The organism is Streptomyces longhuiensis, from assembly GCF_020616555.1.
GTDB classification, from domain to species: Bacteria; Actinomycetota; Actinomycetes; order Streptomycetales; family Streptomycetaceae; genus Streptomyces; species Streptomyces longhuiensis.
The window spans coordinates 2,500,501-2,615,206 of sequence record NZ_CP085173.1 but is presented as its reverse complement, the minus strand read 5'-3'; the positions used below and the strand labels follow the sequence as shown (position 1 = coordinate 2,615,206).

The following is a 114,706-nucleotide window of genomic DNA, read 5'->3' as shown; positions in this document are numbered from 1 at the left end:
GTTCGGGCCGATCACCGTCGCCATCATCGGCCTCACCCTGCACGAGGCCGCGTACGCCGCCGAGGTGGTGCGCGGCGGCATCCTCTCCGTGGACCGCGGGCAGATCGAGGCCGCGCAGGCGCTCGGGCTGAGCCGGCTGCGGCGCTGGCGGCGGATCATCCTGCCGCAGGCCATGCGCTCCATCGTGCCGCCCGCCGGGAACATGCTGATCGGCACCCTAAAGGGCACCTCCATAGTCAGCGTCATCGCCGTCCAGGACCTGCTCTACTCGGTGCAGCTCGTCTACCACCGCACCTACCAGGTCATCCCGATGCTCCTGGTCGCCACCATCTGGTACGTCGTGGTCACCTCGCTCCTGAGCGCCGGTCAGTTCTACGTCGAGCGGCACTACGCGCGCGGTTCGGAGCGCACCCGATGAGGCCCTCGCTGGTGATCGTGGGAGCCGGTCCGCGGGGGACCGGCGTCCTGGAGCGGATCGCCGCCAACGCGGCCGAGTACGCCGGGCTCGAACTCGACATCCATCTCGTCGACCCCTTCCCGCCGGGCGGCGGACGGGTCTGGCGGCAGGAGCAGTCCCCGCTGCTCTGGATGAACTCGCAGTCCCAGGACGTCACGATGTTCACCGACGACACGGTCGAACTCGACGGTCCGGTACTCCCCGGACCCGCCCTGCACGAGTGGGCGGACCTCGACGGCCGCGCCTTCGCCGACCGGCAGCTCCAGGGTGCCTATCTGCGCTGGGTGTACGAGCAGTCCGTGGCCGCGCTCCCGCCGGGCGTCACCGTCCAGCATCATGCGCGCCGCGCCCTGCGCGTCAGCGGCCCCCGCGAGGGCCGCCAGCAGGTGTGGCTCGACGGGTGGGCCCGCCCTCTCCTCGCCGACACCGTCATCCTCGCCCAGGGGCACCTGGACGCCGAACTCGACGATGAGCAGCGGGAGTTGAGTGCGTACGCGCGCGAGCACGGACTCGTCCACCTGCCGCCCGACTTCACCGCGGACAGCGACCTGTCCGCGCTCGCGCCCGGTGAGGACGTCCTCGTCCGCGGCTTCGGCCTGGCGTTCGTCGACCTGATGGTGCTCCTGACGGAGGGCCGCGGCGGACGGTACGAGGGCGACACGTACATCCCCTCGGGGCGCGAGCCGGTCCTGCACGTCGGTTCGCGGCGCGGCATCCCCTACCACTCCAAGATCGGGTACGACTGGACCGGCTGGCGCCCGCCGCTGCCCCGCTTCCTCGGCCCCGCCGAGATCGACGACCTCCTCGCCCGCCCCGACGGCTACGACTTCCGTCGCGACGTGTGGCCCCTCATCGACAAGGAACTCGGCTTCGCCCACTACCACCGTCTGTTCACCGCCCACCCCGAGCGCACCGCAGTCGCCTGGGCCGACTTCGAGGAGAAGTACGCCGCCGCCGAACCGCTGAGCGCCGAACTCCAGGCCCTCGTGGCCTCCGCCGTGCCCGACCCGGCGGACCGCCTCGACCTCACGGCCCTCGACCACCCGCTGGACGGCGTACGCCACACCTCGTCCGAGGAACTCCAGGACGGGCTGCGCGGCTACATCACCGCCGACCTCGAACGCCGCCACGACCCCGCGCACAGCCCCGACCTCGCCGTGTTCCTCGGTCTGCTCTCCGTGTACGGACAGGTCGTGCGGCTCGGCGACATCGGGTCCTGGTGGCACGGCTTCTTCAGCTACCTCGCCTCCGGGCCGCCCGGACCGCGGCTGCGGCAACTGCTCGCGCTCTCCCGGGCCGGCGTCGTGAGGTTCGCCGGCGCGGACATGCGGGTCGCCGCCGAGGACGGCGTCTTCCGCGCCACGAGCGCCACCGTGCCCGGCTCCGTCATCGAGGCCCGCGCCCTCGTCGAGGCCCGCCTGCCGCACCCCACGCTCGCCCGCACCCGAGACCAGCTCCTGCGCGAGCTGTACGAGGACGGGGCACGGGCGACCCCGGCCGGACTCCTCGCGGTCGACCCCGAGGACGGGCGCGTCCTGCACCGCGACGGCACGGCACACCCACGCCGCTTCGCGCTCGGCCCGCACACGAACGCGCGCGGCGCCGGGGCGTTCACGCGACCGCGCACGAACAGCCCCTCGTTCCGGCAGAACGACGCCACCGCCCGCGCGGTCCTGGCGTTCCTGCGCGACCTCGCCTGTCGCGCCGCAGCCTGAGCCCTGCTCGCCTCGCCCCCCTTCTCTCCCCTGTTCCAGAGGAACCGCCATGTCCCTGACCAGTGATCCACCCGTCGACAGAACGTCATCAGCCAAGACCGCCGGCGGCGCCGAGGACTACGCCGCGCTGAAAGTGGTGCCCGTCCGCCACCCCTGGCGCTGGGCCGCCATCGTCGCGACCGCCGTGCTGCTCGCCCAGTTCGCGCACGGATTCATCACCAACACCGGCTGGGAATGGGGGGTGTTCGCCGACTACTTCACCGCCGACGTGATCCTCAAGGCGGTGTGGGTCACCCTTCAGCTGACCTTCTACGGAACGGCGCTCGGGTTCGCGCTCGGCATCGTCCTGGCCTTCATGCGCCTGTCCGCCAGCCGGTTCCTCCAGGTCGTCGCCTTCGGCTACATCTGGGCGTTCCGCTCGATCCCGCTGATCGTCCAGCTGCTCTTCTGGTTCAACCTGGCGTATCTGTACAAGGAGTTGCAGTTCGGCATCCCCTTCGGGCCCGGCTTCTTCTCCTTCGACACGATGGGCCTGGTCGGCGCGATGAGCGCGGCCGTCCTCGGGCTCGCGCTCCACCAGGCCGCGTACGCCGCCGAGATCGTGCGCGGCGGCGTACTGGCCGTCGACAGCGGCCAGTTGGAGGCCGCGGCCGCGCTCGGCATCCCCCGGCTGCGGCAGATCCGCCGCATCGTCCTGCCGCAGGCCATGCGCTCGATCCTGCCCAACGCGGCCAACGAGGTGATCTCGCTCTTCAAGGGCACCTCGATCGTCTCCGTCATGGCGATCGGCGAACTCTTCTACCAGGTCCAGGTCATCTACGGACGCAACGGGCGCGTGGTCCCGCTCCTGATGGTCGCCACCGTCTGGTACGTGCTCCTGACCAGCGCGCTCTCCGTCCTCCAGCACTACGTAGAACGACACTTCTCGAAGGGAACCACCCGATGAGCGACGCGGGCGCCGGCCGGACCATGGTCGACATCAAGGCCGTCCACAAGAGCTTTGGCACGCTGGAGGTGCTGCGCGGCATCGACCTGGAGGTGCGCACCGGCGAGGTCACCGTCGTCCTGGGCCCGTCGGGCTCCGGCAAGTCCACGCTGCTGCGCACCATCAACCATCTGGAGAAGGTCGACAGCGGCTGGATCAGCGTCGACGGCTCCCTCGTCGGCTACCGGCGCTCCGGCGACAAGCTGTACGAGCTGCGCGAGCGCGAGGTGCTCAAGCAGCGCACCCAGATCGGCTTCGTCTTCCAGAACTTCAACCTGTTCCCGCACCTCACCGTCCTGGAGAACATCGCCGAGGCCCCGGTCTCCGCCCTCAAGCGCCCCCGCAAGGACGCGCTCGACAGCGCGCGCAGACTGCTCGACCGCGTCGGGCTCGCCGACAAGGCCGACGCCTACCCGAAGCAGCTCTCCGGCGGACAGCAGCAGCGTGTCGCCATCGCCCGCGCGCTGGCCCTCGAACCGAAGCTGCTGCTCTTCGACGAGCCGACGTCGGCGCTCGACCCCGAGCTCGTCGGCGAAGTCCTCGACGTCATCAAGGACCTGGCGCTCCAGGGCACCACGATGATCGTCGTCACCCACGAGATCGGCTTCGCCCGCGAGGTCGCCGACACCGTCGTCTTCATGGACGAGGGCCGCATCGTCGAACAGGGCGCCCCCGGCGACGTACTGGACGCACCGCGCCACGACCGCACGAAGGCCTTCCTCTCCAAGGTCCTCTGACCCCCGCGCCCCTTTCCTCTCTCGCTTTCAACTCACCTTTTCCATTCACCTTTCTCACCCAGGAGTTCGCACATGCTGTCCCGCCGCACCCTCGCCCTGTCCGTCGCCGCGCTCGTGGCCGCACCCCTGCTCACCGCCTGCGGAGGTGACAGCGATGCCGCGACCGGCACCGGCAAGGGTGGTGGTTCCGAGAAGGTGGGCGGCATCAACATCGGGCCCGACCAGCACCGCATCCGCGCCAAGAAGGTCGACGCGATCGCGGCCGAGCTGCCGGCCGCGGTGCGCGAGCGCGGCACGCTCAGGCTCGGCGGCAGCGCCGACGCCTCGCCGCCACTCGGCTTCTACGCCACCGACGACAAGACGCGCATCGGCTCCGAGATCGACATCGCGACCCTCGTCGCCGACACACTCGGCCTGAAGATCGAGTTCTCCCCGGTGTCCTGGGAGAACCTCTTCGTCGGCCTCGACAGCGGCAAGTTCGACGCCGTCTTCTCGAACGTCACCGTCACGGAGGAGCGCAAGGAGAAGTACGACTTCGCGACCTACCGGCTCGACAACATCGCGTTCGAGGCCAAGAAGGGCACGAACTGGCGGGTCGAGGAGCCCAAGGACGTGGCCGGGAAGACCATCGCCGTCTCCTCCGGGACCAACCAGGAGAAGATCCTCGTCGACTGGAGCAAGCAGGACGAGAAGGCGGGCCTGAAGCCGGTCACCATCAAGTACTTCCAGAAGGACACCGACTACTACCTGGCTCTCCAGTCGGGCCGCATCGACGCCTACCTCGGCCCGAGCCCCAGCGCCGCCTATCACGTGGAGTCCGCGGGCCAGTCGCAGATCATCGGCACGCTCTCCGGCGCCGGGGACAAGATCCAGGGCAAGATCGCCGCGACGACGAAGAAGGACAGCGGACTCGTCGACGCGTACGCCGCCGCCCTCGACCACGTGATCAAGGACGGGTCGTACGGGCGCGTCCTGAAGCGCTGGGGCCTGTCGACCGAGGCGGTCGAGAAGTCGGAGATCAACCCGCCCGGCCTGCCCAAGCCGTAGCCCGCCCGCCGCCCCCGTTCTTCCGTTCCTCGTCCAAGGACCTGCTCATGACTACGTCAACCGGGCGCGGCCTGCTGCATCTCGCGGCGGCCGTCGACCAGCCCGACACCTACGACGCCGATCCGTACCTCACGCTCACGCGCCTCGCGGAACGCGGCGCCCTCGACTTCGTCACCCTCGGGGACTCCTTCGGCCGGCCCGGGCCCGACGCGCTCGCCGTGCTGTCCCGGGTCGCCCCGGCGACCGCCCGCATCGGCCTCGTCCCCACCGTCACCACCACGCACACGGAGCCCTTCCATGTGCAGGCCGCCGTCGCCACCCTCGACTGGGTGAGCCGGGGCCGCGCCGGCTGGCGGCCCGAGGTGTCCGCCACCGAGGAGGAGGCCCGCCTCTTCGGCCGCAGGGCCGCCGCGCCCGCCGCGGAACTGTGGGGCGAGGCCGGTGAAGTCGCCGACGTGGCAACCCGGTTGTGGGACAGCTGGGAGGACGACGCGGAGATCCGCGACGTGGCGACCGGACGTTTCGTCGACCGGGAGAAGCTGCACCACGTCGACTTCCAGGGCGCCACGTTCTCCGTACGCGGCCCCTCCATCGTGCCGCGCCCGCCGCAGGGCCACCCCGTCACGGTCGTCGACGCCACGCAGCAGCACGCGTACGACGTCGCCGCCCGCCACGCCGACGTCGCCCTGGTGAACGCGGCGGGCCCGGCGCAGGCCGCCGCCGTCCGCGCCGGACTGCGCCGCCGCGCCGCCGAGCACGGCCGCGATCCCGACGCCCTGCGCGTCCTGGCCGCGCTGCGCATCGACCTCGGCGGCGGGGAGCACGCGGCCGTGCCCGGTCACGGTGGGGGAGGACCGCTGCCGAGCGACCTCGGCCCGCTCTACCGGGGCGGCCCGGTCGACCTCGCCGACCTCGTCGCCGCCTGGCACCGCGCCGGCGCCGTGGACGGCTTCCACTTCACGCCGGTCGAGCCGCGCCGTGACCTGGAGCGGCTCGTCAACGGCACGGTGCCGCTGCTCCAGCACCGCGGCCTGTTCCGCACGTTCTATCCGGGCAGCACCTTCAGGGAGCACCTGGGGCTCGCCCGGCCCGTCAACCAGTACGCCGCGCTCGCGGGGGACCCGTCATGACCTCGACCGACGAACAGCGCAAGCCCCGCGGCCGGAGGCCGCTCGACAAACACATCCACCTGGCCGCCCACTTCCCGGGGGTCAACAACACCACGGTCTGGACCGATCCGCGCTCCCGCTCCCAGATCGACTTCGCGTCGTTCGAGCACCTCGCCCGCACCGCCGAGCGCGGCCTGTTCGACTTCTTCTTCCTCGCGGAGGGGCTGCGGCTGCGCGAGCACAAGGGGCGCGTCCACGACCTCGACGTCGTCGGGCGGCCGGAGTCCCTCACCGTCCTGAACGCCCTCGCGGCCGTCACCGAGCGTCTCGGCCTCGCCGCGACGGTCAACGCGACGTTCAACGAGCCCTACGAGACCGCCCGCAGGTTCGCCACGCTGGACCACCTCAGCGGGGGCCGCGCCGCCTGGAACGTCGTCACCTCGTCCGACGCCTTCACCGGCGAGAACTTCCGCCGCGGCGGCTACCTCGACCGGGCGGACCGGTACACGCGCGCCGCCGAGTTCGTCGCCACGGCCCGTGAACTGTGGGACTCCTGGACGCCCGAGGGGCAGCCGCACCCCTTCGCGCACACCGGCCGACACTTCGACATCGAGGGCGAGTTCACCCTGCCGCGCTCCCCGCAGGGGCACCCGGTCGTCATCCAGGCCGGGGACTCTCCCGAGGGGCGCGAGTTCGCGGCGTCGGCGGCCGACGTGATCTTCACGCGGCACGGCACCCTGGAGGCGGGCCGCGCGTTCTACGCCGATGTGAAGGGCCGGCTCGCGAAGTACGGGCGCACCGCCGAGGACCTGAAGATCATGCCGGGTGTCACCGTCGTCCTCGGCGACACCGCCGCCGAGGCCCAGGAGCGGGCCGCCGGGATCCGGCGCCAACAGGTGTCCCCGCAGAACGCGCTCCTCACCCTGGAGCAGGTCTGGGGCGTCGACCTCTCCTCGTACGACCCCGACGGGCCGCTGCCGGACATCGACCCGGTCGTCGGCTCCGGGCTCTCGCAGGGCCGCACCCAGCGCGGCGACCCCTTGGTCGTCGCCGAGCAGTGGCGCGCCCTCTCCCGTGCCAAGGGCCTGTCCATCCGGCAGACCGTCATCGAGACCACCACACGACAGTCGTTCATCGGCACCCCGCAGGCCGTCGCCGCCGAGCTCGACGAGTTCGTGCAGAGCGACGCGGCCGACGGCTTCATCCTCGTACCGCACCTGACCCCGGGCGGCCTGGACGAGTTCGTCGACCAGGTGGTGCCCCTGCTCCAGGAACGCGGGGTGTACCGCACGGAATACACCGGTACGACGCTGCGCTCCCATCTGGGGCTGAAAGAACCCGTACGCCCCGCACGCGAGGAAGGCCTGACCGCATGACCGACGACGCGACCGGCGCAGCCGGCGCCTGGCAGCAGTGGCACGAACAGCGGACCGCATCCGTCTCCGAGCCCTACGGACCGCTCGCCCTCACCGGCACTTTCTGGCTCGACGACTATCCGGAGGGCAAACTTCCGGCCATTCCCGGGCAGTGGCGGGCCGACGGCGACGGGGTCGTCCTGACCGCCGCGCCCGAGGACGGACTCACCCGCGACGGACGGCCGCTCACCGGTGAGGTGCGGCTCACGGCCGACGCGCAGGTCGGCCTCGGAGAGCGCCGCCTCGTCGCGATCGTGCGCGAAGGCCTGTGGGCCGTACGCGACTTCGACCCGCAGTCGGGGCCGCGGCGCGCCTTCCGCGGTATCGAGGCCACCGCCCACGACCCCCGCTGGACGGTCGAGGGCCGCTTCACGCCGTACGGGACCGGCCGCACGGTCCGCGTCGAGAACGCCGACGGCAAGGTGCGCGGCCTCGGCCTCGGCGGTGAACTGGCCTTCACTCTCGAAGGACAGGACCTCACCCTCCAGGTCGCCGTGCAGGCGGACGGCTCGCTGTGGGCCGTGTTCGCCGACGCCACCAGCGACGACGGGACCTTCCGGTTCCGCTTCCTGCGGCCCGCCGCGCCCGACGCCGAAGGCCGTACGGGCGTGGACTTCAACCGCGCGGTGCTGCCGCCCTGCGCCTTCGCGGACCACTTCATCTGCCCCTTCCCGCCCCCCGGCAACACCCTGCCGGTCAAGATCGAGGCCGGCGAACGGAACCTCGTCGCGCGTACCTCCGTCTGACAGGGGAGCCGAGCCCCGGCGGCCTGCGAACCACCGCAGCAGCCGTCGGGGCATGTGGACGTGTACCGGACGGACGGCCGAAAGGCGCCCTTGTGCCGGTCAGTTGAAACACCGAATACTCCCGACCAGCGCTTGTCAGGGGCACCGCATCTTCGGAACATTCCGGAATCCGGAATCCGAACGGCGGGCCGCTGGCTGCGCCTCACGGGCCCCGACCCCACGCGGGCCCCCGACTTCCCTCGGGAGGAACGACCAGTGAGGATCAAGCGCACCACCCCCCGCAGTGGCATAACGAGACGCGCCCGGATGATCTCCGTGGCCTCCGGACTCGTCGCCATCGGCGCACTCGCCGTCCCCACGGCCAGCGCGTCGGACGCGCCCGTCGCGCACACCTTCAGCGCGACCCAGCTCACCCAGGCCGGCACGTCCGTCCTGAAATCCGATGTACCCGGCACCGCCTGGGCGGTCGACCAGAAGACCAAGCAGGTCGTCGTCACCGCCGACAGCACGGTCTCGCAGGCCGAGATCGCCAGGATCCAGAAGGCGGCCGGCAGCAACGCGGGCGCCCTGAAGATCGAGCGCACCCCCGGCACGTTCAAGAAGCTGGTCTCCGGCGGCGACGCCATCTATGCGAGTAGCTGGCGCTGCTCGCTCGGCTTCAACGTCCGCTCGGGCAGCACCTACTACTTCCTGACCGCGGGCCACTGCACCGACGGCGCCGGCACCTGGTGGTCGAACTCGTCCCACTCGACGGCGATCGGGTCGACCGCGGGATCCAGCTTCCCGGGCAACGACTACGGCATCGTCAAGTACAGCACCACGGGTACCCCGCCCGGAACGGTCGGCAGCCAGGACATCACCGGTGCGGCCACGCCGTCCGTGGGGACCACGGTCACCCGGCGCGGCTCGACCACCGGTATCCACAGCGGCCGCGTCACCGCGCTCAACGCCACCGTGAACTACGGCGGCGGCGACATCGTCTCCGGCCTCATCCAGACCACGGTCTGCGCCGAGCCCGGCGACTCCGGAGGCCCGCTCTACGGCGGCTCCACCGCGTACGGTCTGACCTCCGGCGGCAGCGGCAACTGCACCTCCGGCGGTACGACCTTCTTCCAGCCGGTCACCGAGGCGCTGAGTGCGTACGGAGTGAGCGTCTACTGATCCGTATCCGTCGGCTGACGGATACAGCCTGACCTGCGGCCAGCAGCAGAGAGCCCCCGCACGGCAACTGCCGTGCGGGGGCTCGCTCTTGTGCGCGGTCCGGGGTTACCTTCGAAGGGGAAACCGTTGAAAGCGTCACCTTCTGAGGCATCAACTTCCAAGGCGTCATTTCTAAGGCGTCACCTTCGGAAAAGCCTGTCCGAGTGCCTGGGTCCGAACCCTGGAGGACTCCGTGGTCGAGGAACTGCTGGCGGCGGGAGCCGCTGCCGCGTCCGCTCTGGTGATCTACACGACGGCGGCGGCGCGCGTCGTCAAACAGTACGAGCGGGGAGTGGTCTTCCGGCTGGGGAGGCTGCGACCGGATGTGCGCGGTCCGGGGTTCACGATGATCGTGCCGTTCGTGGACCGGCTCCGTAAGGTCAACATGCAGATCGTCACGATGCCGGTGCCCGCGCAGGACGGCATCACCCGCGACAACGTCACGGTGCGGGTCGACGCCGTCATCTACTTCAAGGTGATCGACGCGTCCGAGGCCGTCGTACAGGTGGAGGACTACCGGTTCGCCGTCTCCCAGATGGCTCAGACGTCACTGCGGTCCATCATCGGCAAGAGCGACCTCGACGACCTCCTCTCGAACCGCGAACAGCTCAACCAGGGCCTCGAGCTGATGATCGACAGCCCGGCCGTCGGCTGGGGCGTGCAGATCGACCGCGTCGAGATCAAGGACGTGTCGCTGCCCGAGACCATGAAGCGCTCGATGTCGCGGCAGGCCGAGGCGGAGCGCGAGCGGCGCGCCCGGATCATCAACGCCGACGCCGAACTCCAGGCCTCCAGGAAGCTCGCCGAGGCCGCCGCAGAGATGTCCGAACAGCCCGCGGCACTCCAACTCCGGCTCCTGCAGACCGTGGTGGCCGTCGCCGCCGAGAAGAACTCGACCCTCGTACTGCCCTTCCCGGTGGAGCTCCTGCGCTTCCTCGAACGGGCGACCCCGGGGGACGCGGTGCGGCAGCCGGGCGCAGAACAACCGCCGATTCCCGGCCCGGTGGCATCGGAATCAGGACAGGACTAGACCTCACCCGTTGCGGACCACCCCTCTGCGCGGAGTGTTTGCAGTGGAAACCGACGTGGTGCGACAGGCGTGTGACGGGGGTGCACGCGGCCGGGGGAGCGCATAGCGTCAGTCGCACGCGCGTCCTGAAGTCGACCTTGTGTGTCCCCTGTGGCCGTCGGGATAGTGGGCGCGTCAACCTACGGGACCGGCTCACCCCACAGCGGTCGGTTCCGACCCCCCACAGGAGGACGAGAGTTGAAGCACCGACGCATACCCAAGCGGCGTGCCGCCGCGGTAGGAGCGGGCATCGCCGCCCTGGTCGCCGCGGGAGTCACCTTCCAGACTGCGAACGCGAGCACGGACACCCCTGAGGTGGCCCCGCAGACCCTGTCGATCGCGAAGGCCGGAAATCTCGCCTCGTCCCTGACCAAGGACCTCGGCGCGGACTCGGCGGGCACGTACTACGACGCGAAGGCCAAGCACCTCGTCGTGAACGTCCTGAACAAGGACGCGGCGGACATCGCGCGGGCGGCCGGAGCCAAGGCCAGAGTCGTCGAGAACTCCCTGGCCGAACTCAAGAGCGCCCGCGCCACCCTGAAGCAGGACGCGACGATCCCCGGCACCTCGTGGGCGGTCGACCCGGCCACCAACAAGGTCGTCGTCACCGCCGACCGCACGATCGACACCGCCGCGTGGAGCAAGCTCAGCAAGGTCGTCGACGGCCTCGGCTCCAAGGCGAAACTCCAGCGCACCAAGGGGGAGTTCAAGCCCCTCATCGCGGGCGGTGACGCCATCACCGGCAGCGGCGGCCGGTGCTCCCTCGGCTTCAACGTGGTCAAGGGCGGCCAGCCGTACTTCATCACGGCCGGCCACTGCACCGAGGCGATCTCGACCTGGTCGGACTCCGACGGCAAGGAGATCGGCACGAACGAGCAGTCCAGCTTCCCGGACAACGACTTCGGCCTGGTCAAGTACGCCGCCGACGTCGCGCACCCGAGCGAGGTCGACCTCTACAACGGCTCCACGCAGCCGATCACCAAGGCGGCCGACGCCACCGTCGGCATGAAGGTGACCCGCAGCGGCTCCACGACCCAGGTCCACGACGGCACCGTCACCGGCCTGGACGCCACCGTGAACTACGGCAACGGCGACGTCGTCAACGGACTCATCCAGACCGACGTCTGCGCCGAGCCCGGCGACAGCGGCGGCTCGCTCTTCTCGGGCGACGCGGCGATCGGCCTCACCTCGGGCGGCAGCGGCGACTGCACCTCCGGCGGGGAGACCTTCTTCCAGCCGGTGACGGAGGCGCTGTCCACGTTCGGCGCCGAGATCGGCTGACGTAACGACAGCGGGACAGCGCGACACAAGGGGCCGGCCCGTCATCGACGGGCCGGCCCTCACGTTCTGAGTGTCCGGGGCGGCGCCCCGGGGCCCGGCTTCCGCCTGCCGCGGAACACGGAGGCGGCCATCGTGATCACGATGCCGGCGACCGCCCACGCGGACAGCACCAGGAGCGGCCCGGTGACCGCGTTGCCCTTGAAGTAGGCGATGGAGCGGGCCACCCAGGTGCCCGCGCCCGGCGGCAGGGCCGGGCCGATCGCCTTCCAGAAGGGCGGCAGCATCGGCAGTGGGAAGGCGCCGCCCGCGCTCGGGTTGCCCGCGACCACCACGAGCAGGATCGCCAGGCCGATGCCCACGATGCCGAAGAGTCCCTGAAGGGCGAGCGTCGCGGCACCGACCGCGAAGATGATCAGTGCGCCCAGCCCCCACAGCGCCATGACGCTGCCGGGCAGCGCGCCGAGGATCGGTCCGACGATGACGGCGCCGCCGAGCCCGCCGACGATCGACACGAGCGCCATGGTGACCAGCCGGATGATCGCGCGCCGCGGGTCGGCGGGCCTGGCGCCCGTGCTGATCGCCAGGACCGAGGCGCACAGATAGCCGCCGACGCACCAGCCGACGACCAGATAGAAGGACGACAGGCCGTCGAAGTCCTGAGGTGAGGCCGGGGCCACGTCGACGGTCCGCACCGTGCGGTGCTGGGCCGCCTCCAGTGTGGTGATGAGCCCGTCGAGGGCGGAGGAGAGGACGGTGCCTCCACCGGAGGCGACCAGGAGGGTGTCGGTGGTGCCCCGGGGGGCGATGATCAGGGCCCCGTAGATGTCCCTGTTCACGACCTTGTCACGGGCCGCGGCCGCGCCGGTGACCGTCCGCGGGTCGAGCGGACTGCCGGGGAGCCGGTCCAGCCGGTCCACGGCCTGCCGCGCGACGGCCGGGACCGGTGCGGCGACACCGAACGCCACGTCCTTCGGCTTCGGGTTGTGCAGGGCCCCTACATAGGAAGTGATGAAGAGCAGCTGGAGGGCGATCACGCCGATGACGAGCAGCGCGGCCCGCGGTGTGACGGCGCTCTTCACCTCGTCGAGGAAGGACCCGCGCGGGGGCCCGGGCGGGGTGTCGGCTGTCTGGGTCATGCCCTCACGGTCCGGGGAGCCCGGTCCGTACGCAGGCGGGGTGGGGCTGAACGGGTGCCCGGGGCAGCGACCTCGCACGGATGTCGTACACACGTTCGATACTTGGTCTATGGTGGTGGTGGGGAGGCGAGAGCAGGTCGGTTCGAGGTGTGCAGGAGGTGCGCGTGCCAGGGTTCACGCATTTGCACACCGTCTCCGGGTTCTCCCTCAGATACGGGGCCTCGCACCCGGAGCGGCTGGCCGGACGTGCCTCCGAGCGGGGCATGGACGCGCTCGCCCTCACCGACCGGGACACCCTCGCGGGTTCGGTCAGGTTCGCCAAGGCCTGCGTCAAGGCAGGGGTGCGGCCGGTGTTCGGGACGGACCTCGCGGTGAGCGGGCCCCCGCCGGCCGGATCCGCCGCGCCGGGTGACGCCCCGGCCGAGCGGCGCAGGCAGCCCGTGCGCGGCGGTGCCTTCATCGACGAGTCGACCCCGCGCGTGACCTTCCTCGCCCGCGACGGAGCGAGGGGCTGGGCCTCCCTGTGCCGTCTGGTCACCGCCGCCCACGCCACCGGCGAGACCCGGCTGACCTGGGAGGACAACCACGGCGACGGCCTGACCGTGCTGCTCGGACCCGCGTCCGACGTCGGCCGCGCGCTCGCCGCGGGCCGCCCCGACCGGGCCGCGCGCCTCCTCGCTCCCTGGCGCGAGATCTACGGCGACGCCCTGCGCCTCGAAGCCGTCCACCACGGCCGCGAGGGCACGGGCCCCGGATCCCTGCGCCTGGCCGCCCGCACCGTCGGCTTCGCCGCCGAACAGGGCATCCGCCCCGTCCTCACCAACGACGTCCGGTACGCCGACCCGGGCCTCGGTCCGGTCGCCGACGTCCTCGACGCCGCGCGCCGCCTCGTCCCGGTCGACGCCCGCAAGGAACTCGACAGCGGAGAGCGCTGGCTGAAGGACGCCGACGCCATGTTGATGACGGCCGAACGGGTGGTGGAGGCGGCGGGCTTCCGCCGCGACGCCGCGTACCGGCTGCTCGAACAGACCAACGCCACGGCGGCGGAATGCCGCGTCGATCCCGAGGACGACCTCGGCATCGGCTCCGTGCACTTCCCCGAACCGCGGCTCGTCGGCGCCGGCCGCCGCACCGCGCAGCGGGTCCTCGCGTCGCGGGCGGCGGCGGGGATGCTGCGCCTCGGGTACGACCGGAAGCGGGAGTACTGGGAGCGGATGCACCGCGAGTTGGACATCATCGCCCACCACGACTTCGCCACGTACTTCCTGACGGTGTCCCAAGTCGTCGACGACGTAAGGGACATGGGGATCCGGGTCGCGGCGCGCGGCTCCGGCGCCGGGTCCCTGGTCAACCATCTGCTCGGCATCGCGCACGCGGACCCGGTCGAACACGGCCTCCTCATGGAGCGGTTCCTGTCCAAGCGCCGCTCCGTCCTGCCCGACATCGACATCGACGTGGAGTCGGCCCGGCGCCTGGAGGTCTACCGGGCGATCATCGGCCGGTTCGGCGCCGAGCGCGTCGCGACCGTCTCGATGCCGGAGACGTACCGCGTCCGCCATGCCGTACGCGATGTGGGCGCCGCCCTGTCCATGGACCCGGCCGACATCGACCGGATCGCCAAGTCCTTCCCGCACATCAGGGCCCGCGACGCGCGGGCCGCGCTGGAGGAACTGCCCGAACTGCGGGAACTGGCAGGGGAGTCCAGACAGGGCGGGGACAGGTACGGACGCATGTGGGAGCTGGTCGAGGCGCTCGACGCGCTGCCGCGCGGTATCGCCATGCACCCGTGCGGGGTGCTGCTCTCGGACGCCTCGCTGCTCGCCCGTACGCCCGTCGTGCCGACCAGCGGCGAGGGCTTCCCCATGTCGCAGTTCGACAAGGAGGACGTCGAGGACCTCGGCCTGCTCAAGCTCGACGTCCTCGGGGTGCGGATGCAGTCGGCGATGGCGCACGCGGTCGCGGAGACCGAGCGGGCGACCGGCTCCACGGTGGACCTGGACGCGGTGGAGCCCGGTGACCCGGAGACGTACCGGCTCATCAAGTCCACCGAGACGCTGGGCTGTTTCCAGATCGAGTCGCCGGGCCAGCGGGACCTGGTGGGACGGCTCCAGCCGGCCACCTTCCACGACCTCGTGGTGGACATCTCGCTGTTCCGCCCGGGTCCCGTCGCCGCCGACATGGTGCGGCCGTTCATCGAGGCGCGGCACGGGCGCGCGCCGGTCCGCTATCCGCACCGCGACCTGGAGGGGCCCCTGAAGGAGACGTACGGGGTCGTCGTCTTCCACGAGCAGATCATCGAGATCGTGAACATCATGACGGGATGCGGCCGCGACGAGGCGGACCGGGTCAGGCGAGGGCTGTCCGACCCCGATGCGCAGGGGCGCATCCGGTTCTGGTTCGCACAGCAGGCGGCGGCGCACGGATACGACGCCGAGACCATCACCCGCACCTGGGAGATCGTCGAGGCCTTCGGGTCGTACGGGTTCTGCAAGGCGCACGCCGTCGCCTTCGCGGTGCCGACCTATCAGTCGGCGTGGCTGAAGGCCCATCACCCGGCCGCGTTCTACGCGGGGTTGCTCACGCACGACCCCGGGATGTATCCGAAGCGACTGATCCTCGCGGACGCGCGGCGGCGCGGGGTGCCGGTCCTTCCGCTGGACGTGAACAAGTCCGCGGTCGCTCACCGTATCGAACTGGTGTCTGATAAAGGGGGTGGTGACCACACGAGCGGCGGTCACAAGGACGGCGGTCGCAAGGACGGCGGTCACGAGGAGGAGAAGTGGGGCGTGCGGCTCGCGCTCTCCGACGTGCATGGCATCAGCGAGGCCGAGGCGGCCCGCATCGAGGAGGGGCAGCCGTACTCCTCGCTGCTCGACTTCTGGGAGCGGGCGAGGCCGAGCAAGCCGCTCGCGCAGCGCCTCGCCCAGGTCGGCGGGCTCGACGCGTTCGGCGCCAACCGGCGTGACCTGCAACTGCACCTGACGGAACTGCACCGGGGAACGCGTGGGTCCCGGGGTGCCCGCGGCGCCCAACTGCCCCTGTCCGGCGGCCACGGGACCGCGCCGGCCGGCCTGCCCGACCTCGGCGACGCCGAGCGGCTCAGCGCCGAACTCGGGGTACTCGGGATGGACGCCTCCCGCCATCTCATGGGCGACCACGAGACGTTCCTCGAGGAGCTGGGGGTGCTGACGGCGCGCCGCCTGCGCGAGGCCGAGCACGGCAGGGTGGTACTGGTCGCGGGCGCCAAGGTCGCCACGCAGACCCCGCCGATCCGCTCCGGCAAGCGCGTCATCTTCACGACCCTGGACGACGGCACGGGCCTGGTCGACCTGGCCTTCTTCGACGACGCGCACGCCGCGTGCGCGCACACCGTCTTCCACTCGTGGCTGCTCCTCGTGCGCGGCACGGTCCAGCGGCGCGGCCCGCGCAGCCTCAGCGTGGTGGGCGCGGCCGCGTGGAACCTCGCGGACCTGGTGGAGGTGCGCCGGCGGGGCGGCCTCGACGCGGTGGCGCTGCGTCTGGCGGAGCCGCCCGAACAGCGGCCGTCCGACGGGGACGACCCGGTCGACGGCCGCCGCATCCGCATGGCCACCGGATACGAGATGCACCCCTGGGCGGATCTGCGCCCGGCGGGCGACGGCCAGTCCGGACCACCGCGCAAACTGTGGCACCAGAGCCCCGGGAGCGCGGGATGACCACTCTGTACGTACGGTTCCTGCTGCCGCCCATGTACGAGGCGGCGCTGCCCCGACTGATCGCCCTGCTGGGCGAGTTCAGCCCGACGGTCGAGGCGCTGCCGCCCGACGCCGCCCTCGTGGACCTGGGCGGGGCGGTGCGCTACTTCGGGCGGGACGCCGTCGAACTCGCCGCGGTGATCAGGGTGCGGGCGCTCGCCCTGTACGGGGTGGAGTGCGTGATCGGCGCGGGCCCCGGCCCGATGCTGGCGCGGATGGCGGCGCGGACGGCCTCGCCCGGGGTGACCAGGGTGGTGCCTGGGGACCCCGGCGCCGTGGCGGAGTTCCTCGCCGGGCAGCCGGTCGCCGCGCTGCCCGGCGTCGGCGCCGCCACCGCCCGCACCCTGTGCGAGTACGGGCTCGACACCCTCGACCGGGTGGCCGCCGCCCCGCAGGGCACCCTGCAACGACTCACCACCGCCCGCATCGGCCGTGAACTGCACGAGAAGGCGCGCGGCGTCGACCGCACCCGGGTCACCCCCAACGCCGCCACGCGGTCCACCGCCGCCGAACGCCCCTTCCCGCGCGACGAACTCGACCCGTACCGGCACCGCCGCGCCCTGCTCTCCCTCGCCGACGAGCTGGGCGCCCGGCTCCGTGACGGGAAGCAGGTGTGCCGCTCGCTGACCCTCACCGTGCGCTACGCCGACCGGTCCACGACGACCCGCAGCCGTACGCTCCCCGAGCCCACCGCGCACACGACCGCGCTGTCCACGGCCGCGTACCGGATGTACGAGGCGCTCGGCCTGCAGCGGGCCAGGGTGCGGGCGCTCGGTCTGCGGGCGGAAGGGCTCCGCCCGGTGGAGGGTTCCGCCCGCCAGCTGACCTTCGACCCCGCGGACGAGAAGGCGCGGGCGCTGGAGGCGGTGGCCGACCGGGCCCGGGCGCGGTTCGGACCCGGGGCGATCGTGCCCGGCCGGCTCGCGGCGTGAGCCCCTACCGAGCCCAGGGCGGCGTGACGCGCGTGCCGTCCGCCAGCACGGCCTCCAGGCCCATGGATGTCGTGACCCACATGGTGGCGGGCAGGTCGCCCGGGTTCTCGACGGTGAGGGTCGCGCCCGGATTGACGATCGCGGTGTCGCCCGCGGCGAGCGTGTCCGTGCGCCCGTCGACCGTGAAGCGCAGGCTGCCGCTGAGCACGTGCAGGATCTCCTCGCGGGACACCGTGTGGGCGACGCCCGGGGTGCCCGCCGGGATCTCGGCCCGCCAGGCGCACAGCTCCTTGCTGCCGGTGGCGGGCTTGGCGTACGAGACGAAGCGGACGCCGTGCATCTCGTGGACGGCGGCCTCGGACGCGCGGATGACTGGCATGGTGACTCCCCGTGGTTCAGCCGGCCACGTGGCCAAATGGTCAAGTGGGTTGACTATATAGTCAGGCAGCTTGACCAAATCGTCAAGGGTGTTTGAATGACTCCGTGCAGAACTCCGAGGCCATGGCCCTCTCCGCCGCCCTGCTCTCCGCCGCCGGTGAGCTGACGCAACGCATCCACGAAGGGGTCCTCGCCCGCGGCTTCGAGGGGCTGCGGCCCGCGCACGGATTCGCTTTCGCGCGGCTCTCCCGGGGCGGCGCGACCGCCACCGACCTCGCCGCGCATCTGGGGGTCACCAAGCAGGCCGCGAGCCAGCTCGTCGACGAGCTGGTGCGCAAGGGCTACGCCGAGCGCCGGCCCCACCCGGACGACGCCCGCGCCCGGCTCGTCGTCATGACCGAACGCGGCTGGGCGTGCGCGCGGGCCGCGGAGGAGTCCGCCGCCGACGCGGTGCGGCCGTGGGTCGAGCGGCTCGGTGAGCGCAAGGCCAGGGCGCTGCTCGACCAGTTGGCAGCCGTCGCACCCGACGGGCCCATCAGGCCCACATGGTGACATCGCGTCAGCACCGGGAGCGTCCAGTCGCCACGGAGAGTTTTTACTGACGCGTAACTTCACTCTTTTACTACTGGCGCGTAATTTACTGGCAGTACAGCATCCTCGTGATCCGGATCACAGGGCACGCACCCCACATCGCAACTCCCTTGAGCCGCAAGGAGATCACACGATGCTGCCCCGGAACTGGAAACGTGCGGTCAGATCCCTGACCGCGGCCCTGCTGCTCACGGCCGCGGCCACCGCGGTCCCCGCCGCCGCCCACGCCGGCACCGCCCCCAGCAGCGGCTGGAACAACTACTCGTGCAAGCCGTCCGCCGCGCACCCGCGCCCCGTCGTCCTCGTCCACGGCACCTTCGGGAACTCCGTCGACAACTGGCTCATCCTCGCCCCCTACCTGGTGAACCGCGGTTACTGCGTCTTCTCGCTCGACTACGGACAGCTGCCCGGCGTCCCGCTGTTCAACGGCCTCGGCCCGATCGACAAGTCGGCGGGCCAGCTCGACACGTTCGTCGACAAGGTCCTCGCCGCCACCGGCGCCCCCAAGGCCGACCTCGTCGGCCACTCGCAGGGCGGCATGATGCCCCGCTACTACCTCAAGTTCCTCGGCGGCGCCGCGAAGGTGAACTCCCTCGTCGGCATCGCACCCGACAACCACGGCACCACCCTGAACGGCCTGACCAATCTCCTGCCGTACTTCCCCGGGGCCGGTGACCTGCTGACCCTCGCCACCCCCGGCCTCGCCGACCAGATGGCGGGCTCCCCGTTCATCACCAAGCTCGACCAGGGCGGGGACACCGTCCCCGGCGTCCACTACACCGTCATCGCGACCAAGTACGACGAGGTCGTCACCCCGTACGGCACCCAGTTCCTGAGCGGCTCCGACGTCCACAACGTCAAGCTTCAGGACCTGTGCGCCGTCGACCTGTCCGAGCACGTCGCCATCGGCACCATCGACCGCATCGCCTTCCACGAGGTCGCGAACGCCCTCGACCCGGCTCACGCCACGCCCACCACCTGTGCCTCGGCGGTGAGTTGAGCCCGTAGCAGCGGGACGTGAAAGGGCCGCCGTCTCCACGAGTGGGCAGGGAGACGGCGGCCCGGCTGTGAGGCGTCAGCGGCTGTGCCGCCCGCCCGCCACGGAGCGGCGCCGCACCGACGCGAACATCGTCGCGGCACCGACCGCCAGGACAGCGGCGCCGCCCATCGCGATGTACGGGGTCGTGCTGTCGCCGCCGGTCTCGGCGAGGTTCTCGTCGGCGAGAGGCTGCGCGGCACCGCCCTTCGCCTCGGGCGCATTGCCGCCCGTCGAGGCATCGGCGGCCGGCGCCGTGGACTCCTCGGCCTGCGGCTCGGCGCTGCCCCCGGCGTCACCGTGGTGGTGCTCCACGGACGACTTGCCGGCGCCGTCCGCGATCTCCTGGTCGGAGGGCGCGGAGGCGGTGGGAGCGGCCGCACCGGCCCCACTGTCCTTGCCGAACACCACGTCGGAGCAGGTGTAGAAGGCCTCGGGGGAGTCGGAGCGCTGCCAGATCGAGTAGATGAGGTGGCGGCCCGAACGTGCCGGGACGTCACCGTCGAAGACGTAGTCGCCGTTCTCCATCTTCGGGTCGGTGACCTCGACGAAGGGCTGCGCCTCCAGGTCCGACCACTTCAGCGGCTTCGTCGGGTCGTACGCGTCCTTGGTGATGTACAGCTCGAACGAGCCCTTGTGCGGCGCCGTTCCCTTGTAGTGGAACGTGTGGCTGCCCGCCGCCATCGGGCTCGACGGCCAGTCGGCGCGCGGAAGGTCGAGCCCCTTGTACTTGTCGTTGCCCGCGCTGCACAGCTTGCCGTCGGGGATGATCTCCTTCGACTTGCCCGCGGCGTTCGCGATGTTGACCGCGTTCCAGTCGTAGAAGGCCTGCGCGCCACTGGCCGCGACGGCGGCCTTGCACGCCGCGGACTGCGGGCTCTCCGGGCCCTCCGCGTAGCAGGCGGAGACGCGGCTGACCGGGTCCGTCATCGAGCCGTGCGCCGACGCGGGCGCGGCGGCCAGTGCGGTCAGGGCGAACGGGACGGCACCTGCGACGGCGAACGCGGCGGCCTTGCGGCGAACTGTCATGAGTGGAACTCCTCAACGGCGGTTCAGGGGTGGGGGGACGGGCCGCGACGACGGCCCCGGCGGTGAGAAAGCTAGACCCTGAAAATCGTGGAATCGCCTGCTGGGGGCTGGTGATGGCGATCTTTATGGTGCGGTTAAGGGAGGGCTAATCGGGGGCTCAGGCTGGGCATGGAGAGGGGGCTCGCCGAGCTGCGCGCAACGCCCGGAGCGGTCCGTGACAGTCCACTGGCGTCCAAGACGTGACGCGTCGTTCGGCTTCCCGTTCGGCTCCCCGGAGTGCCCGCCGCGTCTGTGCATCCTCGAATGCTGACGGTGTGCTCTGCGGATGGCCCGTCGCAAATGCCCGGCCCTGGGGCCCATGCTCCATGCGGGTGGTGTGGGCTCCGGGGCGTCACCGTCGAAGAAGGGACGGCGTCAGGGGAGACGTCGTGGCGCGGGGGCCGACCGCCGACCACTGACCTGCGGAATTGAGCAGACTTCTGCTCAACATGCTGGAGAGGGTAGGTGCTACTAACGTGATTCTTGTGAGAGTCGCAACCGGGGCACGCCGCGGGCGGCAGGATTCCGGGAGGATCCGGAACCGATGAGCGGCGAGACGTGCTCCCACTGGGAGCTGTGACCTCTGCGAACCGCACCGCATGTCTTGCATGCGGTGTGGCCACCCGCCTTCGATCTTCGGTGGCGGAAGGAAAGGTAGAGACTCATGCGAACACCTCATGTCAAGCGTTCCTTCGCTGTAGCCGCCGCCGGTGTGATGCTGGCTGGTGGCGCCGCTGTCGGTGCCGCAGGCGTGGCTACGGCTGCACCTGCCCACGCGGCCTCCGCGGCCAGTCACTCCCACGACCGGTGCGGCTGGTGGGATGACTGCGACTGGTACGGCTACAACAACGGCTACGGCTACAACAACGGCTACGGCTACGGCTACAACAACGGCTACTACAGCGGGTACGGCAACGGGTACGGCTACGACAACGGGTACGGCGGCGTAGCCATTGTCATTGTGGGCGGCTACGGCGGCTACTGAGCCACTCGGGGAGAGGCGAACTGGCGCCGCATCAGGCGACGTTGGCCCTGTGGAGAACTCGTCGAAGCGGTCCGTCGGGCGTGGCCGAGGATGGTCCCTCGGGCTGCGAGCGGATATGCGCGGTCCCACACGCTGACCACTGGATCGGAGGAGGATGCTGCCCGGACAGTATGAAGAGCGGGCAGACGCCGCAGAGCTTCCGGCACGGCTGCGGAACGTCTTCTGGATCGGTGGCGGGAGTGGTGCAGGCAAATCGACCATCGCCCGCCGGCTCGCCGACCGCCACGGCTGGCGTCTCTACGCGACCGACGACGTGATGCATGATCACGCCGGGCGGACCACCCCTGAAGAGGCCCCCTGCCTGCACAAGTTCATCGCCATGGACATGGACGAGCGATGGGTGAGCCGGACTCCTGAGGTCATGCTCGAGACGTTCCACTGGTTTCAAGGTGAGGGCTTCGGCCTGATCGTTGAAGATCTCCTTCGCCTGCGGCGGGAGCCATGCGTCGTCGTCGAGGGATTTCGGCTCCTGCCGCACCTCGTGAAACCTCTGCTTGCTGCTCCTGACCGCGCCGTCTGGCTTCTTCCCACGCCTGATTTCCGCCAAGCCGCCTTCCAGAGCCGGTCCGCACCAGGGGAAGGGTTCGTATGGGAGACCAGCGATCCGGCAAAGGCCGGCCGCAACATCGCCGAACGTGACCGCATGTTCACACGACGCATCGAGGAGGAGGCCGAGCGTTTCCAACTGCGCACCATCCGCGTCGACACCACGATGACGGAAGACGATCTCGCTGAGCAGGTGACCACCGCGTTCGGACTCTGACGTCGGCCGGCACACCGGCTGCGAGCTTCACGGAGGCGCTCAGGCTGCGCTCGGGCCCCGTACTGTGCGGCCATGACTCACACAGTTCGCCGCGCAGTGGCAGCCGACGTACCCGCTGTGAAAACGGTGACCGACGCCGCGTACCACCCCTATATCGACCGCATCGGAGTGGTGCCCGCGCCCATGGAGGCCGACCACGGCGCCGAGGTGGCCGCGGGCAGGGTGTATGTCGTGGACGGGGAGCGGGGCGGAGCGCCCGCCGTCGTCGGGCTCGTGGTCGTCGAGCCCCGCGAGGACCATCTCTTCCTCGACAGCATCGCCGTCCACCCCGACGCCCATGGACAGGGCGTGGGGCGACGGCTGCTGGCATTCGTCGACGAGCACGCGCGCGTGCTCGGCCTTCCCGAGGTGCGGCTCTACACGAACGCGATGATGTGGGAGAACCAGGAGATCTATCCGCGGTACGGATACGAGGTGGTGGAGCGCCGCGTCGACGGCCTCTACGACCGCATCCACTACCGCAAGAGGCTCTCCGCCGACCGGCCCGCGTGACACGGGCGTCCCGGCCCGCTCACTCGTCGGGCCACCACGTGCGCCGGATGTCCTTGCGCACTTCCGGACGGTCGTGGCGGCGCTCGGCGGCGGCGTCTTCCTGCTGCTGCCGACGGGTGGTGCTGGTCTTCGCCACGGGCTTGTTGATGGTCACACGGCGCATGACTGCCTCCTGTGCCTACCCCGGTTCCACTGCGGTACCGCTGTAGACGTGTTCCCCGGAGGGTGACGCATCGAAGCGTGATTGTCAGTGGCAGGTGTCACGATCTGGGTATGAGGACGAGCGAGGACACCACGAACCGGGACATGGCGCCCCTCGAACGGGTCGACTGGGACGCCGAGGCCGCGGCCTTCGACGACGCACCCGACCACGGTCTGCGTGATCCCGCCGTGCGCGGGGCCTGGGCCGCGCGCCTGCGGGACTGGCTGCCGGACCACCCCTGCGACCTGCTCGACCTGGGCTGCGGCACGGGCAGCATGTCGCTGCTCGCGACCGACCAGGGGCACAGCGTGACCGCCGTCGACCTGTCGCCCGCCATGATCGACCTCGCGCGCGCCAAGCTCGCCGGCCGCGCCGCCCGGGTGTTCGTCGGGGACGCCGCGGCGCCGCCCGTCGCGGGCGAGACCTTCGACGCCGTCCTGGTGCGGCACGTCGCGTGGACACTGCCCGACCTCGACGGTGCCCTCACGCACTGGCTCTCACTGCTGCGGCCCGGCGGGCGGCTGATCCTGGTGGAGGGCGTGTGGGGCACGCTCAGCCCCGTCGGCATCCCGGCGGCCCGGCTCACCGGCGCCCTCGCCCCGCTCGCCGCCCACGTCCGGCACGAACCGCTCTCCGGCGACGCGCTGCTGTGGGGGAGACAGGTCGAGGACGACCGGTACGCGGTGGTCGCGACCGTACGGTCCTAGGCGAGCAGCCTGCCCAACCCCTCGGTGCGCGCGAGGAGTTCGAGGTCGTCGAGGGCGCGGAGCGCGGCCGCCGCGGCGTGCGGGTCGCGCTCCGCGAGCCCGCTCTCCGCGAACTCGTCCTCGTCGAGGCGCAGTACGTCGCTGCCGTCCGCCGAGACCCACAGGTCGAGGTCGAGATCCTCCACGACGAGTTCGCCGCCCTCGAGCACCGCCGGCCGGGTCACGTCGCAGTACCAGCCCTTGAGCGTGCCGCCCCCGGTGCGTACCTCCTTGACCGCGTACCACCGGTCCCGCCAGTAGTGCTCGGTGAAGACGTCGCCCGGTCCGAAGCGCACGAACCCGAAGTCCCTGACCCCGGGAGAGGCCCAGGCGGCGGTGACGGTCACGCGCGTGCCGTCGTCGCGGACGACGTCCGCGGGGTAACGGATCTTCGTACGGCCCGCCTTGAGCAGGACCACCTCAAGAGCCTCGGTCGTCTCAGGTGAGGGTGCGGACATGGCGTACCTCCGTGGCACAGATCTCGTAGCCGAACCATTCGTTGATCGCGAGCATCGGGCCGTTCCCCGCGTCGTTGCCCGTGAACGCCTCCGTGACGCCGGCCTCGCGGGCGCGGTGCAGGGAGTCGTTCTTGGCGAGCTTGGCCAGGCCGCGGCCGCGGAACTCCCGCGCGGTGCCGGTCATGCCCGACGTGTAGCGGGTCTCGTCGTCGGTGCGGGCCAGGCTGAACGCCACGGGCCGGCCGTCGGCCACGGCCACCGAGGTCAGCTCGTGGTCGGTCAGCGGATGGTGCCAGGTCTCGTCGAGCCAGTGCTCGTAGTCCGTGAACTCCGTGGCCACGTCGCTCGGTTCGTCGCTCACTGTCTCCGCGTCCAGGTCGAACAGCGGACGCGGGTCCTCCGCGAAGTCCGCGCCGGTCCGCAGCGTCACTCCGGCCGGCGGCGCGGCGAGCGGCGGCAGCGTGCCGTGTGCCAGATCGAGACGGAGGAAGTGGGCCGGACGGCTCGCCCGGTAGCCGCGGCGCGCGGCGAACGCCCGGTCCCGCGGGGTGTCGAGCACCCACGAGTAGACGGCGACGGCGCCCTCGCCGGCGAGATGCTCCTCCGCCGCCCGCACGAGCAGGGACCCGGCCCCGCGCCCCGTGCGCCCGGGGTCCACATAGACGTTCACATAGCCCTGCCCCGGGTCCGGACTGTCGTACGCGATCCCGACCTGCGCGGTGCCGACGACCTCGCCGTCGGCCTCGGCGACCAGCGGCCGGTACCGGGCGTCCGGATGGGCGTGCGCCAGATCGAAGGCGACCGACTCGGCGGTGGCGAGCATGGCGGGCAGCGCGGCGCGGCGGACCCGGGCGAACGCGGCCGCGTCCTCGGGCCGCAGGGCCCGGACGATCACAGTCATACGGCCGCACGCTACGCGCGGGGCGCGCCGGGGTGCCTCCCATTTTTCCGCGGTGCGGGACAATCGGCCCGTGACCTTGAAGATCGACATCGATGCGGGCGCGGCGACGGCGCCCTACGAACAGGTACGGGCCCAGATCGCCGGACAGGCCCTCTCCGGGACCCTGCCCGTCGGCTACAAACTGCCGACGGTACGCGGGCTCGCCGAGACGCTCGGACTGGCCGCCAACACGGTGGCCAAGGCGTATCGGGCGCTCGAGTCGGACGGCGTGATCGAGACGCGCGGCCGCAACGGCACGTTCGTCGCGGCCGCGCGTGACGCCTCGGCCCGGGAGGCCTCGGCGGCGGCCGCCGCGTTCGCGGAACGGGTCCACCGCCTCGGCCTCTCCGAGTCGCAGGCGCTCGCCGCGGTACGGGACGCGCTGCGGGCGTCGTACGGGGACAAGGGGTGACCGGGAGGCGGCCGAGGGCACCCAGGTCCTGAGCCCCTACAGGTACAGCCCCGCGTCCGCCGCATCGCGCTGGTCCGGGACCGATGCCGGGCCGGTGCCGCGGCGCAGCGCGTACAACTCGGCGAGTGTCGCGCCGTCGCGGCCCACGCCCTCCTCGCTGCCGAGCCAGTCCACCGACTCGCGGTGGGTGAGGGGTCCCACCTCGATACGGGCCAGGCAGCGGCCGGGGCGCACGACCGCCGGGTGGAGGCGCTCCAGGTCCTCGTTCGTCGTGACGCCGACCAGCACGTTCCGCCCCTGCCCGAGCAGGCCGTCCGTCAGGTTGAGCAGACGCGAGAGCGCCTGCCCCGCCGTGTGCTTGGCCTCGCCGCGGATGAGCTCGTCGCAGTCCTCCAGGAGGAGGAGGCGCCAGCGGCCCTTCGCCGTGCCGTCGTCCTCGCCGATCGCGATGTCCATGAGGTAGCCGACGTCGGAGAACAGCCGCTCCGGGTCCAGTACGCAGTCCACCTGGCACCAGTCGCGCCACGACCGGGCCAGCGTGCGCAGCGCGGACGTCTTGCCCGTGCCGGGCGGACCGTGCAGCAGGAGGAGCCGGCCCGCGATGTCTTCCGGGGTCGTCTTCATCAGCTGTTCCATGGCCCCGGCCACTGGCGCCGTGTAGTTCTCCCGCACCTCGTCCCACGTACCGGCCGAGATCTGCCGCGTGGTGCGGTGCGGCCCACGCCGGGGCGAGACGTACCAGAACCCCATCGTCACGTTCTCCGGCTGGGGTTCGGGCTCGTCGGCGGCGCCGTCCGTGGCCTGCCCGAGCACCTTCTCGGCGAGCTCCGCGGTGGTCGCCGTCACCGTGACGTCGGCGCCCCTGTTCCAGCGGGAGACGAGGACGGTCCAGCCGTCGCCCTCGGCGAGCGTCGCGCTGCGATCGTCGTCGCGCGCGGAGCGCAGGACCACCGCGTCGGGCGGCAGGAGGGTGGCCCCCGACCGCACCCGGTCGATGTTCGCCGCGTGCGAGTGCGGCTGCTCGCCCGTCGCGAAACGGCCGAGGAACAGCGCGTCGACGACGTCGGCCGGAGAGTCGCTGTCGTCGACGTTGAGCCGGATCGGCAGCGCGTCGTGTGGGTTCGCAGACATGCCGCCATGATCTGCCACGCACGGCACTCCCGCACGGGATTTCCGCAGCGCGTCACACGCCTGCCCGCGCGGCGGCCCGCTCCCGCTCCCCGTTACAACCCTGTCGCAGCGGAGTCTGTCCCTCCGCGAAGGACCGTAGTTACTCTTGCCCTTGATGGGACGTCATGGGTGGGTTTCGGGGGCGGGGCGGTGGCGGCTCACCGCTCTGCTCGGCGTGGGGGTGGCCGCTCTGGCCCTGGTGCTGACGGTGATCGTCACACTGCCGAACGACCGTGCCGACGACAGGGGCACCACGAGCGCCGGTGACAAGGTGCACGGCTCCCCGTCCGACCCGTCCGCAGACCTGGGTCCGGTGGTCGGGTGGGGCTTCACGCACACGCAGTACAGCGCGGACGAGGGGGACGACGGCGCGACGCGGCGGGTCGAGGACACGCTCTCCGGCCAGGGGGTTCCGCAGATCCAGCACATCATGGGCTGGGGCGCGGGGAACCCCGAGCCGGTCGAGGGCCGTTACGACTTCGACGAGATGGACCGCCGGATCGACTTCATCAGGAAGTCGGGCGGCACCCCCGTCGTCACCCTGTGCTGTTCCCCGGACTGGATGAAGGGCGGCAAGGCGGGGGTCGACAACACGGACTGGAGCCGGCAGTCCCTGGAGACCGCGCCCGACCGCGCGCACTTCAAGGACTTCGCCGCGCTCGCCGCGACGGTCGCCAAGCGCTACCCGGACGTGCGCCACTTCATCGTGTGGAACGAGTTCAAGGGCTTCTGGAACAACGGGAAGCAGCGCTGGGACTACGAGGGCTACACGGAGCTGTACAACCTCGTCTACAAGGCGCTCAAGAAGGTCGACAAGGACATCATGGTCGGCGGGCCCTACCTGGTGATGGACAGCGTCGACCCGCGCCAGACCGAGAACGCGTCGGCGGAGGTGAAGGGGCCCTGGGGCAGCATGGACCAGCGTGTCCTCGACGCCTTCGACTACTGGAACAAGAACAAGGCGGGCGCCGACTTCGTCGTCGTCGACGGCTCCAGCTACACCGTCGACGACGAGCTGCTGCCCGACGAGTTCAAGGCCACCGACAAGCTCACCGCCGTCGGCAAGTGGGTGGAGCGACAGACCCGTGACCTGCCCCTGTGGTGGGCCGAGTACTACGTGGAGCCCGGCGACCAGAACGACGACCGCAAGGGCTGGAGCGAGCCGCACCGCGTCGCCGTCCAGGCGTCCGGCCTCGTCGCGATGGCCAAGGGCGGCGCGTCCTCCGGCTTCTACTGGAACCCGGAGGAGAAGACGGGCACGGCCTGCGCCGGCTGCCTGTGGACGCCCACGCAGTCGGGCGACGGCGGCGCGAAGCTGCCCATGTACGACCTGATCTCCCGCTTCCACAAGGAGTTCCCGCCCGGCACCGAGTACGAGACGGTGCCGGTCGCCGCGGACGACGTACCGAACGTGCGGGTGCTCGCCGACGACAGGACGGTCGTCGTGGTGAACACCCTGAACCGGAAGATCAGCGCGAAGGTCGACGGGAAGCGGTTCGAGATGGGTGCCTACGAAGTGAAGTGGCTCGAGCGGAAGTAGTCCGCCCGAGCCACCGACTGCTCCTGAGACCCGCAGGGCCGACTCGAGACCCGCGGGGTCTGGTCGAGACCCGCGGGGCCTACGCCATCGTCAGGAACCTCTGGAGGATGGACGCGAGCAGCACCGCCAGCAGGGGCAGCGAGAACCAGAAGCTGCTCTGCAGCCAGCGCAGGTGCCGCACCCCCGGCCGTACCGCCACCCGCACGATCTCGCGCGCCCCGAGCAGCAGTACCAGGGCGACGGCCGCGAGCCCGCCCACCACGGACCACGGGGTCCAGGTGATCTGCGGGCCGATCGGTCCCGGTTGGGCCTTCGGGACGTCACCGCTCGGCTGCTTGCGCAGCGTGTACATCGTGACGTCGCCGTTGACGAGGACCTTCGACAGCTCCTGACGGTCGTCGAGGTTGCGGATGAGCCGCGTCTCCCAGGTCTTCGAGTAGCCGACGTCCATCTGCAGATAGACGACCTGACTCTTGTTGATCATGAGGTACGAGTTCGGGCCCGCGTCCTTGAGCGCCTTCACCAGGCTGGAGACGAGGACAGGGTCGACGGGCGCGAGCGTGGGAACGTACTGCACCTTCTCCATGTCACGCGTGCCCCACGGCATCGCGGGCGTGACGTTGTCGACGGTGTCGTTGCTCATCCACAGAAGGCGGACCGTCGGGTCGTCGTGCGCGTAGACGTAGTCCATCGCCGCGACCTCGCCCGGCCTGATCCGCTCGAACGGCTCGTTGCCCCAGCGCGCCACGAGGAAGCCGCCCATGAGGATCAGGCCGGCCAGCAGCGCGGCGAGCGGCGCGAGGCTCACCCGGTCGCGGTCGCGTTCCTTCGCGGTGATCCCGGTGCGCGGGAACAGCGCGAGCCCGGCGAGCAGCGCGGCGCCCGGCAGCGCGAACATGAAGACGCGCAGCGCCATCTCGCCGCCGTACGACTGCATGCCGAAGCCCAGGAACGGGACGAACGTGAGGACGAGGAGAGAGCGCTCCCGGTACTTGGCGTCGCGCCGCCGCCACCAGCCCCAGCACGCGAACGCCATCACACCGCCGGCGAGCAGCACGCGCGCGTAGAGGACGAGTTTGTGGGCCGAACTGCCGCCCTGGATACGCCCGGAGACCGACGACGACACATTGCCGCCGACGCCACCGAGCCCGCCGAACAACTCGTCGAAGTGGCCCGACCAGTACGGCTCCGCGAGGAACGAGACCCAGACGGCGACCAGGACCGCGAACAGGATCGGCAGGCCGCGCAGCTCGGAGCGGCCCACGAGCACCAGGACCGCGAGGACCCCGAGCATCACGAACGGGGTGAGTTGATGAGCCGGGACCGTCGCCGCGAACAGGCCGATCAGGACGAGCAGCAGCACCGCCCGCTGCCGCCGGTCGGTGGGCTCGACCTCCAGCTCGCCGGGCCGCCGCTTGGTCCACAGCACCCGAGGCGCCCGGAACCACACCAGCAGGATGGCGACGAAGGCCAGGTAGAGGAGGTACGTGAAGCCCTGCGGGGAGAAGTAGTCCTGGCCGACCCAGCCGCTGAGCACGAAGATCCACAGCCCGGTCCACCGGGCGCGCCAGCTCGCCCGCATCGAGCGCGTCAGCAGGAACATGGGCGCCAGGTAGAGCAGTTGCATGGCGAGCGGCCACCAGCGGATGACCTCGGTCATGTCCGTGACACCGCACGCCTTGGCGACGAACGTCGCGGCGGCGAAGAACCCCGGCCAGCTCCAGCGCGCGTCCAGGTCGGGCACCGCCGAGCCGGTCCTGTCGATGTACTCCATGAAGCCCAGGTGCTGCCATGCCGTCGCGAACCGCGGCTCGGCCTCGATCACGGCGGGCAGGGCGTGCAGCGAGGCGACCGTGGCGAGCAGCGTCAGCAACAGCAGCCATTTGTGCGGGCGTTCGAGCCACAGGAGGGACGCGAACACCACGATCAGGAGTGCCGCGCCGAGCAGGGTCGCGGGCGGCAGCACCGAGATGAGCCCGAGTCCGTCCATCGCGTCGAGATCGCCGTCGCCCAGGCCCAGTACGGGTCCCCAGTACAGCCCGAGCGCGGCGACGAGCAGGAGCGCCAGGACGACGACGCGCGGGCTCAGCGGCGCGAGCCGGTCCCGAAGGGTCCGGGGTTCGGGCGCGGGCGTGGCGGGCGGGGCGAGAACCGCGGTGTCAAAGGTGCCCGACGTGTCAGAGCTGCCATCGATGCCCGAGGCCCCGGCGATGCCTGAGGTGCCACCGATGGCTGAGGCGTCAGAAGCCTCCGACGTGGCAGAAGTCTCGGATGTGGCAGAGGCAGAGGCAGAGGCAGAGGCAGAGTCCGGCTCCGGCTCCGGGTTCGGGTCCGGCTCGGCGGGCGGTCTCGGCGCCGGTGGCGGTGGGGACTTCAGTGCCCAGGTCGGCCGGTGCCCCATGTCGTCCTCCCCGCCCCCCGCCGCCGGCGTCCCGTGCGCGGGTGTCGCGGGCCCCGGCCGCACGTCGGGGCGCCGCTCCTGATGGTCCAGATTGAGCTGCACCGCGAGGTGCAGTGTGTCGGAGTCGAGCGTGCCGCGCAGCGCCTGCCCGGGACCCTGCCGCTTGGCCCCCGTGGTCACGTCCGGGGTGCCGAGGTCGGCCAGATCGCCGTCCGGGGCCCCCACGACGACCGGCGCCGGGGGAGCGGTCCGCACGATCCGGTACAGCTTCGGCGCGGCGAGCGCCACGATCACGGCCAGGCTGGAGATCTCCGCGACGCCCGCGCCCGTCAGGCCCATCCGGGGCAGGAGGAGCAGCGTCAGACCGAGGACCAGGACACACAACAGGCCCTGCAGCCAGGCGAGTCCGGCCGTACGGCTCTGCGCGCGCAGCACCGCGAAGTACGTCTCCATGACCACGCGCAGGGCCGCGCCGACCGCGAACCAGCGCAGCAGCGGCGTCGCCGCGTGCGCGTAGTCGTCGCCGAAGACGTGCAGGACCAGCGGCGCCGCGAGGAACAGCAGCCCGCAGATCGGCAGCATGATCCGCGCCATCCGGCGCAGCGCGGCCCGGGTGTTCGCCGCGAGCTGCGCGGGGTCGTGCGAGCCCTCCACCGTCAGTGAGGCGCCCATGTTGATGGCGAGCAGGTTGACGGTGCCGCCGATGGTGGTGGTGATGTAGAAGTACGCGTTGTCGGCGGAGCTGACCTGTGAGGCGATCAGGACCGGGACGAGATAGACGACGGCGAGCGAGAACAGGGAGCCCGTGTAGTCGCCCGCCAGGAAGCGGCCCACCTCGCGCAGCGTCGGCGGGTTCGTGCGGTGCGCCGTGAGCTCCACGTGCCGCGGCACCAGGCGCCGGAACACCAGCCAGCCCAGCGGGATCACGGACGTCGCGATGGCCACGACCCACGACACGAACACGCCGGTCGTGGGGATCGCCACGGCGAACGCGATGAGCAGGCCCAGCTTGACCGTGGAGAAGACGGTGTTGCCGACCGGCACCCACAGCGCGCTGCGCAGCCCGGTCAGCACGCCGTCCTGGAGCGTGAGCAGCGACCAGGCGACCACGGCGGCGATGAACCCGAGCCCGTTGACCGGACCGTGCAGGAACCGGTACGACGGCCCCCAGACGTCCAGCGTCAGCAGGAAGACCAGCGCCGCGCACGCGACGGCGAGCGAACTCCCCGCGTACGTACGGAAGATGAAGCTGCCGGTGCGCCGTCCCGCGATCGGGATGAAGCGGGCCAGCGCGCCCGTCAGAGTCACCGCGGTCAGCCCCGCGAGGAACTTCATCGCCGCGATGGCCGCCGAGCCCTGGCCCACCGAGTCCGCCGAGTAGTAGCGGGCGGCGGCGAGCCAGAAGCCGACGCCGAGCACCCCGGAGATGCCGGTGTTGAGCATCAGGGCATAGGCGTTGCGGAACAGCTGGTTCCCGCCCCCCGACCCCATGGGTCCCTTGTTGCCCTTGCCGCCCTTGCCCATGCCGGGCAGCCGCAGTTTGCGGCCGGCCGGCTGCTGGGGTTCGGTCGTCGGTGTGGTCGTGGCGGCCTGGGCGGTGGTCGTGTCAGACACGGGTTCGGATTGCCTTCCGGCGGACCTGTCGGGCTCTGCGGACGAGGGCGTACCCCTTGGTGAGGGCACGGTCCCTCGCGAAATTGCGGGCGATCGCGCGGCCCTCCACGAGCCGTGTGAACTCCTCGATGCCGGTCGCGCGGCGCACGGTGACGCGCTGGAGGGCGTACGGGCCCTGCCGCCGCCGGGCCAGGCCGTTGCCGACCGCCAGGGACTGGGCGAACCCGGCCCTCCGTACGGCGGCGCGCACCCGCCGGCTGGAGTAGCCGTACGGATACGCGAACGACTTCGGCACCGCGCCGAGTTCGTCGGCGACGATCTCCCTGCAGCGCAGCAGCTCGAACCCGAGCGCGTCGTCGTCGAGCTGGTCGAGCTGCGGATGCGTGTGGCTGTGCCCGCCGATCTCCGTCCCGGCACCGGCGAGCGCGCGTACCTCGTCCCAGCCGAGCATCGTGTCGAGCCCGCCCCCGGTGTCGTACGCCCCGCGCAGCCAGCCCGTCGACACGAACAGCGTCGACCGGAAGCCGTGCTTGGCGAGGACGGGGAGCGCGTGGCGGTGCACGCCCTCGTAGCCGTCGTCGAAGGTGATGAGGACGGGCCGCTCGGGCAGGGCGCGCCCCGGTGAGCGCCAGATCGCGGCGAGCTCGGCGGTCGTCAGGGGAGTGAGGCCGAGATCGGCGACGGCCGCGAGCTGTTCGGCGAACGCCTCGGGCGTCACCGACAGCTCACGCGTCGCGTCGTTCGGCTCACGCGCCACCGAGTGGTACATGAGGATGGGCACGGGCGTACTCATGACGGCCCACCACCCCCCTCGGCGGCCCCGATCTCCACGACCGAGAACGTCGCGCCCGTCCTGCGCGCCCGGAAACTGCCGAGCGCGTACCCGCCGGCCGTCGTGAGGACTCCGGCCACGATCGCCCCGGCCCGCCCCGCGCCCCCCGGCCGCGCGAGGACGAAGTCCCGTACCCCGCGCGCCACTCCGGCCGGCAGGACCCGCGTGGCGTAGCGCCGCTCGGACTCGAGGCCCTTGTCCGCTCCCACGCTCTGCGCGACCAGCGCCTTGGAAAGCCCCTCCGCGTAGGCCCGGGTGCGGAAGTAGGCGAAGCGCTCGCGGCCCGCGGGGACCCGGTGGTGGATCACCGCGCGGTCGTCGATCAGGAGCACCGCGTCCGGTCTGGCGCGGGTGAGCCGGATGCACAGCTCCGTCTCCTCACAGCCCAGCGGCCGCTTGTCGCCGTCGCGGCCGATGCCCGTCGCGAAGCCGCCCGCCGCGTCGAACGCGGACCGCCGGAAGGAGGCGTTGCCGCCGAGCACATTGCGCACCCGCACCTTCCCGCGCGGCAGCCCCTTGTACGTACAGCCGACGACCCAGTCGAACTCCTCGGGGAACCACGCGGGGCGGCGGCCCGAGGACCAGACGGGTTCCGTGCGGCCGCCCACCGCCATGACCAGGGGATCGTCGTAACCGGCGGTGAAGTGACGCAGCCAGTCCCGCTCCGCGACCGCGTCGTCGTCGAGGAACGCGATGATCCCGCCGCGCGAGACGGCGATGCCCGTGTTGCGTCCTGCGGACAGGCCGCGGGGGCCCGCGTTGGCGAGCACGCGGACGTCTTCGGACTCCTTGAACTCCTTGCCGAGACGCTCCAGGAGAGCCGGGTTGTGGTCGACCACCAGCAGCGTCTCGAGCGCCGGCAGCGACTGCGCCCGCACCGAGGAGACCGCCGCGAGGATGTCCTCCCAGCGGTCCTCGGTGTAGACGCAGATCACGACGGACACGCCGCCGTGCGGGCCGTGAGCGCTCAAGACACCTCTCCCCGGCCCGTGTTGAGCATGGCCGCCTGCGTCCGGCGGCGTCGCTGGGCGCGCCGGGTCGAGCGCTCCTTGACGATCACCTTGAGGACCCGGAGCCCGTCCCGCACGGCCCGCAGGTTGCTCGCGCCGTGGATCCGCAGGTATTCGTGGCTCGGGATCTCCTGGACCTTGAGGCCGGCCTTGACGACCCGGATGTTCATCAGGGTCTCGACCTCGAAGCCGGTGCAGTCGAGGTCGATCTGGTCCAGGCAGTGCCTCCAGAACGCGTTGTAGCCGTAGCACAGGTCGGTGTAGCGGGCGCCGAACTTCTTGTTGACGACCGTGCACAGCGCCCAGTTGCCGAGCTTGCGGATCGGCGTCATGTCGTCGGTGCCGCCGCCGTTGGCGAAGCGGGAGCCTTTGGCGAAGTCGGCGCCCGAGACCAGGGCGGAGACGTAGGAGACGATCTCCTGGCCGTCCGCGGAACCGTCCGCGTCGACCATCACGATGATGTCCCCGGTGCACGCCTCGAAGCCCGTGATCAGGGCGTCGCCCTTGCCCTTGCCACGCTGCGGGACGACGACCACGTCGGGCCACAGTTCGCGGGCCACTTCCACCGTGTTGTCGGTGGAATTGCCGTCGACGAGAACCACTTCGTGGATCCAGTCGGGAAGGGTCTTGAAGACGTACGGAAGATTTTCCGCCTCATTCATGGCGGGGATCACGACGCTCACCGGCGGCGCAATCGCGAGATGGGTCGAGATCGCCCTGTACTGGCTGGCTATCGCAGGACGCACAAAAGAACTCATGAGTCTGGTCCCTCTCGTCCGGTGGTCTGTCCGGTTCGAAAGGGGGGTTCTCACTTACGGCCATGACGAATGGAGCTCTGTGCAGGCCGTGTGAGCTGGCAAAATAGACCGATCGACTAAATCGGCCACGCGGCACGCGACTCGGCTGAATTGCGGTCACCGAGCACGGCACCCCCCTACCGCGCCCCGCGCCCGACCATCGCGATCTCGAGCCCTCCCCTTGATCGCTATTGCGTTGATGGTCCGATGCGGGTGGATGTATGACGGTATTGATGGTTGAGACCGTATGGCAAGACCTGTACCCAGGCCTCACTTTCCTGTTGTTTTGACCTTTGCCTGACTTTCGCCCTCAACTCCCCGAACGGATTTTCCCCATCCGTCTCAGGAGTTTGTCGGCCGGCTCGAAGAACTCGGGCCGGGACAGCACGGTGTTACGCAGCGCCCGGACCGGAGCGCGCCGCGCCCGGTGTCCGAGAGCGACCGGATGACGGCGCGTCACCCAACCCTCGTGCACGGTCAGTTCCCGTGTCTTGAGGGAGTCCTTGTATTCCTTCTGGCCGCGGCCGAGATCCAGATAGGCGATGCCGTCGGCGGCGGCCGCCTCGGCCATGCGCAGATGCAGGATCAGCCCGGGCGAGAACTTCGCGAACGCCGGGTCGTAGGCCGGGAACCAGCAGGCGAGCACGCGCTCCGAGCGGAGCCCGAAATGCGCGGCGACCGGCTGCCCGCCCGCGTACAGGACCGACAGGATCCCGGCGAACGGCTCCGAAGAGGTGTGGAAGAGCTGCTGCACGAGGCGGGTGATCCAGGCGTGCGAGAAGCGGTCGCTGCGGCCGGTCCTGCGGTACTGGGCCGACTTCCACTCCATCAGCGTCGCCAGGGCCCGCGGGTCGCGCTCGTCGTGCACGTAGCGCACCTTGCCGGCGTCCCGGCCCAGCTTGCGGTCCTTGGCCAGCGTCGTCCTGGTGAACTTGGGCGACCGCTCCCGCAGTTGGCGCAGATACGTCTCGTACCCCTGGTCGACGTCCATGACCGGGGAAGGGAAGCTGCCGGAGGCCTCCGCCTCGAACGGCTCCTGGCCTCCCGCCAGGTGGTCGAACTCCCACACCGAGAGTCCGCAGGCCCGCAGCAGGTCACGGGCGTTCCACTCGAAGCCGGGTCTGTGCACCAGGCCCTGGCTGTCGGAGACGCCGAGGCCGACGGCTCTGCCGACGCCGGTCAAAGATCTCTGGAACGGGAAGAACGCCGCGGGTTCGCCCTCCTCGCGCACGACGGCGATCCGCACCCCGCGCCGGCAGCGGCCCATCGCCAGGGTGAACTCGGGGGAGAGGAAAGGGTTCGCCAGCTCGGGCGTGCCGTGCAGATGCGCCTTGGACTGCATGGCGGTCCAGGCGGCCCGGTCGGCGGCGGTCAGCTCACCGGGCCGGTGCAGGGTGATGTCCACTTCAGGAGTCCCGCCTTCCCGGTGCGCGGCCGAGCAGCCGCCGCGCGGGGACCATGGGTGCGAGCAGGCCGACGACGCTGATCACCGCGATCGTGACGACCCCGCCGGTCACCGACCAGCGGTGCGTGGCGAGCATGGCCTCGGCCACGAGCAGGTCGAGCGCGACCGCTCCCGCGACGGCGGAGATCCAGCGGCCCCACGGATCGAGTCCGCGCAGCGCCGCACCGATCGCGGCGCCCGGCGCCGCGAGCAGGAAGAAGAGCGTCAACGGGCCGCGCAGCGGCGACGAGATGTCCGCGAGCGCCAGTACCGCGCCGACCCCCGCGACGGCGGCGGCCGCCCCTGCCGCCAGGGGCGATACGTCCCTGCTGCGTCCCCACTGCGCAGGTGACGGTGCTCTGTCTGATGACGGTGGCTTGATGCCGATGGTCTGCATTGGCGACTTTGCCCCCCGAAGCGCCGGATGCCGGGCTTCAATGTCGCGCAGTCCCCGGGCCCCAGTCAAGGTGCGGAGGGAGCGTGCAGATGTCCTACGCACGTTCCCTGGAGGCCTGGTGTGCCACGGGGCAACTCACGCTCATGCAGGTGCGGTTGGGATTGGCCGGTCTACGGGCGTAGCGCAAGGAAGTTGAGGGTATGTCATAGGCCTGACATGTACCTGTAATCGAACGTCGGGCGAACTCTCGTGAGGCGTACGGGAAAAGGTTGACATGGACACTTCCCGTGAACTGTGGGGCGTGCTACCACAGTTGTGGCAGAGATCCTGCTAACGGAGGTTTTCATGAGACGTTTCCGAATTACGGCGTACGTGACCTCAATCCTCTTCGCGGTCGGCGTCGCCCTCACCGGAGCGACAGCGGCCCAGGCATCCGAACAGGCGGCGGCCACGGGCTATGTGGCCCTCGGCGACTCGTACTCGTCCGGCGTGGGTGCCGGCAGCTACGACAGCTCCAGCGGCTCCTGCAAGCGCAGCACGAAGGCCTATCCCGCACTCTGGGCGGCCGCCCACTCACCCTCGAGCTTCAGCTTCACCGCCTGCTCGGGCGCTCGTACGGGTGATGTCCTCGCCGGACAGCTGGGCCCGCTCGGCCCCGGCACCGGCCTCGTCTCACTGTCGATCGGCGGCAACGACGCGGGCTTCGCGGACGTCATGACCACCTGCGTCCTGCAGTCCGAGTCGACCTGTGTCGCCCGCGTCAACCAGGCAAAGGCGTACGTCCAGAACACCCTGCCCGGCCAGCTCGACTCGGTGTACTCCGCGATCACCGCGAGGGCACCGGCCGCCCATGTCGTCGTCCTCGGCTACCCGCGCTTCTACCAGCTCAACGGCTCCTGCATCGCGGGCCTGACCGAGACCGAGCGCGCCGCGATCAACGGCGCGGCCGACCTGATCAACTCCACCACCGCCAAGCGGGCCGCCGACCACGGCTTCGCGTTCGGCAACGTGACCTCGACCTTCACCGGTCACGAGATCTGCTCGGGCAGCGCCTGGCTGCACAGCGTCAACTGGCTGGACCCCGGCGAGTCCTACCACCCCACCGCGGCCGGCCAGTCCGGCGGCTACCTCCCCGTGTTCAGCGCGGCCGCCTAGTACCACCTGTTCTTCTGCGCATTCTGCGGACCTAGTACGACGATGAAGGCGAGGGGGAGGTCCCGCCCGTAGGGGACTCCGTCGCGCACGTCACCGAGTACGCCACCGAGTTCGACGTGGCACGGACGGGGGCGCGCACCTCCACACTCACCTGGTTGTGGAGCGTGGCCCCGTCCGTGTGGCCCGTCTCGACATGGTCGACCGACCTGGTCTTCGGACCGCCGGACGTGAAACTGAGCGTCTTCCACCCCGGGTCGCTCGACTCGCCGCTCTCCGTCACCCAGCGGTACTGGACGTCGACGGGCACGCGGCCCACCGTGAAGGTCGCCCTGAAGGCCGGAGCCTGCCCTCCCGGCGGCGGACAGGTACCGCTGTAACTCCCGCGCACCGCGGAGACGCTGACGCGCACGGACTGCTGCTGTGGCGGCGTCGAGTGCTCTCCGCTGCCGCCCTTGCTGCTGTCGTCGACGCTGGGCGATCCGGCTCCGCCACCCTTCGAATCATCGTCCGACGGGCTGCGCGGGGCGGAGGCGGTGCTTCCGCCGGAACTCGCGCCGTCGTCCCCGGAGTTGTCGTTCCCGTCGCCGCGGTTCATCAGCGCGTACGTGAGGCCGCCGAGCGCCAGGAGCAGGGCCACGACGCCGGCGAGCAGGACGGCGACGGAGCGGCGGGGGCGTTCCGGATGCGTCGTGGCCGGATCCGGGGAGGGCGTCGCGCCCTGCCCCGCGGTGGATCCGGCAGGCACGGGAGTCGGCGGCGTTCCCTGCCACGACGTCTGCGTCGGCATCGACTCCGGGGACGCCAGAACCGTACCCGCGCGGGGCGTGCCCCCCGAGCCCACCAGCCGCAGAGCGCGCTCGGAGTCGGCCGCCGGCGTCCGCTCGGCCGGATCCTTGCGCAGCAGCCCCTCGATGACGGGCGCCAGCGGGCCCGCGCGGTGGGCGGGCGGCAGTTCCTCGTCCACGACCGCCCGTAGCGTGTTCAGCGGCGTCTCCTGCCGGAACGGCGACTGACCCTCGACGGCCGCGTACAGCAGGACCCCGAGCGACCACAGATCGGACTCGGGACCCGGCGTGCGTCCCAACGCCCGTTCCGGAGCCAGGAATTCGGGCGAGCCGATCACCTCGCCCGTCATCGTGATCGCCGACGTGCCCTCGACCGTGGCGATGCCGAAGTCCGTCAGGACGACGCGTCCGTCGTTCGCGATCAGTACGTTGCCCGGCTTCACGTCCCGGTGCAGGACGCCCGCCTCGTGCGCGGCGCGCAGCGCGGAGACCACCTCGGCCCCGATGTGCGCGGCGCGGCGCGGGGGCAGCGGCCCCTCGGCGTCCAGGAGGTCGGAGAGGGACAGTCCGCGCACCAGTTCCATCACGATCCAGGGGCGGCCCTCCTCGGTCGCCACGTCGTACACGGTGACCACGTTCCGGTGCGAGATGCGGGCCGCTGCCCAGGCCTCCCGCTCCAGGCGCGCGTACATCCGGTCGACCTCGCTCGTCGGGAGCCCGGCCGGGGCGCGCACCTCCTTGACGGCGACCTCGCGGCCCAGGACCTCGTCGCGGGCGCGCCAGACGGTGCCCATACCGCCCTCGCCCAGAGGGCTCAGCAGCCGGTAGCGCCCCGCGATCACACGCGCTTCGCCGGTCTCTCGACGGCCCGGATTCTCGCTCACGGGCGACCCCCATCCGTAGCGGTGCGATTCTCCACAAAGCTAGCCCAGTGTCCGTGAGATCGCCCACGTTCCGGACGTGCCCGTACCTGACCGCCATGTCCAACTCGCCCTGGAATCAGTTGGATTCGGTGAGTAATCGTCAACCTCCTTATAGGGGAGGTGAATCCTGTGACCGGGATACACGAGTGTCACGGCGGGGCGATAGGGTTAACCTGCCCGGGCCGGGTGCCCTCGTACGGGTGGGGAGTGACATGGAACAGATAACAGTGCGCAGCAGGCCACGTGTGCCTGCGATCACCTGCGGGAGCAGCGCGACCAGCTCGCGTCTCGACCGCCATCTCTCGGTGCTGGGCGGTCCCGCCGTCCCGCAGCGCGAGGCGGCCGAGGCGACGTCGCTGATGCGTGAGCTCACCTCGCGTGACGTCGCGCACGAGCGCAGCAGCAGGGGCGCGCGAGTGAGCCGGGTCTCGCTCTTCGCACCACTGCGGCGACTGCGCCGCTCGCTGTTCGGCGGCCGCCGCTGACAGGCGGTCATCACCGGCACAGCCCGGTTCCGCGCTCAGGCGACCATGCCGTACCGGCACAGCGCCGCGAACTCCGCGACCGTCATCCCCACGGCACGCGGCGTCATCCAGGTGTGTTCGCCTGACGCGGGACAGAAACCCCCTGCCGCCCCGGCACCGCTCTCCCCATCGGACCGCCCGGCACCGAAACGGCCCTGACGCGCGCCGACACGGCATCTGAGCCGCACCCTCCCCGCTCCCGGTGCGCCGCCGTTCATCCCCGTCACCCTTGCGCCGCCGTACGTCACCTTTCGCAGCCGACGCGTGCCCTCCGCACGGTCGGTTTTCCGTCGTTCCGGGGCCTGCTGACACCCCCACAGGCATCGCCGCGCGCAGTCGTCCATGTCCGGTGCGTAACAGCTTTGTCATGCACGGATGTTGACGGGGCAATGTTCCGGGGCCAATGTTGCGCCTGATCCTGATCGTTTGGCCTGTACACGGAAACCTCACCCCCGGAGGTAGGCGCGTGTGTGACCTGCACGACCAGCACGAGCACGAGCACGAGCATGAGCACGGGACGGCCCAGACCGCCGCCGGCCCGCAGCTCAGCAGGCGACGCATCATGCAACTCCTCGGCGCGGCCGGAGTGACCGCCGCCATGACCGCCGAGGCCGACCCGGCGATGGCCGCGGCCGCCGACTCCATAGTCGAGGAGGCCGGTGCGTACAAGGCGCCCGAGGGCCTCGCCGAGGACAGTCCGGCCAAGTCCTCCGCACTGGGCTGGATCACCTCCAACTCCTCCCGCATCACGGGCCTGAACGAGGAGATCTGGGAGAACGCGGAGCTGTCGCTGCGCGAGTGGAACTCCTCGATCGCCGAGGCCGGATTCCTCGAGAAGGCGGGATTCGACGTCAAGTTCGGAACGGCCGGCTTCCCGACCGCGTTCACGGCGACCTTCTCGTACGGCAGCGGCGGCCCGGTCCTCGGCTTCAGCGGCGAGTACGACGCGCTGCCCGGACTGTCCCAGAACAAGGGCGTCGGTCACCACGATCCGCGCGAGTACATCCACGACCCGTTCTCCCCGAGCTACGGGCCCGGCCACGGCTGCGGGCACAGCGCCCTCGGTACCGCGGCGGCGGCAGCGGCGGCCGCGGTCGCGCAGGCCGCGAAGAAGCACAAGCTGCCGGTCACGGTGAAGTTCTTCGGCTCCACGGCCGAGGAGGCGCTGATCGGCAAGACGTACGCGGTCAGCAAGGGTGTGTACGACGGACTGGACGCGTTCCTCGACTGGCACCCCTCCACCGCCAACGCCACCGGCTGGGGCACCAGCAACGCCATGACCGCGGTCACCTTCACCTTCCTGGGCGTCGCGGGCCACGGCGGCACCCCGCTCGGCAACAAGTCGGCACTGGACGCCGCCGTGATGATGGCGACGATGTCGGAGTTCCTGCGCGAGGAGAACATGGCTCCGGCCGCGCGCCTGCACTGGGTCATCAACAACGGCGGCGACATCCCGAACGTGACCCCGGAGATCGCCGAGATCTCCTACTACGTGCGCGAGGGGAGCACGGCCCGCGTCCAGGTGCTGCTCGACAAGGTGATCGCGATCTCCGAGGCCGCCGCCAAGGCCTCGCAGACGAAGGTGCAGCACCGCATCACCTCCGCCTGCTGGAACCAACTGCCCAACAAGGCCGCCGCGGAACTGCTGTACGACAACATGCGGCAGATCGGCCCGCCCGCGTTCACCGCGGAGGCGCACCAGCTGGCGAAGGACCTGCAGAAGTCCCTGGGGCTTCCCGAGGTCGGCATGCACGACAAGGTCGCCGAACTGACCCCGCCCAACCCCGTTTTCCTGGGCGGCGGTTCGACGGACGTCGCCGACATCAGCTGGAACGTTCCGACCGTCTCGATGGGCGCCGCGCTCGCCCCGATCGGCGGCAAGTTCCACACCTGGTCCACCGCGGCGTGCGCCGCCGCGGCACCTGGCCAGGCCGCGGTGATCGCCGCCGCGAAGTACCTGGCGGCGACGGCGGTCGACCTGATCACGCAGCCCGAGCGGCTCAAGGCCCTCAAGGACGAGTTCAAGGAGCGCACCAAGGGCCTGGAGTGGAAGACGGCTCTGCCGGACGGCTACGAGCCGCCCATGTACGAGCCCCCGCAGTGGTTCCTGGCGAAGACGGGCCAGAAGTGGCCCCCGAAGAACATCACCTGGCCGCCCCGGCGGGTCGTCTCGAACGAGAAGTTCTCCTCCTTGGGACCCGAGCTGGCTCCGCAGAAGTAGACCGGCCCGCAGGTCGCTCAGCGTCCGCCGGTCGTGTACCGGCGGACCGCGAGCGGCACGCACACCGCGAGCAGCACCGCGCACCAGGCGAGCGAGCCCGCCACCGGGTGCGCCACCGGCCAGGAGGAGCCGCCGGGCACGGGGGCGTTGCCGAACAGGTCGCGTACGGCCGTGGCGACCGCGCTGATCGGGTTCCACTCGGCGAGCACGCGCACCCAGCCGGGGAAGCCCGCCGTCGGGATGTACGCGTTCGACAGCAGCGGGAGCATGAACGTCGCGCCGCCGAGCTGGCCCGCCGCCTCCTCGCTGCGCGAGAGAAGCCCGAGCAGGATGCCGACCCACGTCGAGGCGAAGCGGAACAGCAGCAACAGGCCGAAGGCGCCTGCCGCTTCGAGTGTGCCGCCCTCGACCCGCCAGCCCATCGCGAGCCCGACGAGGAGCACCGGGACGAGACCGGCCGCCGTCGTCACGATGTCGGCCGCCGCCTGCCCGAGCGGCACGGCCGCGCGGGTCATCGGCAGCGTACGGAAGCGGTCCATGACGCCCCGGTGCGAGTCCTGGGCCGCCGTGAACATCCCGGTCATGATCCCGTTCGCCGCGGTCGCCACGAGCATGCCCGGCACCAGGAAGGCGCGGTAGTCCGCGCCGGGCATCGCCAGGGCGCTGCCGAAGACGTATCCGAAGAAGAGCAGGAAGACGATCGGCATCGTCTGCGTCATCACGAGGATCGCGGGCGCGTGCCGGATCCGCTGGAGGTGCCGGCCGAGCATCGCCGTGCCGTCGTACAGGAGCGCGGTGGTCATCAGGTCGCCTCCGAAGGGGAGTTGGGGCCGGTGGGTGGCGCGGTCATGCGACGAGCTCCCGGCCGCCGGTGAGGCGCAGGAACGCCTCGTCCAGCGTCGGCGGGCGCAGGGTCGCGTCGACGATCGGGACGCCCGACGCGTCCAGCTCGCGGACGATGCGGGGCAGGGTGAGGGCCTGGTCGAGGGTGACGACGCCGACCGCCCTGCGGTCCGGGTCGAGGATCGGCCGGACGCCGGTGAGCTGGTCGAGAACGACGGCGGCGGCGTGCAGGGCAGCGTCCTCGGCGACCACCACCTCCGCGTAACTGCCGGTCTGCGCCTTGAGTTCGGCGGGGGTTCCACGGTGGGCGGCGCGGCCCCCGTCGATCAGGACCACGGAGTCGGCGAGCTGGTCGGCCTCCTCCAGGTACTGCGTGGTGAGCAGCACCGTCGTCCCCTGGCCGGTCAGCTCGCGGACCGCGTCCCAGATGGCGCTCCTGCTGTGCGGATCGAGGCCGGTCGTGGGCTCGTCGAGGAAGAGCACGGCGGGCCGCGTGAGCAGGATCGCCGCGAGGTCGAGGCGGCGGCGCATGCCGCCGGAGTACGTGCGGGCCGTGCGGTCGGCCGCAGCGGTGAGGCCGAAGCGGTCGAGCAGTTCGTCGGCGCGGCTCCGCGGCAGCCGCAGGAGGCGGGCGAACAGGCGCAGGTTCTCGCGCCCGGTGAGGTCGCCGTCGACCGACGCGTACTGCCCGGTGACGCCGATCCGGCGGCGTACGGCCGGCGCCTCGGTCAAGACGTCGTGGCCCGCGACACGCGCGGACCCCGCGTCGGGCCGCAGCAGGGTGGTGAGCACCCGGACGGCCGTCGTCTTGCCCGCGCCGTTCGGCCCGAGCAGCCCGCAGACCGTGCCCTCCTCGACGGCGAGATCGAGGCCCCGCAGGGCGTGGACCACCTGGTCCCCGGAGCCGTATCGCTTCTCCAGACCTTCACTAAGTACGGCGTACGTAGAAGTCATGGGGTCACCGTAGCGCACTACGTACGGTGTACGTAACTACGATGGTGGGCGAGGTGATGATCGATGACGGGCCGAGCGGCCGAACCCGAAGTGATCTGGGCGCGCCCCGAGCGCGCGGGACGTGGCCCGAAACCCGCCTACAGCAGGGGGGACATCGCGGCGGCCGCCGTGCGCGTCGCGGACGCGGACGGGATCGACGCCGTGTCGATGCGGCGGATCGCCGGGGAGCTGGGCCTCGGCACGATGTCGCTCTACAACTACGTGCCGCGGAAGGGCGACCTCTACGAGCTGATGGTCGACGCGGTGAGCGCCGAGTACGACCTGTCCGAGCCGACCGGCGACTGGCGCGCCGACCTGCTCGCCCTCGCCCGGCAGGCCCGCGCCCTGATGATCCGCCACCCGTGGATGCCCCGGCTCATGTCACCCGTCTACGGCTTCAGCCCGAACGCGCTGCGGTACCTGGAGTACTGCATGACCTGCCTCGAACCGGTCGACCTGCCGGCCGGGACGAAGATGGAACTCGTCGCGTCCCTCACCGGCGTCGTGACGTTCTACGTGGCCAACGAGATCGCCTCCGCCGAGCGGACCCGTTCGCTGCCCTGGTCGGAGGAGCAGGAGTTCGCCGCGCGGACCGCGTACCTGGTCGGCCGGATCTCGACCGGCGACTACCCGCACCTGGCCGCCGCGTTCGCCCAGAGCGCCGGCCCCGTCGACATGGAAGCGGCTTTCGAGCGGGCCCTCGGGCGCACGCTCGACGGGTTCGTGACTTCCTGAGTCCTCCTGAGTCCTCCTGGGTCCTCCTGCGTCCGGCGGGAGGGCCGGGCTTCAGAGCAGCGCGAACTGGCCGCCCGGGCCCTCCTCGTGATGGTCGAGGACCGAGGCCGGCCTGCGCGTGGCCGGCGCCGGGGGCAGGACGCGCGCCCCGAGCAGGTCCGTCGCCGTGACGAGTGGCGCGGCACTCGCCATCAACTCCTCCTGCCGCACGCGCAGTTCGGCCAGCAGCGCCAGTACCGTGACGATCTCCAGCAGCTCCGACGTCCACGACTGCGGCCAGGTGCCGGGCCGGATCCCGGCCAGCGTCCCCGGCTCGGCGGCCGCGGTCCTGCGCGCGAACCACTGCTCGATCACCCGCACCCCGCTCACCTGGAAGTCCCAGGCCTCGGCGGGGACCGGCGAGATGCGGCCGTCGCCGACGAGCAGGGCCTCCTCCTCGCGGTCGTAGAGCAGCTCGGTGGGGCGGTCCGGGAGCGGCGCGCGTACGTACGGGCGGCGGCCCCCGGGGAGTTTGGGTCGGTCGCCCTCGCCGCCGCGGCGCAGCAGCCACAGGATCCGCTCGCCGAGCGCCGTGCCGGAGGCCCAGAGCCCGGCGTCGTCCGGGAGCGGGACCCGCGGGCCCCGCGGGGAGGGCCGCGCCGCGGCGAGGACCCAGGCGAGCAGGTCACGCGCCCCGACCTCGTGCCCGAACCGGCCGGAGAGCTCGGTGAGCAGGCCCGGCGTCACATTCGGTTCGCGGCCTCCGGGGCGCCGGTACAGCGGGCGGATGCGGCCAGGACGTCCCGCGGGGGAGCGGCCCTCGGGCAGGATCGCGCAGGCGAGCACCGCTGGTCCGCCCGCCCCCGGAACGAACCCCTGCTCGACGACGAACAGCTGGCTCCCGTCGGCCACCCGCCACAGCTCGGGGCGGGCCGCGTCGATCAGCCGGTGGTCCGGTATCAGCCACTGCTCGTCGAACGGGGCGTGCAGCACCCGCACGGGCTCGGGACAGGGGCCCTCGGCGTGGGTCAGGTCGTCCGTCGGGGTGCGCCGGCCGGGGAGCTGGGCGACGGCCGTACGCAGGGTGCGCGCCCGGCTCGGTTCGAGCAGCGACTCGCGCTCCGCCGCCTCGGCCTTCACGAACGCGGACCAACGGGCCTTCAGGGAAGCCGCGTCAGGCGCCAACGGCCAGGCGCGGCCCAGGCGCAGGGGCGCGACGGACCACGGCATCAGGTCCGCGAGCAGCGGCGCGTCAACAAGGCTTTCGAGGCTGTCGGGCGTCACGCCCGGCATCGTACGACGCGGTCAGTGCGCGTCGAGAGTGACCGTGAAGGAGAACCGGTCGCCGCGGTAGTGGATGACGGCGACGTCCAGCGGCCGGCCGTCCTCGTCGTAGGTGATGCCCGTGTAGTGCAGGATCGGGCTGAGCAGCGGCACTTGGAGCAGCCGCGCCGTCTCCGGATCCGCGAGCCGCGCCTCGACGGTGTCGGTGATCCGGCTGATGCGTACGCCGACGACATCGCGCAGGACCTTCGTCATCGGCCAGCGCACCAGGTCGTCCAGATCGACACGGTCGGCGAGGTCGGCCCTGATGTAGTTGCGCGCGTGGTTGGTCGGCTCGCCGGTCTTCTCGTCGCAGCGCAGCCGGTGGTACGTGGCCACGGTCTCGGCCTGCGGAAAGTACTCGGCGATCGTGCCGGGCACCGGAACCGTGCCGTGGTCCAGCAGTTCGGTCGTCATGCCGGACTGCTGGGCCACGATGGCGTCGACCGAGCCGAGAAGGCGCACGGGCGCTCCCCGCCGCGCGGCCGGCTCGATGAAGGTGCCGCGCCTGCGGTGCCGGGTGATGAGCCCCTCGTCCTCCAGCTCCTTGAGCGCCTGCCGCATGGTCAGGACGCTCACCCCGTAGTGCCCCGCGAGTTGTTCCTCGGTGGGCAGGCGCAGCGGGTCGTCAGGGGAGCGCCCCAGTATGGAGGCGCGCAGGGACTGCGACACCTGATACCAGAGCGGCAGCTTGCGGTTCAGGACGATCGAGTCCGGAGCGAAAGAGGTCACGGGCCTATCCGTATCGGTCGGGCGCGTTCAGTGCAACGGCTCAGTGCGACGGCCTGAAGTGCCGTTCGAGGCCGCTCCACACGTCGTCGTAGCCGCGCTGGAGGTGATCGGCCTGCGCCGCCTGGGCGGTCGCGGTCACCGGCCACCGGGTCTCGAACATGAACGCCAGCCCGTCGTCGACCTTCTGCGGCCTGAGCTCGGCCGCCGACGCCTTGTCGAACGTCTCACGGTCCGGGCCGTGCGCCGACATCATGTTGTGCAGCGAACCACCCCCCGGAACGAAGCCTTCCGCCTTGGCGTCGTACGCGCCCTCGATCAGGCCCATGTACTCGCTCATCACGTTCCGGTGGAAGTACGGCGGCCGGAACGTGTCCTCACCGACCAGCCAGCGCGGCGCGAACACCACGAAGTCCACGCCCGCGAGCCCCGGCGTGTCGCTCGGCGAGGTGAGGACCGTGAAGATCGACGGATCCGGGTGGTCGTAGCTGACCGACCCGATGACATTGAAACGGCGCAGGTCGTAGACGTACGGGACGTGGTTGCCGTGCCAGGCGACGACATCGAGAGGCGAGTGGTCGTACGTGGCGCGCCACAGGTTTCCGCAGAACTTGTTCACCACCTCCACCGGCCCCTCGGTGTCCTCGTACGCGGCGACGGGGACCATGAAGTCCCGGGCGTTCGCCAGACCGTTGGCGCCGATCGGGCCCAGGTCGGGCAGCCGGAAGGGGGAGCCGTAGTTCTCGCAGACGTAGCCGCGGGCATCGCCGTCGAGGAGTTCGACGCGGAAACGGACCCCGCGCGGGATCAGCGCCACGTGGCCCGGGTCCACGTGCAGCAGGCCGAACTCGGTGCGCAGCAGCAGGCCACCGCGCTCGGGGACGATCAGGAGCTCGCCGTCCGCGTCGCTGAACACCCGTTCCGTCATGGAGGAGTTGGCGTGGTAGAGGTGCACGGCCATACCGGTGCGCTGGGTCGCGTCACCGTTCCCGCCGAGGGTCCACAGGCCCGCCAGGAAGTCGGTGCCGGGAGCCGGCTCGGGCAGCGGGTTCCAGCGCAGCCGGTTCGGGTCGGGGACGGACTCCGTGAAGGGGGCCGTGCGCAGCGCGCCGTTGTCCGCCCGCACGAACGCCGGGTGCGCGGCCGAGGGGCGGATCCGGTACAGCCACGAACGCCGGTTGTGCGCCCTCGGTTCGGTGAACGCGGCGCCGCTCAGCTGCTCCGCGTACAGACCGAGCGGGGCGCGCTGGGGCGAATTGCGTCCGTGGGGCAGAGCGCCGGGCACCGCCTCCGAGCTGTGCTCGTTGCCGAAGCCCGAGAGGTAGGCGAGCCCCTCGGCGGTCTTCCTCGCGTCACGCATGTCGCTCCCTCGTCCATGATTCCTATGCTCCACCGTAGGATTACCTTTTTCCTGGCGCAAGAACACCCCACGAAGCTGAGCAGTCCTCTACTCTCCGGGTCATGCCGTGGACGCCGCCCGTGGAACCCGTGACCCACTCCACGTCCCTGCGCCGCGCGCCCGTCCAGCAGCGCAGCGCCGAACGCCTGAGCCGGATCCTCGACGCCTGCGCGCAACTGCTCGACGAAGGCGGCTACGAGGAGCTCAGCACCCGGGCCGTGGCCGTCCGCGCCGGGGTGCCCATCGGCTCCGTCTACCGCTTCTTCGGCAACAAGCGCGCCCTCGTCGACGCCCTCGCCGAACGCAACCTCCAGCGCTACGCCGAGCGCGTCGCCGGGCGCCTCGCCGGCGTCCCCGAGGCCGACTGGCGCGGCGCGATGGACGCCGTCCTCGACGAGTACCTCGCCATGAAGCGCACCGCTCCCGGCTTCTCCCTCGTCGACTTCGGCAACCAGATCCCCGTCGGCGCCGACGCCGGCCCCAACCACCGCCTCACCGACCGCCTCACCGAACTGCTCGCCGCCCACCTCGACCGCACGCCCGACGACACCCTGCGGCGCGCGTTCCTGATCGCCGTCGAGTCGGCGGACGCCCTGGTCCGCCTCGCGTTCCGGCTCGACCCGTCGGGCGACGAGAACGTCATCGCGGAGACACGGGAGCTGCTGCGGGCCTATCTGGCGCGGGTGCTGGACTGATCCGGAGGGTCCGGCGGGGAAGGGGTATCGAAGCCCTGGACGTCCTCACGGGCCACCCCCGATCGGCGCCCAACCCCGTGACCTGGAGTTTTGCGCTTATTGCTCGCACGTCAACATCTTGTTAACGGTGATGCGCGCGCCCTAACGTCTCGCTGACCGCAAGGCCCCGGTGGAAGTTCAAGGGCGAACGTTAGGTATCCACATGTTGACCATCCTCGGCTTCGGCATGATTGCCACCTTCCTGGTGCTGATCATGATGAAGAAGGTGTCGCCGATCGCGGCGCTCGTGCTCATCCCGGCTCTTTTCTGCGTCTTCGTGGGCAAGGGAGCCAAGCTCGGCGACTACGTCGTCGCCGGTATCGGTGACCTCGCGCCCACCGCGGCGATGCTGATGTTCGCCATCGTCTACTTCGGGCTGATGATCGACGTCGGCCTCTTCGACCCGATCGTGCGCGGCATCCTGCGCTTCGCGAAGGCCGACCCGGTCCGTATCGTCGTCGGCACCGCCGTCCTCGCGGCCATCGTTTCGCTCGACGGCGACGGATCCACCACCTTCATGATCACCGTCTCGGCGATGTACCCGCTGTACAAGCGCCTCAAGATGAGCCTGATCGTGATGACCGGTGTCGCCGCGACCGCCAACGGCGTCATGAACACGCTGCCCTGGGGCGGCCCCACCGCCCGTGCCGCGACCGCGCTGAAGCTCGATGCCAGCGACATCTTCGTGCCGATGATCCCGGCGCTCGCCGTCGGCCTGCTCTTCGTCTTCGCCCTCGCCTATGTCCTCGGCCGCCGCGAGCGCAAGCGCCTCGGCTACCTCTCCCTCGACGAGGTCACCGAGGCCGTCACGGAGACCTCCGACGAGAAGGTGCTCGTGGGCGCCGGTGCCTCCGGCGGCAAGGCTTCCGGCTCCGGCTCCGGTTCCGGTTCCGGTTCCGACAAGGAGTCCTCCGGCGGGGCCGCGCCCTCGTACGAGAACGAGGACGGCGAGACCTTCGCGGCCCTGGACCCGAACCGCGCCACCCTGCGCCCCAAGCTCTACTGGTTCAACGCGCTCATGACGGTGACGCTGCTCACCGCGATGATCATGGAGTGGCTGCCGATCCCGGTCCTGTTCATCCTGGGCGCCGCGCTCGCCCTCACGGTGAACTTCCCGCACATGCCCGACCAGAGGGCCCGTATCGCCGCCCACGCCGAGAACGTCCTGAACGTCTCCGGCATGGTCTTCGCCGCCGCCGTCTTCACCGGCGTCCTCCAGGGCACCGGCATGGTCGACCACATGGCCAAGTGGGTCGTCGGCGGCATCCCCGACTGGATGGGCCCGCACATGGCCCTCGTCACCGGCGTCCTGTCCATCCCGTTCACGTACTTCATGTCGAACGACGGCTTCTACTTCGGCATCCTGCCCGTCCTCGCCGAGGCCGGGAACGCGCACGGCGTCTCCACCCTCGAGGTCGCCCGCGCCTCCCTCATCGGCCAGCCGCTGCACATGTCGAGCCCGCTCGTCCCCGCCGTCTTCGTCCTCGTCGGGATGGCCAAGGTCGAGTTCGGCGACCACACGAAATTCACGGTCAAATGGGCCGCGCTCACCGCGCTGGTGATCCTCGGCGCCGGATTCCTCTTCGGGATCCTCTGACCCCGATGAGTCTCATGACAGAGCCCGGCAGGAGGAGCTGGCTGCTCCGCCTCGTCATCGCCTTCAGCTTCGCGCAGGGGGCGGTGTCGATGGCGCGGCCGGCCGTCTCCTACCGGGCGCTCGCGCTCGGCGCGGACGAGCGCGCGATCGGTGTGATCGCGGGTGTGTACGCGCTTCTTCCGCTGTTCGCGGCCGTACCGCTCGGCCGGCGTACCGACCACGGCCGGTGCGCGCCCCTGCTGCCCGTCGGCGTCGTCCTGATCGCCGGCGGCTGCGCGCTCAGCGGCACGGCGGACTCGCTGATCGCGATGGCCGCGTGGAGCGGGGTGATGGGGCTCGGCCATCTGTCGTTCGTGATCGGCGCACAGTCGATCGTCGCCCGGCAGTCGGCTCCGGCCGAACAGGACCGCAACTTCGGTCACTTCACGATCGGCGCCTCCCTCGGCCAGCTGGTCGGGCCGATCGCCGCGGGCGCGCTCATCGGCGGGCCCGATCTGGGGGCCACGAGCGCGCTCGCGCTGCTCGTCGCGGCCGCCGTCGCCGCTGTCTCCTTCACCTCTCTGTGGCGCATCGAGCACCCTCGTACGACGACAGGCGCGGCCGCGTCCGCCGGGCCGCGTGTGCCGGTCGGCCGGATTCTGCGTACCCGGGGTGTGCCCGGCGGGATCTTCATCTCGCTCGCCGTGCTGTCCGCGACGGACATCCTCACGGCGTATCTGCCGGTCGTGGGCGAGCACCGGGGGATCGCGCCGTCCGTCGTCGGTCTGCTGCTGAGCCTGCGGGCGGCCGCCACGATTGCCTGCCGGCTCGTCATGACGCCGCTCATCGACTGGCTGGGCCGGGCCGCCCTGATCACGGCGACATGCCTGCTCGCCGCCGTGCTCTGCGCAGGTATCGCGCTGCCGGTCCCCGTGTGGGCCCTCGGCGTGATCCTGGTCCTGCTCGGCTTCTGCCTCGGGGTCGGCCAGCCGCTGTCGATGACGACGGTCGTGCAGGCCGCCCCTGCCGACGCCCGCTCCACGGCCCTGGCCCTGCGGCTGACCGGCAACCGCCTCGGCCAGGTCGCGGCCCCCGCGTCGGCGGGTCTGATCGCGGGCGTCGCGGGTACGGCGGCACCGTTCGTGATGCTCGGCGGGTTGTTGATGGTGGCGGCGGCGTTGGGATTTCGGGGGTCGGGGGGCAAGCGCCCCGAAGGGGCGCGGGGAACGGAGCGATCAGCCACGACGAGCCCCGCACCCGCGCACGATTCCCCGACCGACAAGGGCGCCTAGGCCCGCTGAAGACCCCGGGCCTGCTCGATCCGCCGAAGCCCCGCAGGGTAGGGCAGGGACCGCGCCAAGGCCCCCGCCTCGGCGAGTGCCGCCCGACCGGCCGCCCCCGGCAGGGCAACCGCGTGCACGACCCGCGCCTCCACCTCGGCGAGCCGCTCCCCGGTGCCCAGGGCCCGCTCCACCTCGGCGGCGGCGATCCGTCGCGCCGCCCCCCGGTCCCCGGCGAGGAGGCGCCCCCACGCGGCGAGGACCGGGGCCTCGTCGTCCGGCAGCAGCACGGCCACCTGCTCGGGTCGGCCCTGGAGCAGCGCCAGTTCGGCGCGCGCGGTACCCACCTCGAAGCGGGCCTGGCGGTCCCGGTGCGTGCCGGCCACCCGCTCGGCGCGGTCGAGCAGCGGGGCCGCCCGGTCCGGGGCACCGGCCCGCATCCGCACCCGGGCCAGCGCGGCCAGCGCATAGGGCAGCGACCATGCCTCGTCCGGGTCGGCGCCCGCCACCGCGGCCTCGGCCAGGTCGCGCGCGGCGTCGACCTCCTCCAGGAGCAGACGAAGTTCGGCCAGGTTCGCCCGCTCGAACGCGGCGGCCGTCGGATCGCCCGACTCCTCGGCCCGGTCGAGGGCCCGCAGCCCGGTGTCGACGGCCTCGCGCAGCCGCCCGCCGCGCCGCGCGTTCTCGCGCAGCACCGAGAGCACCGAGCCGAGCAGCGCGGAGTCCCCGTACGCCTCGGCGGGAGCGAACGCCAGGTCGGCCGCCTCACGGGCCTCGCCGAACCGGCCCGCGAGCGCCAGATTGGTGGCCTGCGTCGCGTGGCAGCGGGCCAGCAGCCCCTGGCCCGTCAGGCCGGGCACCCGGCGCGCGGGCGCCAGCGCCTGCCGGGCTGCCGCGTACCCCTCGGTGTAGTGCCCCTGGACGCTCAGCGCCACCGAAAGCGCGAGAAGGTGGGAGGCGGTCGGCTCGGGCCCGGTGTCCTCGGCCGGGGGATGCGTGTCCAGGATCTCCCGGCCCGACTCCGGGTCCTCGGCCTTGACGAGGGTCTCGGCGAGGCGGGCCGCCGCGAGCACCGTGTCGTCGTGGTCGCCGCGCCGCACGAACTCGGCGAGCGCGAGCCGCAGCACAGCGGCGGCCTCCGCGAAATGGCCCATGCGGCGCAGCACTTGGGCGTGCGCGAGCCGGGCCCGGGCGGCGTCCACGTCGAGCCGGGCCACGAGGTCGCGGTAGTAGCGGTCGGCGGTGTCGTTGGCGTAGACGGCGGCGGCCCGTTCGGCGGCGCGGCGCAGGTACTCGGCGGCACGCGGGTCGTCGGCCCGCGCGAAGTGCGAGGCGAGCGTGTCGACGGCGTCGGGCCGGCGGCGCAGCACGGTCTGCGCGAACGCGGCGTGCAGTTGCCGGCGGCGGACCGAACTCAGTCCCTCGTAACACGTCAGCCTGACGAGCGGATGCCGGAAGGCCAGGCCCGCCTCGGCCCGCCCGGCCACCACGACCTTGCGTTCCTCGACGAGCGCGGCGCTGATGGCGTCTTCGATGGCGTCGGCGGCGCTCGCCGCGTCGACAGCGGGCCGCAGCCCGTGCGCGGCGACGTCGAGCAGTTCGGTGAGCGCGGCCTCGCCGCCCCCGACGGCCAGCGCCTCCACGACGCGGCGGGTGTCCCGGCCGAGCCGACCGAGTCGCTCGCCCACCAACTCCCGTACTCCGTCAGGCGCTTCGTCGCCGACGGGACCTCTGGCGAGTTCGAGGGCGAACAGCGGGTTGCCGAGGGAGAGTTCCCACACCCTGCCGAACCGGTCGTCGGGACCGGGCGCGGCGTCGCGCACCACGGCCAGGCACGCCTCCCGGTCGAGCCGCCCCAACTCCTCGCGTCCGAGCAGCCGTTGACGGGTCAGCTGGGCGAGGGCGAGACGCCGCGCGTCGCCCTCGGGGACCTCCTCCTCGCGGTACGTCACCAGGAACCGCAGTGCCGTCCTCGTGGTGGCGGCCCGCCGTGCGAGATGGCTCAGCAGCTGGTACGAGCCCTCGTCGGCGGCGTGCAGATCGTCCAGGACCACCAGGAGGGGCCGGGCTGCGGCGAGTTCGCCGAGGAGCCCCGACGTGGCCCGGAACAGCCGGTCGCGTTCCTCCTCCGGACTGCGCCGCTCGCCGTCCCGCACTCGCCCCAACGACGGGAGGAACGCAGCCAGTTCGGGATACTCGGCGCCGACCCGGGCCCGCTCCCCGGCGTCCCGGTCGGCGAGCCAGCCGTCGAGGGCCTCGGCGAACGCCCCGTAGGGTGTGTGGCCTTCGGCGTCGTGTCCGCCGCCCCACAGCACCGCGGCCCCGGCCTCCGCGGCGCGCCGCGCGATCTCACCCGCGAGCCGGGTCTTGCCGACGCCCGCCTCCCCGCCCAGCAGAGTCACCGGCGGTCCGCCCGCGGTGAGCAGCCGGGCCAGGTGCTCGTCGCGGCCGCGGAGCGGCGTCCCTGCCGGGGCCCGCAGGGGTGCGGGCAGGGTCGGCCCGGCGGGCGCGGCGGCGGGCCCGGCGGTCAGCGCTTTCCGGTGCAGCCGCTCGGTCTCCGGCCCCGGGCGCACCCCGAGTTCGGCGTCGAGAGCGGCCCGGCACACGTGGTACTGGTGCACGGCCCGGCGGCGCAGACCCTGGCGCAGACAGGCGTCGATGACGATGCGGTGGGCGAGTTCCTCGGCGGGGCTGGCGGCGAGCACCTGCTCGGCCACGGCGACCGCCTCGGCGTGGGACCCCTGGGCCATGTGCGCGGCGGCGAGTGCGAGTTGCACCTCCTCGCGGAGGGCGACGAGGTGGTCGCGGCGGGCCTGCGCCCAGTTCGCGTAGCGGTCCTCGGGCAGCAGCTCGCCGGTGAACATCGTCAGGGCGGCGGCGAGGTCCCCGGCGTCCCCGGAGGCGAGCGCGGCCCGCGCCGCGGTCTCGGCCTCGTCGGCGTCGATGCGGACGGTGGCCGGATCGAGCCGCAGCAGGGCGCCGTCGGATATCAGGTACGAGGAACTGGCGCGCGGCGCGAGTTCGGGTTCCAGGGCGCGGCGCGCGGCGTGCAGGGCGACCCGCAGGCTGCCGGTCGCGGACTGCTGGTCGGCCTCCGGCCAGCAGATGTCCATCGCCTGCTCGCGGTGGAGCTGGTGGTCAGGCACGACGGCGAGCAGCTTGACCAGGGTCTGGGCGCTGGGCCGGGTCCAGCGTTCGGCGGGGGCCGGGCCGTTGTCGCGAGTCGCCGCGAAGCCGCCGAAAAGGTGCAGACGCAGCAGTGGAGTGGCTGAAATGGTGCGGTCCGTCTGCTGCGCGTTCATGAGGGCGCAACTGTAACCGAGCAGACTGGGAACCCCCTGGGTCAGGCCCAGGGGGTTCTCAGGTGTGCGGTGAAGGTCAGGACAGGGTGAACACCATGAGCTTGCGGATCGCGGTGTACGGCTGGGAGTAGCCGCCCTCTTCGAGTTCCGCCATGCGGTAGATGCCGACGTCGTCGAAGTTGAGCGAGACGATCTCGTCCGTGCCGTCGCCGTTGAGGTCACCGGAGACGTACTCGCGGCCGCCGAAGTTCTCGCCGTACGCGATCCGGGGGAGGGAGCCCGTGCTCATGCCGGCCGGGTCCAGCAGGTCGAAGCCGGTCTGGCCGGCGCCGATCAGGTAGCGCACGCCGTTCGGTCCGGTGACGAAGCCGCCGGTCTGGACGGCGCCGCTCCCGCTCGCGTGGTAGTCCTTGCCGTCGGCACCGAACAGGGTGACCCGGTTGGTGCCCACCATGTAGAGGCCCTCGGGGCCGGTGAACCAGTTGCCCAGGGTCCAGGCTCCGCCGGAGGCGGCGGAGTGCAGCACCTTGCCGGTGCGGCCGTCGCGGATCTCGATGACCGAGCTCATGTTGCCCGTGTTGTCCCGGATGAGCCAGGTCTCGGCGACCGCGTGGCCGTCGGCGTAGGGGATCTCCTTGGAGGCGAAAGCGGCGCCGCGCATCGCGGTGCCGAAGAGTTCCTTCGTGCCCTCGGGCTTCGGGTCCGCGTCCTCCCAGACGACCTTGCCGTTGGCGCCTTGCACGGCGACGGCTCCGGTCGGCTGCCCGCCGTGGGCGGCCCCGTTGGGGTCGGTGTGGTCGTACGCGAACGCGTTCCGGCTGCCGTACTGCCCGTAGACCTGACCTTCGACGACGCTGACGTCACCGAAGACGGTGTTCGCCGCCGGGGCGGTGTACGCCCACTTCTGGCGTCCCGTGCCGTCGTAGGCGCGGATCTTGTCCGTGGGGACGACGATCTCGTCCTTGCCGTCGTGGTTGAGGTCGCCGACGGCGAGCGACCACACGAACTGGCCCTGGCCGTCGATCGTGGTGCGGACCTTGCCGGTGGTGGAGTCGACGACGGCCGTCGCGTTGTCGGCCGCGACGACGATCTCGTCGGCGCCCTTGCCGTCGACATCGGCCTTGACGATCTTGTGGATCTGGCCGGGGACGGTGGTCTGCCACAACAGCTTCGTCTTGCCGGCGGCCATCGACGGGCCGTCGAAGGCGTACAGGCCCTGGGACTGGCCGCCGGCCACGATGTCCTTCTTGCCGTCGCCGTTGACGTCCATCAGGACGGCCGACCAGAGCTGGGACTGGATGGGCGTGAGCGAGTCCTGCTTGCCGCTGTCGAGCTTGTAGAGGTGGATGTTCTGGTCCGTGTCCACGGTGCGCAGCAGCTGGGTCCTGCCCCGGGTGAACGGCTGGGACCAGGCCTGCGAGGCGACCATGCCGCGCTTCTCCCACTTCACCGCGCCGTCGGTGCCCTTGAGCACGGAGATCCGGGCGAACCGGCCCCCGTGGGTGTTGACCGCGTAGTTGAAGTCCTGGTCGTCCTTGTAGTTGGCGACGAGGTTGCCGTCGACCGCCGTCAGGTTCCAGGCGGTGGCGCCGTCCTGGGAGTTGTCGGCGTCGCGCTTGACGGTGCGCTGCCACAGCACGGAGGCGTCGTTGCCGTTCAGCGCCCGGACCGTGTTGGCGTTCACCCACATGTTCTCGTCGAGGGTGTCCTCGCTGACCGAGTACTCCGGCTTCGAGTCGCCCTGGATGTCGCCGACCTCCAGGTCCATGGCGAAGACGTTGGTCCGCTTGTCCAGGGTGGTGCGCTTGCCGTCGGCGAGGTCGTAGCCGACGACCTCGTACCCGACGGCGTCGTTCACGTCGGACATCTCCAGCGCGACCAGCCGCTTGCGGGAGGCGTCCAGGTGGAGCTGGCGCGAGTAGAGCGTGTTCGTGGACTGCCACTTGACACCGCCGTCGTCTGTGTCCAGGACCAGGGTGTGACCGGCCGTGGTGTCGGCGAGGGAGGTCTTGCGCTTGTTCCAGGAGGCCGCGACCAGGCCGTCGCCCACAGGCTCCAGGCTCGACCAGGCGGCGCCCTTGAACAGGCCCGTGTCGTACGTCCACGAGCTCGCCTCGGTCAGCTTGCCGTCGGCGTGGTCGAAGCGGATGCCGGTCAGCGTGGAGGTCGAGCTGGTGGACGCGGAGGTGTTGTAGTACGGCGTGTCGGCGATCAGCAGCGTCTTGCCGACGAGCTTGATCTGGTTGGCGCTCGCGTACAGCTTGGACCACAGCGTCTTGCCCGTCGCCCCGTCGAGGACGGTCACGAAGGTGCCGGTGTGCAGGGTGCTGTCGCCGTGCTGGAACGGCCGGTAGGGGGAGGTGCCCAGGTCGGCGGTGAACACCAGGTCCGCCACGCCGTCGCCGGTCAGGTCGCCGCTGGTGTAGCCCTGGTCGGACGTCGGCGAGAAGGCGGTGACCGCGTTGAAGCCCATGATGATGCGGGCCGGGTACGGCTCCTTGGAGAAGCGCGGGGACAGGGCGGGGATGTCCCACTCGCTGTCGAAGGAGGCGTTGTCCCGCGTCCACATCTCCTTGCCGTCCGCGGAGCGCCGGGAGATGTTCCCGCCCGCGTGCAGGGTGAAGTAGTCGCCGTCGCTGCCCGTTACGGGCGTGGTGGCGGCCATGCCGGTCGCGCCCTCGGTGGAGCCCTTGGCGGTGACCGTCGTCGACGGGAGGGCATCCGTGCCCGCGGCCGTGGTGTCGGAACCCGCGGCATCGGAACCCGCGGTGCCCGAGTCGGCGGAACCAGGCGCCGTCCCCGTGACCTTGCCCGTATCGGAGGGCGTGGTGTCGTCGCCCGTCGCGGCGGCGTCACCGTAGGGGTCGAGCTGGAGGCGCTGGCTGAGCTTTTCGGCCTGAGAGTCGGTGAGGGAGAGCACGCCGTTGCCGTCGTCGGCGATGGCGACAGCCGGGGCCGCGCTGAGCGCGAGGCCCGCCGCGGCCAGGGCGGATGCGAGGCGCAGGCCTCGTCTGGAGGTCTTGTTCATCACGCGCCCTTAGGGGTGAAGCGGATCGCGGAGGAGTTCTGGAGCACGTTCTGGTTGTACGAGTACTGCAGGGCGTCGGTGCCCGCCTGGTTCTCGATGCCGATCGTGGCGCCCGCGCCCTTGTCGGCGACCGTCTGGTACTGGAAGGTGACCGACCCGGTGGCCTCGTCGAAGACGGCTTCGAAGGTGGTGCGGCCCGAAGTCCCGTTCGCGTAGGCGGCGTTGTTCCACACGATGGCGAACTTGCGGCTGCCCTTGGTGCCGGTGGTGGCGGTTTGCACGGAGGACTTGCTGTCGAGCGTCAGGTCGTCCCACAGCGGGGCGACGAAGCCCTTCACGCTGTTGTAACCGGTCGTCGGCAGCGTGGTGTTGCTGTAGTCGCCGACGCGCGGGGACAGGAAGTTGACCAGACCGTTGGTGTTGACGGAGGCGGAGGTGTACGAGACGCCGTACAGGCTCACCGAGAAGGGCAGCGCGACCGTGGCGGCGTCCTCGTCACCGGACAGAGCGACCTTGCTGGAGCCCTTGATCCACGCATAGGTGGCCGGGGCGCAGGAGTTGCCCGAGTTATCGGCACGGTTGGGGACCTGGACGGTCTTGGTCAGGTCGCCGGAGCCGACGGTGGCGGTGCCGTTGTACACGCCGTTGCACAGAACCGGGGCGGCCGGCTTGACATTGAGGCTGTAGGAGCCCTCGGCGACCTTGGCGAAGGAGTACTGGCCCTTGGCGTCGGTGGTGACGGCGGCCAGCGGTGTGCCGGTCAGCTCGACCTTCGCACCCGAGAGGGCCTTGCCGGTGACGTCGAGGACGGTGCCGGAGACCTTGTGCGAGGCCGTAGCGGTCAGCGCCATGTCCTGCGTGAAGGCCTGGCTCGTGGTGAGGGTGACACCGGTCGCCGAGCCGCTCGCGTAGCCGTAGCCGCCGAACGTGAAGTCGTAGGTGCCGGCGACCAGCGTCAGCCGGTAGGTGCCGTCCGCCGCAGTGGTGACGGTGCGGACCGAGCCGTCGGCCGCGGTGGCCTTGACGGTGATGCCGGACAGGGCGGCGCCGGTCGCCTTGTCGGTGAGCTTGCCGGTGACATCGGCCGCGGTGTGCGGGGCCTTGTCGATGGAGGAGAGGATGTCGAGCTTGCCGTTGCCCCAGACGTTGTTGGCGTCGGCGGTGCCGCCGCAGTGGGTGTCGTCGACGTCACGCGCGCCCTCGTTGAGGAGCTTCTGGGTCTCGTCGATGTTGCCGATCAGCGAGGGGGCCGCCGACCACAGCATGGCCACGGCACCGGCGACGTGCGGGGTCGCCATCGACGTACCCGAGATCGTGTTGTACGACGAACCCGGCCAGGCGGACTTCACGGCGGTGCCCGGCGCCGTGATGTTCGGCTTCATCGAGCCGTCGATCGGGGAGGGGCCGAAGCTGGAGAAGCTGGAGATCTTGCCGGCGGAGTCGTAGGCACCCACGCCGTAGGAGTCGGCCTGCGAGCCCGGCGGGTGGGTCGTCGAACAGGTCGAGCCGTTGCCCTCGTTGCCAGCCGCGAACGCCTCGAAGATGCCGGCGGCGTCCCAGGCGGCGATGATGTCCTGGTAGAAGGGGGCGACGCCCTGGGGGTCGCCCCAGGAGTTGTTGACGATGTTCGGGGCGAGGTCCGGGCGCGGGTTCTGACCGTTGTGGTCGGTCGGCGCGAGGATCCACTGACCGGCGGCGAGCAGGTCGTCGTCGTAGCACGCGGCGGAGGACTCACAGCCCTTGGCGGCGATCCACTTCGCGTTCGGCGCGACACCGATGCCGTTCTTGCCGACCATCGTGCCCATGGTGTGGGTGCCGTGGCCGCTGTTGTCGCACGGGGTGGTGCTGGTGGCGCAAGTCCCCGACGGGTCATAGAAGTTGTAGTCGTTCGTGAAGGTGCCGTCGCCGTTGTTGCCGCGGTAGTTGGCGACGAGGTCCGGGTGGTCGTACTGCACACCCGAGTCGACGCTGGCGACGACGATGCCCTCGCCCCGGTCCTTGTACTGGTCCCACACCTGATCGGCCTTGACGTCGGCGACGCCCCACTCGGGCGTCTCGGCACTGTCGGCGGACGCGTCGGAACTCGCCGACGCGGTACGGGACTTGGTGACCTTCTTGCCGGAGGTCTCCATGTCGTCGAGCTTGAACGAATGCTGCTTGACGATCGACTTCACGTCTGAGCGCTTCGCGAGCTCCTCGACGAGGGCCTGGTCGCCGGTGACCTGGATCGTGTTGGCGATCCAGTAGTCCTTGTGGCCGACCTTCTTCTTGTCGAGGAAGGAGCGCAGTGAGGCCTGGGTGTCGTCGGCGTGCTCGCGCAGTTCCTTGTAGGCGGCCGTGGCCTTCTTGGCGTGCGTCTTCTGCTTCTTGGCGCCGGACAGATCGGCCTCGTCCTTCAGGGTGATGAAGAACGTCGCGTCACCGCCCTTGGCGACGGCGCTGCTCAGCGCAGAGTCGATCTTCGCGGCGGCGGCGGTGTCGGCCGCGGACGGGGTGTCGGCGGCGACGGCCGGCATGACGCCGGCGGCCAGTGCGGTCGCGGTGAACGCGGCTGCCGCCCATACGGCGGTTCTGCGCCGTGGCGGTCGGGGCAGGTGCATCGGGGTGTGCTCCTCCAGCTCGGGACGAGATCGCGTGCACGCTAGGGAGCCGCCGTTACTGTGGAATTACTGAGGAGGCGACGGGGACGCGAGAGTGGTTCGTCGCCACGGTGAACAGAACAACCCCCTGGGCGAGGCCCAGGGGGTTGTGTCCGTAACGCTCAGTTCACGACAGCTCGTACGTCGTCACCTGGTGGATGGCGTAGCTGCCCGAGTAGTACCCGCCGCCGAACTCACCGACGAGACGGTCGCGGCCGCCGAGGTCGTCGTTGAGGGTCAGCATTTCGTCGACGCCGTCCCCGTCGAGGTCGCCCGCGAAGTAGTTGTGGGCGCCCATGAGGACGGGGATCTGACCGACGGACGGGGCCCAGGAGTCCTCGGACTCAAGGATGCTCGGGTCCCACACGTACATGCCGCCGTCCACACCGGCGCCCAGCAGCAGACGCCCGCCGGGTCCGTTCACGAAGCCGCCGCCGTACGACATCGGCGAGACGAACTGCTCGATGTCGTCGCCGTTGGCGCGGAACCGCCGGAACGAGGCGACGCCGCCCTCGTACAGCGCTCCGTCCTTGGCGAAGAAGCTGTTGTGCGTCCACAGACCGCCGGAGAGCGAGGTGTCCAGCACCTCGCCGGTGCGGCCGTCGCGGATCTCGAACATCTCCTGCGTGCTGATCATGGTGGTGCCGGCGACGGTGAGCGGCGCGTCGACGTTCCACAGGTAGACCACCGCGTGCCCGTCGGCGTACGGGATCTCCTTGGAGGCGAAGACGCCCTGGTTCGGAGTGAGGGTACGGATCGCGCTGGTCGCTTCGGCCGGGGCCTTCGGCGCGGCCGACCAGTTGGTGGCGCCGGTCTTGGCGTTCAGCGCGACCGCGCTCGTCACGGGCGTGGCCATGTCGACCGCGCCGGCGCTGGCGTACGAGGCGTACACCTGGCCGTCGTTCGCCGACGGGTCGGCGAACTGCACGTCGCCCGCGGACGCGGGGGCGTTGTACGTCCAGGCGGCGCGGCCGTTGCCGTGGTAGGCGCGCAGTGCGTCGGTCGGGACGAGGATGTCCTGCTTGCCGTCGCCGTCGAGGTCGGCCAGGGTCGCCGTGCGGACGTACTGGCCGCCGCCGTCGATCGTGGCGAGCGTCTTGCCGGTCGCGCCGTTGAGGACGACCGTCGCGGTGTCGGCCGCGACGACGATCTCGGGCTTGCCGTCGCCGTTGACGTCACCGGTCTCGATGTCGTGGACCGCGCCGGGCAGGGTCGCCTGCCACAGCTTCTCGGGCTTGGCGCCGTTCACGAGGGACGGTCCCGAGTACGCCCACAGGCCGTTCGACGAGCCGCCCATGATCAGGTCGTTCTTGCCGTCCTTGTTCAGGTCGGCGCTCGTGGCGTGGGAGATGTCGCCCTGCAGCGGCGTGACGTTCTCCGCCTTGCCGCTCGCCAGCTTGAACGTGCGGATGTTCTCCGCCGGGTCGACCACGCGCAGGTGCGTGCCCTTGGTGTCGCTGTAGATGTCCTGGTACATCGCCGTGCCGGCGACGCCCTTGGACTGCCAGGCGACATCGCCCTTGCCGGTGAACACGGTCAGCGACGCGTAGCGGGTGCCGCCCCGGTTCTCGGGGTCGTTGTACGCGTCGTTGTCCTGGCCGGTCATGATCAGCTTGCCGTCGGCCACCGACAGACCGAAGGTGTTGGGTCCGTTGTCGCCGTCGTCGGCCTTCCGCTTGGTGGAGTTCGCCCACCGGAGCGTGTCCGCGCTGTCGCCGCTCACGACACGGACGGTGCTGGCGTTGACGGAGAAGTTCTCGTCGAACGACGACTCCGAGACCGCGTACTCGTCGCCCGCCTTGCCGCCGAGGTCACCGACCGCCAGAGCGGTGGGGACCACGTTGTCCCGGCTCTGCAGGGTGGCGCGGTGACCGGTCGCCAGGTCGTACGAGGCGACCTCGTAGTGCACACCGTCCGCGGCGTCCGACTGCTCGACCGCGACGATCCGCTTGCGGCCCGCGTCCAGACGCATCTTGCGGTTGTACAGCGTGCTGTCGGTCTGCCAGGTGATCGAGCCGTCGGCGGCGTCGAGCACGAGCGTGCGGCCGCGGCCGTCGACACCGTCGGCCTTGCTCAGGTTCCAGGAGACGGCGATCTTGCCCTTGCCGAGCTCCTGGATGTCGCCCCAGTTGGCGGCCCGGGCTTCCTTGGTGTCGTACGTCCACGTGGAGGCCGGGGTCAGCTTGCCGTCCGAGCCGGCCGTGAAGCGCGTGCCCGTCAGGGTGGCCGTCGCGTCGGCCGGGACCTTCGCGTCGCTGCTCATCCGGGGCGCGTCGGCGATCAGCAGGGTGCCGTCGACGATCTTCACCATGGAGGCGTGGTTGTACAGCTTCGACCAGACCGTGGTGCCGGTCTTCCCGTCGAGCACCGTCACGAACGTGCCGGAGTTGAGCGTCGAGCCGGGGGAGGTGAAGGCGCGCGGGTACGGGGTGGTGCCGACCTGCGCCGAGAACACCAGGTCCGGGACGCCGTCGCCGGTCAGGTCGCCGGCCGAGTAGCCGGAGTCCGAGTTGGGCGAGAACGGCGAGACCGCGTTGTAGCCCATGAGGATCTGCGCCGGGTACGGCTCGACCCGCCACACCTGGAGCGGCTTGACCTGCCAGTCCGGGTAGAACGAGCTGCTGTCGCGGGTCCACTTCTGGCTGCCGTCCGCGGCGTGGAGCTGTACGTAGCCCATGCTGTTGACGGAGTAGTAGTCGCCGTTCTTGCCGGCCGGGACCGTGGCACCCATGCCGCGCACGCCTTCCAGCGTGGACTTCGCGGTCATGGTGACCTTGGTGGTCGGGTCGACGGCGGTGGACGTGTCGGTCGGCGCCGCGTCACTGCCGGAGTCGGTGGCCGAGTCCGAGCCGGAGGCCGTCGGGGCGGAGTTGTCGCCCGTTGCCTTGCCGGCGGTGGCCTCGGCGGAGACCCACGGGTCGAGCGTGACGTTGGCGGCCAGCTTCTTCGCCTCGGTGCTGGTCAGCTTCATCGCCGAACCGCTGTCGCCGTCTGCGGCCAGGGCCTGCGGGGCGGCGCTGAGGCACAGTCCCGCCGCGACCAGGGCGGAGGCGAGCTGCAGGCCTCTCCGCGAGTGGTGGACTCTCATCACTTGGCTCCCTGCGTGAAGCGGACGGCGGTGCCGTCGGCGATCACGGACTGGTTGTAGGAGTACTGCAGGGCGTCGGTACCGGCCTGGTTCTCGATGCCGATCGTGGCGCCCGCGCCCTTGTCCGCGACCGACTTGTACTGCAGGGTCACGGCGCCGGTGGCCTCGTCGAAGACGACCTCGAAGGTGGCGCGGCCCGTGGTGCCGTTGGCGTAGGCGGCGTTGTTCCACACGATGGCGAACTTGCGGCTGCCGGTGGTGCCGGTGGTGGCGGTCTGCACGGAGGACTTCTTGTCGAGCGTCAGGTCGTCCCACAGCGGGGCGATGAAGCCCTGCACGCTGTTGTAACCGGAGGTCGGCAGCGTGGTGTTGCTGTAGTCGCCGACGCGCGAGGACAGGAAGTTGACCAGACCGTCGGAGGTGACCGAGGCCGAGGTGTAGGAGACGCCGTAGTGCTTCACCGGGAAGGGCAGCGCGACCGAGGCGGATTCCTCGTCACCAGTCAGGTTGACCTTCTTGGAGCCCGGGATCCAGGAGTAGGCGGCAGGGGCGCAGGTGTTTCCGGCGCTGTCCTTGCGGTTGGGGAGCTGGACGTTCTTGGTCAGATCGCCGGAGGCGACGGTCGTGGCGCCGGAGTAGGTGCCGTTGCACAGGACCGGGGCGGCAGGCGTCACGTTCAGGGTGTAGGAGCCCTCGGAGACCTGGGCGAAGCTGTACGCGCCCTTGGCGTCGGTGGTGACGGTGGGCAGCGGCGAACCGTTCACCTCGACCTTCGCCCCGGCAAGAGCCTTGCCGGTGACGTCGAGGACGGTGCCGGAGACCTTGTGCGAGGGAACCGCGTTCAGCGCGATGTCCTGGGTGAAGGCCTGCTGGGCGTCGACCGTGACATCGGTCGCCGCGCCGTTCGCGTAGCCGTACACGCTGAAGCCGAAGGAGTACGTGCCCGGGTTCAGCGGCAGACGGTAGGTGCCGTCCGCGGCGGTGGTGACGGTCCGGACCGCGCCGGCGGCGCCGGTGACCGTGACCTTGACGTTCGCCAGGGCCGCGCCGGTCGCCTTGTCGGTGACCTTGCCGGTGACGGTGGCCGCGGTGTGCGGGGCCTTGTCGACGGAGGAGAGGATGTCGAGCTTGCCGTTGCCCCAGACGTTGTTCATGTCGGCGGTGCCACCGCAGTGGGTGTCGTCGACGTCACGCGCGCCCTCGTTGAGCAGCTTGCGGGTCTCGTCGATCTTGCCGATCAGTGAGGGGGCCGCCGACCACAGCAGCGCGACGGAGCCCGCGACGTGCGGGGTCGCCATCGACGTACCGCTGATGGTGTTGTACGCCGAACCGGGCCACGCGGACTCGACCGCTTCGCCCGGAGCGGAGATGTTCGGCTTCGCCGAGCCGTCGACCCGAGAAGGGCCGAAGCCGGAGAACTTGGAGATCGAGCCGGACGAGTTGTAGGCGCCGACACCGTAGGAGTCGGCCTGCGCGCCGGGCGGGTCGGTCGTCGAGCAGGTCACACCGTCACCGGAGTTGCCGGCCGCGAACGCCTCGAAGATGCCCGCGGCGTCCCAGGCGGCGAGGATGTCCTGGTAGAACGCGTTGGTGCCGCCGGTCTCGCCCCAGGAGTTGTTGACGATGTTCGGGGCGAGGTCGGGACGCGGGTTCTGGCCGTTGTGGTCGGTCGGCGCGAGGATCCACTGGCCGGCCGCGAGGAGGTTGCTGTCCGAGCAGGATTCTTCGGTCTCGCAGCCCTTGGCGGCGATCCACTTGGCGTTCGGCGCGACGCCGATGCCGTTCTTGCCGACCATCGTGCCCATGGTGTGGGTGCCGTGGCCCGCGTTGTCGCACGGGGTGCTGCTGGTGGCGCACATGCCCGACGGGTCGTAGAAGTTGTAGTCGTTCGTGAAGGTGCCGTCGCCGTTGTTGCCGCGGTAGTTGGCGACGAGGTCCGGGTGGTCGTACTGCACACCCGAGTCGACGCTGGCGACGACGATGCCCTCGCCCCGGTCCTTGTACTGGTCCCACACCTGGTCGGCCTTGACGTCCGAGACGCCCCACGTGGGCATCTCGTCACCGCTGGCGGCCGTCGCCGGCTTCGCCGAGGTGGTGCGCGACGCCGAGACGTTCTTGTCCGAGGTCTCCATGGAGTCGGGCTTGAACGACCGCGCCTTGACGACCGATGCCACGTCCGAGCGCTTCGCGAGCTCGTCGACGAGGGCCTGGTCACCGGTGATCTGGATCGCGTTGGCGATCCAGTAGTCCTTGTGGCCGACCTTCTTCTTGTCGAGGAAGGACTTCAGCGACGCCTGGCTGTCGGTGGCGGTGGCGCGCAGTTCCTTGTACGTGGCCGTGGCCGCCTTCGCGTGCGTCTTCTGCTTCTTGGCGCCGGACAGGTCCGCCTGGGCCTTGAGAATGACGTAGAACTTCGCGTCACCGCCCTTGGCGACGGCGCTGCTCAGCGCCGAGTCGATCTTCGCGGCGGCGGTGTCGGCCGCGGACGGGGTGTCGGCGGCGACGGCCGGCATGACGCCGGCGGCCAGGGCGGTCGCGGTGAACGCGGCCGCCGCCCATGCGGCGGATCTGCGCCGGGGCGGACGGGGCAGGTGCATCGGGTGTGCTCCTCCGGGAACGGTACGGGGAGTTCGCACGCTAGAAAGCCGCCGTTACTGAGGAATTACTGGCGGCGTGACGGGGGTCTCTGGCCAGTCCCTGGCGCCCGAAAACTAACGCCGCTAGTTTGGGCGCACGACGACCAGTAGTGCACGCGCGGTACCGGGAGGAACAGCCATGAAGGCCCATGACGGGATGTACATCGGCGGCGAGTGGCGGGTCGCCGCCGGCGCGGACACGATCGCGGTGGTCAATCCCGCGGACGAGCAGGTCATCGCCCATGTGCCGGCGGGCATCGCCGAGGACGTCGACGCCGCCGTGTTCGCGGCCCACGAGGCGTTCCCCGCATGGGCCGCGACCCCGCCCGCCGAACGCGCCGCGAAGATCGCCGCACTGCGCGACGTCCTCGTCGCCCGCAAGGACGAGATCGCCGAGACCGTCACCGCCGAACTCGGCGCGCCCCTGCAGTTCTCGCAGATGGTGCACGCGGGCGTACCGGTCCTGGTGGCCGGTTCCTACGCCGAGCTCGCCGCCTCGTACCCCTTCGAGGAGAAGGTCGGCAACTCCACCGTCTACGCCGAGCCGGTCGGCGTCGTCGGCGCGATCACGCCCTGGAACTACCCGCTGCACCAGATCGTCGCGAAGGTCGCCCCGGCGCTGGCCGCGGGCTGCACGGTCGTACTCAAGCCGGCCGAGGACACCCCGCTGACCGCCCAGCTGTTCGCCGAGGCGATCGACGAGGCGGGCATCCCGGCGGGCGTCTTCAACCTGGTCACCGGCCTCGGCACGGTCGCGGGCCAGGCCCTGGCCGAGCACGAGGGCGTGGACCTGGTCTCCTTCACGGGGTCGACGGCGGTCGGCCGCCAGATCGGCGCGACGGCGGGCGCGGCCGTCAAGCGGGTGGCGCTGGAGCTGGGCGGCAAGTCGGCGAACGTGATCCTGCCGAGCGCGGACCTGGCGAAGGCCGTGAACGTCGGCATCGCGAACGTCATGGGCAACTCCGGCCAGACGTGCAGCGCCTGGACCCGCATGCTCGTCCACACCTCCCAGTACGACGAGGCCGTGGAGCTCGCGGGCGCCGCCGCCGCCAAGTACGGCGACCGCATCGGCCCGCTCGTCAACGCCAAGCAGCAGGCGCGGGTGCGCGGCTACATCGAGAAGGGTGTCGAGGAGGGCGCGCGCCTCGTCGTCGGCGGCACCGAGACCCCGCACGAGAAGGGCTACTTCGTCGCCCCGACCGTCTTCGCCGACGTCACGCCCGAGATGACCATCGCGCAGGAGGAGATCTTCGGCCCGGTCGTCTCGCTCATCCGCTACGAGGACGAGGACGACGCCGTCCGGATTGCCAACGGCACCGTGTACGGGCTCGCGGGCGCGGTCTGGGCGGGCGACGAGGCGGAGGCCGTCGCCTTCGCGCGCCGCATGGACACCGGCCAGGTCGACATCAACGGCGGGCGCTTCAACCCCCTCGCCCCGTTCGGCGGCTACAAGCAGTCGGGCGTCGGACGCGAGCTCGGCTCGCACGGCCTGACCGAGTACCTCCAGACCAAGTCCCTCCAGTTCTGAGACGTAGAAGACGAGTTCAGGGAGTTCGCGCCATCATGGTTCGCGCCGCAGTACTGCCCGCCGTCGGCTCCCCGCTGGAGATCGCCGACATCGACCTGCCCGAGCCGGGGCCCGGACAGGTCCGCGTCAAGCTCGCCGCCGCCGGGGTCTGCCACTCCGACCTGTCGCTGACCAACGGCACCATGCGCGTGCCGGTCCCCGCCGTCCTCGGCCACGAGGGAGCGGGCACCGTCGTCTCCGTCGGCGAGGGCGTCACGCACGTCGCGCCCGGCGACGGTGTCGTCCTCAACTGGGCGCCCGCGTGCGGAAAGTGCCATGCCTGCTCACTTGGTGAGGTGTGGCTGTGCGCCGACGCCCTCACCGGCGCCGGCTCCGTGTACGCCCGCCGCTCCGACGACGGCAGCGACCTCCACCCCGGTCTGAACGTCGCCGCGTTCGCCGAGGAGACGGTGGTCGCCGCGAACTGCGTCCTGCGCGCCCCCGAAGGCGTTCCCCTCGCCGACGCGGCCCTCCTCGGCTGCGCCGTCCTGACCGGATACGGCGCCGTGCACCACTCGGCGCGGGTCCGCGAGGGCGAGACGGTCGCCGTGTTCGGCGTCGGCGGGGTCGGCCTCGCCACGCTCCAGGCGGCCCGTATCGCCGGCGCCTCGAAGATCATCGCCGTGGACGTCTCCCCGGAGAAGGAGGAACTGGCCCGCAGGGCCGGCGCCACCGACTACGTCGTGGCCTCCGAGACCACCGCACGCGAGATCCGCGGCCTCACCGGCAAGCAGGGGGTGGACGTCGCGGTCGAGTGCGTGGGGCGCGCCGTGACGATCCGTACCGCGTGGGAGTCCACGCGGCGAGGCGGCCGCACCACGGTCGTCGGCATCGGCGGCAAGGACCAGCAGGTCACCTTCAACGCCCTGGAGCTCTTCCACTTCGGCCGCACGCTCTCCGGCTGCGTCTACGGCAACTCCGACCCTGCGAAGGACCTCCCGGTCCTGGCCGAGCACATCCGCGCGGGCCGCCTCGACCTGAGCGCGCTCGTCACCGAACACATCGCCCTCGACGGGATCCCCGCCGCCTTCGACAACATGGTCGCGGGCAAGGGCGGACGGGCGCTGGTCGTCTTCTAGGCCAGCGGCTCCCCTGACCCCGGACGTCTTGTGCGGCCGGGGTCAGAGGGCTGCCCACGTGAAGCACGCGCTTTCCCATGTCCAGGCAAAAACTGCCGCTGCGCAACCCGTTGACCCGCGTACCGTCCGGTCAGTATGTTCCCGGGACCGCGGCGCCGCGGACCGTCCCCTCCCCGCAGTCACCGGAGTGTGCACGCATGGACACGGCACCATCCGCTCGCCCCGCAGCCACCGCTTCCCCCGAAGCCGAGACCCGTGCCCGACGAAAGGTCGCCACCGCCGCCGCGCTCGCCTCGGCCGTCGAGTGGTACGACTACTTCGTCTTCGGCATCGCGGCCGCCCTCGTGCTCGGCGACCTCTACTTCCCCTCCGGCAGCTCGTCGGCGGGCGTGCTCGCCGCCTTCGCGACCTTCGCCGTGGGCTTCCTGGCCCGCCCGCTCGGCGGGGTCATCGCCGGCCAGCTCGGCGACAAGCGCGGCCGCAAGCCCATGCTGGTCCTCGCCCTGACCCTGATGGGCCTCGCCACCACGGGCATCGGCCTGCTCCCCACGTACGACACGATCGGCGTGGCCGCGCCGATCCTCCTCGTCGCCCTGCGGGTCGTGCAGGGCCTCGCCGTCGGCGCCCAGTGGGGCGGCGCGATGCTGATGGCCACCGAGTACGCCCCCGAGGGCAAGCGCGGCCTCTACGGCAGCCTCGTCCAACTCGGCGTCCCCATCGGCGTGGTGACCGCCAACACCGTCTTCCTCGTCGCCGGCGCCCTCACCAGCGACAGCGCCTTCACCGCGTGGGGCTGGCGGCTCCCGTTCCTCGTGGGTCTGCTCGTCCTGGCGCTGGCCTGGTACATCCACGCCAAGGTCGAGGAGACGCCCGAGTTCAAGGCGGCGGAGGCGGAACTGGCGAAGGCGGAGGCGGACCGCTCCCGCTCCCCGCTGCGCAGGATCCTGCGCGAGCACCTCGGCACGGTCTTCCTCGCGGGCGGCTCCTTCGCCGTGAACACCGCGACGTTCTACATCATCATCACGGGAGTCCTCGACTACACGACCCGTGAACTCGGCATGAAGCGCGAGGCCGTCCTGACCGTCTCGCTCTGCATCAGCCTCACCCAGCTCGCCCTGATCCCCGCGTCTGCGGTCCTCTCCGACCGCATCGGACGCCTGCGGATCTACGCACTGGGCGCGGCGGGCCTCGTCGTGTGGGCCGTGCCGATGTTCCTGCTCATCGACACGGGCTCACTGCTCTGGCTGGCCGTCGGCACCTTCGTCACCAGCTGCTTCCTGAGCATCATGTACGGGCCCCAGGCCGCACTGTTCGCCGAGCTGTTCACCGCCGAGATGCGCTACACGGGAGCCTCGCTCGGCTACCAGATCGCGGCCGTGTTCGGCGGCGGACTCGCGCCGTTCGTGATGGTGCTGCTCCTGGAGGCGACCGGCACGTCGATGGCCGTCTCCGGCTACATCATCGGGCTCGGCGTGATCGCGCTGATCTCCATCAAGGTGCTTGCGGGGCGGGCGGCTGCGCGCTGAGCGCCCCCGCCGTCGTCGGCTCCGGCACCGCGGGTGCCGGAGCCGACGTACGCAGCCCGGGGAAGGAGCGGGCCGCCGCCAGGAAGGCGAACGTCGTCAGGAGGAACGGCCAGGTGAACGTGTGTCCGCCGGACGGCGCGAACAGCGCGGCCATGGCCGGCGTCGCGGCCGTCGCGGTGAACGCGCCCACCGCGGCGTACCCCAGAGTGCGTGGGCCCGCCTCCAGGAACACCCCGCACAGGGCCAGCGCCACGAGGATCGCGTTGTAGCCCATGGTCCCGTCGGCGATCCGGGCGACGGGAGCGCCGAGCGCCCACGCGGAGAGGATCCCGGCGAGGCTGCCCACGCACGCCACGGCGGCGGCCCGGCGGCTCGCGACGAGGAGCGCGGCGAGCACCAGCGCGCCGACGTACCACTGCGGCATGAAGAAGATCTCGGCGAAGCCGGCGAAGAACCCGTGCCACAGGTCGGAGAAGCCGAGCGAGGTCGGTCCCGTCGCCGCGCTCGTGAGGGCGGCGAGTCCCTCGCCGTGGTGCCAGATTCGCGCGAACCCCGGCGCGGCGGTGGTCATCGCGGTCGCGAGGAGGCAGTAGGGGAGCGTCAGCGACGGCAGGTGCCACACGCCGAGCAGATTGACGACGGCCGCGGTGACGACGGTGACGACGACGCAGCCGACCGCCGCGAGCAGCGCGGTCGACAGATGGTCGGCGCCCAGGAACACCGCGAAACACAGCGCCGTCAGACAGGCGTTGAACCCTTCGAGGCCCGTCGAGACGCGCTCGCGGTCCGCGCCTAGCAGCCGCGAGGTGGCCGTGCCGAGCGCCGTTCCGGCGATCGCGTAGAGCCCGTACTCCCACCCCGCCGCGAACAGCGCCACGGTGAGCAGCGCACCGGCGGGGACGCTGGACAGGAAGACGACCTGACCCTGCCCGCGCAGGACCTCGACGCCGTACTGCCTACAACCCGCGCCCCGATCAAGGGGTGATTTGCCAGGAGTTGGGCCGTTCTTGGCCTGCAGCATCCCGTGCTCCCGTGTTACGTCCCTGTTTCGCCGAGCAGAACGGACGCACTTTACAGACATCCCCTGAAGTCCGGAAGAAGGGGCCTATCGCGGCAGGAAGCCCCTTCCCGGTTTGCGCGGCGTGGCTGCCTCGATCCCCAGGGCCGTCGCTAGCGCAGTCCCTCCGCGTCGATGCCCAGCACGTCGCCGAACGCCCGCTCCCCGTCCGGCGTGACCTTCACGGCCCGCTCGGACCCGATCCGCACGACCCAGCCCGCGTCGAACGCGTGGCTGCACAGTGCCGCCCCCGCCGTCCCCGCGAGATGCGGCCGGCGCTCGGTCCAGTCCAGGCACGCCCGCGCCATGGGCCGCCGCCCCGACCGTTCGAGTCCGATCCCCAACGCCCCGAACAGGTCCACCCCTTGTGCGGTCAGAGCGAACCCCGTGTCCGTGCGCAGATCACCGCGCCGGACCAGCGCGTCCGTGAGGGCGATGCCGAGGCGGCCCGCGAGATGGTCGTAGCAGGTGCGCCCGCGCGCCATCGCGTCCCGCGCGCTCACGGCCCGAAGCGTTCGCGGCCGCTCCCCGCCGTCCGGCGCCGCGTACGCGGCGAGTTCCTCCACGAGCCCCGCCACCCGCGCGTCCGCGAGCCGCACATAGCGATGGCGCCCCTGCCGCTCCTCGGCGAGCAGGCCGCCCGCGACGAGCTTGCCCAGATGCTCGCTCGCGGTCGAGGCGGCCACGCCCGAGTGCCGCGCGAGCTCGCCGGCGGTCCACGCCCGCCCGTCGAGCAGGGCGAGCAGGCAGGCGGCACGGGTCTCGTCGGCCATCAGCGCGGCGAGCGCGGCGAGGCGCGGTGCGCCGGGTTCCCTGGACTTCATGGGTCAAGCATGCGCCCGGCACGGTTCGGTGGCGGCCGAAACGTCAGTGCAGCGCCGCGACCTGCTCGTACTGCTGCGCAAGCCCGTCGAGGAGCGCCCTCAGGCCCGTCTCGAAGGCCCGCTCGTCGATCAGCTCCTGGCGGTCGGCGAGCAGATGGGCCTGGCCGAGGTGCGGGTAGTCGGCGGGGTCGTACGCCGCCTCGTCGTCGACGAAGCCCCCGGCGAACGAGCCGAGCGCGGAGCCCGTCACGAAGTACCGCATGAGCGCGCCGATCGACGTGGCCTGCGCCGGGGGCCAGCCCGCGTCCACCATCGAGCCGAACACGGCGTCGGCGAGCCGGAGCCCCGCGGGCCTGCGGCCCGGCCCCTGGGCGAGGACCGGGACGATGTTCGGGTGCTCGAGGAGGGCCGCCCGGTAGGACACCGCCCAGTCGTGCAGGGAGGTGCGCCAGTCGCGCCCGTCCGCGGGGTCGAACATCGACAGGTCGACCTGCGCGCTCACCGAGTCGGCGACCGCCTCCAGGATCTGGTCCTTGGTGCGGAAGTGGTTGTACAGCGAGGGGCCGCTCACGCCGAGCTCAGCGGCGAGCCGCCGGGTCGAGACGGCCGCGAGGCCCTCGGCGTCGACGAGAGAGAGCGCCGCCGTGACGATGCGGTCTCTGCTCAGGAGGGGCTTGCGCGGTCGGGCCATGCGGCACATAGTAGGGCTGTCAGCCGAAAACTAGCAGTGCTAATTTAGTGCTCATCCACTTATGCCTGAGGTGTGGTCCATGAATCTGGAGCTCAGCGAGGAGCAGGCGGCCGCGAGGCAGCTCGCCCGGGACTTCGTGGCGCGCGAGATCACCCCGAACGTCGTCGGCTGGGACCGCGCCGAAGAGGTCGACCGCGGCATCGTCAAGAAGCTCGGCGACGTCGGCTTCCTGGGTCTGACCATCGACGAGGAGTACGGCGGCTCGGGCGGTGACCACCTCGCGTACTGCCTGGTCACGGAGGAGCTGGGGCGCGGCGATTCGTCCGTGCGCGGCATCGTCTCCGTCTCGCTCGGCCTGGTCACCAAGACGATCCAGTCCTACGGGACCGAGGAGCAGAAGCGGCAGTGGCTGCCGCGGCTCACGGCCGGCGAGGCCCTGGGCTGCTTCGGCCTCACCGAGCCCGGCACCGGCTCCGACGCCGGCAACCTCACGACCCGGGCCGTCCGTGACGGCGACGACTACGTGATCAACGGCTCCAAGATGTTCATCACGAACGGCACCTGGGCCGACGTCGTCCTCCTCTTCGCCCGCTCCACCGACGCCCCGGGACACAAGGGCGTCACCGCCTTCCTCGTCCCCACGGACACCCCCGGCCTCACCCGCCGCACCATCCACGGCAAGCTCGGCCTGCGCGGCCAGGCCACCGCCGAGCTGGTCCTCGAGGACGTCCGCGTCCCCGCCTCCGCGATGCTCGGGCCCGAGGGCAAGGGCTTCTCCGTCGCCATGGCGGCGCTCGCCAAGGGGCGCATGTCCGTGGCCGCGGGCTGCGTCGGCATCGCGCAGGCCGCGCTCGACGCCGCCGTGGGATACGCGGCGGAGCGCGAGCAGTTCGGCAAGTCCATCGCCTCGTACCAGCTGGTGCAGGAGCTGATCAGCGACATCTCCGTGGACGTGGACGCCGCGCGTCTGCTGACCTGGCGCGTCGCCGACCTCATCGACCGCGGCGAGGACTTCGCGACCGCCGCCTCCAAGGCGAAGCTCTTCGCCTCCGAGGCCGCGGTGCGCTGCGCGAACAACGCCCTCCAGGTCTTCGGCGGCTACGGCTACATCGACGAGTACCCGGTCGGCAAGCTCCTGCGCGACGCCCGCGTCATGACCCTCTACGAGGGCACCAGCCAGATCCAGAAGCTCATCATCGGCCGCGCGCTCACCGGCGTCTCGGCCTTCTGAGTACGTTTCTGAGTACGTGAGCGGATGGGGGTGCGCCCCCGTCCGCTCCATGCTGTCGCCCATGAGTGACACACCGGTCAAGCACAGGACCACCAACGCCTTCTACGGACAGGCCGTCGCCTCTTTCGCGCTCGCGCTCGTGGCGACCGCCGTCGGGATCTACCGCATCGACGCCAGCGGCTGGGTCCGGGGCTTCCTCGCCATCGCCGTCCTCTATCTGACGACCTCCGCGTTCACGCTCGCCAAGGTCATCCGGGACCGTCAGGAGGTCGATCAGGTCGTCAGCCGTATCGACCAGGCCCGAATCGACAAGATCCTCGCCGAGCACGACCCCTTCAAGCCCGTCGCCTGACGTACGGAACTAAGCGCTCGCTCACCTCTAGGGGTATGGTGTTCGTCCTGTCCACGGGAGGATGTGAGCGAGCGATGAGCGCGGAGCGGCACGGCCAGAACGAGGCTGCCACGGACGACATGTCCTGGGCCGAGGTCACCCCGGACGCGGCCAGGCGGCTGCTGATCGCCGCCGTCGAGGCGTTCGCGGAGCGCGGCTACCACGCGACCACCACCAGGGACATCGCGAGCCGGGCCGGCATGAGCCCGGCGGCGCTCTACATCCACTACCGGACCAAGGAGGACCTGCTCCTCCGCATCAGCCGCATCGGCCACGAGAAGGCCCTGGAGATCCTCAAGGACGCGGCCGCCGAGGAGGGCACCGCCGCCGAGCGGCTCTCCGAGGCCGTACGGTCCTTCGTCCGCTGGCACGCGGCGCGCCATCTGACGGCGCGCGTCGTGCAGTACGAGCTGGACTCGCTCGGCGAGGAGCACCGGCCCGAGATCGTGGCCCTGCGCCGCGAGAGCGACGCCACCGTGCGCGAGATCCTCAACGACGGTGTGAAGGCGGGGGAGTTCGACGTCCCGGACCTCCCGGGCACCACGCTGGCCGTGCTGTCGCTCTGCATCGACGTGTCGCGCTGGTTCAACTCGGAGGGCCGCCGGACGCCCGACGAGGTCGGCGAGCTGTACGCCGACCTCGTCCTGCGGATGGTGGGGGCCCGGACCTCCTGAGCCCCGAGGGGCTCAGAGGTAGTAGCGGGACACCGACTCGGCGACGCACACCGGCTTCTCGCCGCCGTCGCGCTCCACCGTGAAGGCGACCGAGACCTGGACGCCGCCGGGTACGTCGTCGACGCCCGTGATCTTCGCGGTGGCGCGCAGCCGGGAGCCGACCGGCACGGGGGCGGGGAAGCGGACCTTGTTCGTCCCGTAGTTCACGCCCATCTTCATGCCGTCGACCTTGATCAGCTGCGGCCCGAAGAGGGGGAGCAGCGACAGGGTCAGATAACCGTGCGCGATCGTCGTGCCGAACGGCCCGTCCTTGGCGCGCTCGGGGTCGACGTGAATCCACTGGTGGTCACCCGTGGCGTCCGCGAACTGGTCGATCCGCTTCTGCTCGATCTCGACCCAGTCGCTGTACCCCAGCTGCTCGCCCACCGCCGCGCGCAGCTCGTCGACCGTCGCGAAAACCCTCGGCTCTGCCATGTCCTGGCCTCCCATGTGTGCACCATGCGCGGATGTCTAAGGCGGATGTCTAAGCGCTTGCTCAGCATGCTAGGGCGGGCGACCTCTGTCAACGACGGCAGGGTCGGCCCAGTAGGCTCGGCACGGTGCCCCAGATTCCAGTGAAGATCCACGAACTCACCGTCGGTCAGCTGTCGGCGCGCAGCGGAGCCGCCGTCTCGGCCCTGCACTTCTACGAGGCCAAGGGTCTGATCAGCAGCCGTCGCACGACGGGCAACCAGCGCCGCTACCAGCGCGACACCCTGCGCAGGGTCGCGTTCATCCGCGCCGCGCAGCGCGTCGGCATCCCGCTCGCCACGATCCGGGACGCGCTGTCCGCACTGCCCGAGGGGCGCACCCCGACCCGCGAGGACTGGGCGCACCTCTCCGAGGCCTGGCGCTCCGAACTGGACCAGCGCATCACCCAGCTGGGGCGCCTGCGCGACCATCTGACCGACTGCATCGGCTGCGGCTGTCTGTCCCTGGAGAACTGTGTGCTCTCGAACCCGGACGACGTGTTCGGCGAGCGCCTCACCGGGTCCCGCCTGATGCGGGAGAGCCGGGAGGACGCCTGAGGGGCCGCCGCTCGGCGGCCGCTCAGCGGGGCGCGGAGACCAGCCCCGACTCGTAGGCGATGATGACGAGTTGGACCCGGTCCCGGGCGCCCAGCTTGGTGAACAGGCGCGCCACGTGCGACTTGGTCGTGGCCACGGTGATGTAGAGCTCGTCGGCGATCTCGCTGTTCGACCGGCCGAGCCCCACCAGCGTCAGCACCTCGCGCTCCCGCTCCGTGATGCCCTCGACCGGGCGCGGCGCGCGGGCGGGCGACGGCTCGGGACGCCCGACGAAGTCGGCGATGAGGCGGCGCGTGATCCCGGGCGCGATCAGCGCGTCCCCGGCGGCGACGACCCGGATCGCCGCGAGGATGTCGTCGAGCGCCATGTCCTTGACCGCGAAACCGCTCGCGCCGGCGCGCAGCGCCCCGTAGACGTACTCGTCCTCGTCGAAGGTGGTCAGCACCAGCACACGGGTCGCCCCCGGGCCCGAGGTGACCAGGCTCGTGGCCTCGATCCCGTTCATGCCCGGCATCCGGATGTCCATCACGATCACATCGGGGCCGACCTCCTGCGCCAGCCGGACCGCCTCCTCACCGTTCGCGGCCTCCCCGACGACCTCCAGATCAGGGGTGTCGGAGATGAGGACACGCAGTCCGGAGCGTACGAGCGGCTGGTCGTCGGCGAGCACCACGCGCACGGTCATCGGGTGTCCGCCCCGGCCGCGGCGGCGTCATCCGTCGCTGTCGTTGTCGCTGTCGCCGTGGCCGTGGCCGTCCGCTCCGGCAGCGGCAGCCGCGCCGCCACCCGGAAGCCCCCCTCGGGCCGCGGCCCCGCACCGAACTCGCCGTGCAGCAGCGCCACCCGCTCCCGCATCCCGGTGATCCCGAACCCCTCGCCCGTCCCCGCGCCCCGCATCCCGCGCCCTTCGTCGACGATCTCCACGGACAGCTCATCCTCCCCGAACCCGACGCTCACCCGGCACCGCCCGGCGCCCGAGTGCCGCACCACGTTCGTCAGCGCCTCCTGCACGATGCGGTACGCCGACAGGTCGATGTCGGGCGGCAGTTGACGCCGCAGCCCGCTCCACCGCAGATCGACCTCGACGCCCGCGTCCGTGGTCGTGGCGGTCAGGCGCTCCAGGTCGGCGAGGCCCGGCGCCGGGCCGTACGGCGCCGCCTCCGGCTCCACCGAAGGGCCCGACCTGCGGAGCGCGACGAGCGTGCGCCGCAGCCCCGACAGGGTCTCCCTGCTCGTGGCCTCGATGGCGCTCAGGGCGGCCCTCGCCTCCAGCGGCTGCGTCTCGATGACCCGGCTGCCGACGCCGGCCTGGATCGCGATGATGCCGATGCTGTGCGCGACCTGGTCGTGCAACTCGCGGGCGATCCGGAGCCGTTCGGCCGTGATCGCCTCGGCGACCTCGTGCGACCGCAGCTCCGTCGCGTGCCGGCGGCGTTCGCTGCCGAGGAGGCCCACGACACAGGCGGTGACCAGCGCCAGGAGGGCGATCGTCCCGATCACGACGAGGTTGTCGGGCCCGTGCGTGAAGCCGAGGATCGTCAGGCACTGCGTGAGGAACGTGAGGCAGACGGCGACCGCCGACGACCGCAGCGTGCGCGTCCCGACGACGTACCCGAGGGTGACGTCGACCGCCACGAACGGCACGAACCACACAGGACCGTGGTACTTGGCCGCAGGCGGCAGGAGGGCGCTGACGAGCAGCATCATGACCAGGGCCGTCATGGGCCTGCGCCGGATCAGGCCGACGAGCAGGACCGTCGCGAGCGCCGAGCCGCAGGCCGGGAGGATGCCGGGCGCCCTTTCGTCGGCGCTGACCGCGGGGAGCAGCGCCATGAACGGGTACAGGACCGCGCCGATCCAGGTGAGGACCGTACGGTGCGTCCCGTAGGCGCGCTGGGGCGGCGGGGGTATCGAGGTGGCGTCCACACACGGATCGTAGGTGCGCCGTCCCGCTCCCGGCATGAGCCCACGGGCTGCATCCCACGGGTGCATGCCGTCCCCAGGGAAGGCCGCCGACGGGCCGATGCGCGCCCCTGACCCGCACCGGCACCGTTGCCCTCGTGATCGAAGTCAGCGAACTCACCAAGCGGTACGGCGACAAGACCGCCGTCGACCACCTCTCCTTCACCGTCCGGCCGGGACAGGTCACCGGCTTCCTCGGCCCCAACGGCGCGGGCAAGACGACCACCATGCGGATGGTCCTCGGCCTGGACGCGCCCACCGCCGGCACCTCCACCGTCGGCGGCGTCCCCTTCCGCACCCACCCGCGCGGCCTGCGCCACGTCGGCGCGCTGCTCGACGCCCAGCAGGTGCACGGCGGGCGCAGCGCCACCGCGCACCTCGGCGCCCTGGCCCGCGGCAACCGCATCCCGGCGAGCCGCGTGGCCGAGGTGCTCGCCGAGGTGGGCCTGACCGAGGCGGCCGGGCGCCGCATCGGCGGGTTCTCGCTCGGCATGAAGCAGCGGCTCGGCATCGCGGCGGCACTGCTCGGCGACCCTCCTGTCCTGATGTTCGACGAGCCGATCAACGGCATGGACCCGGAGGGTGTGCTCTGGGTACGCGGCCTCTTCCGCCGCCTGGCGGCCGAGGGACGCACCGTCTTCCTCTCCAGCCATCTCATGACGGAGATGGAGAGCACCGCGGACCAGCTCGTCGTGATCGGACAGGGTCGTCTCATCGCCGCCGAGTCCGTACGGGAGTTCGCGGCCCGCAGCACCCGCTTCAGCGTGCTGGTCGCGACGCCCCAGGCCGGCGAACTGACGGCCGTCCTCACGGCGGCCGGCGCGTCCGTCGCGCCGCACGGCCCGCCGGACGCGGCCAGGATCGCCGTGACCGGGCTGCCCGCCGAGCGTGTCGGAGCGCTCGCCTTCGAGCACCGGATCCTGCTGCACGAGCTGACCAACCGCACGGCCTCGCTGGAGGAGGCGTTCATGGAACTCACCGCCGGCAGCGTCGAGTACCTGTCGGGAGACGCGGGAAAGGCGGGGCAGGCCCGATGACGAGCACGACGGCAACAACCATCGCCGCGGCGGTGGACGAACCGCCCGCCCGCTTCCTCGACCTCGTCGCCGCCGAGTGGATCAAGGTACGGTCGCTGCGCTCCACGCCCTGGGTGATCGTCCTGGTCACGCTGGTCGTGACCGGCTTCGCCGCGGCCCGCGCCCTCGCCGACTACAACAACTTCCCGCGCTACGACGCCCTCACGCAGCGGGAGCACGCCTTCTCGCTGGGGGACGCGTTTCCTGCCGAGGCGTATCTGACGCTGATGCTCGCCGCCGTGTCCGTCGGCGCGATCGCCGTGGTCAGCGAGTACGGCAGCGGCCTCATCCGCACCACCACCGTGGCCGTCCCCGCGCGCGGCGCGGTGGTGCTGGCCAAGGCCGTCGTGCAGGCCGTCCTGTGGACCGTGATCGGGACGTTCGTCGCCCTGTGCTCGTTCTCCGTCGCCCAGGCCATCCTCAGCGGGCGGGACGCCGCGGTCTCCCTCGGCGACCCCAACGCGCTGCGGGCCCTGGCCGCGTCGGCGCTGCTCGCCCCGGTGTGCGCGCTGGTGGGCCTCGGGCTCGGCGTCCTGATCCGGCACAGCGCCACCACGATGGTCGCGGGCACCTTCGTCCTGCTCCTGCTGCCGGTGTTCTTCTCGTCCCGCAAGCCGCTGTCCGTCACCTTCGCCAACGCGATGGTGCGCAACGCGTGGCAGCGCCTGGCCCAGATCTACGGAACGCCGGCCGAGGCGTACAACGGGGCCACGGTCGCCGGGAGCTGGACCGTGTTCGTCCTCTGGCCGCTGGTCGCGCTCGCCCTGGCGCTGGTCGTCGTACGGCGCCGCGACGTGTGACGGCGCGCACCCGCAACCGGAGCCGGCCGGCCCGATGTCTTCACGCGCAGGGGAGTTGGGGATGAATGAGGACATGAAGGCATGAAGCCATGACGGCACGACGGCTCACGGGGACGGGGAGACGCGATGGGACTCGCCATCTGCTCGCTGAAGTACGAGGCCGCACGCTCGGGCCCGCAGAAGATCACCTATGACCGCGACGGCTACCACCTCGTCCGCTTCCCCTACGCGGCGGGCGAGGAGTCGTACGACCCCTGGAAGATGCACGAACCGCCGAAGGGGTCCAAGTACCCGGACACCCACTCGGGTCTGATCCGGCCGAGTCACGACGGATGGGGCACCCTGTCCGCGCTGGTCTTCTGGGAGCCGGACTCCGGACCGCGCGAGTTCAGGGCGCGCTTCGTGCGCGACCCGCTCGCCGGTTCGACCGGCTACGACTCGACCGCCACGACGGACTCCGCGCCGACCGGCGGCGGTCAGTACCGGTCGTACACCTGGCAGATGTTCGTGCACCCGGGAACCCCGATCGGCCTGAAGATCTCGGTGCGCGGCGCGGGTGACGCGCTGATCCGTACGCCGCTGCTCCTCGCCGAGTTCAAGCTGGCCGTCCAGACCGACGTGATCACACCGAGCGGCTGAGGCGGGTGAGCGGACCGGGGGTGCGGCTCATGGCCGGCACCCCCGTGCTCACACAGTCGTGCTCGTGCCGATGCGCTCTACGCCGGGACAAGGACCCGCGCCCGCCAGGCTCCGGCCAGCGACGCGGGGGTGAGGACGGGGCGCGGCACCACGATGCCGCAATGGGTGCAGACCGGTCCTGACGACGGTTCGTGCGCCAGGTCGTGCTTCCAGAGCAGTGCCGTGCCGGTGCAGACCGGACAGGCCGTGCCGGGCTCGCGCTCCAGGGCCGCGATCAGCCGGTTCAGAACCTCCGCGAGAGGCTCGGAGGGATGCACCATCGGGTCGTCGCACCAGGCGACGCCGAAGCCGCCCCAGGTCAGCCGGTGCCAGTCGTCGACCGTGCCCGGTCTGCGCAGCCCGTCGTGCTTCTCCTTGCGGCGGCGCTCCGCGAACTGCGTCTCGTACGCGAGCCAGACCGCCCGCGCCTCCTCGAGCTCGTCGAGCGCGGCCGTCAGCCGCGCCGGCTCGGGGGACCGGTCCTCGGGATCGAACCCGGCCCGCGAGCACAGGTGGTCCCAGGTCGCCCGGTGCCCGTAAGGGGCAAACCGCTCCAGGCACTTGCGCAGCGAGTACCGCCGCAGTGCCAGATCATTGCGCGGGTCGCGCGCCTGTCTCGCCAGACTCCGAAATCCGGCCATCGCCCTGCACCTCCGTCACACGTACATGTACTTCGGCGTCGTCGTCGAACGGACGTCGCCGAATAGACGTATCGACACTCGATTCGGATCCATGCCGGTCCATCCGATTTCCGATGGACTCCATCAGCGGCACCTCCTGGGACCCGTTCGCCCCAGGGGGTCGCGTGTGGCGATTCCGAAAAGGTGACGCATGTTCATCTCCACTCGGCTGCCTACCGCCGGTAACCTCCGGCGCACCATCGTCGGGAGGATCAGGCATGCGACGGCGCACCCCACGAACCACCCAGCACAGAAGCCTCCGTAGAACTCTCAAGCGCACGGCCGCCACCGCGGTGTTCGTCCTCACGGCGGGCCTGCTGTCCCCGGCCGGCGGGGCATCCGCCGCGGAGCCGGCGCCGGCGCCCGACTACTGCGCGGGCCGGTGCGCGGACATCCTGCCGCCCGGCGCGAACGGCAGCGCCACGCTGGCCGAGATCCTCGGCCACCGTCTCCTCGGCACCCAGCCCGCCCACGCCGACGATCAACTCGGCCCCTACGACGCGCTCGCCGCCGGGTACCCGTCCCTGACGGACGACACCCTCACCCAGTTCTTCAACGACTCCTCCTTCGGGGTCCCCGATGGTCAGGTCGGTTCCGTCACGCGCCCCCGCGACGATGTGACGATCACCCGTGACAGGAAGAACGGTGTACCCCATGTCAAAGGTTCCACGCGCTACGGAACAGAGTTCGGTGCCGGCTACGCAGCAGGTCAGGACCGGCTCTGGCTGATCGACCTGTTCCGGCACATCGGCCGCGGCGAGCTCACGTCGTTCGCGGGCGGGGCCCTCGCCAACCAGGGACTCGAGCAGGAGTTCTGGCCGCAGGCCCCGTACACCGAGCAGGACCTGGAGAAGCAGGTCGAGTACATCAGGACCACGCAGGGCGCCCGGGGCAAGCAGGCCATGGACGACGCGCAGGCCTACATCGACGGGCTCAACGCCTATCGCGAGAAGTCGAAGAACGGACGCTACTTCCCCGGCGAGTACGTCCTGACCGGCAAGATCGACGCGATCACGAACGTGGGCGAGATCCAGCCGTTCAAGGTGACCGACATGATCGCGCTCGCCTCCGTGGTCGGCGGCCTCTTCGGAGGCGGCGGCGGGGGAGAGGTCGGCCAGGCCCTCTCGCTCCTGTCGGCGCAGCAGAAGTACGGCGTCGAGCGGGGCACCGAGGTCTGGGAGTCCTTCCGCGGACGCGACGACCCCGAGGCCGTGACGACCATCCACGACGGCACGAGCTTCCCCTACGGGGCCAAGCCCGGGAAACCGCGTGGCGAGGCGCTGCCCGACAAGGGCACCGTCGAGAGTGAACCCCTCGTTCACGACCGCGAGGGCTCGGCCAAGCCGGCCGAGGCGGGGCGCAAGACCCCCGTCAAGGCACCGGCGAAGCTCAAGCCGCTCCAAGGCATGTACGACAAGGGCGTGCTGCCCGCGGACACGTTCAGGAACACCGACTCCAAGAAGGGCATGTCCAACGCTCTCCTCGTCTCCGGCAAGCACACCGCGTCCGGCCACCCGGTCGCCGTGTTCGGCCCGCAGACCGGGTACTTCGCCCCGCAGCTCCTGATGATGCAGGAGCTCCAGGGTCCGGGCATCAGCGCGCGCGGCGTCTCGTTCGCGGGCGTCGGCATGTACATCCAGCTCGGCCGCGGCCAGGACTACGCCTGGTCGGCGACCTCGGCGGGCCAGGACATCACCGACACGTACGCCGTGGAGCTGTGCGAGCCGGACGGCGCGACGCCCACCCGGCAGTCCACGAACTATCTGTACCGCGGCACCTGCACCCCCATGGAGAAGCTGGAGAGGAAGAACGCCTGGAAGCCGACCCTCGCCGACTCCACGGCGGCCGGCTCCTACCGGATGCAGGTCTTCCGCACGAAGTACGGCATCGTCACGCACCGTGCGACGGTCGGCGGCAAGCCCGTCGCTTACACCTCACTGCGCTCGACGTACCGGCACGAGGCCGACTCCATCATCGGCTTCCAGATGCTGAACGACCCGTCGTACGTGAAGGACGCGGCGACCTTCGAGAAGGCCGCGCAGCACATCAGCTACGCCTTCAACTGGTTCTACGCCGACTCGCGCGACATCGCGTACTACAACAGCGGCGCCAACCCGGTGCGCGCGGACGGTGTCGACGCCTCCTTCCCGGTGAAGGCCGAAAAGGCCTACGAGTGGCGGGACTTCGACCCGACGGACAACACGGCCGCCTACACGCCGCCGTCGCAGCACCCGAACTCCGTCGACCAGGACTACTACGTCTCCTGGAACAACAAGCAGGCCAAGGGGTTCGGCGCCGCCAACTTCAGCCTCGGCGCCGTGCACCGCGCCGATCTGCTCGACGGGCGCGTGAAGCGGCTCGTCACCGAGGGCGGCGTCACCAGGGCCTCGCTCACCCGGGCCATGGAGGAGGCCGCCCTCACGGATCTGCGGGGCGAGCAGGTGCTCCCCGAGATCCTCGAGGTCATCCGCAGCAAGCCCGTCGACGACCCCGCCCTGAACAAGGCCGTGCAGCAACTGGAGGCCTGGCGCAAGGGAGGCGCCCAGCGCAACCAGACGTCGGCCGGCTCGCACACCTACGCGCACCCGGACGCCGTACGCGTCATGGACGCCTGGTGGCCGCTCCTGGTGAAGGCCGCGTTCGAGCCCGGCCTCGGCAGCGACCTGTACAGGGCGCTCACCGGCGAGCTGACCGTCGACGAGTCGCCGTCCGCCGGCCACGGCCCGACCGGCGCGCACGCGGGCTCGGCGTTCCAGTACGGCTGGTGGGGCTACGTGGACAAGGACCTGCGCACGGTCCTCGGGCAGCCGGTGAAGGGCAAGCTCGGCGCCGCCTACTGCGGCGGCGGCAAGCTCGACGCCTGCCGCGACGCGCTGCTCGCCACGCTCGCGCAGGCGGTCGCCGAGCCCGCAGCCGAGGTCTACCCCGGCGACGACGCGTGCAAGGCCGGCGACCAGTGGTGCTCGGACACGATCATCCACCGGGCGCTCGGCGGCATCACGCACCGCGGGATCCAGTGGCAGAACCGTCCGACGTACCAGCAGGTCGTCGAATTCCCTTCGCACCGGCCCTAGTTCGGCCGCATCCATGGGGGCACGCGCACGCGTGCCCCCATGGGGGTCAGCCCAGTTCGCGCTCCCGCGTCTCCGGCAGGGCGAGGACGCAGAGCAGGGAGACGACGGCCATCGCGCTGACGTACCAGCCCACCGAGGACGAGCCGAACTCGCCCTGGAGCCGCGTCGCCACGAGCGGCGACACCGCGCCGCCGAGCACCCCGCCCAGGTTGTAGGCGAAGGACGCCCCGGAGTAGCGCACGCGCACCCCGAACAGCTCCGGCAGATACGCGCCCATCGGCCCGTACACGACCCCCATGCAGAACAGCGCGCCGCCCAGGGCGAGCGCGATCAGCACGGGCTGCTCGGTGTCCATGAGCGGGAAGAGGACCAGGCCCCAGACCACCGCGAGACCGGCGCCGGCCAGCACGAGCCTGCGGCGACCGCCCGCGTCCGAGCGGGTCGCGGCCAGCCAGGTGCCCGCAGCGAGGAAGAGGCAGGCGACGAGCGAGACCGCGAGCATCGTGTTGCGCGGGACGCCGAGGGTCGTCGTGCCGTAGGCGAGGCAGTACGTGGTCGCGGTGTAGAAGAGCCCGTACGCGACGACCATGCCGCCCGCGCCGAGCAGGATCTCGCGGGGGTGCCGCTTGAAGACCTCCAGTGCGGGCGCCTTGCTCGCCTCCTGCTCCTTCATCACCTTGGCGAACACCGGCGTCTCACTGATCTTCAGCCGGACGAAGAGACCGACGGCGACCAGCAGGAAGGAGAGCAGGAACGGCACGCGCCAGCCCCACGAGTGGAACGCCTCGTCGTCGAGCGTCGTCGACAGGATCCAGAAGATGCCGGTCGCCGCGAAGAAGCCCACGGACGGGCCGAGTTGGGGGAACGCCGCGAAGAGACCGCGCTTGCCGCGCGGCGCGTGTTCCACGGCGAGCAGCGCGGCCCCGCCCCACTCGCCACCGAGGCCCACGCCCTGGAGGAAGCGCAGCAGCACGAGCAGCAGCGGCGCCCACACGCCCAAGGTGCTGTATCCGGGCAGCAGGCCGACGCACGCCGTCGACAGGCCCATCAGAAGCAGTGAGGCGACGAGGACGGACTTGCGGCCGACGCGGTCGCCGAAGTGGCCGAACAGGAGCGAGCCGATGGGGCGGGCCGCGAAGGCCACCGCGTAGGTCGAGAAGGACGCGAGGGTCGCGTTGAGGGAGGAGAGGTTCGGGAAGAACGCCTCGTTGAGGACGAGGGCGGCGGCCGTTCCGTAGACGTAGAAGTCGTAGAACTCGATCGCGGTCCCGATGAAACTGGCGACGGCCACGCGGCGCAGGCTCTCGGGGCTGTCCCCGTCAGAATCCGCGCCGGTGACCGTGTTCTGCCTGGTGGAGTCGTCTTTGAGCACGTACTGCACTGTGGTTGTGCGTGTACATGGCAGTCAATACGCGATACGGGTTGTCCCGTATCGCGAGACGTCGGAGGCCGGGCGCTACTTGTACGCCAGGTACCGGCCGCGCACCGCACGGAACGCGGCGAGTTCGCCCTGCCAGGCCGCGACCACCTCGTCCGTGGACGCCCCGGCGTCGATCATCGTCCGCACCTGGGTGGACCCCGTGAGCTTGTCGATCCAGTTGTCCGAGCGCCAGGCGAAGCCGCTCCAGGACTTCTTCGCCGTCACCAGGAGCGCGATGCCGGTGCGTACGGGGTCGTAAGCGGCCCGGTCCCTGACGTGGATCTGCACGCCGCCGATCGTCTTGCCCTGGAACTTGGAGAACGTCGGCGCGAAGTACGCCTCGCGGAAGTCCACGCCGGGCAGGTGGAGTTCATTGGCGGCGGCCGCCCAGCGCCCGTCGAGGTCCTCGGCGCCGAGCAGCTCGAAGGGGCGGGTCGTGCCGCGCCCCTCGGAGAGGTTCGTGCCCTCGAACAGGCAGGTGCCCGAGTAGACGAGCGCGGTGTCGGGGGTCGGCATGTTCGGGCTCGGCGGCACCCACGGCAGCCCCGACGCGTCATAGAAGTCACGCCGCTTCCAGCCCGTCATCCGGACCGTCTCCAGCTCGACGGGCTTCGCCAGGTACTCGCCGTTGAACAGGCGGGCCAGCTCCGTGACCGTCATCCCGTGGGCCTGGGAGATCTCGCGCCGGCCGACGAACGTCGCGAACTCCTTGTGCAGGACGGGCCCGTAGGCGTTCCGCCCGGTCACCGGGTTGGGGCGGTCGAGCACCACGAACTTCTTGCCCGCGAGCTGCGCGGCCTCCATGCAGTCGTAGAGCGTCCAGATGTACGTGTAGAAGCGGGCGCCCGCGTCCTGGATGTCGAAGACGACCGTGTCGACACCGGACGCGGTGAAGATGTCCGCCAGCGCCTGCCCGCTCTTCAAGTAGGTGTCGTAGACGGGCAGTCCGGTCGCCGGGTCGTCGTAGCGCCCCTCGGAGCCGCCCGCCTGCGCGGTGCCGCGGAAGCCGTGCTCGGGCCCGAACACCGCGGTCAGCTTCACGCGTTCGTCGGCGTGCATCACGTCGACGATGTGCTTGACGTCGCGGGTGACGCCGGTCGGGTTCGTCACGAAGCCGACCTTCTGCCCGGCGAGGATCCGGTATCCGTCGGCCGCGAGCCGCTCGAAACCGGTGCGGAGCCGGCCGGAGCCCTTCTCCGCGGCGAGCGCGGGGGACGCCGCGCCCGCCGTGGCGGCCACCGCCGAGGCGGTGGTGGCGGCGAGCAGGCTCCGTCTGGACACGTTCATGTGGTGACCTCCGTGATCGCGGAAGGTGGCATGTGCACGCACGCTAGCGTGCGCCGCGCCCCCGCGGAACGAAGCCGACCGCCGACACCTCTTCCGTTGAGCTGACCGACTGCTTAGTCTGTGATCGGAAGTCGAGTCGAGGGAGACCGATGGTGGACAGCCTGCACGGCACGGGGGTCGTCGTCACCGGCGCGGGAGGCGGCATCGGGGCCGCACTCGCCCGCCGCTTCGCCGCTTCGGGAGCGCGCGTCGTCGTGAACGACCTGGACGCGGGGAAGGCCAAGGCGGTCGCGGACGAGATCGGCGCCACGGCGGTGCCGGGCGACGCCTCCGAGATCATGCCCGCGGCGCTGGACGCGCTGGACGGCACCGTGGACGTCTACTGCGCCAACGCGGGGCTCGCCTCCGGCGGCACGGAGGACGCCGACGAGCAGATCTGGGCCGACGCCTGGGACGTCAACGTGATGGCCCACGTCCGCGCCGCGAAGGCCCTGCTGCCCGGCTGGCTGGAGCGCGGCAGCGGCCGCTTCGTCTCCACCGTCTCCGCGGCCGGACTGCTCACGATGGTCGGCGCCGCGCCCTACAGTGTCACCAAGCACGGCGCGTACGCCTTCGCCGAGTGGCTCTCCCTCACCTACCGCCACCGCGGGCTCAAGGTCCACGCGATCTGCCCGCAGGGCGTGCGTACGGACATGCTCACCGCCTCCGGATCGGCCGGGGAGCTCGTCCTCGCGCCGACCGCGATCGAGCCCGAGGACGTCGCCGACGCGCTCTTCGCGGGCATGGCGGAGGACCGCTTCCTGATCCTCCCGCACCCCGAGGTCGCCGGGTACTACGCCGCCAGGGCCGCGACGCCGGACCGCTGGCTGTCGAACATGAACCACATCCAGCAGAAGTGGGAGGCGGCACAGAAGTGAGCTCCTCGATCTACGCGGCCAAGCCCTGGCTCGGGCAGCTCTCCGGGGCGCAGCGGGCTCCGGTCACCCCGGCCGACTCCGTGCTGCACGCCTTCCGCGCCGCGGTCCGCAAGGCCCCCGACCGCACCGCCGTCGCCTACTTCGACGGCCGCCTCAGCTACCGCGAGCTCGACGAGCTCAGCGATTCCGTCGCCGCGCACCTCGCCGCGCGCGGCCTCGAGCGCGGCGACCGCGCCGCCCTCATGCTGCAGAACTCCCCGCACTTCGTGATCGGCCTGCTCGCCGCCTACAAGGCGGGCGCCACCGTCGTGCCGGTCAACCCGATGTACAAGTCGGGCGAGGTCACCCACGTCCTGCACGACGCCGACGTGACCGCCCTGATCTGCTCGGACCGCGCCTGGGAGGCGTATCTGCGCGAGACCGCCGCGGACTCTCCCGTACGGATCGTGCTCACCGCCTGCGAGCTGGACCTCCAGACGCGGAACGACGAGCGGGTCCTCAAGTTCGAGCGTGTCGAGCCGCAGGCCGAGGACGCCGACGACCTCCTGACGGTCGCCCGCGCGGGCCACGCGGCGCCCGAGGGCCGCGACCCGGGCCCGGACGACATCGCGCTCATCAGCTACACCTCCGGCACCAGCGGCACGCCCAAGGGCGCCACGAACCTGCACCGCAACATCACGTACAACGCCGAGCGCCAGCGCACCGGACTCGGCATCCCCGAAGGGGGCACGTACTTCGGGCTCGCGCCGCTCTTCCACATCACGGGCATGGTCTGCGAGCTGGTCTCCTCCTTCGCGAACACGGGCACCCTCGTCCTCGCGTACCGCTTCGAGGCCGGTGTCGTCCTGGACGCGTTCGCCGAGCACCGGCCCGCCTACACCGTGGGCCCCTCGACCGCGTTCATGGCGCTCGCCGCGCACCCGGCCGCGACCCGCGAGCACTTCGCCTCGTTCCAGTCGATCTCGTCCGGCGGCGCGCCGGTGCCGCCCGCCCTCGTGGAGAAGTTCCGGGCCGGCTTCGGCCCTTACATCCACAACGGCTACGGCCTCACCGAGTGCACGGCCCCCTGTGCCTCCGTGCCGCCCGGCAGGGAAGCCCCCGTCGACCCCGTCTCCGGCACCCTCGCCGTAGGCGTCCCGGGACCCGAGAGCATCGTCCGGATCGTGGACGACCTCGGCCAGGAGGTGCCCTTCGGCGAGCAGGGCGAGATAGCCGTCCGCGGCCCCCAAGTAGTGCCCGGCTACTGGAAGCGCCCCGACGCCACCGCCGAGTCCTTCCCGGACGGCGAACTGCGGACCGGAGACATCGGCTTCATGGACGCCGACGGCTGGCTCTACGTCGTCGACCGCAAGAAGGACATGATCAACGCCTCCGGCTTCAAGGTCTGGCCCCGTGAGGTGGAGGACGTCCTCTACACGCACGAGGCCGTGCGCGAGGCCGCCGTCGTGGGTGTCCCCGACCCCTACCGCGGGGAGACGGTCAGGGCGTACGTGAGTCTGCGCCCGGGCGTCTCGGTGGGCCCGGACGACCTGTCCGCCTACTGCAAGGAGCGGCTCGCCGCGTACAAGTACCCGCGCGAGGTGGAGATCCTGCCGGAGCTGCCGAAGACGACAAGTGGGAAGATCCTCCGGCGGGAACTGCGTTCCCGTACACAGAACAGCTGATCGCAGGAGAAAGGCAGGTGGCGGCAGTGCCCAGGACGTCGGACGGAGACGGTACGCCCGTCCCTCAGAGGCTGCTCGCCGCCGCCACCCGGCTCTTCGCCGAGCGCGGTTACGACCGCACCTCGGTACAGGAGATCGTCGAGGCGGCCGGCGTCACCAAGGGCGCGCTCTACCACTACTTCGGCTCGAAGGACGACCTGCTGCACGAGGTGTACGCGCGCGTGCTCCGCCTGCAGCAGGAGCGCCTCGACGCGTTCGCGGACGCCGACGCGCCCGTGGAGCAGCGGCTGCGCGACGCGGCGGCCGACGTGGTGGTCACGACCATCGAGAACCTCGACGACGCGTCGATCTTCTTCCGCTCCATGCACCACCTCAGCCCGGACAAGAACAAGCAGGTGCGGGCCGAGCGGCGGCGCTACCACGAGCGGTTCAGAGCCCTGATCGAGGAGGGTCAGCAGGCCGGCGTGTTCTCCACGGCCACGCCCGCCGACCTGGTGGTCGACTACCACTTCGGGTCGGTGCACCACCTCTCCACCTGGTACCGCCCGGGCGGCCCGCTCGCCCCGCAGGAGGTCGCCGACCACCTGGCGGACCTGCTGCTGCGCGCACTGCGTCCCTGACGCCGCTCGGGCCCGGACACACGGCCGAGGACCCCCGCACTCACGGCGAGTGCGGGGGCCCTTCGCTGTCACCACGGTCCCGCGTCACCGCCCGGGGACCGTCAGTGGTCGTCCCAGTGGCCGTCGTGCTGCGCGTGCCGGTGACCGTCGTGGACGTAGTCGACGTGATCGCCGTGGGTGACGGCCTGGTGCCCGCAGTCCTGGCCGTGCTGGTGCTCGTGGCCCTGGTGCGTGGTGTGGGCGCCGGGCTCGCACTCGTCCCAGTGGCCGTTGTGCTCCGCGTGCAGATGCCCCTCGTGCGCGTAGTCGACGTGGTCGCCGTGCGGCACCGCCGTGTGTCCGCAACCCTCGCCGTGGGTGTGCTCGTGGACTGGGTGTTCCTGGTGGAGAGTGGTCATACAGCCAGGCTAGCCGGAAATGCCCGAATGATTCCGGTATGGAACCCTTGTGCCTGTTCCTGTGACCTTCGCGAGGAGTGCGTCGGATGAAGGCGATCAGCTACAGCGGCTACGGCGGTCCCGAGGTACTCGAGTACGGGGAGGCGCGCGACCCCAAGGTCGGGCCCGACTCCGTCCTGGTGAAGGTCAGGGCCGCGGCGGTGAACCCCGTCGACTGGAAGGCCCGCGAGGGCTATCTCGATCCGGCGCTCGACGCGGTCTTCCCGGTGATCCCTGGCTGGGACGTGTCCGGCGTCGTGGTCCAACCCGGCGCCTCCGTCACCGAGTTCGTCACCGGTGACGAGGTGATCGGCTACGTACGAGAGGACTTCCTCTCCCGCGGGACGTTCGCCGAGTACGTCGCCGCGCCCGTGCGCACCCTGGCCCGCAAGCCCCGGAACCTGACCTACGAGGAGGCCGCCGGGCTGCCGCTCGCCGGGCTCACCGCCTACCAGGTCATGACCGGCGCACTCGCCGTGCAGGACGGAGACGTGGTGCTCGTCCACGCGGCGGCCGGCGGCGTCGGGTCGATCGCGGTCCAGCTGGGCCGCCACCTGGGCGCCCGCGTCATCGGCACGGCGAGCGAGCGCAACCACGACTTCCTGCGGGAGCTGGGCGCCGAACCCGTCACCTACGGGGAAGGCCTCGCCGAACGCGTGCGGGCCCTCGCGCCGGAGGGCGTGGACGCCGTGTTCGACACGGTGGGCGGGGAGGCCCTGAAGGTGTCCGCCGACCTGCTCGCGCCGGGCGGCCGGATCGCGTCCATCGCGGACGCCTCGGTCGTCGGCCTGGGCGGCCGCTACGTCTTCGTGCGCCCCGACGCCGCCGACCTCGCGCGCCTCGCGGACCTCGCGGAACAGGACGTGGTCACGGTGCACGTCGACAAGACGTTCCCGCTGGAGCGGGCCGCCGACGCCCAGCGGCTGAGCGCCGAGGGCCGCACGAGGGGCAAGATCGTGGTCACCGTGCCGTGGGCCGACTGACCGGCCGAACGACCGGCCGAACGACCGACTGACCGACCGGCTGCCGGGGATGGGCGACAGCCCTCGCCGTGTCGGGGCGTCACACCACCAGTGCCGCGAACGCGGCCAGCGCCACCGAGCAGGCCACCGCCACGACGGCAGCGCGCCGGGTCATCGCGGGCGGGCCGGCCTCGTGCAGCGCCAGGTCGCGGATCCGGCGGTGCGCCACCGCCAGGAACCCCAGCCACGCCAGGAAACACAGGGCCGCGCCCAGCACGCCGAGGGTGTCCGTGCCGCCGTGCAGCGCCGCCCTGGCCGCGAGGATCGCCGCCACGGTGCACGACAGGGTCGTCCGGCGCCAGGCGAGCCGCGTCCGCTCGGGCTGCAGCCCAGGATCGCGCCCGGCCGCCGCTGCGCCGCCTCCTCCGTCGCCGGGCGGCTCCGACGGGCCGCTCACCCCGCCCACCCGGCCAGCACGACCACCACCATCGCGACGGCCACCAGCGCCACGACCACGCTCAGCAGCGCCGGGAACCGCGAGACGGGCAGGTCCTGGCCCCGCCGCATCGCCCGCTCGCAGCGCACCCAGTGGCTGACCGCCCGCAGGGAGCACAGGGCGCCCGCCGCGAGCAGCGCGAGCGCGAGACCCGCCCGCCAGGCCCAGCGCAGGTCCGGCAGGAACTGGTCCACGGCGAACCCGCCGCCGATCAGCGCGAGTGCCGTGCGCAGCCAGGCCAGGAACGTGCGCTCGTTGGCCAGCGAGAAGCGGTAGTCGGGCGTATCGCCGTCGTCCCGCACCCGCTCGGGCGCGAACCAGAGGCGGACGCTGCGCACGAATTCGATCACGGGGCGACCCTATCCGGGCGGCCGCGGCAGGCCCGCGGCCCCTGCGCGGTAGGCCCGCAGCCGCTCGTACGCGTCGAGCCCGTCCGGCACCCACGGCCACTCGGGAAGCCGCCGCTCCAGCTCCTCGTCGGTGAGGAAGCCGTGCCAGGCCACCTCCTCGACCTGCGGGTTCACGGGCAGCTCGCAACGCACCTCGTACAGGTACGACCACCAGGTCCGGCCCGCCCCGCCGTCGTACAGGAACTTGAACAAGGGTTCGGGGCGGGGCAGCCCGAAGACGCCGAGCTCCTCCTCCGCCTCGCGCAGCGCCGCGTCGTCGTAGGACTCACCGGTGCCCACGACGCCGCCGACGAACATGTCGTACAGGGACGGGAACACCAGCTTCGTCGGCGTGCGGCGGTGCACGAAGATCCGGCCGGCGCCGTCCCTGGCCTGGATGAACACGCACCGGTGGCGCAGTCCGCGGGCGTAGGCCTCGCCGCGCGGGGCCTGCCCGACCACCCGGTCGTGCTCGTCGACGATGTCGAGGACTTCCGCCGCCGGATCCGGGGCGTCAGCGGCGTGCGGGGGATCGCTGGGAGGGGTCATGCGTCCATGAGACCAGACCCGGCACACCCCGGCGGATCAGACCCCGACCCCTGCCCGGTCCCCCTCCCGGGGGCCCGTGGTCGGCATCGCCGGATGCATCCCGAGCAGCACGATCCCCGCCACGATCGCCGTGAGCCCGGTCGCCTGCCAGGCGAGCGCCCCGGCGTCCGTGCGCAGTTGGTCGCCCATGAAGCCGACGCCGCACGCGATGCCCGCGAGCGGCTGCGCGGCCGTCAGCGCGGGCAGCGACATCCGCAGCGGCGCCATCTCGAAGGCGCTCTGCACCAGGATCAGGCCCGTGATGCCGAGCGCCAGGACCCCGTACGGCTGCCAGCTGGTGAGCAGCTCGCCCCAGCCGCCCGACGAGAACAGCTGCCCGCTCATCCGCGTCAGCGCGTCCTGCACCCCGTAGAGGAGTCCGGCCGCCACGCCCAGCAGGACCGGGGCCGAGCTCATCCGTGACTTCTTCGCGTACGCCGTGAGCAGCAGCGCGCCGCCCACCATCAGGCCGATGATCAGCCAGCGCCGCAGCGGGTCGGTGACCGCTTCGCCGCTGCGTGGCTCGCCCGCCACGATGAATGCCGTCACCCCGCCCGCGAGCAGGGCCAGGCCCGACCAGCCCTGTTTGCCCAGGGGCTGGCGTGTCTGGTGGCGCGAGAGGGCGAGCGCGAACAGGAGGTTGGTCGCGAGCAGCGGTTCGACGAGGGAGATCTCCCCGTTGCCCAGCGCGATCGCGCCGAGCACCATGCCGCACACCATGAAACCTATGCCGAACAGCCAGCGGGGGACCCGTACGAGGTCGAGGAGCAGGCGCGGCGACAGGAAGTCGTTCAGCGGGGCGTGCTGCGCCGCGTTCTGCTGGAGCACGAATCCGACGCCCAGGCAGAAGGCCGCGGAGACGGCGAGGACGAGTACGAGAACCGACACGCTGCGCACCTCGAGAATGCAGGTATCAAGATCGGCCATGGGCGGGTCGTTGCACGGGTGTAAGGCCGACGATAGCGCCCCGCGGCACGGGCTGCCCCGCGAGTGACCCGGTCGGTGAGGTTGACGCCGTCCACCCGCGTACCCAAGATCTGACCCACCGGTAACTTTCGAGAGGGACGGATCCCAATGACGACGTACGACGCGGACGTGATCGTGATCGGGGCGGGCCTCGCCGGGCTCGCCGCGGTGGCGGAACTCGTGGACGCGGGCCGCAAGGTGATCCTCCTGGACCAGGAACCGGAGCAGTCCATAGGCGGCCAGGCGCACTGGTCCTTCGGCGGCCTCTTCTTCGTCGACTCGCCCGAGCAGCGCCGCCTGCGGATCAAGGACAGCCACGCGCTCGCGCTCCAGGACTGGATGGGCACGGCCGGCTTCGACCGGGCCGAGGATCACTGGCCGCGCAAGTGGGCCGAGGCGTACGTCGACTTCGCCGCGGGCGAGAAGCGGTCCTGGCTGCACCAGCAGGGCGTCCGGTTCTTCCCCGTGGTCGGCTGGGCGGAGCGCGGCGGCTACGACGCGAACGGGCACGGGAACTCGGTGCCGCGCTTCCACATCACCTGGGGGACCGGCCCCGGCCTCGTCGCGCCCTTCGAGCGCCGGGTCAGGGAGGGGGTGGCGCGCGGTCTGGTCGAGCTGAGGTTCCGGCACCGGGTGACCGGCCTGTCCCGCAGCGCGGGCGCCGTCGACACCGTCACCGGCGAGATCCTCGAACCGTCGTCCATCGAGCGCGGCCAGGGCAGCAGCCGTACGGTCACAGGCTCCTTCGAGCTCACGGCGCAGGCGGTGATCGTCACCTCCGGCGGCATCGGCGGAAACCACGACCTGGTGCGCGCCAACTGGCCCGAGCGCCTCGGCACCCCGCCCGAGAAGATGCTCTCCGGCGTGCCCGCGCACGTCGACGGACTGATGCTCGGGATCACGGAGGACGCGGGCGCGCACCTCATCAACCGCGACCGCATGTGGCACTACACCGAGGGCATCGAGAACTGGAACCCCATCTGGGACAAGCACGGCATCCGCATCCTGCCGGGCCCGTCCTCGCTCTGGCTCGACGCGCGCGGAGAGCGCCTGCCCGTGCCGCTCTTCCCCGGCTTCGACACCCTCGGCACCCTCGACCACATCATGAAGACCGGGTACGGCTACACGTGGTTCGTGCTCAACCAGCGCATCATCGGCAAGGAATTCACCCTCAGCGGCTCCGAGCAGAACCCCGACCTGACCGGGAAGTCCGTACGCGGAGTCATCGACCGCGCCCGTGCCGACGTACCGGCGCCCGTCAAGGCGTTCATGGACCACGGCGCCGACTTCGTCATCGAGAAGGACCTCCCGGCCCTGGTGCGCGGCATGAACGCCCTCGCGGAGAAGTCGTCGGGTCCGCTGATCGACGAGGCCGCGCTCCGCAGCACCCTCATCGCCCGCGACCGCGAGATGGCCAACCCCTTCACCAAGGACCTCCAGGTGACCGCGATCCGCGGCACCCGCAAGTTCCTCGGCGACCGCCTCATCCGCACCGCGGCGCCGCACCGCATCCTCGACCCGAAGGCGGGCCCGCTGGTCGCGGTGCGCCTCAACATCCTCACCCGCAAGTCCCTCGGCGGCCTGGAGACCGACCTGTCCTCGCGCGTCCTGACCGACGGCGGCGAGCCCCTGCCGGGCGTGTACGCGGCGGGGGAGGCGGCCGGGTTCGGCGGCGGGGGAGTGCACGGCTACCGCTCCCTCGAAGGGACCTTCCTTGGCGGCTGCCTCTTCTCGGGCCGCACGGCGGGCCGGGCCGCGGCCGCCGCGACCGGCTGAATCCCGCCTTGACAGCACCCCGGACCCTGCATCGCGGTTCGGGGTGCTGTCTCGTGTCACCCGCTCAACTGTCCAGCTGGGAGGGGAAATTGGTCGATCGCGCGGGTGAACTCGGAGGATTGTGAAACGAGTTGGTGAAGACCATCCCTTGGTCTGCTCTTGACTCGGAGCGCCCGGTACCGCTTTGCTGTGCGTGATCACCTCAACACCACCTCAAGCAAGCCGCGTCGTAGAGGATTTCCTGCGGTGCCCCCACCCCCGCCACCACTCGGGCGTGCCCGCAAGCGGGCCGCTCCCCCGTTCGACTCCGCGCTCGACGACAGCGACCTCGTCGCCGCCCGCGCGGCCCTCGCTCAGGGGCGCTGGACCGAGGTCAGGGAACTGATCTCGGCCACCGGCGACGACTGGGACCGCCGCGGCCACCGCATCGTCGCCCTCGCCGAAGAACCCACGACCACCGCCTGGGTCAGGGACTGGCAACTCGCCGAACCCGAATCCGCCGACGCGGCCGTCCTGCTCGCCCTCGCCGCCGTGCAGCGCGCCCGGACCGGCAAGACGCGCCCCGAGAAGGCCCGCGACGCCTGCCGCGACGCGGCGGCCCTCGTGCCCGCCGACCCCACGCCCTGGCTCGGACTCCTGCTCCTGGAGCGGGACATGGGGCGCGAGGAGGACGTCGTCCGCCTCTTCGACGAGATCCGCCACCGCCATGCCGAGCACCACCACGCCCACCACCTGATGGTCGCCAGGCTCGCCGAACGCCGCCCCGACGCGGGCCAGGACCCCCTCCACGAGGTGTACGACTTCGCGTCCTGGGCCGCCGAACAGGCGGGCCCCGGCTCACCGCTCGCCGTCCTCCCCGTGGTCGCGCACGCCGAGCGCTACCGGGTCCTCGCCGCCGCCGGCAGCGAACCACCCGACCCCAAGGCGTCCGGACACTGGACGGGCCGCCGCGCCCGCCTCGTGATGAAGACCGCCTTCGACTGGTGGCTCGAATGGGGCACTCCGGAGCGCCCCGCCCATCCGCGCGGCCGCGTCGACCTGAACTTCCTCGCCCACGCCAAGTCCTGTGAGGGCAGGCCCGCGGAGGCCGCCGCGCTGTTCCACCGCATCGGCCGGCACGCCACCGCCGCCCCCTGGTCGTACCCGGACCGCGATCCGCACGAAGCGTTCCGTGCCGCGCGCAGCGCCGCGCTCGGCACGGCGTAGGGCGACGCCCCCAGACATCCCCAGTCACCGCACCAGCAGCGCTCATCCACAGGGAAGGGACAACCCCGCCATGACGACGGGCAGTTCGAGCACGAGCGAGACGGCACGACCCCCCGAGTCCGACGAGGGGATCAGCACCTTCAAGGGGCAGGACAGCGCCCTGCGCGCCGGCCGCCTCGGCACGGCGGGCCTGCTCCTGTCCGTGCTGGCCGCCACGGGCCCGCTCATGGTGGTCGCCGGCGTCATGCCCACCACGTTCGCCGTGATGGGTGTTGTCGGACAGCCGCTGCTCTTCCTCATCCTGGGCGTCGTCCTCGCCCTGTTCAGCGTCGGCTACGCCGAGATGAGCCGGCACGTCCACAACGCCGGTGCCTTCTACGCGTACATATCCCGCGGCCTCGGCCCGACCGCGGGCGCGGGCGCCGCCCTGGTCGCGCTCGTCGCCTACAGCGTCCTCCAGGTCGGCATCTACGGGATGTTCGGCTTCGAGGTGTCCAACCTCTTCGCCACCTACCTCGACCTGACCATCGCCTGGTGGATCCCGGCTCTGGTGGCCGTGCTCGCCGTCGGCGCGCTCGCCCTGCTGAAGATCGACGTGAACGCGCGCGTCCTCGGCGTACTCCTGCTCGTCGAGGTCGCGCTCGTCGTCGTCTTCGACGTCGCGGCGATCGGCGACCCGGCCAAGGAAGGCCTGTCGCTGCACGCCTTCAACCCGGACACCCTCACCGGCGCGGGCGTCGGCACCGCCCTGTGCTTCTGCATCGCCGCCTTCACCGGCTTCGAGCAGGCGCCCGTGTACGCGGAGGAGACCAGCCGCCCGCACATCCTCGTGCCGCGCGTGATGTTCATGGCGGTCGGCTTCGTCGCCGTCTTCTTCGCCATCAGCTCATGGGCGCTCACCGTCGCCGCCGGACCCTCCGCGATCATCCCGACCGCGCAGAAGCAGAGCGCGGGCCTGATGTTCTTCCTGACGGAGAGCAGGCTCGGCGGCACGTTCACGGACATCGTCCATGTCCTGTTCGTCACCGGCATGTTCGCGGCGCTCCTCAGCTTCCACAACGTCGTCTCGCGCTACGCCTTCGCCATGGGCCGTGAGGGCCTGCTGCCCGCCACGTTCGGCCGCACCAACAGCTCCAGCGGCGCGCCCGGCACCGGCTCCCTGCTCCAGACCGCCCTCTCCCTGGTCGTCGTCGTGGCCTTCGCGGTCACCGACGACGGCAAGGCGGGCGACCCGACGGCGCCCGTGCTCAAGCTCTTCACCTGGGGCGGCAACGTCGGCGCGCTCGGCATCATCCTGCTGATGGCCGCCGCCTCGCTGGCCGTGATCGTCTTCTTCGTCAGGCGCGGCGCCGCGGGCGCCCAGATCTGGCGTCTCGTCGCGTCGGGGATCGCCGGGATCGCGCTGCTCGTCATCGCGTTCTACACGGTCAAGGACTTCGACGTCCTCGTCGGCTCGGGCCCAGGCTCCTCCCTCAACTGGGTGCTGCCCGGCATCATCGCGCTGGCCGCCGTCATCGGCCTCGTCCACGGGGTCGTCCTGCGCGGGCGGAACCCCGAGGCACACGCCAGGATCGGCCTCGGCAACGAGGCGTTCCAGCTGGAGAAGGCAGCCGCCGTGCCCGCCGAGAAGTGACAGAACGCTGACGAACACCCGTGGCCCCTGGCCCCCAGGGGCCACGGGTGCTCGAATCAGTGTGTGAACCCGGAAGAACCAGTACCGCCCGAGCGGGACGAGGAGCGCGGCGCGCCCGTCGGCCGCCGTCTCGTCCTCGGCATGCTCGGACTCGGCGCCCTCGGCGTCGCCGCCGCGCCCACCCTCCAGCGCGGCCTCGAATCCTTCCTCGGCAGCGCCGCGGACAAGGACCCCACCGGCCTGACGGACCTCCTGCCGAACGGCGGCGGCTTCCGCTACTACTCGGTCGCCTCCTCCGTCCCGCACAGATCGGCCGCCGACTACCGCCTCACCGTCGACGGCCTCGTCGACCGGCCCACCACCTACACGCTCCCCGCACTGCGGGCGCTCCCGCAGACCCGGCTCGTGCGCGACGTCCAGTGCGTCACCGGATGGCGCGTGCCGGAAACCCCCTTCGAGGGGGTACGCCTCTCCAGCATCCTCGACGCGGCCGGGGTCCGGCCCTCCGCCAAGGCACTGCGGCTGACCTGCTTCGACGGCACGTACAGCGAGAGCCTCACCCTGCCGCAGGCCCGCCGCGCCGACGTGCTCGTCGCGCTGCGCATGCAGGACAAGCCCCTCGGCCACACCCACGGCGGGCCCGTCCGGCTCTACGTCGGCCCCATGTACTTCTACAAGTCGGCGAAATGGCTGTCCGGCATCACCGTCACCGACCGCGTCGACCCCGGCTACTGGGAGAACCGCGGCTACGACGTGGACGCATGGGTCGGCCGCTCGAACGGACGCGACGATGAACCCACCCACTGAACTCCCGGCGCGCGTGAGGCGCTTCACCCGCTTCGAGACCTGGGTCCACTGGTCCATGGCGGCCCTCATGGGCCTGTGCATCCTGACCGCGGCCTGCCTCTACGTACCCCAGATCGCGGAGCTCGTCGGCCGCCGCGAACTCGTGGTCAGGCTCCACGAGTGGTCAGGGCTCCTGCTGCCCGCGCCCTACCTCGCCGGCCTCGCGTCCCGCGCCTTCCGCGCCGACCTGCGCCGCCTGAACCGCTTCGTCCCGCACGACCGCACCTGGCTGCGCTCCGCCCTGCGCCGCTCGGGCCCGAGGCCCGCGGGCAAGTTCAACGCGGGCCAGAAGCTGTACGCGGGCTGGCTCGCGGGAGCGGTCCTGGTGATGCTCGGTACGGGTCTGCTCATGTGGTTCACCTCCATCGCGCCCCTGACCTGGCGCACGGGCAGCACCTTCGTGCATGACTGGCTGTCCCTCGCCCTCGGCATCGTGGTCGCCGGGCACATCGCGAAGGCGTGGGCCGATCCCGAGGCGCGGCTGGGGATGCGGACCGGGTTCGTGGGGAGGGAGTGGGCCGAGCGCGAGCACGGCGAGTGGCTGCCGTGACAGCGCCGTATTACGCGCCCGCGCCGAAGTCCAGGAGGACCTTGCACGCCCGTGCGCGGTCCGCGGCCAGCGCGAAGGCCGACTCCGCGGCCGCCACCGGGACCACCGCGCTGATCAGCTCCGTGAGCCCCGGCTGCTCGGCGAGCAGCCGCAGCGCGTCGTCGAACTCCGTGTCGAAGCGGAACGCCCCGCGCAGCTCGATCTCCCGGCTGACCACGAGGTTCCCCGCGAACGGGCTCTGCCCCGGCGGCAGCATCCCCAGTTGGACGACCACACCGCCACGCCGCACATGGCGCAGGCAGCTGTCGAGACCGGCGGCCACGCCCGACGCCTCGACAGCCGTGTCGGCCTCGTCGGGCCAGCCCTTGTCGGCCGGGTCGTCGGCGCGTACGAGGGTGTCGGCGCCGGCGAGCCGCGCGTGACGGAGGGCTTCGGGGAGGAGGTCGGTGGCGGTCACGTGCGCCGCTCCGGCGGCCCTGGCCGCGGCGACGACGAGGCAGCCGATCGGGCCCGCGCCGGTCACCAGGACGTGCTTGCCCGCGACCGGCCCCGCCCGGCGCACCGCGTGCAGCGCCACCGCGAGGGGCTCGGCGAGGGCGGCCCGGTCGAGCGGAAGCCCGTCGGGCACAGCCCTCAACTGGCCGGCGGGGACGGTGATCCGCGCGGCGAAGCCGCCCTGGACGTGCGGGGTGCGGGCCGCGCTGCCCAGGTAGCGGGTGTCACGGCACACGTTGCGCCGCCCGTCCACGCACTCGGGGCAGGTCCCGCAGGGGGTGGCGGGGTGCACGGCGACGGCCGTGCCGGGCGCGGGACCGGTCGCCCCGTCCCCGTACGACAGGACCGTGCCCACGACCTCGTGGCCGAGCAGCATGGGTTCTCGGAGCCGGAAGTCGCCGACGCCGCCGTGGCGCCAGTAGTGCAGGTCCGACCCGCACACCCCGCCGTAGCGGACGGCGACGAGCGCCTGGCCCGGGCCGGCTTCGGGGGAGGGGATTTCGTCGACGCGCAGATCTCCCGCGCCGTGGATCACGCAGCCCAGCATCAGGTCTCCTCCAGCCATCAGGTGTCCCCGAGCGTCAGGACGCTCAGAGAACGCTCGTCATGCCGCCGTCCACGTAGAGGATCTGCCCGCTGACGAAGTCGGACGCGGGGGAGGCCAGGAACAGGGTGCCGCCGACGAGGTCGTCGGTGCGGCCCCAGCGGCCGGCCGGGGTCCTGCGGCGGACCCAGGCGCTGAACTCCTCGTCGCGGACGAGCGGTTCGGTCAGCTCGGTCTCGATGTAGCCGGGGCCGAGCCCGTTGACCTGGACCCCGGAAGGGCCCCAGTCGGCGCACATACCCTTGGTGAGCATCTTCAGGGCGCCCTTGGTGGCGGCGTAGGGCGCGATGCCGGGCCGCACGACCTCGCTCTGCAGCGAGCAGATGTTGATGATCTTTCCGTGACCGCGTTCCACCATGCCGCGGGCCGCCTCACGGCCCACCAGGAACGCGCTCGTCAGATTGGTGTTCAGGACCCGGTGCCAGTCGGCGTCGGTGAACTCCAGGAGCGGGGCGCGCAGCTGCATGCCCGCGTTGTTGACGAGGATGTCGAGCGGACCCACCCGCTCCTCGACCCCGGCGACCCCGGCGGCCACGGAAGGTCCGTCCGTGACGTCGAACGCCGCGGTGTGGACCGGGCTGCGTCCTGTCTGCCCCGACAGCCGCTCGGCCGCGTCCGCGAGGGCGGACTCGTCGCGTCCGTTGAGGACGACGGTCGCGCCGGCCTCCAGGAGGCCGCGGGCCAGGGCGAACCCGATCCCGCGGCTGGAACCGGTCACCAGGGCCGTGCGGCCGCTGATGTCGAAGAGGGGGTGGGTCATCGCTCGTACTCCAGTAGCTCCGAAGGGAGCCAGATCATGAGGCGGTCGGACGACTGCGGCTAGATGACCAGGGACAGCAGCAGGACCAGGCCACCGGCGACGACCGAGATGATCGTCTCCATGACGGACCAGGTCTTGATGGTCTGCCCGACGTCCAGGCCGAAGTACTCCTTCACCAGCCAGAAGCCCGCGTCGTTCACGTGGCTGAAGAAGAGCGAGCCGGCGCCGATCGCGAGGACCAGCAGGGCCGTGTGAGCGGTCGACATGTCGGCCGCGAGCGGCGCCACGAGGCCGGCCGCCGAGATGGTCGCGACGGTGGCGGAGCCCGTGGCGAGGCGTATGACGACCGCGATCAGCCAGGCGAGCAGCAGGGCCGGGATCGCCCAGTCCTTGGAGATGTCGAGGACCATCTGGCCCACACCGGAGTCGATGAGGGTCTGCTTGAAGCCGCCGCCCGCGCCGACGATGAGGAGGACGCCCGCGATCGGGGCGAGCGACTTCTCGACGGTGGAGGACAGCCGGTCCTTGGTGAACCCGGCCGCGCGGCCCAGCGTGAACATGCCGACGATCACGGCGGCGAGCAGGGCGATCAGCGGCGAACCGATGACGTCGAAGACGCGCTGCACGGTGTGCTCGGGCTTGTCCACGACGATGTCGACGAGCGCCTTGGCGAGCATCAGGACGACGGGGAGCAGGATCGTGGCGACGGCCGCGCGGAAGCTGGGACGCTTCTCCAGGTCGTCGCTGGCCCGCGCCGGGGTCATCTTGTCCGGGGCCTGGACGTCCACCCAGCGGGCGGCGACCTTCGAGAACAGCGGACCGGCGATGATCACCGTCGGGATGGCGATGAGGACACCCAGGGCGAGCGTGACGCCGAGGTTGGCACCGACGGCGTCGATCGCGACGAGCGGGCCGGGGTGCGGCGGGATCAGGCCGTGCATGACCGACAGGCCGGCGAGGGCCGGGATGCCGATCCGCATCAGCGAGTAGTTGCCGCGCTTGGCGACCATCAGGACGACCGGGATCAGCAGCACGATGCCGACCTCGAAGAACAGCGGCAGACCGATCACCGAGGCGATCAGGACCATCGCCCACGGCATGGCGCGCCCGCCCGCCTTGGCGAGGATCGTGTCGACGATCTGGTCGGCGCCGCCCGAGTCGGCGAGCAGCTTGCCCAGGATCGCGCCGAGCGCGATCAGCACACCCACACCGGCCACGGTGGAACCAAGGCCCGCGGTGAAGCTGACGATGGTCTTGTCGAGAGGGGCGCCCGCGAAGGCTCCCAGGGCCAGAGAACCGATGGTCAGCGCCAGGAAGGCGTGGACCCGGAACTTCGTGATGAGCAGAACGATGACAGCGATGCCCGCGAGGACGGCGATCCCCAGCTGGGCGTGGCCCGCCGAGGTGATCGGTTCGACGGCATCCGCTGCCAGCGTCTCGACGCTGAGACTGGTCACGGTTTTTCCTTGGTGTGGGTGGGGACTTCTGGAACTGCTTCAGCGCCGGGCGCTGGGGGACTAGGACGCGCCTTCGAGGTCGGCGAGGGCCGCGACGGCCCGCTCCGTGATCTCCTCGGGGCTGCCCGACACATCGACGTCGACGCCCGCCTCGTCCGCCGCGAGCGGCTGGAGCGTGGCGAACTGCGAGTCCAGCAGGGCCGTGGGCATGAAGTGCCCCTGGCGGTGCGACATCCGGTCCTCGATCAGGGCGCGGTCGCCGGTGAGGTGGACGAACACGACTCCTGGGGCCTCGGCCCTGAGCCGGTCGCGATAGCTCCGCTTGAGGGCGGAGCTGCTGACGACGCCGCCGAGTCCCGCCCGTCCGTGCGCCCATGCGCCGATGGCGTCGAGCCACGGCCACCGGTCGTCGTCGGTCAGGGGGGTGCCGGCCGACATCTTGGCGATGTTCGCCGGCGGGTGGAAGTCGTCGCCCTCGGCGTACGGGACGCCGAGCCTGTCTGCGAGCAGGGGGCCGATCGTGGTCTTGCCGGTCCCTGCCACGCCCATGACTACGACGACGTGGGGGGTGCGTCGTGTCTTCATCGCGTCCTCGCTGTCTTCTTCGACATCGCTGTGTCACGCCACTGAAACCTGAATGGTCGGACAAATTCAAGAGTCTGTGACATAAAAGTCTGACTTTTTATTCCGTCGACCCGCCTCGTACGCTGACGTCATGACCACACAGGGCCGGGGGCTGCACGCCCACGTACTGGAAAACCTCGGCCCCGCCATCACCGCCGGGGAGTACCCACCGGGCAGCGTGCTGCGCACGGACGAGCTGGCCCAGCGGTACGAGGTGTCCCGTTCGGTTATGCGGGAGGCCGTGCGGGTGCTCGAGTCGATGCACCTCGTGGAGTCCCGGCGCCGGGTCGGCGTGACCGTCCGGCCCACGGAGGAGTGGAACGTCTACGACCCGCAGGTCATCCGCTGGCGGCTGGCCGGCGCGGACCGGCCGCGCCAGCTGCGCTCCCTCACGGTGCTGCGTTCCGCGGTCGAGCCGGTCGCGGCCGGACTCGCCGCGCGGCACGCCACGGCCGAACAGTGCGCCGCGCTCACCGAGTGCGCGCTCGGCATGGTCGCCACGTCACGCGGCCATCAGCTGGAGGCGTACCTCGTCCACGACATCGAGTTCCACCGGGTCGTCCTGAACGCGTCGGGCAACGAGATGTTCGCCCGGCTCGGCGACGTGGTCGCGGAGGTCCTCGCGGGCCGCACGCACCACCAGGTGATGTTCGAGGACCCGGACCCGGCGGCCGTGTCGCTCCATGTGCACGTCGCCGAGGCCGTCCGCGAGGGGGACGCGGCCCGCGCGGAGGCGCTCACGCGCGAGATCGCGGTGGGCGCGCTCGAGGAACTGGACATCCTCGCGCCCTGAGCGCGCGGGCGCGCACTATTCGATGAAGTCGCCGTCGACGTACACCCATGCGCCGTCGAGCCGTATGAACCTGCTGCGCTCGTGCAGCGAGCCGGGCCGTCCGCCGTCGGTGTAGCGGGCCCGGAAGGTGACGGTGCCGGTGCTGTGGAAGGCCGACCCCTCGGTCGTCCCCAGGATCTCCAGACCGGTCCACTTCATGCCCGGCTCGAAGGTGACGGCCGGGGGCCGGGTGGCCGGGTGCCAGGTCCGCAGCAGGTACGCGGCGTCCTTGACGGCGAAGGCGCAGTAGCGGGACCGCATCAGGGCCTCGGCGGTCGGCGCGTTCGCCCCTCCGGAGTGATACCGGCCGCAGCAGGCGTCGTACGCGGAGGGGAGCCCGCAGGGGCAGGTGGGGGCGGGGCGTGACATGCGGACGATTCAACCAGCTCCGCCGCCGATCACCCGGCCCCCACCCCCGTCATGGCGTCACGGTCAGCGCCACGCCGCGCGTGCGGTCCGACGAGGGTCCCGTCTCGATCGAGAACTCGCCGGGCTCCACGGCGAGGTCCAGGTCGCGGGTGACCGAGGCGAGCACCTCGGCGTCGACGGCGAACACGGCCTCCGCGCTCCCGCCGGGCTCCAGGTCGAGCCGTACGAACCCGCGCAGCTCCCGCACACGCGGCCACGACGTACCGCCCGACACCCGGCGCACATACAGCTGCACCGTCTCGCGCACGGGCCGCGTCCCGGTGTTGGTCACGGTGACCGAGCACGTCGTGCCGGGTTCATCGGCGCCGACTTCGGACCGTGCGAGGCGGGGCGCCGCGTACTCGACCGTCGAGTAGGACAGGCCGTGGCCGAAGGCGTGCCGCGCGGTGGCGCTCTGGTCCACGTAGCCGCGGTAGCCGTGATCCTTGGCGTTGTAGAACACCGGCAGCTGCGCGGCGGACCGCGGCACCGACACCGGGAGCCGGCCCGCGGGCGACGCGGCCCCGAACAGGACGTCGGCCACCGCCCGTCCGCCCCACGGCCCCGGGTACCAGGCGCACAGCACGCCCTTCGCCTTCCCCGTGAGGTCGGGCAGCGCGTGCGGGCGGCCCTGGACGAGGACCACGACGACCGGGGTGCCCGTCGCCGCCACCGCGTCGAGCAGAGCCGACTGCCCGTCGGGCAGCCGCAGATCGGCCAGGTCGACGCCTTCCCCGCAGGTCATGCCGACCGGGTTCCCCGAGGCGACGACGGCCGCCCCGTTGGCCTCGAAGCGTGTGTCGGCCTCGCGGGCGCTCGACCCGCCGAGGACGAGCACGGCCACGTCCGACGACGCGGCCAGAGCGACCGCCTCCGGCACGCCGGAGAGGTCGCCGCCGACGAGCTCGCAGCCGCGCGCGTACGCCACTTCGGAGCCGGGGGCGGCCCCCGCCCGGATCCCGTCGAGCACGGTGACACCCGAGCCGGGCCGCTGCGGCGCGGTGTAGTCCCCGATCTGGCCGGGAACGGAGTCCGCGCCGGGACCCATGACCGCGATGCGGCGCGGGGCAGGGCCGAGCGGCAGCGTCACCCCGTCGTGTTCCAGGAGTACGATCGCCTCCCGGGCCACGCGCTCGCTCAACTCCCGCACATCGGACGGCTGTTCAGGATCTCCGGCGTAGGGCCGCTCGAAGAGGCCGAGGCGGAACTTGAGCGCGAGGACGCGCTCCACCGCCGTGTCCACGGTCTCCTCCGCGACGAGCCCCCGCTCGACAGCCTCCCCGAGTCGCGGGAAGCAGCCGTCCCACAGGCTCAGATCCGTGCCCGCCGCCAGGGCGAGCGCGCCCCCCGCCGCGGGATCGCCGGCCAGCCGCGTCAGCCGGTCGAGCGCGCCCCCGTCCGCCATCACGATGCCGTCGAACCCCCAGCGCTCCCGCAGGAGTTCGGTCAGGAGGTACCGGCTCGCGGCGCACGGCAGGCCGTCGAACTCGTTGTACGCCGCCATCACGCCCGCGGCGCCCGCGCGGACCCCCGCCCGCGCCGCCGCCAGGTGGACCTCGTGCAGCTCGCGGGCGCCGAGCTCGGTGGCCGCGCTGTTGCGCCCGCCGACCGAGGCACCCTGGCCCGCGAAGTGCTTGAGCACCACTCCGACTCCGGCCCGCCGCATGCCCCGTACGAGCGCCTCCGTGAACCGGGCCGCCAGATACGGGTCCTCGCCGAAGCACTCCTCGGCCCGGCCCCAGCGCGGGTCGCGGACGAGGTCGAGCGCCGACACCAGGGCCAGATGGCCACCCCTGGCCCGCAGTTCGGCCCCGGCCGCGGCCGCCGCCTCCTCGTAGAGGTCCGGGTCCCACGTCGAGCCCACGGCCAGGTTCACCGGCAGGACGGTGCCGTCGAGCGCCTGGTGGCCGTGCGGGACCTCCTCGACCAGGAGGACGGGGATGCCGAGCCGCGTCTGTTCGACCATGTGCCGCTGTACGGCGTCCGCGACACCCGCCGCGTCCGCCGCCGTGATCCCGTCGGCGAACGTCACCCCGGACCACGGGTCCGCGCGCTGGAGCCCGTACAGGGCGCCCATGCCGTCGTACGCGGCGACCTCGGAGCGGAACGCGTCCGTGAGGCGATGGCCCGTACCGGTGCGCTCGTACGCGTGCCAGCCGTACATCCGCTGGTTGAGCTGCCCGACCTTCTCGGCGAGGGTCATACGGGCGAGCAGGTCCCGCACGCGCTCGGGCACCGGGGCGGCAGGGTCGCGGTACAGCGGCTCGTTCATCGCAGTTCCAGAACGCGCACGCCGTACGGGTCCAGGGTGACGTCCGTGACGGGCTCGCCCGTCCCCGCGTCGTGCAGTGCCCCGTCCGTCTCCGGACGCACCGCCACCTCCTGCCCGGACTGGCTCACCAGCCACACGAAGCGCCGCCCGTCCTCATGGACCAGCACATCGGCCGACACGTACGGGCTCTCGACCGTCACGGGCCGTGCCACACCGGCGACCTCGGCGAGCGCCGCGTACAGCCGGTGAGTCTGCTCCGGGTTGACGTGCGCCGTGCGGGCGGCCATGTGCTCCAGCGGATACGTCGCGAGGACGGTGCGGCCGAGGCCCGTGGCCCGCGAGAGCAGCGCGGGGCGGCCGTGCGCGTCGACGGCGACGACCTCCGCGTCGCGCGCCTCGACCGGCAGGTACGCCCGGCTGTCCTCGTTGCCCGCGACCGGGAAGCGCAGGGTCTCACCGGCCCTGATGCCCCCGAAGTCCTTCGTGAACGTCATCTCCAGGACGTCGTCCTCGATCGGCTCGGCCACCCCGTACGACAGCTGCATCTCGACCCCGAACAGCCCGTCCAGGTCGTCGAACCACGGCCCGCGCGTCCCGGGGTGCTCGCCCGAGCAGAAGGACAGATAGACCGTCGCCCCCTCGGCGGCCCGCCGCGCGAGGGCGCGCCGGGTCCGCGTCGTCAACTGCCGTGTCGCGGGCAGGAGATAGAGCGCCGCGTCCTCGCTGACGCCGTCCGCCTCCCGGGTGAGACCCACCGCCAGATCGGCGGCGCGCGCCGCGACGTACCCCTGGTGGAGCGAGGTGAAGATGAGTGGACGGTCGGCGGGGCGGCTGTAGGGGTAGCCGCGCTCCAGGAAGGCGGGCACGACCAGCGCGGCCCCGGCGTCCGAGCGGCGGCAGCGCGCGAAGTCGACCTGCTCCAACACCTCGGCGAACGCGGCGAGTTCGACGAGCGGGGCCTTCGGCGCGCCCGTGCTGTCCGTGATGCCGAAGTGCATCTCGAAGGGGTGGTGGTCGTAGGGGGACCGGTCCCACAGGTCGTCGTAGTCCGTGTTGTTCCAGGCGACCCAGCCCGTCGCGCCGCCGAGCAGTGAGTTGTGCAGGGTCTGGCGGTAGTACACGCCCGCGTTCTCGGCGGAGACCGTGTCCGTCGACAGGCCGAACTCCTCGAGGACCACCGGCTGCCCGGTGACGGCCGCGAGCTCGCACTCGAACGCGGCCCGGTAGTGCTGGCGCGGCCGGTCCGTGTCGGAGCGGTAGACGTGCGGGCCCACGAAGTCGACGTACTCGGCGGTGTCCCGCAGCGAGAAGCCGTTGTCGCGGCCCGTCACCTCGATGCCCCACGCCCCGTCGCCCAGGGAGACGGGCTGGGTGCCGCCGGCCGCGCGCACCGCGTTGCACATGGCCTGCGCCCACGCCGTGACGACGTCGCTGGAGGGCGGGTCGACCTGGTAGATCCGCCCGTAGCCCGGCATCTCGTTGGTGATCAGCCAGCCCGTGACCGCCGGGTGGTCCTTGAAGCGGCGCGTCATCTGCGACACGAACCACGCCTGGCGGCCGACCATCCACACGTCCTCGTACAGGTCCCGGCCCCCGCGCCAGGCCGGGTCCCAGTTCTCGCCGGACATGTGGCCGACGATGAACGTCGGAACGGTGCCCATGCCCGCCTCGGTGTGCGCGTCGAGGAAGTCGCGGAAGCGCTCGCACAGCTCCTCGTCGATCCGGTGCGGTTCGGGGTGGAAGTCGGGCCAGTAGAAGAACGAGCGGGTCATGTTCAGACCGTGCTCGCGCAGCACCGCCAGTTCCTCGCGCACCGTCTTCGGCTCGTAGTCGCGCCACATCAGGGGACCGCCGGTGCGGGACCAGAAGTTGGCGCCGAGCCAGGGCAGGACGGCGGAGTCGTGGGTGAGGTGGGCGCTGTGGCGTCGCATGGTGGTACCTAGCTCCGTTGAAATGCGGGATTCATCAGGGGGTTGCGGGGCCGGTCGACTCGCGGACGACCAGGTGCGGGCGCCCTTCGAGCGCTGTCTCGGGGACGTCCTCGCCGCACCGGGCGAGCAGCACGCGCGCGGCGGCCGCGCCGACCCGCTGCACCTGCTGGTCGACGGTCGTCAGGCGCGGGTGCAGCCACCGGCCGAGGGGGAGGTTGTCGTAGCCGACGACGGACAGGTCCCGGGGCACGGCGAGGCCGGCCCGCTGGGCGGTGCCGATGCCGCACACGGCCATCGAGTCGTTGGCGTACACGATCGCGGTCGGCCGCTCGGCGCGTCCGATGAGCGCCTCGGTCGCGGCGACGGCGGCCGACTCCGAGAAGTCGGTGCTCAGGACGGCGGCGGGCCGGAGCCCGGCGAGTTCGAGTGTCTCCTCGAAGACCGTGCGGCGCAGCCGGGTGTGCTGGAGCTCGGCGGGTCCGGAGACGTACGCGATGCGCCGGTGGCCGAGCCCGAGCAGGTGGTCGACCGCCTCGTGGACGCCCGCCCCCTGGTTGCCGAGCCCGACGGTCGGCACGGTCGCCTCCGGGTCGGGCGCGCCGAGCAGCACCGACGGAAGACCTATGCGCCGCAGCAGCGCCGGGCGCGGGTCGTCGGCCCGCGCGTCCGTCAGGACGGCCCCGTCGACCCGGCCCTCCGAGGCGAGCCGCTCGTACAGCGCGCTCTCCTCGTCGACACCGGCGACCAGATGCAGGAGCAGACCGTAGCCGCGCGGCGCCAACTCGCCCTCTATACCGGTGATCAGCTCACTGAAGTGCGGGTCGGCCCCGAGCACGTCGGTGGGCCTGCGCACGACGAGCGCGAGTGTGCGCGTACGGGCGCTGCGCAGCGCCGAGGCCGACGCGCTCGGCGACCAGCCGAGCTCCGCCGCCGCGTCGAGGATCCGCCGCCGGGTCGGCTCGGCGAGCCGGCCCTTCTCGTTGAACGCCTGCGACACGGCGGCCGTCGACACCCCCGCCGCGGCCGCCACCGCCTTGATGGTCGGACGACCGGTCGGCCGTTTCGGTCGGGTCCCGCTCACATCTTCACCGCCCCACTGACGAGTGCCTGCTGCATCCGCTTCTGGAGCACCGTATAGACGATCCACACCGGTACGAGAGTGAGGACGGTCCCCGCGGTCAGGACGCCGTAGTCCGTCCCGGTGATGGACTTCAGCGTGGGCAGCGCCACCTGGACCGTGCGCTGCGCCGGGTCCGGGCCGATGATGACGAGCGAGTACAGGTACTCGTTCCAGAACGTCAGGAAGTTCAGCAGGAGCACCGTCGCGATGCCGGGCAGGCACATCGGCGTGTACACGTGCCGCAGCACCGCGAAGGTCGAGGCACCGTCCATGCGGGCCGCCTCCTCCATCTCCCTGGGAATGGTCCGCATGAACTGGACCAGGATCACCACCGAGAGCGGCATCGCCGTGGCCGGCAGGAACAGGATCATGAACGTGCGCGTGTGGAACAGGCCGGTGGCCGCGGCGAGCAGGAACGTCGGGAAGAGCGCCGCGAACGTCGGGATCAGGAACCCCAGCGAGAAGACGCTCTCGACCAGGGAGGCGAGCCGGCCCGTCGAACGGGCCAGCGCGAACGCCGCGGGGATCGCGAGCGCCAGCGTCAGGACGAGCGAGAACACCGTCACCAGGGCCGAGTTGACGACAGCGAGCCCGAGGTCGGCGCTGTGGAAGGCGGTACTGAAGTTGCCGAGACCGAATGACGACGGCAGCGCGAACGGACTGGCGAAGATCTCCTCGTTCGTCTTGAACGCCGAGGCGACGAAGTAGTACAGCGGCACGACGAGGAGCACCGCGTAGAGCCAGACGAGGATGTGGGCGGGCAGCCAGGACCTGCCGAGGCGGCTGTGCTTGGCGGACTTCATGGCGACGGCTCCGATCAGTGGTTCTGGCGGAACGCGCGCCGGATGGCGAGCAGTCCGACGAGCCCGGTGAGGAAGAGGAAGACACCGACGGTCTGGCTGTAGCCGAGGTCGGCCGCGATGAACGCCTTCTGGTAGACGAGGAACGACAGCGTTGTCGACGAGCTGCCGGGGCCGCCCTGCGTCAGCAGCAGCACGTGCTGGGCCGACCCGAAGAGCGTCCACAGGAACTGCAGCATCGTCACCACCCCCACGTAGTCACGGATCACGGGGAAGTGGATGCGCCACATCGTCCGCCAGTGCCCGGCGCCGTCCAGCTGCGCCGCCTCGCCGATCTCCTCGGGGACGCTCCCGAGCCGCGCCGCGAACAGCACCGCCGTGAAGCCGATCCCGGCCCAGATGTCCAGCGCGATCAGGCACGCGAGGGCGGTCGAGGGGGAGGCGAGCCACGCGTCGGCGAGCGAGCCGAGCCCGACCGCCTTCAGACCGCCGTTGACCAGGCCGTCCGGGGACAGCGCCGCGTAGAACACCATCGCCTTCGCCGGGGTCGAGATCAGGCCGGGGACGAACAGCAGATACCGGATGACCTTGTGGCCGGGCGGCTTCTGCGCGACGTAGTAGCCGAGCATGTACGCGCACACGATCATCACCGGGACGGCGACGACGAGCTGGATCGCCGTGTTGCTCACCGCGTCCCAGAACACCGGGTCGTCGAAGACGGTGCGCACATTGTCGAACCCGGCGAACGAGACGGGCTGCAGCATGCCCGGCCAGTGCAGGGCCGCGACCACGAAGATGGCGACCAGCGGGCCGACCATGAAGACCAGGTACCAGACGAGGGCGGGCAGGGCGAGGATCGTGCCGCCCTGGCGGCGCGGCCGCCGGGCGGCGTCCGGGGAAGGCGGGGTGGGGCGGCGGACCGCGGTCTCGCCCGCTGTCGACGTCATCGTCGTCATGAGCAACTCCCTTACGGATGAGGAGAGAAGGGGGGCGTGCGGTCAGGCGCCGCGGTACGCGGCCTCGAGGACCGAGCGGACCTTGGCCGCGCTCGTGCCGCGCGTGAAGGAGGTGCTCGTCGCCGTGATCAGCGGCTGTGTCGCGGCCGGCGGGACGAACAGGTCGGGCAGCAGCACCTGGCTCACGTCACCGCCGAGCCGCTGCGCCGCCGCCACCAGCGGGAAGTGCGAGCTGACCGTGTCGGACCGCAGCGCCATGTCGCGCCCGGCCTCCTTGATGAACCGCGAGACGGTGTCCGGGCGGTACATGAACCGCAGGAACTTCTCGACGGCCTCGATCTTCTTCGTGCCGTTCGGGCTGATCCAGAAGCCGATCAGCGTGTACGTCCGCAGGATCGTCGGCTTGTCGTGTGCCGCCCCCGGGGCCAGCGGCCAGCCCCCCACGTCGGTGTGGCGCGCCACCTCGGCCGGCACCTTCGCCAGGGCCGACGACATGGCGGACTGCATCGCCGCGGCCTGCGTGTTGAACTGCGTGGTCATCGAGTCCGATGTCAGGCCCTGGGCCTTGTCGGCGAACACCCCGGCGTCGCGCAGCTCCACGAAGTACTCGAGGCCCTGCCGCGCGCCCCGGCCGCCGAAGTCCCCGGTCGCGTAGACGTGCCTGGCCTCGTCCTCGGTCAGAAACGTCTGGATGATCTGGGCGAGCAGCTTCTGGCCGGTCCAGTCGTTGCCGCCGACCGTGACGGGCGCGATGCCCTTCCTGCGCAGCTTGCCCGCCGCGGCGATCAGTTCGTCGCCGGTGGCCGGGACGCGGTCGACGCCCGCCTTGTCGAGGAGCGCCCGGTTGAAGGCGACCGGCCAGTTGGTGGCGAAGTAGGGGAAGGCCCGCACCCGGCCCTTGCCGTCGGTCCACGCGTCCAGAGCCACGGGCAGCACCCGCTCGCGCAGACCCCAGTCGTCCAGGTAGCCCTTCACGTCCACGGTGGCGCCGACGTCGGTCCAGGCCAGCGTCTTGTCGTAGAGGTTCACCATGACGACGTCCGGCTCCTTGCGGGCCAGCCGCGAGGTCTCGTAGACCTGCGGGAGGTCGTCGCCGTTGACGAGGTTCCTGACCTTGAGACCGGGGTTCTCCTTGCGGAACCGGTCCAGGGCGGAGAGGTAGGTGGGGGAGCCGGGGGCGGTGGTGCCGAGCTGACTGTGCACCACGAGGGTGCCGGGGTCGTCGTCGTCGGCGGCGAGGGCGGAGCAGCCGGACAGGGCGGAGGCGGCGGCGAGTCCGCCGCCGGCGGCGAGGAATCCGCGCCGACTCATCGTCGAGGGCACAGAGCGCACAGCGGTATGTCTCCAACCGGGGTTACGGGTAACGACGGAGTGGTTAATCGATATACCTGTGGGAGGTGCGAGCACCGTAAGGGGCGGGAGAAGAACGGTCAACCCCCCGTTGCGCATGCTGAAACGGGGC

General features: G+C 71.3%; 98 protein-coding genes (1 of these 98 cut by a window edge). 49 read left to right on the top strand and 49 right to left on the bottom strand.

What is annotated here, in order from left to right; translation table 11 throughout:
- The 11 genes from LGI35_RS12255 to LGI35_RS12205 all read left to right on the top strand — a co-directional run.
- On the top strand, nt 1–418 hold the 3' end of the coding sequence (locus LGI35_RS12255) for an amino acid ABC transporter permease (RefSeq protein WP_227293904.1). Its footprint begins 449 nt before the window's first position; only the last 418 of its 867 coding nucleotides appear in the window; its start codon lies beyond the left edge, outside the window; its stop codon occupies nt 416–418.
- Nucleotides 415–2,172, top strand: a complete 1,758-nt coding sequence (locus LGI35_RS12250; RefSeq protein ID WP_227293903.1) for an FAD/NAD(P)-binding protein — start codon at nt 415–417, stop codon at nt 2,170–2,172. The genes LGI35_RS12255 and LGI35_RS12250 overlap by 4 nt, the downstream gene beginning before the upstream one ends.
- A 49-nt stretch (nt 2,173–2,221) precedes the next feature.
- Nucleotides 2,222–3,118, top strand: coding sequence for an amino acid ABC transporter permease (locus LGI35_RS12245; protein WP_227293902.1), 897 nt, complete (start codon nt 2,222–2,224; stop codon nt 3,116–3,118).
- Nucleotides 3,115–3,894 carry an amino acid ABC transporter ATP-binding protein gene (locus tag LGI35_RS12240; RefSeq protein ID WP_276314625.1) on the top strand — a complete coding sequence of 260 codons (780 nt, stop codon included), beginning with the start codon at nt 3,115–3,117 and terminating at the stop codon, nt 3,892–3,894. Before LGI35_RS12245 ends, LGI35_RS12240 begins: the two co-directional genes overlap by 4 nt.
- 72 nt (nt 3,895–3,966) lie before the next feature.
- Nucleotides 3,967–4,941, top strand: coding sequence for an ABC transporter substrate-binding protein (locus LGI35_RS12235; RefSeq protein ID WP_227293901.1), 975 nt, complete (start codon nt 3,967–3,969; stop codon nt 4,939–4,941).
- Nucleotides 4,942–4,988: 47 nt separating this feature from the next.
- Nucleotides 4,989–6,071: an LLM class flavin-dependent oxidoreductase gene (locus LGI35_RS12230; protein ID WP_227293900.1), complete on the top strand. Its 1,083-nt coding sequence runs from the start codon at nt 4,989–4,991 to the stop codon at nt 6,069–6,071.
- Complete coding sequence (locus LGI35_RS12225; RefSeq protein ID WP_227293899.1) at nt 6,068–7,426, top strand: NtaA/DmoA family FMN-dependent monooxygenase; 1,359 nt, start codon at nt 6,068–6,070, stop codon at nt 7,424–7,426. Before LGI35_RS12230 ends, LGI35_RS12225 begins: the two co-directional genes overlap by 4 nt.
- A complete protein-coding gene (locus LGI35_RS12220) occupies nt 7,423–8,211 on the top strand; it encodes a DUF1684 domain-containing protein (RefSeq protein ID WP_227293898.1) in 789 nt (262 codons plus the stop codon). Before LGI35_RS12225 ends, LGI35_RS12220 begins: the two co-directional genes overlap by 4 nt.
- A 255-nt stretch (nt 8,212–8,466) precedes the next feature.
- Nucleotides 8,467–9,372 carry a S1 family peptidase gene (locus tag LGI35_RS12215; RefSeq protein ID WP_227293897.1) on the top strand — a complete coding sequence of 302 codons (906 nt, stop codon included), beginning with the start codon at nt 8,467–8,469 and terminating at the stop codon, nt 9,370–9,372.
- Nucleotides 9,373–9,604: 232 nt separating this feature from the next.
- On the top strand, nt 9,605–10,441 hold the full coding sequence (locus LGI35_RS12210) for a slipin family protein (RefSeq protein WP_227293896.1): 837 nt from the start codon (nt 9,605–9,607) through the stop codon (nt 10,439–10,441).
- Nucleotides 10,442–10,678: 237 nt separating this feature from the next.
- Entirely contained in the window at nt 10,679–11,761 is a 1,083-nt protein-coding gene (locus tag LGI35_RS12205) for a S1 family peptidase (RefSeq protein WP_227293895.1), read from the top strand.
- A gap of 59 nt (nt 11,762–11,820) precedes the next feature.
- Here the strand turns inward: LGI35_RS12205 and LGI35_RS12200 are convergent, their stop codons facing one another.
- On the bottom strand, nt 11,821–12,897 hold the full coding sequence (locus tag LGI35_RS12200; protein WP_227293894.1) for an ABC-2 transporter permease: 1,077 nt from the start codon (nt 12,895–12,897) through the stop codon (nt 11,821–11,823).
- 164 nt (nt 12,898–13,061) lie between these two features.
- Between LGI35_RS12200 and LGI35_RS12195 the strand changes: the two genes are divergently transcribed.
- Both LGI35_RS12195 and LGI35_RS12190 read left to right on the top strand, forming a co-directional pair.
- Nucleotides 13,062–16,592: a DNA polymerase III subunit alpha gene (locus LGI35_RS12195; protein WP_227293893.1), complete on the top strand. Its 3,531-nt coding sequence runs from the start codon at nt 13,062–13,064 to the stop codon at nt 16,590–16,592.
- Nucleotides 16,589–17,563: a DNA polymerase Y family protein gene (locus LGI35_RS12190; RefSeq protein ID WP_227293892.1), complete on the top strand. Its 975-nt coding sequence runs from the start codon at nt 16,589–16,591 to the stop codon at nt 17,561–17,563. Before LGI35_RS12195 ends, LGI35_RS12190 begins: the two co-directional genes overlap by 4 nt.
- A gap of 4 nt (nt 17,564–17,567) precedes the next feature.
- Here the strand turns inward: LGI35_RS12190 and LGI35_RS12185 are convergent, their stop codons facing one another.
- Nucleotides 17,568–17,942, bottom strand: a complete 375-nt coding sequence (locus tag LGI35_RS12185; protein ID WP_227293891.1) for a cupin domain-containing protein — start codon at nt 17,940–17,942, stop codon at nt 17,568–17,570.
- Nucleotides 17,943–18,046: 104 nt separating this feature from the next.
- On the opposite strand from LGI35_RS12185, the gene LGI35_RS12180 reads away from it, so the two are divergent.
- Nucleotides 18,047–18,493 (top strand): MarR family winged helix-turn-helix transcriptional regulator, encoded by a 447-nt coding sequence (locus LGI35_RS12180; protein ID WP_227293890.1) that lies wholly within the window; start codon nt 18,047–18,049, stop codon nt 18,491–18,493.
- A gap of 172 nt (nt 18,494–18,665) precedes the next feature.
- Nucleotides 18,666–19,532, top strand: coding sequence for an esterase/lipase family protein (locus LGI35_RS12175; RefSeq protein WP_227293889.1), 867 nt, complete (start codon nt 18,666–18,668; stop codon nt 19,530–19,532).
- A gap of 75 nt (nt 19,533–19,607) precedes the next feature.
- Here the strand turns inward: LGI35_RS12175 and LGI35_RS12170 are convergent, their stop codons facing one another.
- Nucleotides 19,608–20,597 carry a lytic polysaccharide monooxygenase auxiliary activity family 9 protein gene (locus LGI35_RS12170; RefSeq protein ID WP_227293888.1) on the bottom strand — a complete coding sequence of 330 codons (990 nt, stop codon included), beginning with the start codon at nt 20,595–20,597 and terminating at the stop codon, nt 19,608–19,610.
- Nucleotides 20,598–21,300: 703 nt separating this feature from the next.
- On the opposite strand from LGI35_RS12170, the gene LGI35_RS12165 reads away from it, so the two are divergent.
- From LGI35_RS12165 to LGI35_RS12155, 3 genes are all read left to right on the top strand, one after another.
- A complete protein-coding gene (locus LGI35_RS12165; protein ID WP_227293887.1) occupies nt 21,301–21,621 on the top strand; it encodes a hypothetical protein in 321 nt (106 codons plus the stop codon).
- Nucleotides 21,622–21,775: 154 nt separating this feature from the next.
- Nucleotides 21,776–22,444, top strand: coding sequence for an AAA family ATPase (locus tag LGI35_RS12160; protein ID WP_227293886.1), 669 nt, complete (start codon nt 21,776–21,778; stop codon nt 22,442–22,444).
- 72 nt (nt 22,445–22,516) lie between these two features.
- The gene (locus LGI35_RS12155) at nt 22,517–22,996 is read left to right on the top strand and encodes a GNAT family N-acetyltransferase (protein WP_227293885.1); all 480 of its coding nucleotides are present in this window, start codon (nt 22,517–22,519) and stop codon (nt 22,994–22,996) included.
- A gap of 19 nt (nt 22,997–23,015) precedes the next feature.
- Here LGI35_RS12155 and LGI35_RS12150 read toward each other — a convergent pair whose 3' ends face one another.
- Entirely contained in the window at nt 23,016–23,159 is a 144-nt protein-coding gene (locus tag LGI35_RS12150; RefSeq protein WP_165914448.1) for a hypothetical protein, read from the bottom strand.
- 110 nt (nt 23,160–23,269) lie between these two features.
- Between LGI35_RS12150 and LGI35_RS12145 the strand changes: the two genes are divergently transcribed.
- On the top strand, nt 23,270–23,905 hold the full coding sequence (locus LGI35_RS12145; RefSeq protein WP_227293884.1) for a class I SAM-dependent methyltransferase: 636 nt from the start codon (nt 23,270–23,272) through the stop codon (nt 23,903–23,905).
- Here the strand turns inward: LGI35_RS12145 and LGI35_RS12140 are convergent.
- The gene (locus LGI35_RS12140) at nt 23,902–24,402 is read right to left on the bottom strand and encodes a ribonuclease FAU-1 family protein (RefSeq protein ID WP_227293883.1); all 501 of its coding nucleotides are present in this window, start codon (nt 24,400–24,402) and stop codon (nt 23,902–23,904) included. The two genes, LGI35_RS12145 and LGI35_RS12140, sit on opposite strands and share 4 nt — an antisense overlap.
- Entirely contained in the window at nt 24,383–25,303 is a 921-nt protein-coding gene (locus tag LGI35_RS12135; protein WP_227293882.1) for a GNAT family N-acetyltransferase, read from the bottom strand. The genes LGI35_RS12140 and LGI35_RS12135 overlap by 20 nt, the downstream gene beginning before the upstream one ends.
- A gap of 70 nt (nt 25,304–25,373) precedes the next feature.
- Between LGI35_RS12135 and LGI35_RS12130 the strand changes: the two genes are divergently transcribed.
- A complete protein-coding gene (locus tag LGI35_RS12130) occupies nt 25,374–25,754 on the top strand; it encodes a GntR family transcriptional regulator (protein ID WP_227293881.1) in 381 nt (126 codons plus the stop codon).
- A gap of 36 nt (nt 25,755–25,790) precedes the next feature.
- Here LGI35_RS12130 and LGI35_RS12125 read toward each other — a convergent pair whose 3' ends face one another.
- A complete protein-coding gene (locus LGI35_RS12125; RefSeq protein WP_227293880.1) occupies nt 25,791–26,885 on the bottom strand; it encodes a DUF5925 domain-containing protein in 1,095 nt (364 codons plus the stop codon).
- 154 nt (nt 26,886–27,039) lie between these two features.
- Here LGI35_RS12125 and LGI35_RS12120 point away from each other — a divergent pair, with 154 nt between their 5' ends.
- Nucleotides 27,040–28,464 (top strand): GH39 family glycosyl hydrolase, encoded by a 1,425-nt coding sequence (locus tag LGI35_RS12120; RefSeq protein ID WP_227293879.1) that lies wholly within the window; start codon nt 27,040–27,042, stop codon nt 28,462–28,464.
- A 79-nt stretch (nt 28,465–28,543) separates the two neighbouring features.
- Here LGI35_RS12120 and LGI35_RS12115 read toward each other — a convergent pair whose 3' ends face one another.
- The 6 genes from LGI35_RS12115 to LGI35_RS12090 all read right to left on the bottom strand — a co-directional run bounded on the left by LGI35_RS12115 (nt 28,544) and on the right by LGI35_RS12090 (nt 36,959).
- Entirely contained in the window at nt 28,544–32,479 is a 3,936-nt protein-coding gene (locus LGI35_RS12115) for a lipopolysaccharide biosynthesis protein (protein WP_423835702.1), read from the bottom strand.
- A complete protein-coding gene (locus LGI35_RS12110) occupies nt 32,472–33,272 on the bottom strand; it encodes a polysaccharide deacetylase family protein (protein WP_227293878.1) in 801 nt (266 codons plus the stop codon). Before LGI35_RS12110 ends, LGI35_RS12115 begins: the two co-directional genes overlap by 8 nt.
- Nucleotides 33,269–34,282 (bottom strand): glycosyltransferase family 2 protein, encoded by a 1,014-nt coding sequence (locus tag LGI35_RS12105; RefSeq protein ID WP_227293877.1) that lies wholly within the window; start codon nt 34,280–34,282, stop codon nt 33,269–33,271. Before LGI35_RS12105 ends, LGI35_RS12110 begins: the two co-directional genes overlap by 4 nt.
- Nucleotides 34,279–35,079, bottom strand: a complete 801-nt coding sequence (locus LGI35_RS12100) for a glycosyltransferase family 2 protein (protein ID WP_227293876.1) — start codon at nt 35,077–35,079, stop codon at nt 34,279–34,281. The genes LGI35_RS12105 and LGI35_RS12100 overlap by 4 nt, the downstream gene beginning before the upstream one ends.
- Before the next feature lie 349 nt (nt 35,080–35,428).
- Nucleotides 35,429–36,523: a GNAT family N-acetyltransferase gene (locus tag LGI35_RS12095; protein WP_227293875.1), complete on the bottom strand. Its 1,095-nt coding sequence runs from the start codon at nt 36,521–36,523 to the stop codon at nt 35,429–35,431.
- 1 nt (nt 36,524) lies between these two features.
- Complete coding sequence (locus LGI35_RS12090) at nt 36,525–36,959, bottom strand: hypothetical protein (protein ID WP_227293874.1); 435 nt, start codon at nt 36,957–36,959, stop codon at nt 36,525–36,527.
- A gap of 345 nt (nt 36,960–37,304) precedes the next feature.
- Between LGI35_RS12090 and LGI35_RS12085 the strand changes: the two genes are divergently transcribed.
- A complete protein-coding gene (locus LGI35_RS12085; protein ID WP_227293873.1) occupies nt 37,305–38,114 on the top strand; it encodes an SGNH/GDSL hydrolase family protein in 810 nt (269 codons plus the stop codon).
- Between the two features lie 31 nt (nt 38,115–38,145).
- Here the strand turns inward: LGI35_RS12085 and LGI35_RS12080 are convergent, their stop codons facing one another.
- A complete protein-coding gene (locus LGI35_RS12080; RefSeq protein WP_264484722.1) occupies nt 38,146–39,693 on the bottom strand; it encodes a serine/threonine-protein kinase in 1,548 nt (515 codons plus the stop codon).
- A 341-nt stretch (nt 39,694–40,034) separates the two neighbouring features.
- Between LGI35_RS12080 and LGI35_RS12075 the strand changes: the two genes are divergently transcribed.
- Both LGI35_RS12075 and LGI35_RS12070 read left to right on the top strand, forming a co-directional pair.
- Nucleotides 40,035–40,307: a hypothetical protein gene (locus LGI35_RS12075; RefSeq protein ID WP_116502944.1), complete on the top strand. Its 273-nt coding sequence runs from the start codon at nt 40,035–40,037 to the stop codon at nt 40,305–40,307.
- Nucleotides 40,308–40,812: 505 nt separating this feature from the next.
- On the top strand, nt 40,813–42,567 hold the full coding sequence (locus tag LGI35_RS12070) for an amidohydrolase (RefSeq protein WP_227293872.1): 1,755 nt from the start codon (nt 40,813–40,815) through the stop codon (nt 42,565–42,567).
- A gap of 17 nt (nt 42,568–42,584) precedes the next feature.
- Here the strand turns inward: LGI35_RS12070 and LGI35_RS12065 are convergent, their stop codons facing one another.
- Both LGI35_RS12065 and LGI35_RS12060 read right to left on the bottom strand, forming a co-directional pair.
- The gene (locus LGI35_RS12065; RefSeq protein WP_227293871.1) at nt 42,585–43,370 is read right to left on the bottom strand and encodes an ABC transporter permease; all 786 of its coding nucleotides are present in this window, start codon (nt 43,368–43,370) and stop codon (nt 42,585–42,587) included.
- Nucleotides 43,371–43,413: 43 nt separating this feature from the next.
- Entirely contained in the window at nt 43,414–44,364 is a 951-nt protein-coding gene (locus LGI35_RS12060; protein ID WP_227293870.1) for an ATP-binding cassette domain-containing protein, read from the bottom strand.
- Between the two features lie 63 nt (nt 44,365–44,427).
- Here LGI35_RS12060 and LGI35_RS12055 point away from each other — a divergent pair, with 63 nt between their 5' ends.
- Nucleotides 44,428–45,138 carry a TetR/AcrR family transcriptional regulator gene (locus LGI35_RS12055; RefSeq protein WP_227293869.1) on the top strand — a complete coding sequence of 237 codons (711 nt, stop codon included), beginning with the start codon at nt 44,428–44,430 and terminating at the stop codon, nt 45,136–45,138.
- A 51-nt stretch (nt 45,139–45,189) separates the two neighbouring features.
- Here the strand turns inward: LGI35_RS12055 and LGI35_RS12050 are convergent, their stop codons facing one another.
- From LGI35_RS12050 to hmgA, 3 genes are read right to left on the bottom strand one after another with little or no spacing between them, the layout of a single operon-like run.
- On the bottom strand, nt 45,190–46,410 hold the full coding sequence (locus tag LGI35_RS12050) for a type ISP restriction/modification enzyme (protein WP_227293868.1): 1,221 nt from the start codon (nt 46,408–46,410) through the stop codon (nt 45,190–45,192).
- 12 nt (nt 46,411–46,422) lie between these two features.
- Nucleotides 46,423–47,172 carry a GntR family transcriptional regulator gene (locus LGI35_RS12045; RefSeq protein WP_227293867.1) on the bottom strand — a complete coding sequence of 250 codons (750 nt, stop codon included), beginning with the start codon at nt 47,170–47,172 and terminating at the stop codon, nt 46,423–46,425.
- Nucleotides 47,173–47,212: 40 nt separating this feature from the next.
- Complete coding sequence (gene hmgA / locus LGI35_RS12040; protein WP_116502951.1) at nt 47,213–48,529, bottom strand: homogentisate 1,2-dioxygenase; 1,317 nt, start codon at nt 48,527–48,529, stop codon at nt 47,213–47,215.
- 101 nt (nt 48,530–48,630) lie between these two features.
- Between hmgA and LGI35_RS12035 the strand changes: the two genes are divergently transcribed.
- From LGI35_RS12035 to LGI35_RS12025, 3 genes are all read left to right on the top strand, one after another.
- The gene (locus tag LGI35_RS12035; protein WP_227293866.1) at nt 48,631–49,263 is read left to right on the top strand and encodes a TetR/AcrR family transcriptional regulator; all 633 of its coding nucleotides are present in this window, start codon (nt 48,631–48,633) and stop codon (nt 49,261–49,263) included.
- 202 nt (nt 49,264–49,465) lie between these two features.
- A complete protein-coding gene (locus tag LGI35_RS12030; RefSeq protein WP_227293865.1) occupies nt 49,466–50,899 on the top strand; it encodes a CitMHS family transporter in 1,434 nt (477 codons plus the stop codon).
- Between the two features lie 14 nt (nt 50,900–50,913).
- Nucleotides 50,914–52,170 (top strand): MFS transporter, encoded by a 1,257-nt coding sequence (locus LGI35_RS12025; protein WP_227300275.1) that lies wholly within the window; start codon nt 50,914–50,916, stop codon nt 52,168–52,170.
- On the opposite strand, the gene LGI35_RS12020 is transcribed toward LGI35_RS12025, so the two are convergent.
- The 5 genes from LGI35_RS12020 to LGI35_RS12000 all read right to left on the bottom strand — a co-directional run bounded on the left by LGI35_RS12020 (nt 52,167) and on the right by LGI35_RS12000 (nt 66,812).
- Nucleotides 52,167–55,460, bottom strand: coding sequence for an ATP-binding protein (locus LGI35_RS12020; protein ID WP_227293864.1), 3,294 nt, complete (start codon nt 55,458–55,460; stop codon nt 52,167–52,169). The two genes, LGI35_RS12025 and LGI35_RS12020, sit on opposite strands and share 4 nt — an antisense overlap.
- Nucleotides 55,461–55,536: 76 nt before the next feature.
- A complete protein-coding gene (locus LGI35_RS12015) occupies nt 55,537–58,488 on the bottom strand; it encodes an FG-GAP-like repeat-containing protein (protein ID WP_227293863.1) in 2,952 nt (983 codons plus the stop codon).
- Nucleotides 58,488–61,088, bottom strand: coding sequence for a S8 family serine peptidase (locus LGI35_RS12010; protein WP_264484671.1), 2,601 nt, complete (start codon nt 61,086–61,088; stop codon nt 58,488–58,490). Before LGI35_RS12010 ends, LGI35_RS12015 begins: the two co-directional genes overlap by 1 nt.
- Before the next feature lie 166 nt (nt 61,089–61,254).
- Nucleotides 61,255–64,215, bottom strand: a complete 2,961-nt coding sequence (locus LGI35_RS12005; protein WP_227293862.1) for an FG-GAP repeat domain-containing protein — start codon at nt 64,213–64,215, stop codon at nt 61,255–61,257.
- Nucleotides 64,215–66,812: a S8 family serine peptidase gene (locus LGI35_RS12000; protein WP_227293861.1), complete on the bottom strand. Its 2,598-nt coding sequence runs from the start codon at nt 66,810–66,812 to the stop codon at nt 64,215–64,217. The genes LGI35_RS12005 and LGI35_RS12000 overlap by 1 nt, the downstream gene beginning before the upstream one ends.
- A gap of 178 nt (nt 66,813–66,990) precedes the next feature.
- Here LGI35_RS12000 and LGI35_RS11995 point away from each other — a divergent pair, with 178 nt between their 5' ends.
- From LGI35_RS11995 to LGI35_RS11985, 3 genes are all read left to right on the top strand, one after another.
- On the top strand, nt 66,991–68,379 hold the full coding sequence (locus LGI35_RS11995; protein ID WP_227293860.1) for an aldehyde dehydrogenase family protein: 1,389 nt from the start codon (nt 66,991–66,993) through the stop codon (nt 68,377–68,379).
- A gap of 35 nt (nt 68,380–68,414) precedes the next feature.
- Complete coding sequence (locus LGI35_RS11990; protein WP_227293859.1) at nt 68,415–69,497, top strand: Zn-dependent alcohol dehydrogenase; 1,083 nt, start codon at nt 68,415–68,417, stop codon at nt 69,495–69,497.
- A 197-nt stretch (nt 69,498–69,694) separates the two neighbouring features.
- The gene (locus LGI35_RS11985; RefSeq protein WP_227293858.1) at nt 69,695–71,023 is read left to right on the top strand and encodes an MFS transporter; all 1,329 of its coding nucleotides are present in this window, start codon (nt 69,695–69,697) and stop codon (nt 71,021–71,023) included.
- On the opposite strand, the gene LGI35_RS11980 is transcribed toward LGI35_RS11985, so the two are convergent.
- The 3 genes from LGI35_RS11980 to LGI35_RS11970 all read right to left on the bottom strand — a co-directional run bounded on the left by LGI35_RS11980 (nt 70,989) and on the right by LGI35_RS11970 (nt 73,595).
- Nucleotides 70,989–72,044 carry an urea transporter gene (locus LGI35_RS11980; RefSeq protein ID WP_227293857.1) on the bottom strand — a complete coding sequence of 352 codons (1,056 nt, stop codon included), beginning with the start codon at nt 72,042–72,044 and terminating at the stop codon, nt 70,989–70,991. The genes LGI35_RS11985 and LGI35_RS11980 overlap by 35 nt on opposite strands.
- Nucleotides 72,045–72,193: 149 nt before the next feature.
- The gene (locus LGI35_RS11975; protein ID WP_227293856.1) at nt 72,194–72,904 is read right to left on the bottom strand and encodes an ArsR/SmtB family transcription factor; all 711 of its coding nucleotides are present in this window, start codon (nt 72,902–72,904) and stop codon (nt 72,194–72,196) included.
- Between the two features lie 43 nt (nt 72,905–72,947).
- The gene (locus LGI35_RS11970) at nt 72,948–73,595 is read right to left on the bottom strand and encodes a TetR/AcrR family transcriptional regulator (protein WP_227293855.1); all 648 of its coding nucleotides are present in this window, start codon (nt 73,593–73,595) and stop codon (nt 72,948–72,950) included.
- 79 nt (nt 73,596–73,674) lie between these two features.
- Between LGI35_RS11970 and LGI35_RS11965 the strand changes: the two genes are divergently transcribed.
- From LGI35_RS11965 to LGI35_RS11955, 3 genes are all read left to right on the top strand, one after another.
- A complete protein-coding gene (locus tag LGI35_RS11965) occupies nt 73,675–74,826 on the top strand; it encodes an acyl-CoA dehydrogenase family protein (protein ID WP_227293854.1) in 1,152 nt (383 codons plus the stop codon).
- 61 nt (nt 74,827–74,887) lie between these two features.
- The gene (locus LGI35_RS11960) at nt 74,888–75,178 is read left to right on the top strand and encodes a YiaA/YiaB family inner membrane protein (RefSeq protein WP_116503842.1); all 291 of its coding nucleotides are present in this window, start codon (nt 74,888–74,890) and stop codon (nt 75,176–75,178) included.
- A gap of 74 nt (nt 75,179–75,252) precedes the next feature.
- Nucleotides 75,253–75,891, top strand: a complete 639-nt coding sequence (locus LGI35_RS11955; protein ID WP_227293853.1) for a TetR/AcrR family transcriptional regulator — start codon at nt 75,253–75,255, stop codon at nt 75,889–75,891.
- Nucleotides 75,892–75,903: 12 nt separating this feature from the next.
- On the opposite strand, the gene LGI35_RS11950 is transcribed toward LGI35_RS11955, so the two are convergent.
- Nucleotides 75,904–76,365 (bottom strand): MaoC family dehydratase, encoded by a 462-nt coding sequence (locus LGI35_RS11950; RefSeq protein ID WP_116503845.1) that lies wholly within the window; start codon nt 76,363–76,365, stop codon nt 75,904–75,906.
- A gap of 125 nt (nt 76,366–76,490) precedes the next feature.
- Between LGI35_RS11950 and soxR the strand changes: the two genes are divergently transcribed.
- On the top strand, nt 76,491–76,958 hold the full coding sequence (soxR, locus tag LGI35_RS11945; protein ID WP_227293852.1) for a redox-sensitive transcriptional activator SoxR: 468 nt from the start codon (nt 76,491–76,493) through the stop codon (nt 76,956–76,958).
- Nucleotides 76,959–76,980: 22 nt separating this feature from the next.
- Here soxR and LGI35_RS11940 read toward each other — a convergent pair whose 3' ends face one another.
- Together LGI35_RS11940 and LGI35_RS11935 are read right to left on the bottom strand one after the other, a co-directional pair.
- Nucleotides 76,981–77,643, bottom strand: a complete 663-nt coding sequence (locus LGI35_RS11940; protein ID WP_227293851.1) for a response regulator — start codon at nt 77,641–77,643, stop codon at nt 76,981–76,983.
- Nucleotides 77,640–78,884, bottom strand: a complete 1,245-nt coding sequence (locus tag LGI35_RS11935; RefSeq protein ID WP_227293850.1) for a sensor histidine kinase — start codon at nt 78,882–78,884, stop codon at nt 77,640–77,642. The genes LGI35_RS11940 and LGI35_RS11935 overlap by 4 nt, the downstream gene beginning before the upstream one ends.
- Before the next feature lie 134 nt (nt 78,885–79,018).
- Between LGI35_RS11935 and LGI35_RS11930 the strand changes: the two genes are divergently transcribed.
- From LGI35_RS11930 to LGI35_RS11920, 3 genes are all read left to right on the top strand, one after another.
- Nucleotides 79,019–79,957, top strand: coding sequence for an ABC transporter ATP-binding protein (locus tag LGI35_RS11930; protein ID WP_227293849.1), 939 nt, complete (start codon nt 79,019–79,021; stop codon nt 79,955–79,957).
- Entirely contained in the window at nt 79,954–80,796 is an 843-nt protein-coding gene (locus tag LGI35_RS11925) for an ABC transporter permease (protein ID WP_227293848.1), read from the top strand. The genes LGI35_RS11930 and LGI35_RS11925 overlap by 4 nt, the downstream gene beginning before the upstream one ends.
- A gap of 126 nt (nt 80,797–80,922) precedes the next feature.
- Nucleotides 80,923–81,435, top strand: coding sequence for a hypothetical protein (locus LGI35_RS11920; protein ID WP_227293847.1), 513 nt, complete (start codon nt 80,923–80,925; stop codon nt 81,433–81,435).
- Nucleotides 81,436–81,512: 77 nt separating this feature from the next.
- Here LGI35_RS11920 and LGI35_RS11915 read toward each other — a convergent pair whose 3' ends face one another.
- Nucleotides 81,513–82,115, bottom strand: coding sequence for a hypothetical protein (locus LGI35_RS11915; protein ID WP_227293846.1), 603 nt, complete (start codon nt 82,113–82,115; stop codon nt 81,513–81,515).
- A 257-nt stretch (nt 82,116–82,372) separates the two neighbouring features.
- Here LGI35_RS11915 and LGI35_RS11910 point away from each other — a divergent pair, with 257 nt between their 5' ends.
- Entirely contained in the window at nt 82,373–85,228 is a 2,856-nt protein-coding gene (locus tag LGI35_RS11910) for a penicillin acylase family protein (RefSeq protein ID WP_227293845.1), read from the top strand.
- Between the two features lie 46 nt (nt 85,229–85,274).
- Here the strand turns inward: LGI35_RS11910 and LGI35_RS11905 are convergent, their stop codons facing one another.
- The gene (locus tag LGI35_RS11905) at nt 85,275–86,600 is read right to left on the bottom strand and encodes an MFS transporter (protein ID WP_227293844.1); all 1,326 of its coding nucleotides are present in this window, start codon (nt 86,598–86,600) and stop codon (nt 85,275–85,277) included.
- Nucleotides 86,601–86,684: 84 nt separating this feature from the next.
- The gene (locus LGI35_RS11900; protein ID WP_227293843.1) at nt 86,685–87,935 is read right to left on the bottom strand and encodes an exo-beta-N-acetylmuramidase NamZ family protein; all 1,251 of its coding nucleotides are present in this window, start codon (nt 87,933–87,935) and stop codon (nt 86,685–86,687) included.
- Nucleotides 87,936–88,084: 149 nt separating this feature from the next.
- Between LGI35_RS11900 and LGI35_RS11895 the strand changes: the two genes are divergently transcribed.
- From LGI35_RS11895 to LGI35_RS11885, 3 genes are read left to right on the top strand one after another with little or no spacing between them, the layout of a single operon-like run.
- A complete protein-coding gene (locus LGI35_RS11895) occupies nt 88,085–88,852 on the top strand; it encodes an SDR family oxidoreductase (protein ID WP_227293842.1) in 768 nt (255 codons plus the stop codon).
- Complete coding sequence (locus LGI35_RS11890; RefSeq protein ID WP_227293841.1) at nt 88,849–90,516, top strand: class I adenylate-forming enzyme family protein; 1,668 nt, start codon at nt 88,849–88,851, stop codon at nt 90,514–90,516. Before LGI35_RS11895 ends, LGI35_RS11890 begins: the two co-directional genes overlap by 4 nt.
- A gap of 26 nt (nt 90,517–90,542) precedes the next feature.
- Nucleotides 90,543–91,136 (top strand): TetR/AcrR family transcriptional regulator, encoded by a 594-nt coding sequence (locus LGI35_RS11885; RefSeq protein ID WP_227300273.1) that lies wholly within the window; start codon nt 90,543–90,545, stop codon nt 91,134–91,136.
- Between the two features lie 101 nt (nt 91,137–91,237).
- Here LGI35_RS11885 and LGI35_RS11880 read toward each other — a convergent pair whose 3' ends face one another.
- Nucleotides 91,238–91,534, bottom strand: coding sequence for a hypothetical protein (locus LGI35_RS11880; RefSeq protein WP_116502976.1), 297 nt, complete (start codon nt 91,532–91,534; stop codon nt 91,238–91,240).
- Nucleotides 91,535–91,620: 86 nt separating this feature from the next.
- On the opposite strand from LGI35_RS11880, the gene LGI35_RS11875 reads away from it, so the two are divergent.
- Nucleotides 91,621–92,556 carry an NADP-dependent oxidoreductase gene (locus LGI35_RS11875; protein ID WP_227293840.1) on the top strand — a complete coding sequence of 312 codons (936 nt, stop codon included), beginning with the start codon at nt 91,621–91,623 and terminating at the stop codon, nt 92,554–92,556.
- A 79-nt stretch (nt 92,557–92,635) separates the two neighbouring features.
- Here the strand turns inward: LGI35_RS11875 and LGI35_RS11870 are convergent, their stop codons facing one another.
- The 4 genes from LGI35_RS11870 to LGI35_RS11855 are packed head-to-tail and all read right to left on the bottom strand — an operon-like array spanning nt 92,636 to nt 94,896.
- Nucleotides 92,636–92,992, bottom strand: a complete 357-nt coding sequence (locus LGI35_RS11870) for a DUF202 domain-containing protein (protein ID WP_227293839.1) — start codon at nt 92,990–92,992, stop codon at nt 92,636–92,638.
- Entirely contained in the window at nt 92,989–93,381 is a 393-nt protein-coding gene (locus tag LGI35_RS11865) for a YidH family protein (protein ID WP_227293838.1), read from the bottom strand. Before LGI35_RS11865 ends, LGI35_RS11870 begins: the two co-directional genes overlap by 4 nt.
- Nucleotides 93,382–93,390: 9 nt before the next feature.
- Nucleotides 93,391–93,969 (bottom strand): NUDIX hydrolase, encoded by a 579-nt coding sequence (locus tag LGI35_RS11860; protein ID WP_227293837.1) that lies wholly within the window; start codon nt 93,967–93,969, stop codon nt 93,391–93,393.
- A gap of 36 nt (nt 93,970–94,005) precedes the next feature.
- On the bottom strand, nt 94,006–94,896 hold the full coding sequence (locus tag LGI35_RS11855) for a DMT family transporter (RefSeq protein WP_227293836.1): 891 nt from the start codon (nt 94,894–94,896) through the stop codon (nt 94,006–94,008).
- A gap of 186 nt (nt 94,897–95,082) precedes the next feature.
- Here LGI35_RS11855 and LGI35_RS11850 point away from each other — a divergent pair, with 186 nt between their 5' ends.
- The 5 genes from LGI35_RS11850 (at nt 95,083) to LGI35_RS11830 (ending at nt 100,985) form a co-directional block, all read left to right on the top strand.
- Complete coding sequence (locus LGI35_RS11850; RefSeq protein WP_227293835.1) at nt 95,083–96,750, top strand: FAD-binding dehydrogenase; 1,668 nt, start codon at nt 95,083–95,085, stop codon at nt 96,748–96,750.
- A gap of 246 nt (nt 96,751–96,996) precedes the next feature.
- Complete coding sequence (locus LGI35_RS11845) at nt 96,997–97,956, top strand: hypothetical protein (RefSeq protein WP_227293834.1); 960 nt, start codon at nt 96,997–96,999, stop codon at nt 97,954–97,956.
- A gap of 70 nt (nt 97,957–98,026) precedes the next feature.
- Complete coding sequence (locus tag LGI35_RS11840) at nt 98,027–99,589, top strand: APC family permease (protein WP_227293833.1); 1,563 nt, start codon at nt 98,027–98,029, stop codon at nt 99,587–99,589.
- A gap of 141 nt (nt 99,590–99,730) precedes the next feature.
- Nucleotides 99,731–100,396: a molybdopterin-dependent oxidoreductase gene (locus LGI35_RS11835; protein ID WP_227300272.1), complete on the top strand. Its 666-nt coding sequence runs from the start codon at nt 99,731–99,733 to the stop codon at nt 100,394–100,396.
- Nucleotides 100,380–100,985: a cytochrome b/b6 domain-containing protein gene (locus LGI35_RS11830; protein ID WP_227293832.1), complete on the top strand. Its 606-nt coding sequence runs from the start codon at nt 100,380–100,382 to the stop codon at nt 100,983–100,985. The genes LGI35_RS11835 and LGI35_RS11830 overlap by 17 nt, the downstream gene beginning before the upstream one ends.
- Before the next feature lie 10 nt (nt 100,986–100,995).
- Here the strand turns inward: LGI35_RS11830 and LGI35_RS11825 are convergent, their stop codons facing one another.
- Genes LGI35_RS11825 through LGI35_RS11810 form a run of 4 tightly spaced genes read right to left on the bottom strand, consistent with a single transcriptional unit; the run spans nt 100,996 to nt 104,886 of the window.
- The gene (locus tag LGI35_RS11825) at nt 100,996–102,027 is read right to left on the bottom strand and encodes an L-idonate 5-dehydrogenase (protein ID WP_227300271.1); all 1,032 of its coding nucleotides are present in this window, start codon (nt 102,025–102,027) and stop codon (nt 100,996–100,998) included.
- Nucleotides 102,028–102,070: 43 nt separating this feature from the next.
- Complete coding sequence (locus tag LGI35_RS11820; RefSeq protein ID WP_227293831.1) at nt 102,071–102,844, bottom strand: SDR family oxidoreductase; 774 nt, start codon at nt 102,842–102,844, stop codon at nt 102,071–102,073.
- A 59-nt stretch (nt 102,845–102,903) separates the two neighbouring features.
- On the bottom strand, nt 102,904–104,301 hold the full coding sequence (locus LGI35_RS11815; protein WP_227293830.1) for a GntT/GntP/DsdX family permease: 1,398 nt from the start codon (nt 104,299–104,301) through the stop codon (nt 102,904–102,906).
- A gap of 60 nt (nt 104,302–104,361) precedes the next feature.
- Entirely contained in the window at nt 104,362–104,886 is a 525-nt protein-coding gene (locus LGI35_RS11810; protein ID WP_227293829.1) for a gluconokinase, read from the bottom strand.
- 130 nt (nt 104,887–105,016) lie between these two features.
- On the opposite strand from LGI35_RS11810, the gene LGI35_RS11805 reads away from it, so the two are divergent.
- Nucleotides 105,017–105,718 carry a FadR/GntR family transcriptional regulator gene (locus tag LGI35_RS11805; protein WP_116502988.1) on the top strand — a complete coding sequence of 234 codons (702 nt, stop codon included), beginning with the start codon at nt 105,017–105,019 and terminating at the stop codon, nt 105,716–105,718.
- 15 nt (nt 105,719–105,733) lie between these two features.
- Here LGI35_RS11805 and LGI35_RS11800 read toward each other — a convergent pair whose 3' ends face one another.
- From LGI35_RS11800 to LGI35_RS11770, 7 genes are read right to left on the bottom strand one after another with little or no spacing between them, the layout of a single operon-like run.
- Entirely contained in the window at nt 105,734–106,126 is a 393-nt protein-coding gene (locus tag LGI35_RS11800) for a YchJ family protein (protein WP_227293828.1), read from the bottom strand.
- Nucleotides 106,127–106,175: 49 nt separating this feature from the next.
- The gene (locus LGI35_RS11795) at nt 106,176–108,437 is read right to left on the bottom strand and encodes a glycoside hydrolase family 3 N-terminal domain-containing protein (RefSeq protein WP_227293827.1); all 2,262 of its coding nucleotides are present in this window, start codon (nt 108,435–108,437) and stop codon (nt 106,176–106,178) included.
- Nucleotides 108,434–110,368, bottom strand: coding sequence for a glycoside hydrolase 5 family protein (locus tag LGI35_RS11790; protein ID WP_227293826.1), 1,935 nt, complete (start codon nt 110,366–110,368; stop codon nt 108,434–108,436). Before LGI35_RS11790 ends, LGI35_RS11795 begins: the two co-directional genes overlap by 4 nt.
- A gap of 34 nt (nt 110,369–110,402) precedes the next feature.
- Nucleotides 110,403–111,449, bottom strand: a complete 1,047-nt coding sequence (locus LGI35_RS11785; RefSeq protein ID WP_227293825.1) for a LacI family DNA-binding transcriptional regulator — start codon at nt 111,447–111,449, stop codon at nt 110,403–110,405.
- Nucleotides 111,446–112,291, bottom strand: a complete 846-nt coding sequence (locus LGI35_RS11780; RefSeq protein ID WP_227293824.1) for a carbohydrate ABC transporter permease — start codon at nt 112,289–112,291, stop codon at nt 111,446–111,448. Before LGI35_RS11780 ends, LGI35_RS11785 begins: the two co-directional genes overlap by 4 nt.
- A gap of 14 nt (nt 112,292–112,305) precedes the next feature.
- Nucleotides 112,306–113,244, bottom strand: coding sequence for a carbohydrate ABC transporter permease (locus LGI35_RS11775; protein ID WP_227293823.1), 939 nt, complete (start codon nt 113,242–113,244; stop codon nt 112,306–112,308).
- A 42-nt stretch (nt 113,245–113,286) separates the two neighbouring features.
- Complete coding sequence (locus tag LGI35_RS11770) at nt 113,287–114,567, bottom strand: ABC transporter substrate-binding protein (RefSeq protein WP_227300270.1); 1,281 nt, start codon at nt 114,565–114,567, stop codon at nt 113,287–113,289.
- Nucleotides 114,568–114,706 lie beyond the last annotated feature (139 nt).

Bases quoted from the DNA above. Each gene is read 5' to 3' on its own strand.
- LGI35_RS12000 (WP_227293861.1), bottom strand. From the start codon at position 66,812: ATGCACCTGCCCCGTCCGCCCCGGCGCAGATCCGCCGCATGGGCGGCG.
- LGI35_RS12235 (WP_227293901.1), top strand. From the start codon at position 3,967: ATGCTGTCCCGCCGCACCCTCGCCCTGTCCGTCGCCGCGCTCGTGGCC.
- LGI35_RS11820 (WP_227293831.1), bottom strand. From the start codon at position 102,844: ATGACCCACCCCCTCTTCGACATCAGCGGCCGCACGGCCCTGGTGACC.
- LGI35_RS12135 (WP_227293882.1), bottom strand. From the start codon at position 25,303: ATGACTGTGATCGTCCGGGCCCTGCGGCCCGAGGACGCGGCCGCGTTC.
- LGI35_RS12100 (WP_227293876.1), bottom strand. From the start codon at position 35,079: ATGAGTTCTTTTGTGCGTCCTGCGATAGCCAGCCAGTACAGGGCGATC.
- LGI35_RS12145 (WP_227293884.1), top strand. From the start codon at position 23,270: ATGAGGACGAGCGAGGACACCACGAACCGGGACATGGCGCCCCTCGAA.
- LGI35_RS11795 (WP_227293827.1), bottom strand. From the start codon at position 108,437: ATGAACGAGCCGCTGTACCGCGACCCTGCCGCCCCGGTGCCCGAGCGC.
- LGI35_RS12200 (WP_227293894.1), bottom strand. From the start codon at position 12,897: ATGACCCAGACAGCCGACACCCCGCCCGGGCCCCCGCGCGGGTCCTTC.
- LGI35_RS11950 (WP_116503845.1), bottom strand. From the start codon at position 76,365: ATGGCAGAGCCGAGGGTTTTCGCGACGGTCGACGAGCTGCGCGCGGCG.
- LGI35_RS12120 (WP_227293879.1), top strand. From the start codon at position 27,040: ATGGGACGTCATGGGTGGGTTTCGGGGGCGGGGCGGTGGCGGCTCACC.
- LGI35_RS11925 (WP_227293848.1), top strand. From the start codon at position 79,954: ATGACGAGCACGACGGCAACAACCATCGCCGCGGCGGTGGACGAACCG.
- LGI35_RS12020 (WP_227293864.1), bottom strand. From the start codon at position 55,460: ATGAACGCGCAGCAGACGGACCGCACCATTTCAGCCACTCCACTGCTG.
- LGI35_RS11830 (WP_227293832.1), top strand. From the start codon at position 100,380: ATGAACCCACCCACTGAACTCCCGGCGCGCGTGAGGCGCTTCACCCGC.
- LGI35_RS11800 (WP_227293828.1), bottom strand. From the start codon at position 106,126: ATGTCACGCCCCGCCCCCACCTGCCCCTGCGGGCTCCCCTCCGCGTAC.
- LGI35_RS12220 (WP_227293898.1), top strand. From the start codon at position 7,423: ATGACCGACGACGCGACCGGCGCAGCCGGCGCCTGGCAGCAGTGGCAC.
- LGI35_RS12110 (WP_227293878.1), bottom strand. From the start codon at position 33,272: ATGAGTACGCCCGTGCCCATCCTCATGTACCACTCGGTGGCGCGTGAG.
- LGI35_RS11965 (WP_227293854.1), top strand. From the start codon at position 73,675: ATGAATCTGGAGCTCAGCGAGGAGCAGGCGGCCGCGAGGCAGCTCGCC.
- LGI35_RS12030 (WP_227293865.1), top strand. From the start codon at position 49,466: ATGTTGACCATCCTCGGCTTCGGCATGATTGCCACCTTCCTGGTGCTG.
- LGI35_RS11835 (WP_227300272.1), top strand. From the start codon at position 99,731: ATGCTCGGACTCGGCGCCCTCGGCGTCGCCGCCGCGCCCACCCTCCAG.
- LGI35_RS12155 (WP_227293885.1), top strand. From the start codon at position 22,517: ATGACTCACACAGTTCGCCGCGCAGTGGCAGCCGACGTACCCGCTGTG.
- LGI35_RS11880 (WP_116502976.1), bottom strand. From the start codon at position 91,534: ATGACCACTCTCCACCAGGAACACCCAGTCCACGAGCACACCCACGGC.
- LGI35_RS12240 (WP_276314625.1), top strand. From the start codon at position 3,115: ATGAGCGACGCGGGCGCCGGCCGGACCATGGTCGACATCAAGGCCGTC.
- LGI35_RS12170 (WP_227293888.1), bottom strand. From the start codon at position 20,597: ATGACAGTTCGCCGCAAGGCCGCCGCGTTCGCCGTCGCAGGTGCCGTC.
- LGI35_RS12185 (WP_227293891.1), bottom strand. From the start codon at position 17,942: ATGCCAGTCATCCGCGCGTCCGAGGCCGCCGTCCACGAGATGCACGGC.
- LGI35_RS12065 (WP_227293871.1), bottom strand. From the start codon at position 43,370: ATGACCACCGCGCTCCTGTACGACGGCACGGCGATGCTCGGCCGGCAC.
- LGI35_RS12160 (WP_227293886.1), top strand. From the start codon at position 21,776: ATGCTGCCCGGACAGTATGAAGAGCGGGCAGACGCCGCAGAGCTTCCG.
- LGI35_RS11860 (WP_227293837.1), bottom strand. From the start codon at position 93,969: ATGACCCCTCCCAGCGATCCCCCGCACGCCGCTGACGCCCCGGATCCG.
- LGI35_RS12055 (WP_227293869.1), top strand. From the start codon at position 44,428: ATGACGGGCCGAGCGGCCGAACCCGAAGTGATCTGGGCGCGCCCCGAG.
- LGI35_RS12140 (WP_227293883.1), bottom strand. From the start codon at position 24,402: ATGTCCGCACCCTCACCTGAGACGACCGAGGCTCTTGAGGTGGTCCTG.
- LGI35_RS11955 (WP_227293853.1), top strand. From the start codon at position 75,253: ATGAGCGCGGAGCGGCACGGCCAGAACGAGGCTGCCACGGACGACATG.
- LGI35_RS12010 (WP_264484671.1), bottom strand. From the start codon at position 61,088: ATGCACCTGCCCCGACCGCCACGGCGCAGAACCGCCGTATGGGCGGCA.
- LGI35_RS11980 (WP_227293857.1), bottom strand. From the start codon at position 72,044: ATGCTGCAGGCCAAGAACGGCCCAACTCCTGGCAAATCACCCCTTGAT.
- LGI35_RS11915 (WP_227293846.1), bottom strand. From the start codon at position 82,115: ATGGCCGGATTTCGGAGTCTGGCGAGACAGGCGCGCGACCCGCGCAAT.
- LGI35_RS11985 (WP_227293858.1), top strand. From the start codon at position 69,695: ATGGACACGGCACCATCCGCTCGCCCCGCAGCCACCGCTTCCCCCGAA.
- LGI35_RS11900 (WP_227293843.1), bottom strand. From the start codon at position 87,935: ATGAACGTGTCCAGACGGAGCCTGCTCGCCGCCACCACCGCCTCGGCG.
- LGI35_RS12050 (WP_227293868.1), bottom strand. From the start codon at position 46,410: ATGCCGGGCGTGACGCCCGACAGCCTCGAAAGCCTTGTTGACGCGCCG.
- LGI35_RS12025 (WP_227300275.1), top strand. From the start codon at position 50,914: ATGACAGAGCCCGGCAGGAGGAGCTGGCTGCTCCGCCTCGTCATCGCC.
- LGI35_RS12060 (WP_227293870.1), bottom strand. From the start codon at position 44,364: ATGACTTCTACGTACGCCGTACTTAGTGAAGGTCTGGAGAAGCGATAC.
- LGI35_RS11995 (WP_227293860.1), top strand. From the start codon at position 66,991: ATGAAGGCCCATGACGGGATGTACATCGGCGGCGAGTGGCGGGTCGCC.
- LGI35_RS12005 (WP_227293862.1), bottom strand. From the start codon at position 64,215: ATGAGAGTCCACCACTCGCGGAGAGGCCTGCAGCTCGCCTCCGCCCTG.
- LGI35_RS12230 (WP_227293900.1), top strand. From the start codon at position 4,989: ATGACTACGTCAACCGGGCGCGGCCTGCTGCATCTCGCGGCGGCCGTC.
- LGI35_RS12150 (WP_165914448.1), bottom strand. From the start codon at position 23,159: ATGCGCCGTGTGACCATCAACAAGCCCGTGGCGAAGACCAGCACCACC.
- LGI35_RS11960 (WP_116503842.1), top strand. From the start codon at position 74,888: ATGAGTGACACACCGGTCAAGCACAGGACCACCAACGCCTTCTACGGA.
- LGI35_RS11810 (WP_227293829.1), bottom strand. From the start codon at position 104,886: ATGAAGACACGACGCACCCCCCACGTCGTCGTAGTCATGGGCGTGGCA.
- LGI35_RS12125 (WP_227293880.1), bottom strand. From the start codon at position 26,885: ATGTCTGCGAACCCACACGACGCGCTGCCGATCCGGCTCAACGTCGAC.
- LGI35_RS11780 (WP_227293824.1), bottom strand. From the start codon at position 112,291: ATGAAGTCCGCCAAGCACAGCCGCCTCGGCAGGTCCTGGCTGCCCGCC.
- LGI35_RS12090 (WP_227293874.1), bottom strand. From the start codon at position 36,959: ATGCAGACCATCGGCATCAAGCCACCGTCATCAGACAGAGCACCGTCA.
- LGI35_RS12085 (WP_227293873.1), top strand. From the start codon at position 37,305: ATGAGACGTTTCCGAATTACGGCGTACGTGACCTCAATCCTCTTCGCG.
- LGI35_RS11990 (WP_227293859.1), top strand. From the start codon at position 68,415: ATGGTTCGCGCCGCAGTACTGCCCGCCGTCGGCTCCCCGCTGGAGATC.
- LGI35_RS11970 (WP_227293855.1), bottom strand. From the start codon at position 73,595: ATGGCCCGACCGCGCAAGCCCCTCCTGAGCAGAGACCGCATCGTCACG.
- LGI35_RS11875 (WP_227293840.1), top strand. From the start codon at position 91,621: ATGAAGGCGATCAGCTACAGCGGCTACGGCGGTCCCGAGGTACTCGAG.
- LGI35_RS11910 (WP_227293845.1), top strand. From the start codon at position 82,373: ATGCGACGGCGCACCCCACGAACCACCCAGCACAGAAGCCTCCGTAGA.
- LGI35_RS11825 (WP_227300271.1), bottom strand. From the start codon at position 102,027: ATGCTGGGCTGCGTGATCCACGGCGCGGGAGATCTGCGCGTCGACGAA.
- hmgA (WP_116502951.1), bottom strand. From the start codon at position 48,529: ATGCGTGACGCGAGGAAGACCGCCGAGGGGCTCGCCTACCTCTCGGGC.
- LGI35_RS11790 (WP_227293826.1), bottom strand. From the start codon at position 110,368: ATGCGACGCCACAGCGCCCACCTCACCCACGACTCCGCCGTCCTGCCC.
- LGI35_RS12175 (WP_227293889.1), top strand. From the start codon at position 18,666: ATGCTGCCCCGGAACTGGAAACGTGCGGTCAGATCCCTGACCGCGGCC.
- LGI35_RS11775 (WP_227293823.1), bottom strand. From the start codon at position 113,244: ATGACGACGATGACGTCGACAGCGGGCGAGACCGCGGTCCGCCGCCCC.
- LGI35_RS12245 (WP_227293902.1), top strand. From the start codon at position 2,222: ATGTCCCTGACCAGTGATCCACCCGTCGACAGAACGTCATCAGCCAAG.
- LGI35_RS12080 (WP_264484722.1), bottom strand. From the start codon at position 39,693: ATGGGCACCGTCTGGCGCGCCCGCGACGAGGTCCTGGGCCGCGAGGTC.
- LGI35_RS12165 (WP_227293887.1), top strand. From the start codon at position 21,301: ATGCGAACACCTCATGTCAAGCGTTCCTTCGCTGTAGCCGCCGCCGGT.
- LGI35_RS12035 (WP_227293866.1), top strand. From the start codon at position 48,631: ATGCCGTGGACGCCGCCCGTGGAACCCGTGACCCACTCCACGTCCCTG.
- LGI35_RS12190 (WP_227293892.1), top strand. From the start codon at position 16,589: ATGACCACTCTGTACGTACGGTTCCTGCTGCCGCCCATGTACGAGGCG.
- LGI35_RS11975 (WP_227293856.1), bottom strand. From the start codon at position 72,904: ATGAAGTCCAGGGAACCCGGCGCACCGCGCCTCGCCGCGCTCGCCGCG.
- LGI35_RS11840 (WP_227293833.1), top strand. From the start codon at position 98,027: ATGACGACGGGCAGTTCGAGCACGAGCGAGACGGCACGACCCCCCGAG.
- LGI35_RS12250 (WP_227293903.1), top strand. From the start codon at position 415: ATGAGGCCCTCGCTGGTGATCGTGGGAGCCGGTCCGCGGGGGACCGGC.
- LGI35_RS11850 (WP_227293835.1), top strand. From the start codon at position 95,083: ATGACGACGTACGACGCGGACGTGATCGTGATCGGGGCGGGCCTCGCC.
- LGI35_RS11940 (WP_227293851.1), bottom strand. From the start codon at position 77,643: ATGACCGTGCGCGTGGTGCTCGCCGACGACCAGCCGCTCGTACGCTCC.
- LGI35_RS11920 (WP_227293847.1), top strand. From the start codon at position 80,923: ATGGGACTCGCCATCTGCTCGCTGAAGTACGAGGCCGCACGCTCGGGC.
- LGI35_RS11805 (WP_116502988.1), top strand. From the start codon at position 105,017: ATGACCACACAGGGCCGGGGGCTGCACGCCCACGTACTGGAAAACCTC.
- LGI35_RS12015 (WP_227293863.1), bottom strand. From the start codon at position 58,488: ATGAACAAGACCTCCAGACGAGGCCTGCGCCTCGCATCCGCCCTGGCC.
- LGI35_RS11895 (WP_227293842.1), top strand. From the start codon at position 88,085: ATGGTGGACAGCCTGCACGGCACGGGGGTCGTCGTCACCGGCGCGGGA.
- LGI35_RS12075 (WP_116502944.1), top strand. From the start codon at position 40,035: ATGGAACAGATAACAGTGCGCAGCAGGCCACGTGTGCCTGCGATCACC.
- LGI35_RS12225 (WP_227293899.1), top strand. From the start codon at position 6,068: ATGACCTCGACCGACGAACAGCGCAAGCCCCGCGGCCGGAGGCCGCTC.